Annotated in this window: 107 protein-coding genes and 1 riboswitch (2 of these 108 cut by a window edge); of the genes, 46 read left to right on the forward strand and 61 right to left on the reverse strand. The window is 64.5% G+C overall.

From position 1 onward, the window contains the following. Together ACEUCR_RS06480 and ACEUCR_RS06485 are read left to right on the forward strand one after the other, a co-directional pair. Nucleotides 1-365: the final stretch of a chemotaxis protein gene (locus ACEUCR_RS06480; protein ID WP_408788867.1), read on the forward strand. Its footprint begins 541 nt before the window's first position; only the last 365 of its 906 coding nucleotides appear in the window; the start codon falls outside the window, past its left edge; it ends in the stop codon at nt 363-365. Nucleotides 366-381: 16 nt separating this feature from the next. Further along, nucleotides 382-1,362 (forward strand): hydrolase, encoded by a 981-nt coding sequence (locus ACEUCR_RS06485; RefSeq protein WP_408788870.1) that lies wholly within the window; start codon nt 382-384, stop codon nt 1,360-1,362. Here the strand turns inward: ACEUCR_RS06485 and ACEUCR_RS06490 are convergent. Then, entirely contained in the window at nt 1,347-2,495 is a 1,149-nt protein-coding gene (locus ACEUCR_RS06490) for a GGDEF domain-containing protein (protein WP_408788873.1), read from the reverse strand. The genes ACEUCR_RS06485 and ACEUCR_RS06490 overlap by 16 nt on opposite strands. An 83-nt stretch (nt 2,496-2,578) precedes the next feature. Here ACEUCR_RS06490 and ACEUCR_RS06495 point away from each other — a divergent pair, with 83 nt between their 5' ends. The 3 genes from ACEUCR_RS06495 (at nt 2,579) to ACEUCR_RS06505 (ending at nt 4,320) form a co-directional block, all read left to right on the forward strand. Further along, nucleotides 2,579-2,815, forward strand: a complete 237-nt coding sequence (locus tag ACEUCR_RS06495; RefSeq protein WP_111873405.1) for a YheU family protein — start codon at nt 2,579-2,581, stop codon at nt 2,813-2,815. Between the two features lie 74 nt (nt 2,816-2,889). Continuing rightward, a complete protein-coding gene (locus ACEUCR_RS06500) occupies nt 2,890-3,759 on the forward strand; it encodes a phosphoribulokinase (RefSeq protein WP_041995531.1) in 870 nt (289 codons plus the stop codon). Between the two features lie 15 nt (nt 3,760-3,774). Beyond that, a complete protein-coding gene (locus ACEUCR_RS06505) occupies nt 3,775-4,320 on the forward strand; it encodes a DUF4136 domain-containing protein (protein ID WP_408788875.1) in 546 nt (181 codons plus the stop codon). A gap of 68 nt (nt 4,321-4,388) precedes the next feature. Here ACEUCR_RS06505 and ACEUCR_RS06510 read toward each other — a convergent pair whose 3' ends face one another. Continuing rightward, nucleotides 4,389-4,688 (reverse strand): MliC family protein, encoded by a 300-nt coding sequence (locus ACEUCR_RS06510; RefSeq protein ID WP_111873407.1) that lies wholly within the window; start codon nt 4,686-4,688, stop codon nt 4,389-4,391. A gap of 37 nt (nt 4,689-4,725) precedes the next feature. Next, nucleotides 4,726-5,130, reverse strand: a complete 405-nt coding sequence (locus ACEUCR_RS06515; protein WP_392445202.1) for an OsmC family protein — start codon at nt 5,128-5,130, stop codon at nt 4,726-4,728. 317 nt (nt 5,131-5,447) lie between these two features. Between ACEUCR_RS06515 and crp the strand changes: the two genes are divergently transcribed. Together crp and ACEUCR_RS06525 are read left to right on the forward strand one after the other, a co-directional pair. Beyond that, the gene (crp, locus tag ACEUCR_RS06520) at nt 5,448-6,086 is read left to right on the forward strand and encodes a cAMP-activated global transcriptional regulator CRP (RefSeq protein ID WP_041995525.1); all 639 of its coding nucleotides are present in this window, start codon (nt 5,448-5,450) and stop codon (nt 6,084-6,086) included. A 188-nt stretch (nt 6,087-6,274) separates the two neighbouring features. Further along, nucleotides 6,275-7,075: a putative RNA methyltransferase gene (locus ACEUCR_RS06525; RefSeq protein WP_408788879.1), complete on the forward strand. Its 801-nt coding sequence runs from the start codon at nt 6,275-6,277 to the stop codon at nt 7,073-7,075. A gap of 104 nt (nt 7,076-7,179) precedes the next feature. Here ACEUCR_RS06525 and ACEUCR_RS06530 read toward each other — a convergent pair whose 3' ends face one another. From ACEUCR_RS06530 to ACEUCR_RS06540, 3 genes are all read right to left on the reverse strand, one after another. Then, on the reverse strand, nt 7,180-9,771 hold the full coding sequence (locus tag ACEUCR_RS06530) for a glycosyl hydrolase family 18 protein (RefSeq protein ID WP_408788881.1): 2,592 nt from the start codon (nt 9,769-9,771) through the stop codon (nt 7,180-7,182). Nucleotides 9,772-9,886: 115 nt separating this feature from the next. Next, nucleotides 9,887-9,974: riboswitch (cyclic di-GMP riboswitch) on the reverse strand. A 185-nt stretch (nt 9,975-10,159) separates the two neighbouring features. Next, complete coding sequence (locus ACEUCR_RS06535; RefSeq protein ID WP_408788884.1) at nt 10,160-13,648, reverse strand: hybrid sensor histidine kinase/response regulator; 3,489 nt, start codon at nt 13,646-13,648, stop codon at nt 10,160-10,162. Between the two features lie 70 nt (nt 13,649-13,718). Then, the gene (locus tag ACEUCR_RS06540) at nt 13,719-13,850 is read right to left on the reverse strand and encodes a hypothetical protein (protein ID WP_408788887.1); all 132 of its coding nucleotides are present in this window, start codon (nt 13,848-13,850) and stop codon (nt 13,719-13,721) included. Between the two features lie 10 nt (nt 13,851-13,860). On the opposite strand from ACEUCR_RS06540, the gene ACEUCR_RS06545 reads away from it, so the two are divergent. Both ACEUCR_RS06545 and ACEUCR_RS06550 read left to right on the forward strand, forming a co-directional pair. Next, entirely contained in the window at nt 13,861-14,439 is a 579-nt protein-coding gene (locus ACEUCR_RS06545; RefSeq protein WP_408788890.1) for a DUF2975 domain-containing protein, read from the forward strand. Nucleotides 14,440-14,446: 7 nt separating this feature from the next. Beyond that, the gene (locus ACEUCR_RS06550; RefSeq protein ID WP_111873412.1) at nt 14,447-14,662 is read left to right on the forward strand and encodes a helix-turn-helix domain-containing protein; all 216 of its coding nucleotides are present in this window, start codon (nt 14,447-14,449) and stop codon (nt 14,660-14,662) included. 62 nt (nt 14,663-14,724) lie between these two features. Here the strand turns inward: ACEUCR_RS06550 and ACEUCR_RS06555 are convergent, their stop codons facing one another. Together ACEUCR_RS06555 and ACEUCR_RS06560 are read right to left on the reverse strand one after the other, a co-directional pair. Continuing rightward, nucleotides 14,725-15,870, reverse strand: coding sequence for a 3-phenylpropionate MFS transporter (locus ACEUCR_RS06555; protein ID WP_408788893.1), 1,146 nt, complete (start codon nt 15,868-15,870; stop codon nt 14,725-14,727). 278 nt (nt 15,871-16,148) lie between these two features. Next, entirely contained in the window at nt 16,149-18,212 is a 2,064-nt protein-coding gene (locus ACEUCR_RS06560; protein ID WP_408789071.1) for a TonB-dependent hemoglobin/transferrin/lactoferrin family receptor, read from the reverse strand. 222 nt (nt 18,213-18,434) lie between these two features. Here ACEUCR_RS06560 and ACEUCR_RS06565 point away from each other — a divergent pair, with 222 nt between their 5' ends. The 3 genes from ACEUCR_RS06565 to ACEUCR_RS06575 all read left to right on the forward strand — a co-directional run bounded on the left by ACEUCR_RS06565 (nt 18,435) and on the right by ACEUCR_RS06575 (nt 20,438). Then, complete coding sequence (locus tag ACEUCR_RS06565) at nt 18,435-19,412, forward strand: ChaN family lipoprotein (RefSeq protein ID WP_408788896.1); 978 nt, start codon at nt 18,435-18,437, stop codon at nt 19,410-19,412. Between the two features lie 99 nt (nt 19,413-19,511). Further along, nucleotides 19,512-20,036 (forward strand): cysteine hydrolase family protein, encoded by a 525-nt coding sequence (locus ACEUCR_RS06570; RefSeq protein ID WP_111873415.1) that lies wholly within the window; start codon nt 19,512-19,514, stop codon nt 20,034-20,036. Then, entirely contained in the window at nt 20,037-20,438 is a 402-nt protein-coding gene (locus ACEUCR_RS06575; RefSeq protein WP_041995505.1) for a hypothetical protein, read from the forward strand. 60 nt (nt 20,439-20,498) lie between these two features. Here the strand turns inward: ACEUCR_RS06575 and hutZ are convergent, their stop codons facing one another. After that, nucleotides 20,499-21,056 carry a heme utilization protein HutZ gene (hutZ, locus tag ACEUCR_RS06580; protein ID WP_111873416.1) on the reverse strand — a complete coding sequence of 186 codons (558 nt, stop codon included), beginning with the start codon at nt 21,054-21,056 and terminating at the stop codon, nt 20,499-20,501. Further along, nucleotides 21,053-21,565, reverse strand: a complete 513-nt coding sequence (gene hutX, locus ACEUCR_RS06585; protein ID WP_408788899.1) for a heme utilization cystosolic carrier protein HutX — start codon at nt 21,563-21,565, stop codon at nt 21,053-21,055. Before hutX ends, hutZ begins: the two co-directional genes overlap by 4 nt. Nucleotides 21,566-21,732: 167 nt before the next feature. Here hutX and ACEUCR_RS06590 point away from each other — a divergent pair, with 167 nt between their 5' ends. The 3 genes from ACEUCR_RS06590 to ACEUCR_RS06600 are packed head-to-tail and all read left to right on the forward strand — an operon-like array spanning nt 21,733 to nt 24,403. Beyond that, complete coding sequence (locus ACEUCR_RS06590) at nt 21,733-22,572, forward strand: heme/hemin ABC transporter substrate-binding protein (protein ID WP_392445219.1); 840 nt, start codon at nt 21,733-21,735, stop codon at nt 22,570-22,572. Beyond that, a complete protein-coding gene (locus ACEUCR_RS06595) occupies nt 22,569-23,600 on the forward strand; it encodes a FecCD family ABC transporter permease (protein ID WP_408788902.1) in 1,032 nt (343 codons plus the stop codon). The genes ACEUCR_RS06590 and ACEUCR_RS06595 overlap by 4 nt, the downstream gene beginning before the upstream one ends. Nucleotides 23,601-23,614: 14 nt before the next feature. Continuing rightward, nucleotides 23,615-24,403, forward strand: coding sequence for a heme ABC transporter ATP-binding protein (locus ACEUCR_RS06600; protein WP_408788904.1), 789 nt, complete (start codon nt 23,615-23,617; stop codon nt 24,401-24,403). A gap of 71 nt (nt 24,404-24,474) precedes the next feature. On the opposite strand, the gene ACEUCR_RS06605 is transcribed toward ACEUCR_RS06600, so the two are convergent. Beyond that, a complete protein-coding gene (locus ACEUCR_RS06605) occupies nt 24,475-25,101 on the reverse strand; it encodes a YitT family protein (protein WP_111873419.1) in 627 nt (208 codons plus the stop codon). Between the two features lie 209 nt (nt 25,102-25,310). Next, nucleotides 25,311-25,766 (reverse strand): globin domain-containing protein, encoded by a 456-nt coding sequence (locus ACEUCR_RS06610; RefSeq protein WP_111873420.1) that lies wholly within the window; start codon nt 25,764-25,766, stop codon nt 25,311-25,313. 268 nt (nt 25,767-26,034) lie between these two features. Here ACEUCR_RS06610 and ACEUCR_RS06615 point away from each other — a divergent pair, with 268 nt between their 5' ends. The 4 genes from ACEUCR_RS06615 to ACEUCR_RS06630 all read left to right on the forward strand — a co-directional run bounded on the left by ACEUCR_RS06615 (nt 26,035) and on the right by ACEUCR_RS06630 (nt 30,795). Continuing rightward, on the forward strand, nt 26,035-26,886 hold the full coding sequence (locus tag ACEUCR_RS06615) for a lytic transglycosylase domain-containing protein (protein ID WP_408788907.1): 852 nt from the start codon (nt 26,035-26,037) through the stop codon (nt 26,884-26,886). Nucleotides 26,887-27,082: 196 nt separating this feature from the next. Further along, complete coding sequence (gene ettA / locus ACEUCR_RS06620) at nt 27,083-28,750, forward strand: energy-dependent translational throttle protein EttA (RefSeq protein WP_041995488.1); 1,668 nt, start codon at nt 27,083-27,085, stop codon at nt 28,748-28,750. Nucleotides 28,751-28,848: 98 nt separating this feature from the next. After that, on the forward strand, nt 28,849-29,190 hold the full coding sequence (locus ACEUCR_RS06625) for a hypothetical protein (protein ID WP_041995486.1): 342 nt from the start codon (nt 28,849-28,851) through the stop codon (nt 29,188-29,190). 249 nt (nt 29,191-29,439) lie between these two features. Next, nucleotides 29,440-30,795: an NCS2 family permease gene (locus tag ACEUCR_RS06630; protein ID WP_174217910.1), complete on the forward strand. Its 1,356-nt coding sequence runs from the start codon at nt 29,440-29,442 to the stop codon at nt 30,793-30,795. A gap of 68 nt (nt 30,796-30,863) precedes the next feature. Here ACEUCR_RS06630 and djlA read toward each other — a convergent pair whose 3' ends face one another. From djlA to ACEUCR_RS06645, 3 genes are read right to left on the reverse strand one after another with little or no spacing between them, the layout of a single operon-like run. Beyond that, a complete protein-coding gene (gene djlA, locus ACEUCR_RS06635) occupies nt 30,864-31,685 on the reverse strand; it encodes a co-chaperone DjlA (RefSeq protein ID WP_041995482.1) in 822 nt (273 codons plus the stop codon). A 16-nt stretch (nt 31,686-31,701) separates the two neighbouring features. Further along, nucleotides 31,702-32,370, reverse strand: a complete 669-nt coding sequence (murU, locus tag ACEUCR_RS06640; RefSeq protein WP_408788910.1) for an N-acetylmuramate alpha-1-phosphate uridylyltransferase MurU — start codon at nt 32,368-32,370, stop codon at nt 31,702-31,704. Beyond that, the gene (locus ACEUCR_RS06645; protein WP_111873423.1) at nt 32,367-33,383 is read right to left on the reverse strand and encodes an aminoglycoside phosphotransferase family protein; all 1,017 of its coding nucleotides are present in this window, start codon (nt 33,381-33,383) and stop codon (nt 32,367-32,369) included. The genes murU and ACEUCR_RS06645 overlap by 4 nt, the downstream gene beginning before the upstream one ends. A 174-nt stretch (nt 33,384-33,557) precedes the next feature. Here ACEUCR_RS06645 and lptD point away from each other — a divergent pair, with 174 nt between their 5' ends. The 6 genes from lptD to ACEUCR_RS06675 are packed head-to-tail and all read left to right on the forward strand — an operon-like array spanning nt 33,558 to nt 40,293. After that, the gene (gene lptD / locus ACEUCR_RS06650; protein WP_408772552.1) at nt 33,558-35,969 is read left to right on the forward strand and encodes an LPS assembly protein LptD; all 2,412 of its coding nucleotides are present in this window, start codon (nt 33,558-33,560) and stop codon (nt 35,967-35,969) included. 29 nt (nt 35,970-35,998) lie between these two features. Next, nucleotides 35,999-37,297 (forward strand): peptidylprolyl isomerase SurA, encoded by a 1,299-nt coding sequence (gene surA / locus ACEUCR_RS06655; RefSeq protein WP_041995474.1) that lies wholly within the window; start codon nt 35,999-36,001, stop codon nt 37,295-37,297. Further along, on the forward strand, nt 37,297-38,283 hold the full coding sequence (gene pdxA, locus ACEUCR_RS06660; RefSeq protein WP_408789074.1) for a 4-hydroxythreonine-4-phosphate dehydrogenase PdxA: 987 nt from the start codon (nt 37,297-37,299) through the stop codon (nt 38,281-38,283). The genes surA and pdxA overlap by 1 nt, the downstream gene beginning before the upstream one ends. Then, complete coding sequence (gene rsmA / locus ACEUCR_RS06665; RefSeq protein ID WP_041995472.1) at nt 38,280-39,092, forward strand: 16S rRNA (adenine(1518)-N(6)/adenine(1519)-N(6))-dimethyltransferase RsmA; 813 nt, start codon at nt 38,280-38,282, stop codon at nt 39,090-39,092. The genes pdxA and rsmA overlap by 4 nt, the downstream gene beginning before the upstream one ends. Nucleotides 39,093-39,096: 4 nt before the next feature. Next, entirely contained in the window at nt 39,097-39,459 is a 363-nt protein-coding gene (gene apaG, locus ACEUCR_RS06670; RefSeq protein WP_392445233.1) for a Co2+/Mg2+ efflux protein ApaG, read from the forward strand. 6 nt (nt 39,460-39,465) lie between these two features. After that, a complete protein-coding gene (locus ACEUCR_RS06675; RefSeq protein ID WP_111873428.1) occupies nt 39,466-40,293 on the forward strand; it encodes a symmetrical bis(5'-nucleosyl)-tetraphosphatase in 828 nt (275 codons plus the stop codon). 59 nt (nt 40,294-40,352) lie between these two features. Here the strand turns inward: ACEUCR_RS06675 and folA are convergent, their stop codons facing one another. The 4 genes from folA to ACEUCR_RS06695 form a co-directional block, all read right to left on the reverse strand. Next, on the reverse strand, nt 40,353-40,853 hold the full coding sequence (gene folA, locus ACEUCR_RS06680) for a type 3 dihydrofolate reductase (protein WP_111873429.1): 501 nt from the start codon (nt 40,851-40,853) through the stop codon (nt 40,353-40,355). A 13-nt stretch (nt 40,854-40,866) separates the two neighbouring features. Further along, nucleotides 40,867-41,334, reverse strand: coding sequence for a threonine/serine exporter family protein (locus ACEUCR_RS06685; protein ID WP_111873505.1), 468 nt, complete (start codon nt 41,332-41,334; stop codon nt 40,867-40,869). Between the two features lie 58 nt (nt 41,335-41,392). Next, on the reverse strand, nt 41,393-42,196 hold the full coding sequence (locus ACEUCR_RS06690) for a threonine/serine exporter family protein (RefSeq protein WP_041995462.1): 804 nt from the start codon (nt 42,194-42,196) through the stop codon (nt 41,393-41,395). Nucleotides 42,197-42,443: 247 nt separating this feature from the next. After that, complete coding sequence (locus ACEUCR_RS06695; protein ID WP_111873430.1) at nt 42,444-42,785, reverse strand: DUF3135 domain-containing protein; 342 nt, start codon at nt 42,783-42,785, stop codon at nt 42,444-42,446. A 412-nt stretch (nt 42,786-43,197) separates the two neighbouring features. On the opposite strand from ACEUCR_RS06695, the gene mog reads away from it, so the two are divergent. Beyond that, entirely contained in the window at nt 43,198-43,728 is a 531-nt protein-coding gene (mog, locus tag ACEUCR_RS06700) for a molybdopterin adenylyltransferase (RefSeq protein WP_392445243.1), read from the forward strand. Between the two features lie 58 nt (nt 43,729-43,786). On the opposite strand, the gene ACEUCR_RS06705 is transcribed toward mog, so the two are convergent. From ACEUCR_RS06705 to ACEUCR_RS06780, 16 genes are read right to left on the reverse strand one after another with little or no spacing between them, the layout of a single operon-like run. Next, nucleotides 43,787-45,013 (reverse strand): beta-ketoacyl-ACP synthase, encoded by a 1,227-nt coding sequence (locus ACEUCR_RS06705; RefSeq protein WP_392445245.1) that lies wholly within the window; start codon nt 45,011-45,013, stop codon nt 43,787-43,789. 52 nt (nt 45,014-45,065) lie between these two features. Beyond that, complete coding sequence (locus ACEUCR_RS06710) at nt 45,066-45,791, reverse strand: 3-ketoacyl-ACP reductase FabG2 (protein ID WP_111873432.1); 726 nt, start codon at nt 45,789-45,791, stop codon at nt 45,066-45,068. 55 nt (nt 45,792-45,846) lie between these two features. Further along, entirely contained in the window at nt 45,847-46,308 is a 462-nt protein-coding gene (locus ACEUCR_RS06715; RefSeq protein ID WP_408746848.1) for an ApeP family dehydratase, read from the reverse strand. Next, nucleotides 46,301-47,536, reverse strand: a complete 1,236-nt coding sequence (locus tag ACEUCR_RS06720) for a beta-ketoacyl-ACP synthase (protein ID WP_408788914.1) — start codon at nt 47,534-47,536, stop codon at nt 46,301-46,303. The genes ACEUCR_RS06715 and ACEUCR_RS06720 overlap by 8 nt, the downstream gene beginning before the upstream one ends. Beyond that, complete coding sequence (locus ACEUCR_RS06725) at nt 47,533-48,108, reverse strand: DUF3261 domain-containing protein (protein ID WP_408788917.1); 576 nt, start codon at nt 48,106-48,108, stop codon at nt 47,533-47,535. Before ACEUCR_RS06725 ends, ACEUCR_RS06720 begins: the two co-directional genes overlap by 4 nt. Next, nucleotides 48,105-50,459: an MMPL family transporter gene (locus tag ACEUCR_RS06730; RefSeq protein ID WP_408788920.1), complete on the reverse strand. Its 2,355-nt coding sequence runs from the start codon at nt 50,457-50,459 to the stop codon at nt 48,105-48,107. The genes ACEUCR_RS06725 and ACEUCR_RS06730 overlap by 4 nt, the downstream gene beginning before the upstream one ends. Continuing rightward, nucleotides 50,449-51,057: an outer membrane lipoprotein carrier protein LolA gene (locus ACEUCR_RS06735; protein WP_408788923.1), complete on the reverse strand. Its 609-nt coding sequence runs from the start codon at nt 51,055-51,057 to the stop codon at nt 50,449-50,451. Before ACEUCR_RS06735 ends, ACEUCR_RS06730 begins: the two co-directional genes overlap by 11 nt. Nucleotides 51,058-51,068: 11 nt before the next feature. Beyond that, the gene (locus tag ACEUCR_RS06740) at nt 51,069-51,494 is read right to left on the reverse strand and encodes an acyl-CoA thioesterase (RefSeq protein ID WP_041999570.1); all 426 of its coding nucleotides are present in this window, start codon (nt 51,492-51,494) and stop codon (nt 51,069-51,071) included. 35 nt (nt 51,495-51,529) lie between these two features. Further along, nucleotides 51,530-53,122 carry an HAL/PAL/TAL family ammonia-lyase gene (locus tag ACEUCR_RS06745; protein ID WP_408789077.1) on the reverse strand — a complete coding sequence of 531 codons (1,593 nt, stop codon included), beginning with the start codon at nt 53,120-53,122 and terminating at the stop codon, nt 51,530-51,532. Further along, a complete protein-coding gene (locus ACEUCR_RS06750; protein ID WP_408789080.1) occupies nt 53,112-54,893 on the reverse strand; it encodes a glycosyltransferase family 2 protein in 1,782 nt (593 codons plus the stop codon). Before ACEUCR_RS06750 ends, ACEUCR_RS06745 begins: the two co-directional genes overlap by 11 nt. Beyond that, complete coding sequence (locus ACEUCR_RS06755) at nt 54,890-56,890, reverse strand: ApeI family dehydratase (RefSeq protein WP_408788926.1); 2,001 nt, start codon at nt 56,888-56,890, stop codon at nt 54,890-54,892. The genes ACEUCR_RS06750 and ACEUCR_RS06755 overlap by 4 nt, the downstream gene beginning before the upstream one ends. Further along, on the reverse strand, nt 56,883-57,452 hold the full coding sequence (locus ACEUCR_RS06760) for a COG4648 family protein (RefSeq protein WP_408788929.1): 570 nt from the start codon (nt 57,450-57,452) through the stop codon (nt 56,883-56,885). Before ACEUCR_RS06760 ends, ACEUCR_RS06755 begins: the two co-directional genes overlap by 8 nt. Before the next feature lie 39 nt (nt 57,453-57,491). Further along, nucleotides 57,492-57,740, reverse strand: coding sequence for an acyl carrier protein (locus ACEUCR_RS06765; protein ID WP_041999614.1), 249 nt, complete (start codon nt 57,738-57,740; stop codon nt 57,492-57,494). Nucleotides 57,741-57,761: 21 nt separating this feature from the next. Next, a complete protein-coding gene (locus tag ACEUCR_RS06770) occupies nt 57,762-58,016 on the reverse strand; it encodes a phosphopantetheine-binding protein (protein WP_408788931.1) in 255 nt (84 codons plus the stop codon). Nucleotides 58,017-58,033: 17 nt separating this feature from the next. After that, nucleotides 58,034-58,792 carry a lysophospholipid acyltransferase family protein gene (locus ACEUCR_RS06775; protein ID WP_041999583.1) on the reverse strand — a complete coding sequence of 253 codons (759 nt, stop codon included), beginning with the start codon at nt 58,790-58,792 and terminating at the stop codon, nt 58,034-58,036. Further along, a complete protein-coding gene (locus tag ACEUCR_RS06780; protein ID WP_408788933.1) occupies nt 58,777-59,499 on the reverse strand; it encodes a beta-ketoacyl synthase chain length factor in 723 nt (240 codons plus the stop codon). The genes ACEUCR_RS06775 and ACEUCR_RS06780 overlap by 16 nt, the downstream gene beginning before the upstream one ends. 265 nt (nt 59,500-59,764) lie before the next feature. On the opposite strand from ACEUCR_RS06780, the gene ACEUCR_RS06785 reads away from it, so the two are divergent. From ACEUCR_RS06785 to ACEUCR_RS06800, 4 genes are all read left to right on the forward strand, one after another. Next, nucleotides 59,765-60,157: a hypothetical protein gene (locus tag ACEUCR_RS06785; RefSeq protein ID WP_408788936.1), complete on the forward strand. Its 393-nt coding sequence runs from the start codon at nt 59,765-59,767 to the stop codon at nt 60,155-60,157. A 15-nt stretch (nt 60,158-60,172) separates the two neighbouring features. Continuing rightward, entirely contained in the window at nt 60,173-61,255 is a 1,083-nt protein-coding gene (locus ACEUCR_RS06790) for a methyltransferase (protein ID WP_408788938.1), read from the forward strand. 28 nt (nt 61,256-61,283) lie between these two features. Next, nucleotides 61,284-61,502 carry a hypothetical protein gene (locus ACEUCR_RS06795; RefSeq protein ID WP_111873442.1) on the forward strand — a complete coding sequence of 73 codons (219 nt, stop codon included), beginning with the start codon at nt 61,284-61,286 and terminating at the stop codon, nt 61,500-61,502. Nucleotides 61,503-61,974: 472 nt separating this feature from the next. Continuing rightward, the gene (locus ACEUCR_RS06800; protein WP_408789082.1) at nt 61,975-62,700 is read left to right on the forward strand and encodes a carbonic anhydrase; all 726 of its coding nucleotides are present in this window, start codon (nt 61,975-61,977) and stop codon (nt 62,698-62,700) included. A 64-nt stretch (nt 62,701-62,764) separates the two neighbouring features. Here the strand turns inward: ACEUCR_RS06800 and ACEUCR_RS06805 are convergent, their stop codons facing one another. The 10 genes from ACEUCR_RS06805 to ACEUCR_RS06850 form a co-directional block, all read right to left on the reverse strand. Then, nucleotides 62,765-63,673: a pseudouridine-5'-phosphate glycosidase gene (locus ACEUCR_RS06805; protein ID WP_408788941.1), complete on the reverse strand. Its 909-nt coding sequence runs from the start codon at nt 63,671-63,673 to the stop codon at nt 62,765-62,767. Further along, complete coding sequence (locus ACEUCR_RS06810; protein WP_111873445.1) at nt 63,667-64,758, reverse strand: PfkB family carbohydrate kinase; 1,092 nt, start codon at nt 64,756-64,758, stop codon at nt 63,667-63,669. Before ACEUCR_RS06810 ends, ACEUCR_RS06805 begins: the two co-directional genes overlap by 7 nt. A 144-nt stretch (nt 64,759-64,902) precedes the next feature. Next, nucleotides 64,903-65,235 (reverse strand): nitrite reductase small subunit NirD, encoded by a 333-nt coding sequence (gene nirD, locus ACEUCR_RS06815; protein ID WP_041999606.1) that lies wholly within the window; start codon nt 65,233-65,235, stop codon nt 64,903-64,905. Next, entirely contained in the window at nt 65,232-67,823 is a 2,592-nt protein-coding gene (gene nirB, locus ACEUCR_RS06820; protein ID WP_408789084.1) for a nitrite reductase large subunit NirB, read from the reverse strand. The genes nirD and nirB overlap by 4 nt, the downstream gene beginning before the upstream one ends. Nucleotides 67,824-67,889: 66 nt before the next feature. Continuing rightward, nucleotides 67,890-68,711, reverse strand: a complete 822-nt coding sequence (locus ACEUCR_RS06825; RefSeq protein ID WP_408788944.1) for an ABC transporter ATP-binding protein — start codon at nt 68,709-68,711, stop codon at nt 67,890-67,892. Nucleotides 68,712-68,736: 25 nt separating this feature from the next. After that, nucleotides 68,737-69,669 (reverse strand): ABC transporter permease, encoded by a 933-nt coding sequence (locus ACEUCR_RS06830; RefSeq protein ID WP_111873448.1) that lies wholly within the window; start codon nt 69,667-69,669, stop codon nt 68,737-68,739. 20 nt (nt 69,670-69,689) lie between these two features. Further along, nucleotides 69,690-71,069: a CmpA/NrtA family ABC transporter substrate-binding protein gene (locus ACEUCR_RS06835; protein ID WP_408788946.1), complete on the reverse strand. Its 1,380-nt coding sequence runs from the start codon at nt 71,067-71,069 to the stop codon at nt 69,690-69,692. Nucleotides 71,070-71,400: 331 nt separating this feature from the next. Continuing rightward, the gene (locus ACEUCR_RS06840) at nt 71,401-71,982 is read right to left on the reverse strand and encodes an ANTAR domain-containing response regulator (protein WP_041999488.1); all 582 of its coding nucleotides are present in this window, start codon (nt 71,980-71,982) and stop codon (nt 71,401-71,403) included. A gap of 208 nt (nt 71,983-72,190) precedes the next feature. After that, on the reverse strand, nt 72,191-73,066 hold the full coding sequence (gene cobA, locus ACEUCR_RS06845) for a uroporphyrinogen-III C-methyltransferase (RefSeq protein WP_408788949.1): 876 nt from the start codon (nt 73,064-73,066) through the stop codon (nt 72,191-72,193). Next, nucleotides 73,063-75,684: a nitrate reductase gene (locus tag ACEUCR_RS06850; protein WP_408788951.1), complete on the reverse strand. Its 2,622-nt coding sequence runs from the start codon at nt 75,682-75,684 to the stop codon at nt 73,063-73,065. Before ACEUCR_RS06850 ends, cobA begins: the two co-directional genes overlap by 4 nt. A gap of 298 nt (nt 75,685-75,982) precedes the next feature. On the opposite strand from ACEUCR_RS06850, the gene ACEUCR_RS06855 reads away from it, so the two are divergent. Continuing rightward, nucleotides 75,983-76,489 (forward strand): RNA methyltransferase, encoded by a 507-nt coding sequence (locus tag ACEUCR_RS06855; protein WP_408788953.1) that lies wholly within the window; start codon nt 75,983-75,985, stop codon nt 76,487-76,489. A 95-nt stretch (nt 76,490-76,584) separates the two neighbouring features. Here the strand turns inward: ACEUCR_RS06855 and ACEUCR_RS06860 are convergent, their stop codons facing one another. Further along, a complete protein-coding gene (locus ACEUCR_RS06860) occupies nt 76,585-77,340 on the reverse strand; it encodes a substrate-binding periplasmic protein (protein WP_408788956.1) in 756 nt (251 codons plus the stop codon). Between the two features lie 202 nt (nt 77,341-77,542). On the opposite strand from ACEUCR_RS06860, the gene ACEUCR_RS06865 reads away from it, so the two are divergent. Further along, nucleotides 77,543-77,968, forward strand: a complete 426-nt coding sequence (locus ACEUCR_RS06865) for a universal stress protein (protein ID WP_041998471.1) — start codon at nt 77,543-77,545, stop codon at nt 77,966-77,968. Nucleotides 77,969-78,044: 76 nt separating this feature from the next. Here ACEUCR_RS06865 and ACEUCR_RS06870 read toward each other — a convergent pair whose 3' ends face one another. The 5 genes from ACEUCR_RS06870 to gpt form a co-directional block, all read right to left on the reverse strand. After that, nucleotides 78,045-79,298, reverse strand: a complete 1,254-nt coding sequence (locus tag ACEUCR_RS06870) for a glutamate-5-semialdehyde dehydrogenase (RefSeq protein ID WP_041998468.1) — start codon at nt 79,296-79,298, stop codon at nt 78,045-78,047. A gap of 41 nt (nt 79,299-79,339) precedes the next feature. Next, complete coding sequence (proB, locus tag ACEUCR_RS06875) at nt 79,340-80,443, reverse strand: glutamate 5-kinase (protein ID WP_041998465.1); 1,104 nt, start codon at nt 80,441-80,443, stop codon at nt 79,340-79,342. A gap of 89 nt (nt 80,444-80,532) precedes the next feature. Further along, nucleotides 80,533-80,925, reverse strand: a complete 393-nt coding sequence (crl, locus tag ACEUCR_RS06880) for a sigma factor-binding protein Crl (RefSeq protein ID WP_041998462.1) — start codon at nt 80,923-80,925, stop codon at nt 80,533-80,535. A gap of 69 nt (nt 80,926-80,994) precedes the next feature. Further along, entirely contained in the window at nt 80,995-82,257 is a 1,263-nt protein-coding gene (gene frsA, locus ACEUCR_RS06885; RefSeq protein WP_041998460.1) for an esterase FrsA, read from the reverse strand. Between the two features lie 153 nt (nt 82,258-82,410). After that, the gene (gene gpt / locus ACEUCR_RS06890) at nt 82,411-82,878 is read right to left on the reverse strand and encodes a xanthine phosphoribosyltransferase (protein ID WP_041998458.1); all 468 of its coding nucleotides are present in this window, start codon (nt 82,876-82,878) and stop codon (nt 82,411-82,413) included. 927 nt (nt 82,879-83,805) lie between these two features. Between gpt and ACEUCR_RS06895 the strand changes: the two genes are divergently transcribed. Both ACEUCR_RS06895 and ACEUCR_RS06900 read left to right on the forward strand, forming a co-directional pair. Beyond that, entirely contained in the window at nt 83,806-85,257 is a 1,452-nt protein-coding gene (locus tag ACEUCR_RS06895; RefSeq protein WP_408772605.1) for an aminoacyl-histidine dipeptidase, read from the forward strand. 288 nt (nt 85,258-85,545) lie between these two features. Then, the gene (locus ACEUCR_RS06900) at nt 85,546-85,668 is read left to right on the forward strand and encodes a hypothetical protein (RefSeq protein WP_084205455.1); all 123 of its coding nucleotides are present in this window, start codon (nt 85,546-85,548) and stop codon (nt 85,666-85,668) included. A gap of 230 nt (nt 85,669-85,898) precedes the next feature. Here ACEUCR_RS06900 and ACEUCR_RS06905 read toward each other — a convergent pair whose 3' ends face one another. The 5 genes from ACEUCR_RS06905 to ACEUCR_RS06925 form a co-directional block, all read right to left on the reverse strand. Then, entirely contained in the window at nt 85,899-86,912 is a 1,014-nt protein-coding gene (locus tag ACEUCR_RS06905) for an ABC transporter ATP-binding protein (protein WP_041998453.1), read from the reverse strand. Beyond that, on the reverse strand, nt 86,909-87,904 hold the full coding sequence (locus ACEUCR_RS06910; RefSeq protein ID WP_162625823.1) for an ABC transporter ATP-binding protein: 996 nt from the start codon (nt 87,902-87,904) through the stop codon (nt 86,909-86,911). The genes ACEUCR_RS06905 and ACEUCR_RS06910 overlap by 4 nt, the downstream gene beginning before the upstream one ends. Nucleotides 87,905-87,917: 13 nt before the next feature. Further along, on the reverse strand, nt 87,918-89,735 hold the full coding sequence (locus ACEUCR_RS06915; RefSeq protein ID WP_408788959.1) for an extracellular solute-binding protein: 1,818 nt from the start codon (nt 89,733-89,735) through the stop codon (nt 87,918-87,920). A 97-nt stretch (nt 89,736-89,832) separates the two neighbouring features. Beyond that, the gene (locus ACEUCR_RS06920; protein ID WP_041998445.1) at nt 89,833-90,876 is read right to left on the reverse strand and encodes an ABC transporter permease; all 1,044 of its coding nucleotides are present in this window, start codon (nt 90,874-90,876) and stop codon (nt 89,833-89,835) included. A 109-nt stretch (nt 90,877-90,985) separates the two neighbouring features. Next, nucleotides 90,986-92,011, reverse strand: coding sequence for an ABC transporter permease subunit (locus ACEUCR_RS06925; protein WP_041998442.1), 1,026 nt, complete (start codon nt 92,009-92,011; stop codon nt 90,986-90,988). Nucleotides 92,012-92,751: 740 nt separating this feature from the next. Here ACEUCR_RS06925 and ACEUCR_RS06930 point away from each other — a divergent pair. From ACEUCR_RS06930 to rfaH, 11 genes are all read left to right on the forward strand, one after another. Further along, complete coding sequence (locus ACEUCR_RS06930) at nt 92,752-95,358, forward strand: TonB-dependent receptor plug domain-containing protein (protein ID WP_392445375.1); 2,607 nt, start codon at nt 92,752-92,754, stop codon at nt 95,356-95,358. Nucleotides 95,359-95,463: 105 nt separating this feature from the next. Beyond that, on the forward strand, nt 95,464-96,228 hold the full coding sequence (locus ACEUCR_RS06935) for a DUF3450 domain-containing protein (RefSeq protein ID WP_041998436.1): 765 nt from the start codon (nt 95,464-95,466) through the stop codon (nt 96,226-96,228). Beyond that, nucleotides 96,225-97,598: a MotA/TolQ/ExbB proton channel family protein gene (locus tag ACEUCR_RS06940; RefSeq protein WP_041998434.1), complete on the forward strand. Its 1,374-nt coding sequence runs from the start codon at nt 96,225-96,227 to the stop codon at nt 97,596-97,598. The genes ACEUCR_RS06935 and ACEUCR_RS06940 overlap by 4 nt, the downstream gene beginning before the upstream one ends. Nucleotides 97,599-97,608: 10 nt before the next feature. Then, nucleotides 97,609-98,136 carry a MotA/TolQ/ExbB proton channel family protein gene (locus ACEUCR_RS06945; RefSeq protein WP_111873459.1) on the forward strand — a complete coding sequence of 176 codons (528 nt, stop codon included), beginning with the start codon at nt 97,609-97,611 and terminating at the stop codon, nt 98,134-98,136. A 64-nt stretch (nt 98,137-98,200) separates the two neighbouring features. Beyond that, complete coding sequence (locus ACEUCR_RS06950) at nt 98,201-98,608, forward strand: ExbD/TolR family protein (RefSeq protein WP_041998428.1); 408 nt, start codon at nt 98,201-98,203, stop codon at nt 98,606-98,608. Nucleotides 98,609-98,623: 15 nt separating this feature from the next. After that, complete coding sequence (locus ACEUCR_RS06955) at nt 98,624-99,259, forward strand: energy transducer TonB (RefSeq protein ID WP_041998426.1); 636 nt, start codon at nt 98,624-98,626, stop codon at nt 99,257-99,259. Between the two features lie 11 nt (nt 99,260-99,270). Further along, nucleotides 99,271-100,515 carry a tetratricopeptide repeat protein gene (locus tag ACEUCR_RS06960; RefSeq protein WP_041998424.1) on the forward strand — a complete coding sequence of 415 codons (1,245 nt, stop codon included), beginning with the start codon at nt 99,271-99,273 and terminating at the stop codon, nt 100,513-100,515. A 247-nt stretch (nt 100,516-100,762) separates the two neighbouring features. Continuing rightward, on the forward strand, nt 100,763-101,806 hold the full coding sequence (gene metN / locus ACEUCR_RS06965; protein ID WP_408759048.1) for a methionine ABC transporter ATP-binding protein MetN: 1,044 nt from the start codon (nt 100,763-100,765) through the stop codon (nt 101,804-101,806). Then, nucleotides 101,787-102,440, forward strand: a complete 654-nt coding sequence (locus tag ACEUCR_RS06970) for a methionine ABC transporter permease (RefSeq protein WP_041998418.1) — start codon at nt 101,787-101,789, stop codon at nt 102,438-102,440. The genes metN and ACEUCR_RS06970 overlap by 20 nt, the downstream gene beginning before the upstream one ends. 26 nt (nt 102,441-102,466) lie before the next feature. Continuing rightward, the gene (metQ, locus tag ACEUCR_RS06975) at nt 102,467-103,267 is read left to right on the forward strand and encodes a methionine ABC transporter substrate-binding lipoprotein MetQ (protein WP_111873461.1); all 801 of its coding nucleotides are present in this window, start codon (nt 102,467-102,469) and stop codon (nt 103,265-103,267) included. Between the two features lie 95 nt (nt 103,268-103,362). Then, nucleotides 103,363-103,863 carry a transcription/translation regulatory transformer protein RfaH gene (rfaH, locus tag ACEUCR_RS06980; protein ID WP_041998412.1) on the forward strand — a complete coding sequence of 167 codons (501 nt, stop codon included), beginning with the start codon at nt 103,363-103,365 and terminating at the stop codon, nt 103,861-103,863. Nucleotides 103,864-103,939: 76 nt separating this feature from the next. Here the strand turns inward: rfaH and ACEUCR_RS06985 are convergent, their stop codons facing one another. The 4 genes from ACEUCR_RS06985 to arcB form a co-directional block, all read right to left on the reverse strand. After that, a complete protein-coding gene (locus tag ACEUCR_RS06985; RefSeq protein WP_408788964.1) occupies nt 103,940-105,913 on the reverse strand; it encodes a methyl-accepting chemotaxis protein in 1,974 nt (657 codons plus the stop codon). 305 nt (nt 105,914-106,218) lie between these two features. Further along, nucleotides 106,219-106,422, reverse strand: coding sequence for a DUF1127 domain-containing protein (locus ACEUCR_RS06990; RefSeq protein ID WP_041998408.1), 204 nt, complete (start codon nt 106,420-106,422; stop codon nt 106,219-106,221). Nucleotides 106,423-106,721: 299 nt separating this feature from the next. After that, the gene (dgt, locus tag ACEUCR_RS06995) at nt 106,722-108,083 is read right to left on the reverse strand and encodes a dGTPase (RefSeq protein ID WP_408788967.1); all 1,362 of its coding nucleotides are present in this window, start codon (nt 108,081-108,083) and stop codon (nt 106,722-106,724) included. Between the two features lie 51 nt (nt 108,084-108,134). Continuing rightward, nucleotides 108,135-110,450: an aerobic respiration two-component sensor histidine kinase ArcB gene (gene arcB / locus ACEUCR_RS07000; RefSeq protein ID WP_111873509.1), complete on the reverse strand. Its 2,316-nt coding sequence runs from the start codon at nt 110,448-110,450 to the stop codon at nt 108,135-108,137. A 279-nt stretch (nt 110,451-110,729) separates the two neighbouring features. Between arcB and ACEUCR_RS07005 the strand changes: the two genes are divergently transcribed. Further along, a complete protein-coding gene (locus ACEUCR_RS07005) occupies nt 110,730-111,716 on the forward strand; it encodes a DUF2860 family protein (RefSeq protein ID WP_041998400.1) in 987 nt (328 codons plus the stop codon). 70 nt (nt 111,717-111,786) lie between these two features. Here the strand turns inward: ACEUCR_RS07005 and ACEUCR_RS07010 are convergent, their stop codons facing one another. Continuing rightward, nucleotides 111,787-111,926, reverse strand: the 3' end of a protein-coding gene (locus tag ACEUCR_RS07010; RefSeq protein ID WP_041998398.1) for a DUF3334 family protein. The gene runs 559 nt beyond the window's last position; 140 of the gene's 699 nt are visible here — the last part of the coding sequence; its start codon lies beyond the right edge, outside the window; it ends in the stop codon at nt 111,787-111,789.

Below are 111,926 nucleotides of genomic sequence, written 5' to 3' on the forward strand. Positions count from 1 at the left end.
CCCGCAAGCAGCTCACCGCCGCCCTGGACTACATCAACATCCCCTATGAGGTGTGCACCAATGGCCGGGATGCCCTGACCCTGATGCAGGAGCGCGCCAGCCGGGGCACCCCCATCGACATTCTGGTGAGCGACATAGAGATGCCGGGACTCGATGGCTACGAACTGGCGTTCGAGGCCCAGAATGATGCCCGTCTGGCCCGGGCCTACATCATCCTGCATACCTCGCTGTCGAGCGAGATCAGCATCGAGCAGGCCCATCAGGTCGGTGCCCACGAGGCGCTCACCAAATTCGAGGCCAATGAACTGGTCCAGGCCATGTTGCGCGGTGCCGAGCATCATGACAGCCTGGTGAGCCAACCCTGAAGCGACCGGGATCAAGATGCTGACCGAGAGTCATTTTCGCGCCCCATGGTGGGCCCGCAACCCCCACCTGCAGACCATATTGCCCAAGTGGCTGCGCCGCCGGCCGGCGCGCTACGTCGCCGAGCGTTTCGAGCTGGCGGACGGCGACTTCGTCGATCTCGCCTGGAGCGGCCCCATCAGCCCGGACACTCGCCCGCTCATCGTGCTGTTTCACGGGCTGGAGGGCAGCGTGGAGTCCCACTATGCCCGCGGCATGCTGCAACACCTGCAACGTCGGGGCGACCAGGCGGTGCTGATGCACTTTCGCGGCTGCAGCGGCGAGCCCAACCGCCATCTGGGGGCGTATCACTCCGGCGCCATCGAAGATGCCCAGGCGCTGATCGCCGAGCTTGCCCGTCGCTTCCCGGGCAAACCGCTGCTGGCGGTGGGTTACTCCCTGGGGGGCAACATGCTGGTCAATCTGCTGGCCCGGGCCTGTCCCCCCGCCCTCAAGGCGGCGGCCGTGGTCTCGGCCCCCATGCGGCTCGATGCCTGCTCGCACCGGATCAATCAGGGCTTTTCCAGGGTCTATCAGCGCTACCTGCTCGGCACCATGCGCGCCCACCTGCTGCGCAAGCTGGCGTGCCATCCCCAGGCCGGCGCTCCGTTTCTTCCCCGAGACATCAAGGCCATTCGCACCCTGCACGAGTTCGACCAGAGGGTGACGGCTCCCCTGCACGGATTCGACAGCGCCGAGCACTACTATCAGAGCTGCTCCGGGCTGCCGCTGCTGGCCCGGATCCCGGTGCCGACCCTGATCCTCCACGCCGCCGATGATCCCTTCATGACCCGGGAAGTGATCCCGCGTCCGGAGCAGCTTTCACCCCAGGTACGCTATGAACTGAGCCAGCAAGGTGGTCATGTGGGCTTCGTCTATGGTCCCCCCTGGCGGCCGCGCTTCTGGCTGGAGGAGCGGCTCGGCCAGTGGCTCGACGAGCAGGGTCAGGCCGCCCCATAACCGTCTCGCCCCTGCTCCTTGACCCGATAGAGGACCTCGTCGGTGCGCTGCAGCAGCATGGTCAGCGTCTCTCCCGCTTGCCACTGGGCGATGCCCTGGCTCAGGGTGAGATGGGGCGCCACCTCTGACCCCACGTGGGGCAGTGCCCGGGCCGCCAGGGTCTCGCGGATGCGCCTTGCCACCTGCAGGCCGCCAGCCTTGTCCGTCTCCTGCAGCAGCACCACGAACTCCTCCCCCCCGTAGCGGGCCACCAGATCGCCGGGTTCCCGCACGCTCTCCTCCAGGCACTCGGCCACCAGGATCAGACACTCATCCCCGGCCTGATGGCCGTAGTGATCGTTGTAACGCTTGAAAAAATCCACATCGAGCAGGATCAGGGTCAGCGGCATCTCCAGGGTCACCCCCTGGGCGATGGCCCGTTTGCACACCTGATCGAAGTGACGGCGATTGGCCAGCCCGGTGAGGGGATCCTGGTGAGCCAGGGCATCGAGTCGCTGCAGCATCAGCCGCTGTTCATGCTCCCGGTTGACGGCCAGCACGAACCAGTTCTTGAGCATGCGCCGCCCCGTCTCCAGCACCACCAGCAACACCAACAAGGACGCGACGAATGCCAGGGGAGAGGCCACCGTCTTGAGCAGCAGCATGCTGGCGAAGCCGAGCAGGATAGGCAGGCAGAAGCCGTAGAGGGCCCGGCTCACGGGGTAGAGGGCGATGAGCCCCAGCAGCAGCAAGGTGGCCGCCAGGGCGGGTTCCAGCACACTCCTGCCCGGCAGCTCGCTCTTGAGCAGGGCGTAGATGACGCCCGCCCAGAGGCAGCCCCATATGAGCGCCAATAGGCCGACACTCTGGTGCCAGCGCGGCAAGGACAAGTGGCGCAACCAGAGCCAGATCGCGGGCTGCAACAACAGCAGCAACACCATCAGCCAGAGCTGGGCACTCAATTGCCAGGGCAGCGCATGCTCGACCAGCAGGTGCATCTCCTGCATCACCCGCACGTGAAAGAGCAGGAAGAGGGCGATGAGCAGCTGCACACCCCAGATCCAGAAGGTCCCCTTTCTCAACGCATCACGGCCGGCCTGCTCGAGCAGGCGTTGCAACTGAGGTGAATGACGACGACTGGACAATAGCGGCATAAGCCCTCCCCATGGACGAAAAACAGTTTGCAGCGCAGCCCCCCTGAATCGACAATGACGCATTCCCCTTCGAGAGCATACCCATGATCATTCCCTGGCAGAGCCTGGAGCCCGATACCCTGCAACGGCTTGTTGAGCAATTTGTGTTGATGGAGGGTACCGATTATGGCGAGCAGGAGTCCACTCTTGCCGACAAGGTTGAGACGGTTCTCACCCAATTGCGCCAGGGAGTGGCGGTGATCGTCTACAGCGAGCTGCACGAAAGCGTGAACATAGTGCCCGCCGATCGCTTCGATTCATCGTGGACAGAGCACCCTTAACCGGTACATTCTCCCTATCGATCCAGACGGACACCCCCTGCTGCGCGGGGGCAACAGCAAGGAAACAGACCCCAATGTCGGCCAAGCACCCCATCATAGCGGTCACCGGTTCATCCGGTGCAGGTACCTCCACCACCACCAACGCCTTTCGCTCCATGTTCCACCAGCTCGGCTACCAGGCGGCGGTGATCGAGGGCGACAGCTTTCATCGCTACACCCGTCCCGAGATGGACGTCGCCATTCGCAAGGCGCGGGAACAGGGGCGCCACATCAGCTATTTCGGCCCGGAGGCGAACGACTTCGCCCTGCTCGAATCCTTCTTCCAGCGCTACGGCCAGGATGGGACCGGCCAGTACCGCCGTTATCTGCACTCGTTCGATGAGGCCGTCCCCTTCAACCAGATGCCGGGCACCTTCACCCCCTGGCAGGATCTGGCCAGCGAGACGGACCTGATGTTCTACGAGGGGCTGCACGGCGGCGTGGTCACGGCGGATCACAACGTGGCCCGCCACGTCGACTTTCTCATCGGCGTGGTGCCCATCGTCAACCTGGAGTGGATCCAGAAACTCATCCGCGATACCTCGGAGCGCGGCCACTCCCGCGAGGCGGTGGCGGACTCCATCGTCCGTTCCATGGACGACTACATCAACTTCATCACCCCGCAGTTCTCGCGCACCCATATCAACTTCCAGCGGGTGCCGACCGTAGACACCTCCAACCCCTTCAGTGCCAAGGTGATACCCAGCCTGGACGAGAGCATGCTGGTGATCCGTTTTCGCGGCATCAAGAACGTCGATTTCCCCTATCTGCTGTCGATGATCGATGGCGCATTCATGTCCCGAATGAATACCATTGTAGTCCCCGGGGGCAAGATGGGCTTCGCGATGGAGCTGATCCTGCGCCCCCTCATCCAGCAACTGATCGAAACCGGCAAGATCACCTGACACGAGGCGACCCCCATGCGCACTATCTTGAAAACCCCCTGGCCACTCCTGCTGCTTGGACTGGTTGGCTTGCTCGGCGGCTGCAGCAGTGGCCACCAGGCCCCCGTGATCGACATGGGCACCCAGGTGACCCGTCCGGCCGAGCAGTGGCCCTTCCCGGCCCAGCCCCGCTACGCCCTGGCCGAGCAGTACCAGTATTCGGGGGCGAGCGCCGAAGGCTGGCTCGCTCCCCTACAACAGGCGGTGGCGCTATACCTCGATGGCAAGGGCTGGCGCAGCGCCCCCCTCGATGAGGCCGATATCTGGGTGGCGATCGGCGTCGCCGGCGCCCAGGACATCAGCGACGAGGCGCTGTTCGCCCGCCTCGGCATGAATCCTGGGGTACAGGCCAGGGCTGGCGCCCGCAAGGGGACCCTCGCCATCATCATGCTGGATCGCCAGCGGCAACAATCGGCCTGGAGCAGCGTCATCCAGCTCACCACGGATCAGGCCATTGCCGAATCACAGCGGGCGGCCTTCAGCCAGGAGCTGGTCGGCAAGATGCTCCGCACCCTGCCCTGAGCCCGCATCCGGCCCCCGCAAATGACAAAGGCCTGCATGATGCAGGCCTTTGTCCGTGCTGATGGCCGTTACAGCCGGGTACAGTTGAGCAGGGTAACCCCCTTCTGGGTCAGGGTCAGCTGATCCCCCTGGGTCCAGAACATGGTGACCCCGTCCGAGTAGCGGGCACTCTCTTTCTCGGATTCGACCCGACCCAGCTTCTGGTAGACCCCGTTCAGGGGAAATTGCACCATGTCGGCCTGGGGGTCATAGGTCACCGCCAACATCTCTTCACCACACTGATACTGGTTATATTGGTACTGGGTCGGTTGCGGCGAGCTACAGGCTGCCAGTCCCAATACGGGGATCAGAGCGACTAGTTTCTTCATTGCACTTTCCTTTTGTGATGACGAGAGAAGCGGGTTATCAGGCCTCAATGATTTGATAACTATGGGTAATTTCGACAGCTTTTTCCAGCATCAGGGAGACGGAGCAGTACTTCTCCATGGAGAGGGCGACGGCGCGAGCCACCTGTTTCTCGGCCAGCCCCTGGCCCGTGACCACGAAGTTCAAGTGGATCTTCTCAAACACCCTGGGCACAGTCTCGGCCCGCTCCCCCGAGAGATCCACATGGCAGGCGATCACGTTCTGGCGTGCCTTCTCCAGGATAGAGACCACATCGATGGAGCTGCACCCCCCCACCGCCAGCAGGATCAACTCCATCGGACTGGCCCCCTCACCCGGGTTGGCGCCGTCGAGGATCAGCTGGTGACCAGACTCGCTGTGACCCACAAACTTCATCCCTTCAACCCAGTTGACCTTGGCTTTCATCTTCATTACCTCATGCATGATACGAGTGTCCCGGCGGACGCGATGCCATAGCATACCCCAGCCGAGGCCGTCCCTGCACCCGGCCGAGGCGTCGACATCACCACAAGCCAGCGCAGGCTAGATCAAAATCAAGGTTTGTGGCGGCCAAGTTCCCTAGAATGCCCTGTCCAGTGCGGTAGCCAGCGCCCAAAGGAGGCCCTAAGCCTTGTCAGCACCGGCAAAGGCTCTTATCCTACTGCGACTGACACAAGGAATGGCAAGATTGGCAGCTTGCCCGGACGCACGAGTCCATAAAAAGACACTACAGAGGAAATCTCATGGTCATTGGCAAACCGCAAAGCGATCCCACCCTGGAATGGTTCTTGTCGCACTGCCACATTCATAAGTATCCCGCCAAGAGCACCCTTATCCATGCGGGTGAAAAAGCGGAGACCCTCTATTACATCGTCAAGGGTACGGTGGCCGTCCTCATCAAGGACGATGAAGGCAAAGAGATGATCCTCTCCTATCTCAACCAGGGGGACTTCCTCGGCGAGATGGGCATGTTTGAAGAGAACGACAACCCGGAGCGCAGCGCCTGGGTGCGCGCCAAGGGAGCCTGCGAAGTCGCCGAGATCTCCTACAAGAAGTTTCGTCAGCTGATCCAGGTCAACCCCGAGATCCTGATGCGCCTCTCCGGCCAGATGGCGCTGCGCCTGCAGCACACCAGCCAGAAGGTCGGCAACCTGGCCTTCCTCGACGTGACCGGCCGGATCGCCCAGACCCTGCTCAACCTGGCCAAGCAACCGGATGCCATGACGCACCCGGATGGCATGCAGATCAAGATCACCCGTCAGGAGATTGGCCAGATCGTCGGCTGCTCCCGGGAAACCGTCGGCCGCATTCTCAAGATGCTGGAAGAGCAGGAGCTCATCTCGGCCCACGGCAAGACCATAGTGGTGTTTGGCACCCGCTGACCGCGGTCAGCCCCAGGACAAAGGCTGCCGAGGCAGCCTTTTTCGATCCGGGCGCCGCACCTGCCCGGGTCGCGCCAAGATAAAACCCGTCGGGGCCGCCCTTTTCGGCGCAATCCCCCTATAATGCCCCCCAATCAGGCTCGGCACTCCCGTCAGCCTGCCAGCCCCCTTGATCGGAACGAGAAGCCATGCACCTGCAATGTCCCCGCTGCCGTCACCCCTTGCATCTTCACCAGGCCAGCAAGGGCCGCTACTGTGATAACAAGCACCACTTCGATCCGGCGCCAGAAGGCTACCTGGACCTGATCCCCGGCAAGAAGAATCCCAAGGACAGCGACAGCCGCGCCCTGATGCGCGCCAAGCGCCACTTCCTGGAGCAGGGCCACATGCAGCCCCTGGTCGACGCCATGGCCGGCCTGCTGACCCCCCTCGGCGAGCGTGAGCTGATCCACCTCGACTGCGGCGAAGGCTACTACTGCCGCGCCCTGGCCGAGCGTCTGCCCGGCTGGGGTTTCGCCGGGGTGGATCTGGCCAAGAATGCCGTCTTCGCCGCCAGTAAGGCGCAGCCCGAGGCCAGCTTCGTCATCGCCGATCCGGCCCGGGCGCCCATCATGCCGGGCACCGCCCAGCTGCTGCTGGTCAATGACCTCAGGGTCAAGACGGAGCAGCTGCATGAATGGCTGGCGCCGGGCGGTTATCTGCTCCATCTGCAGCCAGGCCCCCGCCACCAGTGGCAGCTGAGGGTCAGCCTCAATCCGGTCAGCATGGAGCATCCCCTGAGCTGGCCCGCCCTGGCCGGCTTCGACCAGCTGGCGCAGCAACGCTGCCAGTTCTCCCTGACCCTGGATCAGAAGCTGCGCGGCTTCGTGCTCGAGACCAGCCGTCTCGGCTGGCGCGCCGACGCCGAGCAGCGCCACAGGTTCATCCAGCAGGGCCCGGAGCAGCTCGAGCAGGATCTGCTGCTCAGCCTGTGGCAGAAGCCGCGCTGAGACGCCCAATAAAAAAAGGCCCGAAACGGGCCTTTTTTTATGGTCGTGGCATCCCTGCTGCTCCCAGCAGGGGCCCTTGCGGGGATCCCGCGCAACCGTCTGGATCAGTTGCAGCTGGCAGCCCCCTGATCCAGCCAGACGGCGGCCACACCGGGCTCATCCCCACGACTCCAGTACTGGGCTTTCCAGCTGCGGCCGTTATGGGTGGTGAGATCTCCCGCGTTGTAGGCCACGGCGGCATCCCAGCCCAGTTGCACATTGCTGACCAGCTTCCACTGATCGGCACTGCGGCTCGGCTCGTTGCCCTGGGTCCAGTACTTGGCCTGCCACACCAGCCCCTGATGGCTGACCTTGTCGCCGCCGTTATAGGTGGCACTGGCCTGCCATGCCGGCCAGTTGGCGGCATCCGGATCCGTGGCGCCACAGTCACCGCCACTCACCGGGGTCACGGTGAGACGGGTGCTGGCCTGGGTGTCCAGGGCACCGTCGGTGACGGTCAGGGTCAGGTCATAGGAGGTCGCCGCCTCCACCGCCGGGCCTGTCACCACCAGGGTGGCGCTGTCCTGACCGGTGGCGCTCAGGCCGGCGGGCAGGGTCCACTGATAGCTCAGGGCATCGCCGTTGGGATCGCTCGCCTGGGCCTGGATGCTCACCTGCTTGCCGGACTCGACGCTGACCGTGGCGGGCAGGGTCAGGGTCGGTGCCTGGTTGGGCTGCGGTGCCTTGTTGGTCACCACCACGCTGTCCTTGGCCGTCAATCCTTCACCATCGGTCACCGTCAATTCGAAGGTCAGGGTGACATCCGCACTGACGCCATCGAGATTGACGCTGGCCTTGGCCAGATCGGCACCGCTCAGTGTCACCTGAGGGCCGGAAAGCTGACGCCAGCCATAGGTGAGGGTGGTCCCTTCCGGATCCCGGGAGGCGGAACCATCCAGGGTCAGGCTGGCCGGGCCGGTCACGGTCAGATCGGCCCCGGCATTGGCAATGGGCGGCTTGTTGACGGGAGCCGTGCCATCTCCGTGACCCAGCCCTTCGTGCATGGCGTTGAGGATGTCGCCGTTATCCGAGTCGATCTCCCAGGCAAACAGGCCGCCGAGCTGATTGGCCTGCACGTACTGCCCCTTGGCCTTGACCGAACGGTCGTTGTCGAAGGTGATGAGATCCCCCGTGCTCGCCTTGAACACATAGGGGGCCTCGGCCACCTCGTCATAACCCTGCTCCCAGCCGGCGCCCATGTAGTCGTTCACTATCTGGCGATAGTCCACCACGCCGTTCTCCCAGGTGCCCTTGACCGGGCCGGTGGCGGTGCCGGTGAAGGGGTTGCCCGCCTGATAGCCGCTCACCCCGGTCCAGCCACGACCATACATGGCGGCGCCGACCACTATCTTGCCCGGGGTCACCCCCTGATCCAGCAGGGCCCTGACCCCCTTGTCCGTGGTGTACTTGGTGTCCGGATCCCAGCTGGCCGCAAACAGGTTGGTCTGGTGACCCAGCTCGGCATTGGTCCAGGCGCCATTGAAGTCGTAACTCATCAGGAAGATGTGGTCCATGTACTGCTGGGCCGCCTGATAATCGACCTTGGCTATCTTGTCGCCACCGGCGCTGATGGCCGAGGTGAGCTCGTACTGGCGACCCGTCTCGGCCTCCAGCTCGTCGAGCATGGCCCGCAGCTCCTGCATCAGGGTCACATAGGTGGCCCCATCGCTCGGGGCGCCGAGGTCGGGGTTGGCACCCGATCCCCCCGGGAATTCCCAGTCGATGTCTACCCCGTCGAAGAACTTCCAGGTCTGGAGGAACTCCTTGACCGAGGCGACGAAGGTGTCGCGCTTGGTCTTGTCACCGAGGAAATAGAAGGGGTCCGAGAGGGTCCAGCCGCCCACCGAGGGCAGGATCTTGAGGTCGGGGTGGGCCTGCTTCAATGCCATCAGGTTGCCGAAGTTGCCCTTGTAGGGCTCATCGAAGTCCTTGAGGTTGCCCTGGGGCATCTGGATGGCGGCCCAGGGATCGTGCATGGCCACCTTGAAGTCGGCGCGACCGGCGCAGGCGCGCTGCAGCGCCTCGAAGCTGCCCTCTATGCTCTTGAGGCCATCATTGATGCCATTGCCGCCGCAGATGGGGGTGAAGCCATAGAGGATGTGGGTCAGGTTCTGAGCCGGGATCTTGTCCACCGTGAACTTGCGGCCATAGACGCCCCACTCCACGTAGTAGGCCCCCACCACCTTGCCGGACTTGTTGACGTAGGGTTTGTTGTTCTCTTGCAGCGGGGCGTTGAGGGGCACCAGGTGGCTGCCATCTGTGTCGGCAACCACTATCTCCTTGGGATCGGAGCGGGTGCAGCCATCGGCGTTGCACAGCTCGATCTGCATCTGGTAGCGACCGCCCTTGGTCACCTTGAAGTTGGCGGTGCCGGAGGCGCCGGACGGGCCGCTCCACACCTCGACGCCGTCCAGCAGCACCTTGGCGGTCTGGCCCACGTCACCGGACCAGAGGTTCCAGCTCACGCTGACCGGCGCGCCGTCGGCATGGACGGTCACCAGCTTGTTGTAGGCGGTGGCGGCCTGATCCACCTCGACGATGGCAAACTTGGTCTCACCCCAGCCTATGGTGGGTTTGCCCGGGGCGGCAGCCTGCACCGAGGCGGCAAAACTGCCGGCGACCAGGAGGGCCAGCAGGGAAGGTTTTGGACTTAACATGTTGAATATCCTTATTTCGTTTCTCATTTTGGTCACGAAAAAGGCAACGCATGTCAGACAGGTAACACAGACAACATCCCCGCCCCGGCTTGGCGTCCGGTGGGAAACACAACCCTGTGGTGACCCCGCTATCTTAGGTACGACAGACCCTTAGACCGGAGGTTTTGCGTCCCGGCCTTTCGACCGGTTTGCCCTTTGGCACAACTTGATTCGCGATAAAAAAAATCGCCTGGGCAATATAGGCCACCCGGGGGGCTCAGGCAAACCCTCCCTGCGAGTCACCCCTTGTCGCAGGGATTCAAACAGCACAAAAAAGCGCCTTTTTACCGGCATTAAGCGCCATTTTTGTGGAGATCCTCTGCCAAGTTGCTTGCCCATTGCCAGAGGACTAATGTGTTAATTCGTGATCATCATCAAGTTTCCCGGTCCCCACCATGCTGTTCATCAACGCCCTGAGCTTGAGGGGCTTGACCGGCTTGCTGATGTAGCCATAGCCATGTTCGCGGATCTGGGCCTGCAATTCGCTCTTGCGATCCGCGCTGATGATGATGCCCCCCAGCTCCTTGCCAAGGGCGAGGCGCAGCATGTGCAGCGCCTGCAATCCTGTCTTGCCGTCGTCCAGGTGGTAATCGGACAGCACCAGGTCGGGCCTGAAGCTCGCCACCAGGATCTGGGCCTGGGCCAAATCCTGCACGCAGCGCACCTCGCAGCCCCAGCGCCCCAGCAGGGACGCCATGGCCACCAGGATCTCGGGCTCGTTGTCGAGGCAGAGCACCCTCACTCCCGCCAGCTGGCTGTCATGACGAAGCTGGGGCGCGGGCGTCGCCCTGGCCACCAGGGGACGACTGGCCAGGTTGAGGGTGATGGCAAACACTGAGCCGGCGCCGGGCCAGCTGCGCAGGGTCAGAGGATGCCCCAGCACCAGGGAGATGCCCCGGGCGATGGCGAGCCCCAGGCCAAGCCCCTGCTCGCGGGCGGTGCGGGAGTGATCCAGTCGCTGGAACTCCTCGAAGATGGCCTCCTGCTTGTCCTGGGGAATGCCGGGCCCCGTGTCCCACACCTCGATGCGCAGCTGCTGGCCCAGGCGGCGGCAACCGAGCAGGACCCGGCCCCCCGGGTTGTAGCGAAACGCATTGGTGAGAAAGTTTTGCAGCACACGGCGCAGCAGGCGGGCATCGCTGTGGACCGCCAGGCGGGTGTCCACCACGGCAAACTCGATGCCCCCCGCCCGGGCCAGCACCCCGAACTCCGCCTTGAGGTTGTCAAACACCTCCGCCAGGGCAAAGTCGAGCTTCCTGGCCTTGAACTTGCCCGCCTCGAGCCGGGAGATGTCCAGCAGATCCGTGATGAGATCCTCGGTGGCCCCCAGGGCATCGTCGATATGATGGGCGAGGCGAGCCGCCTCCCCCTCCCCGGGCAGCGTCTCGAGCAGGGAGGAGGTGAACAGCTTGGCGGCATTGAGCGGCTGGGTCAGATCATGGCTCACCGCAGCCAGGAAACGGCTCTTGGACTGGTTGGCCCGCTCCACTTGCTCGTTGACCGCCCGCAGCTGGCTGTTGAGGGCCGACAGCTCGCGGGTCCGTTCGGCCACCCGCGACTCCAGATGCTCGTTTGCCTCCCTCAGCACCCGCTCGGCGTCGCGAAACGGGGTGATGTCGGCGAAGGTCATCACGAAGCCGCCCCCCGGCATGGGGTTGCCCTGCAGCTCGATCACCCGGCCATCGGGCCGCTCACGGGAGGAGAGATGGGCGCTGCCACGGCGCATGAAGCCGACCCGGCGCGCCACATGGGCCTCGACCTCCCCCGGGCCGCACAGCCCCTTGACGGCGTTGTAGCGGATGATCTCCTCGATGGGGCGCCCCACCTGGATCAGCCCCACCGGGTATTGGAACAAGTCGATGTAACGCTGGTTCCAGGCCACCAGCCTCAGCTCCCTGTCCACCACAGAGATGCCGAGGCCGATATGTTCTATGGCCCCCTGCAGCAGGCCCCGGTTGAACCGCAGCACGTCCGAGGCCTCGTCCACTATGGTGGCGATCTCCTCGAGCTGCATGTCGCGCCCCTGCAGGGCCGAGGCCAGCACCAGCCTGGCCGACGAGGTGCCGAACACCCCGGCCAGCAGTCGCTCGGTGTGGGCGATGAGCCCGGCGCTGGCCTGCATCTGGGGCGCCAGGGTGCCGCCCGACTCGCCGGCGAAGCGGCCGAAGGAGCGCTTGACCCGGCTCGGGCCGACGAAGCGGGCCGCCAGCATCTCCAGCTCCTTGACCGTCACCTTGGCCTGATAGAGGGCCGTGGTATCCCGGCTGGCCTGGCCGACGAAGTTCGCCGCCTGCAATCGCTCGCTCACCGCGGCCCGGGTCAGCAGGGAGCCCGCCACATAACCGGTCAGGTTGAGCAACAGGCTCAGGAAGAGACACCAGGCCCCCAGGCTCAGGTCGCGAAAGGCGGGCCAGTCGGGGGGCGCCAACATGGCCTGCAAGGGGGATCCCGCCAGCAGGCCGCTTTCGGCCAGCAGGGTGATGAACCAGAGGCTGATCCCGAGGGCGAGCCCCAGGTAGACACCCTTGCGGTTGCCGTGACGCCAGTAGAGACCGAGCAGCAGGGCCGGGGCAAACTGGGCCACGGCGCCGAACGACAGGTAGCCGATGCGCGACAGGCTGGTGAGATCCCCGAGCCAGAGGTAGAGCCCCCAGGCGGCCAGCAAAATCAGCAAGATGGCGCCGCGGCGCACCTGCAGAAGCAGGTGCGCCAGCCGCTCGTCGCGTCCCCGTTGCCAGAAGCGGCGCAGCAGCACCGGCAGCACCAGATCGTTGCTCACCATGATGGCCAGGGCGATGGTGGAGACGATCACCATGCCGGTGGCGGCCGAGGTGCCGCCAAGAAACGCCAGCATGGCCATGCCCTGGTTGCCCAGCGCCATGGGCAGGCTGATGACATAGGTGTCCGAGGCCATGTCGGCCCCGACCCACTGCTGGCCCGCCAGGGCCAGGGGCCAGATGAAGAGCCCCATCAGAAACAGGTAGGCGGGAAACAGCCAGCGCGCCCAGTGCAGATCCTGCCCCTGGTTGTTCTCTACCACGGTCACGTGGAACTGGCGCGGCAGGCAGATCACCGCGCACATGGCGAGCAGGGTATAGATGGCGAGTTCGAGCAGGTTGCCCGGGCTCACATCGACCACGGCGCGGAAGAAGTCCCGGGTGACCAGATCCCGGCTCTCGTTGGACTGGCTCAGGATCAGCCAGAGGGCGAAGCCCCCCACCGCCATGAAGGCGAGCAGCTTCACCACGGACTCGAAGGCGATGGCCACCACCATGCCCCTGTGGTGCTCGGTGGCATCCAGGTTGCGGGTGCCGAACAGTATGCTGAACAGGGCCAGCAGCAGGGTGACACCGAGGGCCAGCTCCGCGGTATTGCCGGCGGGGCCCGCGGGCACGGCATTGGCCATCAGCAGGTCCAGCCCGGTGACGATGGCCTTGAGCTGCAACACCAGATAGGGCAGCACCCCTATGATGGCCACCAGGCTTACCAGCATGGCCAGACGCTGGGACTTGCCATAGCGGGCGGCGATGAAGTCGGCGATGGAGGTGATGTGCTCGCGCTTGGCCACCAGGATGAGCCTGGCCAGCAGGCGCCAGCCGAACAGGAACACCAGCATGGGCCCCAGATAGATGGGCACCGGGGACCAGGGGGACTCGCTGGCCTGACCGACGGTGCCAAAAAAGGTCCAGGAGGTGCAGTAGACGGCGAGGGACAGGCTGTAGAGCAGGGGCTGTCCCTTGAGGCGACGGCGCTTGTTCTTGTCCGCCCCGTAGGCGATGAGGAACAAGAGCCCAAGATATGCGAGTGACAACCCAATCAGCAGCCATCCCTGGTGCATCTGTAACCCCTTGTCCATGCTGAATATTTAAACGAAGCAGCCGCCAGTCTAGAGAGGAGTCGAAAGAATGTCATCCCCCGATGTCGGCACGTAATTTATCGTTTTTCAATAAAATACCCTTGACGGAATATCGAAAAACGATAAACATCAACACGACACCCTTGCCAAACAGCACCGGCAACCCATCCACATCGTCCACCATGAGGCCTATCATGACACCCAGCAAGCTCGCCCCCATGAGTACACTGATCGAATGGATCCTGTTGTTCGCCCTGGTGGCGACCCCGCTCATCACGGTAGCGGATACCTGGTCTCACCTGTTTGGCGGCGATGATCGACTGCAAGACGCCCTGCTCAAGGCCCTGGGACAACAAGGTGCCACTGGCCTGGCCAGCATGGGAGCCCCCTCCCTGAACGACTATCCCCTCACCCTCGGCAGCCGTCTGCTGGCCACCTTGATCCTGCTGCTGCCTGATCTCGTCTTCATGCTGATCCTGTGGCAGCTGCGCCAGCTGTTTCGTGGCTACCGCCACGCCATGCTGTTCACCTTCGACCAGATCCGCCGCTATCGCTGGCTTGGCTTGCTGTTGTGCGCCAGCTTCGTCACCGAGATCATCACCCTGCCCCTGGTAGACATAGCGCTCACCATGCAGGGCCCTTCACTGCACGGCACCATCAGCATAGGCTCGTCGGATTTCAGGTTGCTGCTGGCAGGGCTCATCGTCTCGGCGCTGGCACTGGTGATGTGGGAGGCCAAGCAACTGGCCGATGATCAGCAACTGACGGTGTGAGGAAACCATGCCCATCATCATCCGGCTCGATGCCCTGCTGGCCCAGCACAAGATGACCGCCCGAGAGCTGGCCCTGCGGGTTGGCATCACCGAAGCCAACCTCTCCATCCTCAAGAATGGTCACGCCAAGGCGATCCGCTTCTCCACCCTCGAGGCCATCTGCCGCGAGCTGCACTGCCAGCCGGGCGACCTGCTGGCCCACAGGCAAGCGGACGAGGCGTGATCCGGCCCGCCATCGATGAAAAAGGGGAGAGCCTTGGCTCTCCCCTTCTCGTTGCGTCCGTTTCAGTCTCTGCCAGAGAGACCCATATCGACATGTCGCCGCAGGAAGAACACCGGCAAGACCGCCAGCGCCATGAGGTAGAAGATGCCGCCCCCCAGGGGCCCGTAGAGCTGGCCGCTGAGGGTCATCAGGGCCGCCACCATGATGCCGAGGGAGAGGGCGGCGTAGAGCGCCTGGGCGCCGATCAGCTGCTCCGGGGGCAGATCCCGGGTCATGAAACGCACGGCACCCAGATGACTGATGCAGAAGGTGACCCCATGCAGCAGCTGCGCCAGCAGCAACAGGGTGAGGTCCGTGCTGGCCCCGAGCAGGCTCCAGCGCACCAGACAGCCGAGCGCCCCCACCAGGAACAGGGTCTGGGCCCCGAAGCGGCTGAAATAGCGTTTGTCGGCGGCGAACATGGCGATCTCCGCCACCACCCCCAGGGCCCACAGATAGCCGATGGCGGTGCCGCTATAGCCCGCCGCCTTCCAGTGAATGGCGCTGAAACCATAGTAGGCGCCATGGCTGCCCTGCAAGAGCGCCGTCACCAGCAGGAAGCGGCGCACGGCTGCACTCTTGAGGGTCTCTCTCAGGGAGGGGCGCGCCCGCTCGCCCACCACGTCCCGGGGGGCAGGATCCAGGGGCAGCCAGCTGAGCAGCACCATGAGCGCCAGCCCCAGCACCATGACATGCAGCACCCAGTCGCTGCCTAGATCGGTGATGAGGGTCCCCACCAGGGTGGAGGCGACGATGAAGGCGAAGGAGCCACACAGGCGCACCTTGCCATAGTCGAGCTGGGTCTGGATCACCATGCGGGTGGCGAGCGCCTCCCCCACCGGCATCAGGGTCGGGTAGATGAAGTTCGCCACCAGGGTCAGCACCACCAGCCACCAGAGGCTGTGGCCGAGATAGAAGCCGAGGAAGGCCAGCAGACTGAGCAGGCAGAGCAAGCGGGTGACCGGCAGCAGCTGGCCCGCCCCCTTGATGCGCCCCATCACCATAAGATTGCCGGCGAAGCGGATCCCCATGCCGACCCCCAGCAGCATGCCTATCTGCTCGGCGCTCACTCCCATCCCCTCGAGCCAGAGGGACCAGAACGGCAGATAGGCGCCATAGACGAAGTAGAAGGCACCAAAGAACAGGGCTAACCAAGAGAAGGCGGGCATAGGGCCTCAGGGGAGCGAAACGGGACGCAGATGATAACCGATTTTTGACCGGGGATCCTGTGACCAGGACGCCAGCCGAAATGAAAAACATCAATAAAATTGAACTATTGCCAGAGGACCCGTGTCTATTGAACAACACCTCCTCCTGGTTAGTGTTGCAATCCTTCCACCCGCTTCTGGCGGGTTTCTTTTTGGCGGCCCCACGGCCGGTCGCGCCCCACGAAAAAGGGGCCTTGCGGCCCCTGACTCATCGGATATCTGTGCACGGCTCGCGCCACTCAGAACTGGTACTTGACCCGCGCGCTCAGGTTGCGGCCAGGCTCGGTCTGGTTGCTGACGTTGGTGGTAGCGGAGAGACCCGTGATGCTCTCGTAGCTGACGTACTCCTTGTCAAACAGGTTGAAGACACCGACGTTGAGCTGCAGATCCTGCATCGGCTTGAACTGGGCGTAGAGATCCACCACGCCCCAGCCGGCGCTCTTGATGTTGTCGTTGCCCCTGGCATCCTTGCCCACCTTGTTCATGTCATCGGCAAAGCGCAGCGCCGTGTTGATGTTCCAGTTCGGCTGATCCAGACGCAGGCCCAGGCTGCCGTTGAGGGGGCTCAGGCTGTTGATGTAGTTGCCGTCACCGTCCTTGCCCTCGATGTAGGCCAGGTTGCCCCAGGCGTTGACCAGATCGCTGAGCCAGTAGTCCGCCCTGGCCTCGACCCCCTTGGTGGTCGCCTCGTCCAGGTTCCGGTACTGGTAGACGGCGGTACGGCCCTCGCTGCCGACCTGGCCCAGCTCGATGAAGTCGTCAAACTTGTTGTAGAAGGTGGCCACTTCATAGCTGAACCCACCGGCGCTGCCGCGCACCCCCAGATCGATGCCGTCGCTGCTCTCCGGGCTGAGATCCGGGTTCGGCTCGATACGATAGCCATAGGCCTGGTGATTCAGGGTGGAGAAGGCGTTGTCATACATGGGCGCCTTGAAGCCATGGCTGTACTGGGCGAACAGGTTAGCCGCCTCGTGTGCCTTGAACACCAGCCCCAGCTTGGGGGAGATCTCCCCTTCTGAGAAGGCCTTGAGCTTGTTTCCCGTGTAGGCGGGATCCTCGTCTGGGGTCATCTTGTAGTAGTCGTAACGCAGCCCTGGGGTCAGCACCCAGCGCTCGCCGAACTTCAGCTCGTCGAACGCCCAGAGGGCACCGTGTTCGCTGGTGGTGGAGGGGAAGCTCAGCTCGCTGTAGGAGACGAAGTCCCCCGCCGTGGCCGGCCCCTTGACACGGGTCCGCTCGTTGTCGGTGTGCTCATACTCCAGACCCCAGGCCAGACGCTGACTCGCCAGCGCCTTGCTGAACTTCACCTGGGCCCCCAGACTCTCCTGCTCGAAACCGTTGTGATCGAGGGAGTTCTTGGTCACATAGGGGTTGCGCGGATTGACCGGGTACTTGGAGGAGGCGTACTGATCCAGGGTCTGCTTGGTGCGGGCGTAGTAAAGCTTGCTGTCGATGCGATCGACCCAGGGGGCATTCAGGGCGATGCCGTGATCCAGCATCAGGGAGAGGTTGTCCGTCTCCTTGTCGGTGATCGGCTGATTGAAGACGGAGCCTGACTTGGTCAGGTCGACCGCATCCGGATCCTCATCTTCGGTGAAGTAGTCGACGGTCAGCTTGAGGAACTGCTCCTCGCTCATGTCCCACCGGCTCTTGAACAGCACCGCCTGGCTGGCGATGTCGAACTCGTTCTTGTCGCCGTCATAGTTCTGGGTCACACCGCCGTCGCGCCAGGTGTAGCGCAGCAGGTGCTCGAACTCGCCGCTGCGCAGAGCGCCGGTGAAACCGGCCATGTTCTGGTGGCTGCTGGAGGCATAGCCGGTGGTGGCATCCAGATAGCTGTCGCGCCCCTTGAGAAAGTCCCTCGCATCCTTGGTGGTGATGGCGATGACCCCACCCAGGGCATCGGAGCCGTAGGCGGCGGAAGCCGGTCCCTTGACCACTTCCACCTGCTTGATCATGTCGGTGTCGAAGTAGCTCTGGCCCACACCGCCGTTCTTGTAGGCGTCATTCTGGCGCACGCCGTCGCGCACCGTCTTGACCCGGTTCTCCCCCATGCCGCGCACCACGAAGGTCTGGGCATCGCCGGCGCCCCCCACCACTGTCACCCCGGGCTCGTAGCGGAACAGGTCGGCGACGTTGCTGACCAGCTGCTCTTCTATCTGTTCGGCCGTGATCACCGTGATGGGACCGGAGACATCTTCCAGCTTCTGCTCCATCCGGGAGCCGCTGACCACCATGACATCGTCATTGCCGCGGGAGTGAGTCGGCTGCGCTGCCTGAACCGGGAGGCTGAGGGCGGCCATGACCGCGATCGCAATCTGGGTGGGGGGAGTAATGTGAGCCACTGCATGTCCTTATTGAGAATAGTTATCAACGGCATGCATCTTACTCAGAGCCACGGAAAGATCAATGATAATGGTTATCATTTTTGTTGTGATTTATTTGCATCCCCCCAAGCCCCCCTGTCATCATGACGCCACCTCTGCCATGCTGACCCTGGCTGACCAACCTTGTCGTGAGAAACCATGATCCGATCCCTGACCTTGCTGACGCTGCCCCTGCTGCTCTGGGCCTGCGCGAGCCCCTCATCCCCCACCGCCCCCCTGACCGGCACCCTTTACGACTACCGATTGAGTTCGGCGCACGGCGAGACACTGACCCTGCAGCAAGCGCTGGACAGGGTCAGGGACGCCGACATAGTGCTGGTGGGAGAGCTGCACACCCATCCGGCCGCCCACCTGCTCGAGGCGCGGCTGCTGGCCGGCTTGCAGCACCAGAGCCGGGACCATGGCCGGGCCCTGGCGCTCTCCATGGAGCAGTTCGCGCGCGACGCCCAGCCGGTGCTCGATGCCTATCTCGCCGGGCGCATCGGTGAGGCGGCCCTCATCCGCGATGGCAACGCCTGGCCCAACTACCAGAGCGACTATCGCCCCCTGGTGGAATTTGCCAAGGCGCAGGGCATGACCGTCATCGCGGCCAACGCCCCCAAGCCCCTGGTGAGCTGCATCGGTCAGGAAGGCCCGGCATGGCTCGACCGGCTCGCTCCCGTTTATCGCGGCCAGCTGGCACGCACCCTCACCCTGGGCGATGACCCCTATCGCCAGAAGTTCATGGCCTCCATGCACCATGGGGATGCGGACGCCAATGCCCGCCGCTTTGCCGCCCAGACCAGCTGGGATGACACCATGGCCGAATCCATGGTGGACTACCTGGCCAGTCACCCGGGCAGGCGCATCATGCACATCGCCGGCAACTTCCACGTGGAGGGGGGGCTTGGCCTGGCCAGCCGCATCGCCAGTCGCAATCCGGCCCTCAAGATCAGCCTGGTGGTCCCCGTCACCACGGCTGAACCTGTGCCGGGACGCGCCCCCGAGGTGCAGGTCACCATGACTCCCTTGCCCAAACGCTGGCAAAGCGAGGGGGAAATGAAGCAAGATATGGGCACGCTGCATCGGTCCCGGCAACGGGACTGTACCCAGTGGCTGCAATCCCAGGCTGACTGAGCGGCGCGGGCAAGCCGGCACCCGCTCGCGCCATGACAGGGTGACCCCGTCTATCCCAGGGCCCGCAAGGGCCAACGATGAACAGCACGAGGAGTGCATATGGACGTGTTACTGGTTATCGATGTGCAACAGGGGCTGTTCGAGCAACCGCGTCACCAGGACGCGCAGGTGCTGGCCAATATCAATCGCCTGACCCAGGGGGTGCGCCAGGGCGGCGGACGCGTCATTTACGTGCAACATGACGAGCCGGGGGGCGAGCTTGAGCCCGGCAGCCCGGCCTGGCAGATCCACGCCGCCCTCTCCCCCAGGCCTGCCGACAGCCGGGTGCGCAAGCGCGCCTGCGACAGCTTCCTCGATACTGAGCTCGGCTTCCTGCTGGCGGAGCAGAGCGTCGACAGGTTGATCCTGTGCGGCTGCGCCACCGACTTCTGTGTCGACACCACGGTGCGCAGCGCCGCCTCCCACGGCTTCGAGGTCACTGTGGCCCGGGACGCCCACACCACGGCCGATCGCCCCCACCTGGGTGCGGACGACATCATCACCCATCACAACTGGATGTGGGAAAACCTGGCCCTGCCGGGGGATCGCCGCGTCCTGGTGCAACCCACGGATCAGATCATCTGAATGAGACTTCCCCTCCCCTGCGCCCTGCTGCTTGCCATGGTGCCGGTCCTGACCGGCTGTGGTTTCACGCCACCATCGGATCAGCCCGCGCCGCTGTTCAGCACCCATATCAACGAAGAGGGCAGCAAGCGCTTCCTGTTTGAAGCCGCGCCACTGGAGACGCTGCCCACCCGGCTGCAGGATGAGGATGGCGGCAAATTGCAGCGCCAGAAGAGCCTGCTGGAGCGGCGCACCGCCTTGCAGGATGCCCAGCTCCAGCACACCCTGGAGCAAAGGGGCTACTGCCATCAGGGCTTCATCGTGCTGAGCCAGACCTCCTGGCGCATCAGGGGGGAGTGCAACGAGACCGCCAGCGACGCCGACCGCCAGGCCTTCCCCAACCGGGGCAACTGGCAAGGCTAGTGGGCCCATCAATCAAAACGGACAGCCTGGGCTGTCCGTTTTTCATTTCATCTCCCCTCGTCAGACCGGTGCGTCTGTCTCGCGGGTCAGCTCGGCACCGTTGTCGATGCGCCTGTGGCCCTCCGCCAGATGGACGAAGTCCACCAGCTCGTCACCGGAGACCTGGAACGCCTGGCCGAAGCCCTTGACGAACAGCCCCTGCTCGGGCTTGAGGCGAAACAGCACGAAGTCCTTGAGGTTGGAGAGTCCCTTGACGATGTCGCCAAAGCGCCCTTCCAGCGCGGCAATCGCCTGGCCCCAGCGCTCGTCATCCCGCGCCACCACCTCGGCCAGCGCATCGAAGGTGAGACGCTTGCGGGCGAACAGCTCGCGGGCGCCGGTTTCGTCCTCGATCAGCATCAGGGAGACCCTGGGTACCTGCTGCAGATTGCGGGCATGGCGCGCAATCTCGGAGATGAGCACATAGTAGCCATCTTGCTGCAACACGAAGGGGGCGTAGCTGGCGTTGGGCCTGCCCTCGCTGTCCACAGTGGCGAGCTGCAGGGTGCGGCAACCATCGCGAAACTCGCGGATCTCCGGTTGCAGGCGGTTCTGCAGACGCTCCTGACGTTCACTCATGCTTTCACTTCCTCTTGATACTGGTGGCGCAAGGCCATGAAACGTTCCACCTGATCAGGCAGCAGCCGACGCTGCTCGTCCCGACCCAGATAGACCTTGAAGATGCAGCGGCCGCTGGCGCCAAAGAACTGGAAGGAGTGTCCCTCCTTGCCCATGAACAGCTTGCTGACCAGGGCAATGCCGACCACCTTGTCGAGCTTGAGGTGGCCGTGCATCTCGCCGTCTCGTCCCATCAGGTTGTAGTAGCCGCGGGCGCTCTTGCCCTTGGGGAAGGGGGCCTTCACCTCGAAGATGGATCCGTCTGATTCGACGATGGTGGTCACCTGGCCCCAACTGGCCAGGTCCGCCAGCAGGGCCTCGGCCTGCTCGGCGGGCACCCGGGTCACCAGCTCGGACGGCAGATGGCGCACCACCTCCCACTCGCTGACCGCCAGCTGGGTCGCCAGGCTGGATGGATGGGCGCCGGGATCTTGCTCCAGCAGCGCCTGGATGCGTTGTGCAATGCTCATGGGTTCTCCCTTGGGAGGGGTTTGCCACCCCTCGACTGTCATGGCGGATACTCTAATCAAGCCGCAAAACCAATGCAATTGATAATCAGTTTCATTATCAGTGCATTTTCTCCTTCGGCTTGATATTCTCGGCGCAAACCCAACTTCATTTACCCTCGGAGGTTAGCATGGGCCCTCGTCTTGCCCTCGCACTCACCCTGCTCGGCTGTTCGGTCATGGCCCTGCCAGCAGGCGCACAGGAACGTATCGTCAGCATAGGCCCGGCCACCACTGAACTCATACTGGCGCTCGGCGGCCAATCCAGCCTGATCGCCACCGACGTCAGCAGCCCGGAGCCCAAGGGGCTGCCCAGGGTCGGCTATCACCGCGCCCTGGCCGCGGAGGGGATCCTCAGTCTGGCCCCGACCCGGCTGATCGGCAGCGACGAGATGGGACCGGCCCCTGTGCTGGATCAGCTGCGCCGGGCCGGAGTCGAGGTGAAGGTGCTGGAGACGGCGCCGACCCTGGCCAACCTGAACGCGCGGATCGAGACCCTGGCCCGGCTGCTGGGGGATCCGGCCGCCGGTACCCGTTTGCAGGCCGAGATCCAGGCCCAGAGCGACGCCCTGGCCGCCCAGGCGAGCGGGAACCAGCCCCTCAAGGTCGCCTTCCTGCTGCTGCACAAGGGCCAGCCCACCAGCATCGCCGGGGGCAATACCACCGCCAGCGCCCTGCTCACCCTGGCGGGCGGCGTCAATCCGGTCGCCCAGTTGCGGGACTACAAGCCTGTGTCCGCCGAATCCCTGATCGAGTTGCAACCGGATCTGGTGCTGGTGAGCGGCCGCGACTGGCAGCTGTATCAGGATCCGGCCAGCGTGCTGGCCCAGGTGCCGGCCCTGGCCGCCACCCCGGCGGGCAGACGGGGCGCCATCCACGCCATCGACGGCCAGGCCCTGCAAGGGGGCCTCAGTCTGCGCTCCTTGCAGCAGGCGGCCCAGATAGCCCAGTGGATCAAGCAGGGGTCATGATGCGCCTGCCACTGCCCTGGCTCATCACCCTCAGCGGCGGCCTGCTGGCACTGCTGCTGGTCGGGTCGCTGGCCACCGGCCCCCTTGCCCTCTCCCTCGGCGAGAGCCTGCGCGCCCTGCTGGCCGGGCAGGAGAGTGGAATTGAAGCGCACAAGATCTTGATCGTGCAGGAGATCCGCCTGCCGCGCACCCTGCTCTGCATCGCGGTGGGGGGCATGCTCGGCCTCTGCGGCGCCGTGATGCAGGGGCTGTTTCGCAACCCCCTGGCCGACCCCGGCATCATTGGCGTCTCCGGCGGCGCGGCGCTGGGCGCCGCCCTGGCCATAGTGCTGCTGGCCCCCCTGGGCCAGCAGCTGCAGAGCCTGCTCGGCATCGGCCTGCTCCCCCTGTTTGCCTTCCTCGGCGGGGCGTTGACCACCACCCTGGTCTATTTGCTGGGCTCCCGGGAGGGGGGCTCCTCGGTCACCGTCATGTTGCTGGCGGGGGTCGCCATCACGGCCTTCTCCTTCGCGGTGATCGGCCTGCTCACCTATCTCGCCGACGATCAGATGCTGCGCGACCTCAGCCTCTGGCAGCTGGGCACCCTGGCGGCGGGCAAACCCGCCGATGTCGCCCTGTCACTGGCGGCCCTCGCCCTGCTGCTGCTGTTGTTCATGCGCGATGCCGGCCCCCTCAATGCCCTGCTGCTGGGCGAGTCAGAGGCCCGTCACCTGGGGGTCAACGTACAGGCCCTCAAGCGCCGACTGATACTGCTCACCGCCGTGGGGGTGGGGGTGGCCGTGGCGGTGGCCGGCATGATCGGCTTCGTCGGCCTGGTGGTGCCCCACCTGGTGCGGCTGCTGACCGGCCCCAACCATGTCAGGCTGCTGCCGCTCAGTGCCTTGGTGGGCGCCGCCCTGCTGCTGGGGGCCGACATGCTGGCCCGCACCCTGCTGGCGCCGGCCGAGCTGCCGGTGGGCATCATCACGGCACTGCTCGGTGCCCCCTTCTTCATCTGGCTGCTGATCAAGAGCCGCCGCACGCTGTAACCGGAGATCCCATCTTGTCAGCACTTCCTCCTCTGCTGCATTGCCGCCAGCTCAGCCTCACCCGAGGTGGCCGCCTCATTCTGGACGGGCTCGAGCTCACCCTGCACGGGGGCAGCCTCACCGCCCTGCTCGGCCCCAATGGCGCAGGCAAGAGCTCCCTGCTCAAATGCCTGACCGGCGAGCTGGACCATGAAGGAGAGACTCGCCTGTTTGGCCGAAAGCGCCAGGAGTGGGACGGCACCGAACTGGCCCACAGGGTCGGGGTATTGCCCCAGAGCTCCTCCCTGAGTTTCCCCTTCCTGTGCGAAGAGGTGGTGGCCATGGGGCGCCTGCCCCACAGCGAACCCGGCAGTCGGCGCGACGAGATAGTGAGAGCCGCCATGGCCCATGCCGGGGTGGAGCACCTGGCCAACCGCCTCTATCCGGGCCTCTCCGGCGGCGAGCGCCAACGGGTGCAGTTTGCCCGGGTGCTGGCCCAGATCTGGCAGGCCCCCGATGCCGATGCACCTCCCAGGCTGCTGCTGCTCGATGAGCCCACCTCGGCCCTGGATCTCAAGTACCAGCACCAGCTGCTCACCCTGGCCCGCGCCCTCACCTCCCGCAACACCGCCGTGCTGGTGGTGCTGCACGATCTGAATCTGGCGGCCCGCTACGCCGATCGGCTGCTGATGCTGGAGCGGGGCAGACTGATGGCCGATGGCCCCCCGGCAAGGGTGCTCACCCCCGAGCTGGTGACCCGCCTCTATGACTACCCGGCCCAGGTGATCCCTCACCCCGAGACCGGACTGCCCATGGTGGTGTGAATCCAGCCAGGATCCCGAATAGCAAAAGAGCGCCATCAGGCGCTCTGTTTGTTTGGGAAGTGAAGGGGTACTCAGGCTATCTGGTAGCGGCCCGGCTTGTGATTGAGTGTCAACACCAGGTTACAGATGATGGCCGCCACCACGGAGAGGGCCAGGATCCAGGGCTGCACCACGAAACAGGAGGCGACGACTATGGTGCAATCCAGCCCCATTTGCAGCTTGCCGGCGCGGATGCCGAACCGATCCTGGATAAACAGCGCCAGGATGTTGAAGCCCCCCAGGCTGGACTTGTGGCGAAACATGATGAGCAGCCCCATGCCGATCAGGGTGCCGCCGATCAGGGCCGCGTAGACCGGCTCTATCTTGCCGATTTGCAGCACGGCGTTGAGGTGATCCGTCATGAAGGAGACCGCTGCCACCGAGACGAAGGTATTGAAGGTGAAGCGCGGTCCCATCCTGAGCCAGGCCAGGGCGTAGAACGGCAGGTTCATGGCAAAGAACAGCAGACCAAAGCTCAGGCCCGTCACCTGCTGCAGCAGCAGTGCCAGCCCGGCAGTGCCGCCGGTGAGCAAGCCGACCTGATGAAACAGAAAGATGCCGAGGGAGACGAAACCCGCCGCGGTCAGCAGGGCGAGCACATCTTCATAGAGGGGGTGCGCAGAGCGAGCGGGCTGGGCCGCGTGGGGGGTGTTGTCCATAACCTGTATCCAATGGCGAAGTGAAAAGCGTGTCTTTAGTCCGCGCTGGCGGACGCGAGCCCTGTCCTCAGGGCTTCGTTATGGGGTCCAGTCTATTTTTTGCGACCATGATCACAATAGCCGTCCACCACGCCCCCTTTTGGTGCCTGTCAGCCTCCATTGACAGTCGTTGCACCAAGATGAGGCTCTTCCCCCGCCCTCCCGGCGACTCAGCAGAGCCAGGGCAGCGCCATGTCCGCCGGCTCCTCGGCCCTGGGCTCTTGCTGCAATCCCTCTATCATGATGGCGGCAATCTCGTCATAGGCGGCGGACCAGGCCTGGGCAAGGGTCGGAGTGAAGTGTTCGCCGAGCCGCTGGGCCATGACCCGGGTCATGGCGACCTTGACCAGGGCGAAGTGTTCCGGCTTCACCCCGTAGCGCCTGTGCTGCTGGCCGAGGTGGCGAATGATGAAGCGCAGCGCATCCAGCTGCTCCAGGCTGGTCAACACCGTGTTGAGGGTCTGGGCCACCTTGTTGATGAGGCGCTCATCCGTCATGGTGAACATGGGGAGCAATCCCGGGTCAAGGCGAAACAGCTCCCGGTAGATCTCCTTGACAAATTCATTGCTAAACAGCGAGATACGGCTCCATGCTCGCTGCACTATGTCTATATCGTCAGAGGTCATATGCCGTCCTTAGCCATGGCCGCTTCCCTGCCCGGCAGCAATTGCACACTGTAATAACAAAATAGTTATTAGCAGCAACTCTGCCAGCCTCCCGCCATTCCCACGCCGTGATCACTCCCTGACAGCCGTGTCAATCCGGGAGCTCGCTGTTAGTTCCAGATGATTTCGTTCTCGCGAGTCGCCCTGCCATAACCACAGGTTCCACCGTGCCACTGGCAGTGCGCGCCGATCTCCCCTATAGGTTCTGGACATTCGCTGGAGAATTGCCATGGTGAACTGGCCCGCAACCCTGCTGTTGATAATGCTGCCCCTGCTGCCCGCCGCCGCGGCCCAGGCGGCCGACAAGGGCCAGTTTCGTCAGGCACCGCGCGCCATCAATGCCCTGCAGCAGGGTCAGGCGGCCCAGAACCGGGGCAACATCAGCCAGGCCATACGCCACTACTGCGTGGCGGCCAGCACGGGCAACCCGGAAGGCTACTACCGCATCGGTCGCCTGCTTGCCCCCCGCAATCCCAAGCTTGCCAACGGCTATCTCGCCATGGCCATGCGCCTTGGCAGCCAGCAGGCCGCTCGCTACTACAACAGCCGGGTCGGCAACGCCCCCGTAGGGGACAACTGCGGCGCCCAGCTGGGCGGTGGCGGCGGCTTCACCATCCCCAGCACCCCCTTCAACCTCGACGCCTATCTCGCCCGCCAGTCTCCCGCCAAACGCAGGCTCGCCGCCCTGCTGCGCCAGGCCGCCGATCGCCATGAGATAGACCCCCGCCTGGTGCTGGCCATTGCCATCGCCGAGTCCAATCTGGAGACCCATGCCGTCTCCCCCAAGAATGCCCAGGGGGTGATGCAGCTCATCCCCGCCACCCAGGCGCGCTTCGGGGTGACCCGCCCCTTCGACCCGGAGCAGAACATCAGGGGGGCCCTGGCCTATCTCAAGTGGCTGGATCGGGAGTTCGACGGGGACTGGGTACTGATGTCGGCCGCCTACAACGCCGGCGAGGAATCCGTGACCCGCTATGGCGGCATCCCCCCCTATGCCGAGACCCAGCACTATGTGCGCAAGGTGCTCTATTTCGCCGGCCAGGATCCCCTGGCCAAGCAGGCCGGACGCCCGAACCGCTAGCGACTGCGCCCGCGCCTCGACTGGCGCCATGAGGCCATTCCCTCACGGCGCCATCGGCTTTCCCCCCGTCGGCCATTGGTTTACAATCGCCCCGTTATTCGGAACCGGCTGACCCCAGTCGTCAGCTGGCCCCACCACGGCATCAGCTCGTTGACAAAAACAAGTTAACCTGATGAAAAGGAAAGAGAATTAGCCAATGGCTCAATTTATTTACACCATGAACCGGGTCGGCAAGGTCGTGCCGCCCAAGCGTCATATTCTCAAGAACATCTCCCTCTCCTTCTTCCCGGGCGCCAAGATAGGCGTGCTGGGTCTGAACGGCGCCGGTAAATCCACCCTGCTGCGCATCATGGCGGGGCTGGATACCGAGATCGAAGGGGAAGCCCGTCCTCAGCCAGGCATCAAGATAGGCTACCTGCCCCAGGAGCCCAAGCTGGATCCGGAGCAGACAGTGCGCGAAGCGGTGGAAGAGGCTGTCGGCGAGGTCAAGCGCGCCATGGCCCGCCTGGATGAGGTCTATGCGGCCTACGCCGATCCGGATGCGGATTTCGACAAGCTGGCCCGGGAACAGGGCGAGCTGGAGGCCATCATCGAATCCCAGGGTGGCCACAACCTAGAGAACCAGCTGGAGCGCGCGGCCGATGCCCTGCGCCTGCCGGCCTGGGACGCCCAGATCAAGCACCTCTCCGGGGGTGAGCGCCGCCGGGTTGCCCTGTGCCGCCTGCTGCTGGAAAAACCGGACATGCTGCTGCTGGACGAACCGACCAACCACCTGGATGCGGAATCCGTGGCCTGGCTGGAGCGCTTCCTGCACGACTACGAAGGCACTGTGGTGGCCATCACCCACGACCGCTACTTCCTCGACAACGTGGCAGGCTGGATCCTGGAGCTGGACCGCGGCGAAGGCATCCCCTGGGAGGGCAACTACTCCTCCTGGCTGGAGCAAAAAGATGCCCGTCTGGCCCAGGAAGCGAGCTCGGAAGCGGCGCGCAAGAAGTCCATCGAGAAGGAGCTGGAGTGGGTTCGCCAGAATCCCAAGGGCCGTCAGGCCAAGTCCAAGGCCCGTATGGCCCGCTTCGAGGAGCTCAACACCAGCGACTACCAGAAGCGCAACGAGACCAACGAGCTGTTCATTCCGCCCGGACCCCGCCTCGGCGACAAGGTGCTGGAGGTGGCGAACCTCTGCAAGTCCTATGGTGACAGGCAGCTGATCGACGATCTCTCCTTCTCCATTCCCAAGGGTGCCATCGTCGGCATTATCGGCCCCAACGGCGCCGGTAAATCCACCCTGTTCCGCATGATGTCGGGCCAGGAGCAGCCGGATTCCGGTTCCATCACCCTGGGTGACACCGTGGTGCTGGCGTCGGTGGACCAGTTCCGCGACACCATGGATGACAAGAAGACGGTGTTCGAAGAGGTGGCCGACGGTCAGGACATACTGCGCATCGGCAACCACGAGTTCCCGAGCCGCGCCTATATCGGCCGCTTCAACTTCAAGGGCGCCGATCAGCAGAAGCGGGTGGGCGAGCTGTCCGGTGGTGAGCGGGGCCGTCTGCACCTGGCCAAGCTGCTGCAGACCGGCGGCAACGTCTTGCTGCTGGATGAACCGACCAACGATCTGGACATCGAAACCCTGCGCGCCCTCGAGAACGCCCTGCTGGAGTTCCCGGGTTGCGCCATGGTCATCTCCCACGATCGCTGGTTCCTCGACCGTATCGCCACCCACATCCTGGACTACCAGGACGAGGGCAAGATTGCCTTCTTCGAGGGCAACTTCACCGAATACGAAGAGTGGAAGAAGAAGACCTATGGCGCCGATGCGGTTCAGCCGCACCGTGCCAAGTACAAACGCATCACCAAGTGATGCGCCGCAGGGGGAGCCTTGGCTCCCCCTGCACTTATCCCTCATGCCCCCATTGTCCGCTGCCATACTGACGGCTGACCCAGGTCCGGATCCACACCATGACCCCACACCCTGCCCGACTCACCCTGCTGATGCGGATCGAGCCCGGTTGCCTCGGCCCGGACGGCAAGCTGCACATAGCGACCTTCTGCGCCGCCGCGACCCGGCTGTTTGCCGCCAGCGCGCCCCAGGGGCTCTGCTGGCAGCTGATCCCGCGCCACGACAAGCGCCTGCCCGAACTGAGTTTCCTGCTCCAGGATCAGACCCTGACCGATCCCCAGGCCGAGCGCTACCTGCAACGGCTGGGGCTGGCCCTGGCGCCACTGCGCGAACAGGCGGACGAGCGACTGGCCGAACTGGTGGATCGCTACCTCAAGACCCTGGGGAGCAGAAGCCCCTGACCCTGGCGCCAGGGCCCAGCAACAAGCGTCTATCGGCACCCTTTTCCAGCCCGACCCGGCAAACGTTTGAATTTTTGCTCTATTGATGGAGCAAACACCCGCTTCCCAGGTTTATGAATGGCGCCGCCTGTGTGAGAATGTGCGCGCTGTCACGGTATCAGGAGGGATCTGCTGGTTTGTCATCAGCTCCGGGTCATGCCCCGCATGGATGGGACCGACCCCGTGCCTGCCACCTATTTCACGTCACCTATGGAATCCAACATGAATCAAGCACCACAAACCGCTCAGCCTGCCCCGGGGCAAGGATGGCTCGAGCGTCTGTTCGCGCTCAAGAGCCATGGCACCAATGCCCGCACCGAGCTCATCGCCGGGGTCACCACCTTCCTGACCATGGTCTATATCGTGTTCGTCAACCCGCAGATCCTCTCCAATGCGGGCATGGACACCCAGGCGGTGTTCGTCACCACCTGTCTCATCGCCGGCATCGGCAGCATTCTGATGGGATTATTGGCCAACCTGCCCATCGCCCTGGCCCCCGCCATGGGGCTCAATGCCTTCTTCGCCTTCGTGGTGGTGGCGGGCATGGGCTACTCCTGGCAGGTGGGCATGGGCACCATCTTCTGGGGCGCGCTGGGCCTGCTGATCCTGACCCTGCTGCGGGTGCGCTACTGGCTGATTGCCAACATTCCCCTCACCCTGAGGGTCGGCATCACAGCCGGTATCGGTCTGCTCATCGCCCTGCTCGGCCTGCACAACGCCGGCATAGTGGTGGCGAGCCCGGCCACCATGGTGACCGTGGGCAACCTCACCTCCCTGCCCTGCCTGCTGGGGCTGCTGGGGTTCTTCCTCATCTGCATCTTCTCCGCCCGTGGCGTTCACTCCGCCGTGCTGATCGCCATCGTCGTCACCACGGCCCTGGGCTGGCTGTTTGGCGATGTCACCTTCAAGGGATTCGTCTCCCTGCCGCCGAGCATAGCGCCGGTATTCGGTCAGCTGGACCTGATGGGGTCGCTCGACATCGGCCTCGCCGGGATCATCTTCTCCTTCATGCTGGTCAACCTGTTTGACTCGTCCGGCACCCTGATCGGGGTCACCACCCGCGCCAAGCTGGCCGATGAGCAGGGCCGCTTCCCGCGCATGAAACAGGCCCTGGTGGTGGACAGCGTGAGCTCGGTCGGCGGCGCCTTCATGGGCACCTCCTCGGTCACTGCATATATCGAGAGCAGCTCAGGGGTGGCGGTCGGCGGCCGCACCGGCCTCACTGCCATCGTGGTCGGCGTGCTGTTCCTGCTGGCGATCTTCTTCTCCCCGGTTGCCGCCATGGTGCCGGCCTATGCCGCCGCCGGCGCCCTCATCTACGTGGGGGTGCTGATGTGCTCCGAGCTGACCCGGGTCAAGTGGGAAGACCTGACCGAGGCGGTGCCGGCCTTCATGACAGCGGTGATGATGCCGTTCAGCTTCTCCATCACCGAGGGGATCGCCGTGGGCTTCATCTCCTACTGCGTGATGAAGGCGGGCACGGGTCGCTGGCGCGAGATCAACCCCTGTGTGCTGGTGGTGGCCCTGCTGTTCGTGCTCAAGTTCGTCTGGGTCGATAGCCACTAAGCCTTTATTGCACAAACAAAAATGCCCGTCATCGACGGGCATTTTTTTATGGCTGGCGAAGGAGGGGCTCAGCGAATGCCGCGAGCCTCGCGGATCCACTCCCAGGCCTGCTGGATCTCCTGGGCCTTCTCCTTGGCCATCTCCATCATCTCGGGGGGCAACCCCTTGGCGGCCAGCTTGTCCGGGTGATGCTTGCTCATCTCCTTGCGATAGGCCTTCTTGACCTCGGCATCAGCCGCCTCCTCGCTCACCCCCAGCAGCTGGTAGGCATCCTTGAGCCTGTCACGACTCGGAGGCTGCTGCCCCGCAGACTGATGCCCGCCCTGGTACTGGCCGCCGTGGCGAAAGAAGTTCATCTGCGCCTCGGCCATGGCCAGGATCCGCGCCAGCTCTATCTGGCTGAAGCCCAGCTCCTCGGCGATGGTCTGCAAGATGACCCGCTCGGCCGCCTCCACCTGACCATCGGCGAAGGCCGCCTGCAGCTGCACCTCCAGGAAGAAGCGCAAGATGTCGCGCTGCCCCTGACTGGCACTGCGAAACCCGGCCAGGGTCTGGCGCAGGGGGAAATCGGCCTCCTTGCCCTCGCGAAACGAGCGCTGGGCACTGCTGCGCTGCTCGGGAGAGAGCCGCATCCTGTCCATCAGGTTGGAGGCGACCCGGATCTCCTGCTCCGTGACCTGGCCCCCCGCCTTGGCGATGTGACCCATGACGGCGAAGGTGGCGTGGAAGAAGATGGCCTGCTGCTCGGCGCTCGGGGTACGGCGAAACGCCCCCTGGATGCCGAGCCCGCGGTCAAACCGGTGACCGAGCCAGAGGCCGATCAGCAACCCGAAGACATTGCCGAGCAGAAAACCGAAGAAGGCGCCGAGCACCTTGCCCCAAATACGCATGACTCAAGACCTCATCTCAATTAGTGGAGCCTGCCAGCTCGTCATCCAGGGCGCGCAGACGCGCCACGGTACCGATATCACGCCACTCACCGACCAGACGCGAACCGCCGACCCGTCCCTGAGCCATCCAGTCGCGCAGCAGGGGCGCCAGCTTGCGGCTGCCCTGGGCGAGGAGGGCAAATGCCTCGGGCCGATAGAGGCCGATGCCGCTGAAGGTCAGGCCGGGCCTGTCTTGCACCCTGTCTGCGGCGAGGGAGAAGTCCCCCTCGGGATGCTGGGGCGGATTGGGCACCAGCCAGAGGTGAGCGAGATCCGTCCCCAGCGGCTGGTGCACCAGAGCGCCATAATCCGCATCGAGCCAGGTATCACCGTTGATCACCAGAAACGGGGCATCGCCGAGCAGGGGCAATGCCTGCACTATGCCCCCCGCCGTCTCCAGGGCGCTCTCCTCCGCCGACCAGGCTATCTGCACCCCGAACTGGCGGCCATCGCCGAGGGCCGCCACCAGCTTGTGGCCGAGCCAGGCGTGATTGATGACCAGCTCGCTTACCCCGGCCGCCTTGAGTTTTTCGATATGGTGCACGATGAGGGGCTTGCCCCCCACCGCCAAGAGCGGCTTGGGCAGGGTGTCGGTCAGCGGGCGCATCCGCTCGCCACGGCCGGCGGCCAGGATCATCGCCTTCATGCGCCCTCACCCGCTTGTCGTGGCGCAAAGCCGGGCAGCACCCGGCGCACCAGCCAGTCGCCAAATGCCTTCAGCACCGGATGGGCTTCGCCATGGAGACGGCACGCATCCACCACATAACCCAGGGTGCGGGGAATGTCCTTGAGATAGCCGGATTTGCCATCCCTGTGATAGAGGCGGGTGAAGAGCCCCGCCGCCTTCAGGTGACGCTGCATGCCGGTCAGATCTGCATGACGACGGAAACTGGCATAGTCGAGCCCGGCCAGCAGATTGGCGCGGCTCAGGGTCTCGAAGCCGTGGCGCATGCCCTGCTCCATCACCGCGTCCGGCCAGCGCACATAGCAGTCCTTGAGCAGGGAGACCAGGTCATAGCTCAGCGGCCCGATGACCATGTCCTGAAAATCTATGATGGCCAGCTCGCTCTCGTCCGGGGTGTCGCCACCACACACCATCAGGTTGCGGCTGTGGAAATCCCGGTGCATCACCCCCTGGGGCTGGGCCAGGTTGTTCTCGGTGAGGCAGGCGAAGGTGTCCTCGAGCAGTCGCCGTTCGTCCTCGTCCAGGGTCAGATTGAGGTGCTGACCCAGCAGCCATTCGGGGAAGATGGCGTTTTCCCGGGCCATGAAGGCGGCATCGAAGGGCTCAAGCGCCAGGGTCACGCCACCGAGCCGCGGCAGCAAGGCGATGGCTTTCTGATACCAGGCCAGCACGCAGGTCTCGTCCAGGCAACGGATGAGCTGGGTGTCGCCCAGATCCGTCACCGCCAGCAGCCCGAGAGCATAATCGACCGCCCGCACCTCGGGAGCCAGCAGGCCCCTTGCGTGCAGGGCCGAGGCATTGCGGACAAACTCTTGATTTTTCTCTGTTTGTGGATTGGCATCCACCCAGACAAGGCCGCCGCCCCGATAGTATCGACGGAAACTGGCGTCGCCGGAAATGAGAGACAGGGTCAGGGTGTGGTCGCCCGTGTGGTGGCGAGCGAACTGGAGCAAGGAGTCAAAACGATCTGGCATGGGTGAAGGACCAAGGTGGAAAGCAGCGCTTGGCTGTTAGCCCTGGCCGCAATAATGCTTTATCATTGCCGGCTAACATAAAGCAATGAGATGCAATGTCAACTCGATGAGTCCTGGCGTATTATGCATGCTCTTGAATCAGCCGTTTCGATACGGATTGCGCGAGTCTTCTACATGACAAAATGGACACTGGGGCGTGCCTGTCCCATCGCCCTGACCATTGGCCTTGCTCCGGCGCTGTTGAGCCCGGCATATCTCCAGGCTGCGCCAATGAGCGTACCCGCCGCCACGGGTCTGCTGGACGAGCTCTGCTATGACTATGTTCCCAAGATAGAAAAAGCCCCCGCCAGTCAGGATGCCAATGCCCTGCCGGTGGAGGTGGACGCCGACCGGCTCGAAGCCAAGCAGGGCGGCACCGCCGTCTATGAAGGCGACGTCAAGGTGCGTCAGGGCGTGCGCAAGTTTGACTCCGATTATGCCCAGCTCGACCAGAAGAGCCGGGATGTGATCGCCATCGGCAACATCTACTACAACGATGGCCAGATCACGGTCACCAGCGACAAAACCCTCAAGTCCAACCTGGATACCAAGGATTCAGAGCTCGAAGAGGGCAAGTATCAGGTCCATGGCTCTGCGGTGCGCGGCTCGGCCGATCGGGTCATCATGACCAACAACAACCAGAACATCACCCTGGAAGGGGCCCAGTACACCACCTGCCCACCGGGCCAGGAAGCCTGGACCCTGAAGGCGGGCAGCATCGACATCGACCAGAACGAGGTGTTCGGCGAAGCCTGGAACGCCAGCCTCTGGCTCTATGACTACCCGGTGTTCTACTTTCCCTATATCAACTTCCCCATCAAGGACGAGCGCAAGACGGGTCTGCTCTACCCCAGCTATGAGCAGAGTTCCAAGAACGGCATGGATATCAACCAGCCCTTCTACTGGAATATCGCCCCCAACTACGACGCCACCATCAGCTCCCGTTTCATGGACAGGCGCGGCCTGATGGAGCAGGTCGAGTTCCGCTACATGCCGGACCCGGCCCACAGCGGCACCCTCTACTTCGAGAACCTGGCGGACGACAAGCAGTATGACGACACGGCCAGCCTCAACGCCTATCTTGCCGATGGCCACCGTTACCTGCTGAGCGCCCGTCACACCTCTCTTTTCCTCGACAACGCCCTGGTGGTCTCCCTCGACTACACCAAGGTGCGGGACAACGACTACAACTATTTCAACGACTTTTCGCCGCCGGTCGGCACCCAGGTCGACAACCAGTTGCAACAGTCCCTCACCGCCGGCTACTACCAGCAGAACTGGAACCTGACCACGGAGGCGCGCACCTACCAGATCCTGCTGGCCGGTGCCCAGCAGCCCCACACCATGCTGCCGCGCATCAACCACAACTATTACCATCAGGGCCGCTGGTACGATCTGGCCTGGAACACAGAGCTGACCAATTTCGGCTATGACAATGACCAGTCCACCATAGGGGAGGCCTATACCGGCACCCGCCTCTACAGCGCGCCGACCCTGACGGTGCCGCTCATCGATGCGGACGGTTACTACCTCGACAGCCAGTACAAGCTGATGTACACCCAGTACAATCAGGATGTCCCGGATACCAGCAAGCTCACCAGCTACTACCGCAACAAGGGGCTGACCCACCTCGACGACAACGTCACCCGGGTGCTGCCCTCGTTTCGACTCAAGGGCGGCCTCACCTTCGATCGTCAGCAGGACTGGTTTGGCGAGCGTGCCAACCAGACCCTGGAGCCCGAGTTCCAGTACCTCTATATCCCCTACAAGGATCAGGACAACATAGGCATCTACGACTCGACCAGCATGCGCCAGGACTACTACAGCCTGTTCAGCGATCGCCGCTTCGCCGGGCTGGATCGGATCAGCGACTCCAACCGAGTCTCTGTCGGGGTCACCAGCCGGGTCTATGATGCCGTCGGTGACGAGCGCCTGCGCCTGGCCCTGGCCCAGGCATTCGACTTCGTCGCCCCCAGGGTCACCCTCTATCCCAGCGACGAGGCGAGCACCAACACCCGCTCACCCCTGTCATTCGAGGGGGATGCCAAGATAAGCGAGCAGTGGTTTGCCCACGTCGGAGCCCAGTATGACGTGCAGGAGAAGGAGTTCAGCTCCGCCAACAGCGCCCTGGAGTATCGCCACGAGAAGCTGCTGAGCCAGCTCAACTACCGCTTCGTGCGCGATGCCAACTACGACCTCTCCCGCAGTGGCGAGAGCGCCGACATCAACCAGGTCGGCATGTTGCTCGGAACCCCCCTCAACGACCGGTGGCACCTCTATGGCGGCTACTACTACGACCTGGATCAGAACGTGAATGTTGACCGCAAGGTGGGGATCAAATATGACTCCTGCTGCTGGAGCATCAACTTCAACCTGGAATGGGTCAACAGCCCGGATAACGTCACCTACCAGCCCACCTCGGAGCGTAGTTTCGGCATCCAGTTTGAGATGAAAGGATTGGGCAGTGTGGGTACGGGTGCCAAGGGCACCAGCCTGGATACCGATGCCCTGCCTTACATTCGTCCGTTTAACCTGCGGGACCAGTGAGTCATCGCAAAACGCCTTGAGAGATGGATATGAAGAAGACGTGGATTTCCCTGCTGACCGCAGGTCTGTTCGGAGTCATGAGCCAGAGCGCGTTTGCCTCCCCCGAGCTCATCGACAAGGTGCTGGCCGTGGTCAACAAGGATGTAGTACTCGCCAGCCAGCAGGATGCCCTGGTCAACAAGATCAAGTTCTCGGCCAAGGAGAGCGGCCAGGCGCTGCCCGATGACGCCACCCTGCGCAAACAGGCGCTGGATCGCCTGATCCAGGAGAGCCTGCAGCTGCAACTGGCGGACAGACAGGGCCTCAAGATCAGCGACACCCAGCTCGAGCAGGCCATCCGCAGCATAGCGGCGGACAACAAGATGAGCCTGGAGCAACTGCGGGCCCAGCTGGAGCGCGAGGGCATGAGCTATGCCCAGTACCGGGAAGAGGTACGCCGCGAGATCCTGATGAACGAGGTGCGCCGCAACCAGATCCGCCGCCGCATCAACATCTCCGATCAGGAGGTCAAGCAGGTGGTGCAGGCGTTGCAGGCCCAGGGCCAGCAGCAGCAGGAGTACCACGTCGGTCACATCCAGATCGCCCTGCCGGACAACCCGAGCGCCGAGCAGCTCAATGCCGCCAAGGCCAAGATAGAGAGCCTGCTGACCCGGCTGCGTGGCGGCGCCGACTTCCGTGAGCTGGCCATCGCCGAAAGCAACGGTCCCAAGGCCCTGGAAGGGGGTGACTGGGGCTGGATGAGCCCGCAAGGCATGCCCACCCTGATGGCCGAAGCGGTACAGGGTGCCAAGAAGGGGGACATCGTCGGCCCGCTGCGCTCCGGCGCCGGTCTGCACATCGTCAAGGTGTTCGATACCAAGGGTCTACAGCAGGTGGTGCAGACCGAGGTGAAGGCTCGCCACATCCTGATCAAGCCCTCCATCATACTGAGCGAAGAGAAGGCCAAGGGCATGCTGGACGGCTTCCTCCACGACATCAAAAGCGGCAAGGCCGACTTCGCCGCCCTGGCGGAGAAGTACTCCGAAGATCCCGGCTCTGCGGTGCAGGGCGGCGAGCTGGGCTGGTCCGATCCCAACGTCTATGTGCCTGAGTTCCGCGACATGGTCAACCGCCTGCAGCCCGGCCAGTACAGCGAGCCCTTCCGGACCAGCCACGGCTGGCACCTGGTGCAGCTGGAAGAGAGACGCAGCCAGGATGCCACCGACAAGGCCCAGGAGCAGCGCGCCTATCAGCTGATCTACAACCGTCGCTTCGTGGAAGAGTCCCAGGCATGGCTCGACGAGCTGCGTGACGAGGCCTATATCCGCATCGAAGGTGCCGGCAGTTGATCACCTGTCAGCGTCTTGCCATCACCCCGGGTGAGCCGGCCGGCATAGGGCCGGATCTGGTGCTCGACATCGCCCGGCGCGACTGGCCCCATCAATTGGTGGTGATTGCCTCCCCCGAGCTGATGCAGCGCAGGGCCAAGGCCCTCGGGCTTGAGATCGCGCTCCTGCCCTATGATCCCGCCCAGCCTGCCCGCCCCCAGCGGGCCGGTACCCTGACCCTGTGTCCGGTCGCCCTCGGCGCCCCCGAGCAGGCCGGTCAGCTCGACGAGGCCAATGGCGCCTATGTGCTGGCCACCTTGCAGCGTGCCTGCGACGGCAACATGAGCGGTGAATTTGCCGCCGTGGTGACCGGGCCCGTGCACAAGGGTATCATCAACCAGGCCGGGGTCTCCTTCAGCGGCCACACCGAATTCTTCGCCCAGCAGGCGGGGGTACCGGATGTGGTCATGCTGCTCGCCACCGACGGCCTGCGGGTGGCGCTGGCCACCACCCATATTCCCCTCGCCTGCGTCGCCCGCGCCATCACGGCGGAGCGTCTGGGCAAGGTGATCCGCATCCTCAATGCCGATCTCAGAGACAAGTTCGGCATCAGGGCCCCCAGGATCTATGTCTGCGGCCTCAATCCCCACGCCGGGGAAGGGGGTCACCTGGGCCGTGAAGAGATAGACGTGATCGAGCCCGCCCTGGACGCCCTGCGCCAGGAGGGGATCGATCTGGTTGGCCCCCTGCCAGCCGATACCCTGTTCCAGGAGAAGTACCTCAAGGATGCGGACGCGGTACTCACCATGTACCACGACCAGGGGCTGCCCGTGCTCAAATACAAGGGCTTCGGGCGCTCGGTCAATATCACCCTCGGACTCCCCTTCATCCGCACCTCGGTGGACCACGGCACCGCACTGGATCTGGCAGGCAAGGGCCTGGCAGACTCGGGCAGCCTGGTCACCGCGCTTAACCACGCCATCTTGATGGTAGAGAAAAAAATATGAGCAGTAAGATGCACATGGGCCACACGGCCCGTAAGCGTTTCGGTCAGAACTTCTTGCACGACAGCTATGTGATCGACCAGATCGTGGCCGCCATCAACCCCCAGCCGGGCCAGAACCTGGTGGAGATAGGCCCGGGCCTGGCCGCACTGACCGAGCCGGTCGCCGCCCAGATGGACAAGATGACCGTGGTCGAGCTGGACCGGGATCTGGCGGCGCGCCTGCGCGAACACCCCACCCTCAAGGACAAGCTGACCGTCATCGAAGCCGATGCCATGCGCTTCGACTTCAGCACCCTGATGGGAGAAGGCAAGGGGCCGCTGCGCATCTTCGGCAACCTGCCCTACAACATCTCCACCCCCCTCATCTTCCACCTGTGCGACTTCGCCGACCGGGTGGAAGACATGCACTTCATGCTGCAAAAAGAGGTGGTGCTGCGTCTGGCCGCCGGCCCCGGCAGCAAGGCCTATGGCCGCCTGAGCGTGATGACCCAGTACTACTGCCAGGTGATCCCCGTGCTGGAAGTGGGTCCAGGTGCCTTCAAGCCGGCGCCGAAGGTGGATTCCGCCGTGGTGCGCCTGGTGCCCCACAAGAACCCGACAATCGTCGCGAAAGACATTCGCTGCCTGAACCGGGTCTGCACCGAAGGCTTCGGTCAGCGCCGCAAGACCATCCGCAACAGCTTCGCGAACTTCATCACCGAAGCCCAGCTGGCCGAGCTTGGCATCGACGGCAACCTGCGCCCGGAGAACCTCTCCCTGGAGCAGTTCGTGACCGTGGCCAACTGGCTGGCCGATCAACAGCAGGGCTGACGCCATGGCGACACCGACCATACAGATCCGCCCCCACCCCAGCTATATCGAGGGCAGCCGGGACCCTTACCAGTTCCTCTATCTCATCGAGATCCAGAACCTGGGGCCGGGCAAGGCGCAGCTGCTCGCCCGCCGCTGGCTCATCACGGACGCCAACGGCAAGCGGGTCGAGGTAGAGGGACCCGGAGTGGTCGGTGAACAGCCCGTCATCGCCCCCGGCGAGACGTTCCGCTACCAGAGCGGGGTGCCCCTCGACACGCCGCTGGGGGTGATGGAGGGGAGTTATCTGATGCGTGACGAGGCGGGCCACGAGTTCGAGGCCCCCATCGCCCCCTTCACCCTGGCCGTCCCCCACATCATCAACTGAGGTCCCATGGCAAACTGTTTTGTCGGCGATGTGCAGGGTTGCTATGACGACCTGCGTCGCCTGCTCGATATGGCCGGTTTCGATCCCGCCCATGACACCCTCTGGCTGGCGGGGGATCTGGTGGCCAGGGGGCCGGACTCCCTCGCCGTGCTGCGCTATGCCCATTCCCTCGGCGAGCGCGCCGTCTGCATCCTGGGCAACCACGATCTGCACCTGCTGGCGGTGGCCGAAGGGGTGGCGCCGCTCAAGAAGAAAGACAGGCTGCATCCCCTGATGGAGGCGCCGGACAGGGATGCGCTGCTCGACTGGCTGCGCCATCGACCCCTGCTCGCCGAGAGCGAGCATCCGACCCGCCCCGTGCTGATGGTGCATGCCGGCCTGCCCCCCAGCTGGGACGTGGCGACCGCCCGGCGCTGCGCCCGGGAAGTGGAGACACTGCTGCGGGGGGATCAATACTCGTGGCTGCTGCACCACATGTATGGCGACCAGCCGGATGCCTGGCATGAAGGGCTGCTCGGCATAGAACGCTACCGCTACATCATCAACAGCTTCACCCGGATGCGGTTCTGCCACCTCGATGGCCGACTCGACTTCAAGTGCAAGCTGGGACCGGACGAATCCACCCCTGGGCTGCGTCCCTGGTTCGAGCTGCGGGCGCGTCGCGACGAGGATCCCATCCTGGTGTTCGGCCACTGGGCGGCCCTGATGGGCAACACGGGGCGAGACCACATCAAGGCCCTCGATACCGGCTGCGTCTGGGGCAACAGCCTCACCCTGTGGCGCCAGGAGGATGACGCCCTCTTCAGCACCCCCTGTCCCGCCTACGCCCGCTGAGGGACGCAGACAGCAAAAAGGCCCGTACCGGGCCTCTTTTCATGATGGGACGCCGGGGATCAACCGGCGATCCGCTCCAGGGTTTCGAAGCGGTAGGGATGGGGGTTGCGTGCATCGGGCTGATGGGTCTCCTGCTCGATACAGCGCCACTGCGGCCCCTCATACTCCGGGAAGCGGGTATCCCCCTCTGCCGCCAGATCGATGTGAGTCAGATAGAGGCGATCCGCCCGCGGCAACAGCTGGGCATAGAGATGACCACCGCCAATCACCATCAACTCCGCCGGCGCCTCCCCCTCGGTCAGGGTGGTCAATGCGTCCTCGATGGAGGAGAACACCTCGATACCCGGCGCCGTGAATCCGGCATTGCGGCTGATCACCAGGTTACGTCGTCCGGGCAGCGGGCGGCCAATGGACTCGAACGTCTTGCGTCCCATCAACACCGGCTTGCCCAGGGTGACCCGCTTGAAATGGGCCAGATCGGCGGGCAGGTGCCAGGGCATCTGGTTGTCCAGCCCTATCACCCTGTCCCGGGCCATGGCGGCAATCATGGAAATCTTCATCTCGCAGCGTCTCTCACACAATGGGGCGGTTACGGTACACGACCAGGGAGGGTATCGCCAGCCCGAAGCTCAGGGCGCCGACGATGAAGAGCGCCTTGAGCCCATTTTCCAGCGCGCTCTCGATAAGTGTCATGGTCACGCCATGAATGTTGAGCTCGACGATGGCGATCATCGCCTTGAACGCATAGCCGCCGGGGATCATGGGGATGATGGACGCCACGCTGAACACGGGCCGTGGCGCCAGCAGCCGTCGCGACCAATAGACACAAACGAAACCCACCATGGTGGATGCCGCCAGGGTGGCCCATTCGATGGGCACCCCCTGGTGGATCAGCAGGGTGCGCAGGCTGTGGGCCAGGGCGCCCCCCATGGCGCAATATTTCAGCATGCGCGGCGGCACATTGAACAGCATGGCAAAACCGACGGCCGGAATGGCCGACCAGAAGCCATCCCTGGCCAGCAGCCAGAACAGCTCCATCATGGCCTCCCCCTCACAGCCGACCGGGCAGGCAGGCGCCTCATGGGGCACTGACCCAGGCTCATATCAGTCTCCACCATACCTTGCCTCCCCAGACCTCGGCGATGGACATCGCCAGAATGATGCCGATGGCGGCGCTGATGGTGAGCAGGCTCGCCGTCCCCCAGCGGGCCAGCCCCATGTTGAAGTAGCCCTTCACCATGTCGGAGACGGCATTGATGAGGGGAAAGCCGGGCACCAGCAGCAACACGCTGGCCGCCATGGCGAGATAGGGTTGCTGACCCCAGCCGAAGAAGGTGGCGCTGGAGGCGAGCAGAGTGGCGATGAAGCCGGTCACGGCAAAGTTGATGAGGGGGCTGTGATGGTGGCGCGCCATCAGCTGACGTACCCGCATGGCGCAGGCGCTGGCGAGGAAGGTCACCAGGAAGATGGGCCAGTCGCCGCCAAACAGCAGGCTGAAGGCACCGCAGGAGAGGCCCACCATGGGCACCACCAGCCAGGGGTGATAGTGGAACGGCTTGATGGCATCGAGGCGATGCCGAACCTCCCGCGCCTCGATCAGTTGCTTCTCCGCCATGATGCACAGACGCTGGATCTCGCACACCACCTGCATGTTGATGCCGTGTTCGCGGACCCGGCGAGTGGTGGTGACGCAGTGCCCCCGATAGAGGCTGGTCAAGACGATGGCGCTCGAGGAGATGGCCATCTCGACGCTCTCCAGCCCCAGTGCCAGACCGAGCCGCGTCGTGGTCTGCTCGATAAGACGGCTCTCGGCACCGAACTGGGCCAGCATCTGCCCCGTCTTGACGACGATACGGGTGACGTCCGTCTGCTGTTCCCGGGACAGCTCCCTGCTTGGGCTCATACTTCTCATCTTCCCTTCGAGACATGGCGTGAAAGCCGTTATCTTAACCAAACCCGGCAGACCATTCATCCGGGAAGAGCGGGGGAAACAGGTGAGAAGATCAAGATGTTGGCAGATAACTCGTCCAGCGAGCGCCTCTGGCCGCCAACGCAGCGAAGGCGCCCCTTGATTTGGCGCCAAACGGAAAAGATGAAAGGATCATCGCCCCCAGCGGCGGATAAGGGCCCTGGCCCGCTATCCTCTGCCCTTATTTGGGGAGACGATCTTGCAGCGACACCACATTGTTATTTCGCCGGATCGGAGGAGGCGGCTCATCCTCGGGGGAGAGGGAGCAGAGCCGGTTCATCTCGCAATGCATCAGGAAGAAGGTCTCCTGCATCATGTTGACGATGCGAATGCAGCTGTCGATGGGGTTCTTGGCCAGGCGGCGCTGGCAATCGACCTGAAACTGCAACCCTCGCAACCTGCGCTGCTGATCCGGGCCTGCGCTGGCGATGACCGCCTCTATCTGTTCATAGAGCAGGGTTTCCAGCAATTGCGGCTCGCTGGCGGCGAGTCGTTTCAGGGTATCGAAGTCGGGTAATTCCATGGCTCCCTCCACTCTCGAGATGAGAGGGTGTGGTGCCAGTGCCCGACCGGGCCCGGCACCCTCTACTGGTTATATATGCCAGCGAGGGCGGGAGTTCAATTTGACGGCGACGGGGGCAAGGCTCCCATTGAAAACGTATTTTCATGATGCCTTCCTATTCCCCATTAGGGATCAACACCTTGAATATGGAGGGCGGCAAATAAGTCCTAACGCTATTACTTATACATTTTTCATGGCCATAGCCGCGTCATTATTCCCCTTTCTCGAAACATCCCCTGAAAATATATTTTCAAGCACAGGAACGCCTGTGGAAAATGACCGCCTCGAAAGAGAGGCGTCATATAGGGCGTTTAACACATCTATCTGATTATGCTATTTTATTTGCCTATTTACCGTCACGACAAGGGGTCGTATGAACAAGGCAAGAATCGGCATCGTCACCGTCAGCGACCGCGCCAGCGCAGGCATCTACGAGGATCTCTCCGGCAAGGCCATCATGGAGACCCTGGGCAGCTATCTCACCTCGCCCTGGGAGCCGGTCTACCGGCTGATCCCCGATGAGCAGGATCAGATAGAGGCGACCCTGGCCCGGCTGGCGGACGAGGAGGGGTGCTGCCTCATCGTCACCACGGGCGGCACAGGACCGGCCAGACGGGATGTCACCCCTGAAGCCACCGAGGCGGTGTGCGATCGCATGATGCCGGGCTTTGGCGAGCTGATGCGGGCCGAATCCCTCAAGTTCGTGCCCACCGCCATACTGTCGCGCCAGACCGCGGGCCTGCGGGGCAGCACCCTCATCGTCAACCTGCCTGGCAAGCCCAAGTCCATCCGCGAGTGTCTGGATGCGGTCTTCCCCGCCATCCCCTACTGCATCGATCTGATGGAGGGACCCTATCTCGAGTGCGACGAGCGCGTCATCAAGCCGTTTCGTCCCAAGAAATAGCCTGCCCCCCCTATGACAGAGGCGCCCCTGGCGCCTCTGTTCATTCAGGGACGCGCCTTCATGACCAGCGCTTGAAGATGAGCGAGGTGTTGATGCCGCCAAAGGCAAAATTGTTGGACATCAGGTAGCTGGCATCCAGCACCCGGCCACCACTACGGATATGGTCCAGGGGGGCGCAGGCGGGATCCGGCTCGCCGAGGTTGAGGGTGGGGGCAAACCAGCCCTCTGCCATCATCTCCAGGGAGAGCCAGGCCTCGACGGCGCCGCAGGCCCCCAGGGTGTGACCGAAATAGCTCTTGAGGGAGGAGATGGGGGTCTTGTCCCCGAACAGGGCCGAGGTGGCGTGGCTCTCGGCGATGTCCCCCCGCTCGGTGGCGGTGCCGTGGGCGCTGATGTAATCGATCTGCCCGGCCTCCAGGCCGGCGTCGGCCAGGGCCAGGGCCATGCAGAGCTGCATCGTCTCTTGCTGGGGCTGGGTGACATGGGCCGCATCGCAGTTGGTGGCAAAACCCACCAGCTCGGCGATGATGGGGGCGCCCCGTGCCTGGGCATGCTCCAGCTCCTCCAGGATCAGGGTGCCCGCCCCCTCCCCTATCACCAGACCGTCCCGTTGCCGATCGAAGGGCCTGGGGCTCAGCTCGGGGTGATCGTTCATCTGGCTGGTGGCAAACAGGGTGTCGAACACCACGGCCTCGGACGGGCAGAGCTCCTCCGCGCCCCCCGCCACCATGAGATCCTGGTAGCCGTGCTTGATCGCCTCATAGGCATAGCCGATGCCCTGGCTGCCGGAGGTACAGGCGCTGGAGGTGGGAATGACCCGACCCCGCAGGCCGAAGAAGAGGCCGGTATTGACCGCCGCCGTGTGAGGCATCATCTGCACATAGGTGGTGGCCGTGATGCTGGCCGTGGTCTTGTCGTTGAGCATGGCGCCAAAGGCGCTGATGGGTGCCGTGCTGCCGGTGGAGGAGCCATAGGCGATGCCGGTACGCCCGCCGGTCAGCACGGGGTGACCGAGAAGCCCGGCCCGGGCCAGGGCCAGCTCGGTCGCCACGGTCGCGAGCTCGGAGACCCGCCCCATGGCCCGGGTCTTCTTGCGGGGATAGTGCGCCGGCAGCGTAAAATCCGGAATGGGGGCCGCCAGCCGGGTGTTGAGACCGTCATAGACGGCCCACTCCGGCATCTGGCGCACCGCGTTGCGCTCCGCCTTGAGGCGGGGCCCCACGCTCTGCCAATCGTTGCCAAAGGCGGTCACCCCGGCCATGCCGGTTACCACGACCCGCTTCATATTCCCACTCCCTGCCATGTGTGACGCGTTTGAATCAAGAGACTGACTGCGTTCATATCAGCCCCCCGTTGATGGAGATCACCTGACGGGTGACATAGCCTGCGATGTCCGACATCAGATAGGAGACCAGGCCCGCCACCTCGTCCGCCTGCCCCATCCGCTTGAGGGGGATCATCTTCATCGCCTCGGCCTCCACCTCGGCGCTCACCATGCCGGTGTCGATGAGGCCGGGGGCGACACAGTTGACCGTGATCCTGCGCTTGGCCAGCTCCAGGGCCAGGGCCTTGCTCGCCCCTATGATCCCCGCCTTGGCGGCGCTGTAGTTGACCTGCCCCCGGTTGCCCATGATGCCGGAAACCGACGACAGGGTGACGATGCGCCCGCCCCGGCGCAGCCCTATCATGGGCATGATGCAGGGCTTGAGCAGGTTGTAGAAGCCGTCCAGGTTGGTGTGCAGCACCCCGTCCCACTCCTCGTCGGTCAGGGCCGGGAAGGCGCCATCGCGGATGACGCCGGCATTGCTGACCACGCCGTAGTAGGCGCCATGGGCCTCGATATCGGACTCGAGCCGGCTGCGGCACTGCTCCCGGTTCGAGATGTCGAACTGGATCAGCCGCCCCTGGCCTCCGGCCGCCACTATGGCGTCCAGGGTCATCTGGGCACCTGTCTCATCGCCGTGATAGTGCACCACTATGTGAAAGCCATCGGCGGCCAGTCTCAGGGCGATGGCGCGGCCTATACCCTTGCTGGCCCCGGTCACCAGTACGGTGGAATTCATCATCAATCCTTTCCTCACAGATTCATCAAATTCGGTCTTGCCGCCGGTCCGGCGCTCATGGCGATGACGGCGCCAGCAGCTGAGCCAGCTCTCCCTCGGCGGGGAGATAGGTACTGAGCCTGGCCTCGGCACACGGTTGCCCCTCGCGCAGGATCCGGCACTCGAAGCTGGCCATGGCACCATCCTCCAGCAGGCATTCGGCCTCGATCGTCAGGCGATCCCCAGGGGCGAAGGCGGCTACCCGGCTGCGATACTGGCGGCTGCCAAGCAGCATGCCGATGCGCACCGGCTCCCCCCGCTCCCGTCCCCGCATCCCGGCCCAGGCGGCGATGGTCTGGGCCATCAGCTCGATGCCGACCCAGCCCGGCAGGGCGCCATCGGCATCGAGCAGCAGGGCGTGACGCTCCCCCACCCGGGTCTCGCAGCAGACCCGGGGCCCCTGATAATCCAACAGGCGATCCAGCAGCAGCATGGGGGCCTGATGGGGCAAGAGCGCGTCGATGGCTATCTCATTCATGGGAGGCTCCCTCTTCTCGCGCCGGGACCCGTCCCAGCAGCAGGCTGACATTGTTGCCACCGAAGGCAAAGGAGTTGGACAGCACCCGGGCCAGCGGCCTTGCCGGCACATCCCCCCGGGCCAGCCGGATGGGGGCCAGGGCGGGATCCTGGGCCTCCCCCTGACGGGGCGGCGCCATCTCCCGGGCGAGCAACAGGCAGCAGATCGCCGCCTCTATGGCACCGGCCGCCCCCAGGGTATGGCCGGTCAGCATCTTGCTTGAGCTGGCGGGCGCGCTCTGCGCCGCCCCGAACAACCGGGCGAGGGCCAGGCTCTCCATCTCGTCGTTGAGCCGGGTCGCGGTGCCGTGGAGATTGATGTAATCCAGCTCGCCCGGCGTCACTCCCCCCTGGCGCAGCGCCATGCGCATGGCCGCCTCGGCCCCCAGCCCCTCTGGGTGGGGTGCCGAGACATGCCAGGCGTCGGAAGACTCGCCCGCCCCCAGCAGGGCGAGCACGGCCCGCTCCCGGGTCAGCAGGAAGAGGGCGGCCCCCTCCCCTATGTTGATGCCGCACCGCTCGGCCCCGAAGGGACGGCAGCGGCTGAGACTGAGGGACTCCAGGCTGTCGAAGCCGTTGAGGGTCAGGCCGCACAGGCTGTCGACGCCGCCGACGATGACGGCATCCGCCAGCCCGGTCGCCAGCAGCCGCTGGCCGCTGATAAAGGCGCGGGCGCTGGAGGAGCAGGCGGTGGAGAGGGTATAGGCCGGGCCGGTCAGGGCCAGGTGGCGGGCGAGAAAATCGCTCGGGGAGCCCAGCTCCTGCTGGCGATAGTCAAACCCGGCCGGGATCCCCTCCCCCCCCTGCCAGGCGGCGACCGCCCGCTCCGCCTCGGCGATCCCCGAGGTGCTGGTGCCGAGCACGATGGCGATGCGATCCTGAGCCAGTCGGGCCATGAGCGCATCCAGCCCGGGCCGGATCTGGGCCAGGGCCGCCAGCAGCAGGCGGTTGTTGCGCGAGTCGTAGGCCGACAGTGCCTGTGGCACGGACGGCAGAGCCCCTTTCACCCGGCCGACCGGGGTCAGCCTGCCGTCGCTCAGTGGCTGGCACTCGCCGTCCAGGGGGCTGATCCCGCTCTCCTGCCAGCGGCTCAGGGCCGCAGCGACCGCCGTCTTCCCCTCTCCCAGGGCGCAGATCAGGCCGTAATCCGCAATGAAGCAGGGAGAGACGCGAGTCATCACAGTGTTCATGGGGCCAGTTTCTCCATCTGCAGCTCGTAATCGAAGGCGTGCTGCACCAGGCGCACCGGCTCCCGCTCCCCGCCTATCTCCCGGTAGTGGATCTCGCTCACCAGGGTACCCGCAGGATCCCGCAGGCGACGCACCATGCCCTCGTCCTCCAGACGCCAGCCCCTGGGCAGCCTGGGCTGCCAGGCCGAGAGGGGCCAGTAGCCGAGCATGACGTCGGCCAGCACCTGGGCCACCGGCGGCAGCGCCGTGCCCCCCAGCAGGCTGGAGAGCTGCTCGCTGCGGATCGCCTCGCCGTCATAGCTCAGCCGAAACAGCCGGATCCCGCTCGGGGTCAGCCCCACCAGGGTGAGCTGGCGACCGTCTGCCTCCAGCACCGTCAGCAGCTGATGCTCGCCGCCCCGGGTCCGGGCACTGATCAGCTGCTGGCGATAGAGGGGCCTATCCCGCAGGGGAGCGGGCAGCACCAGGCTGACGGTCGGGGTCAGCAGGGCGCGGTTGTCCGGCGCCCCGGCGCCTGACCGATCGGCACAGGCCGTGAGCAGCAGCAGACCAAACAGCATCGCAATTCTCATGATTTCTCCAACACCAGGGGCGACAGCAGGAAGGCGGTAAAGATACCCCCGCTCAACACCAGGCCGAAGCCCGCGATGGCCGGGGTGTGACTCAGGGCCAGCAAACCGAACGCCAGCTGGGTGGTCAGGTTCGCCAGCAGGACCGCCAGCAGGGTCGCCCGCTGACGCCGGGGATCGGCGCCGCTGTGGGCGAAGAAGAGCCCATAGTCGATGCCGATGCCAAAGATCAGGGCGAGGGCCAGCACCCCGAACAGGGTGAGAGGCTGGTCGAAGGCGGCGAGCAGGGCCAGACCGGCCCCGAGCGCCAGGCCATTGACCAGCAGGATCCGCCCCCCCTTGCGCCAGCCGAGCCGGTACCAGAGCAGGCCGCCCACCAGGGCGACGGCCAGGGCCAGCAGCTCGGCCAGGGTGAGGCGGTAGTGGGCGAACAGCTGGCTCCACTGGCTGCGCTGATCCTGCCAGAACACCCCCTCCCGTCCCTCGGCCAGGGCCGCCAGGGCGGCGGGATCCGCCACGCCGTTCACCGGCAGCCAGAGGGCCACCCGGCCATCGGCCAATCCGTGCCACAGCAGGCGGCTCCCCTCGCTGACCGGACTGGCCAGCCACTGGGCCGCCGTAAGGGGGCGCAGTGCGGGGATGGAGGCCGTCACCGGCAACCCGGCACCATTGAGCCGCGCCACCACCTCGGGCAGCAGGCGCGCCAGGGCGTCGTGATCGGCCTGCTGGCGCGCCAGGGAGGGCAACCACCCGCTCAAGGAGACGAAACCCGCCAGCTGTCCCTGCGTCCTGGCACTGGCCAGGGCCGGGGTCAGGGCTTCGAGCCGTTGCAGCGCCGTCTCCCCATCCGGTCCCGTCACCAGAAAGCCCGCCATGCCTCCCTGCTGGCCGGTGAGGTGCTGCACCTGCCGCTCCTGGGCCTGTAGCAGGGTGGGCAGGGGTTGCAGGCGGGCGATGTCATCGTCCACCCGCAGCTGGCTGAGCCCCCAGACCACCAGCAGCAGGCAGAGCAGGGGCAGGCCGGTGCGCAGCCAGCGCCGCTCGCGCCAGAGGGCGAGCCAGGCTTCCAGCCACGTCACGACCCTGGGGGTGCCCAGGGGCAGAGGCCCCAGCCAGAGCGGGAACAGGCAGAGCACAGTCAGCAGGGCGGCCAGCAGGCCGACCAGGGCGCACAGGGCCAGCTGCTGCAAACCGGGGAAGGGGGCCAGCCAGAGCAGGCCATAGCCCACCAGGGTGGTGAGGAGCGCCAGCCAGAGGCTGGGCTGCAGCCGAGCCCGGGTCTGATGGGGGCTCTCATCCTGCCCGCAGAGACGGCGCTCGGTCAGAAAATGGATCCCGTAGTCGATGGCGATGCCGATGAGGCTGGTGCCGATCACCAGGGTGAACAGATGCACCTCGCCAAACCAGAGCAGCACGGCGAGCAGCCCCCAGCACAGACCCACGACGATGGGCAACAGGGAGAGCCAGAGCGCGCGCAGCGAGCGAAACGCCAGCCAGATGAGCAGCACCACCCCCAGCAGGGAGCCGAGCCCTATGGTGGAGATGTCCGCCTGGGCCAGCCGGCTGGCATGCTGGCTGTAAAACAGCGTGCCACGGCGCAGCAACTCCAGCCCGGGATAGGCGGCCTTGAGGGCCTGCTCCGCCTGGTCGAGGCGCCCGAGCAGGGCGTCGTTGCGGGAGAGGTCGAAGGCCGAGAGATTCAGTTCGGCCCGCAGCAGGAACCAGCGGCGCCCCTCCTCGTCCCGGCTCACCAGCCAGCCCTGATCCAGGGTCAGGGGGGTGGCTCCCTGCCCCTGCACCCCGGCCCGGGTCAGCAGCAGGGGATCTTGCTGCCACTCGGCGCGGGAGACGCCGCCGAAGGGGCTGTAGATCTGGCCGAGCACCCACTGGCTCCAGGCCTCTGGGCCCGCAGCCAGCCTGGTCCGGCTGGCCTCGTCGAGCCGCTGCCAGGCGTAATCGTGCTGATAGGCCTGCCAGGCACCGGCCAGCTCGGGCTGGGCACCGCGCACCGCGTCAAGCTCGGGCAGGGCGGCCAGGGCCTTAGCCCACTGCGCCGCCGCAGGGCGGCCATCCTGGCCCGGGGGCAGGCTCAGCATCCAGATCAGCTGACGGTCGAGCTGGCGCAGCAGCCCCTGTTGCAGGGCCGGATCCAGCGTGGCCCGCTCGCTGTGGGGCAGCAGATCCATCAGGCTGGTGTTGATGCGGCTCGTGCTCAGCTGCCAGCCGAGCAGGGCCAGGGCCAGCAGGCAGAGCAGCAGCCAGAGCCGGGCGAGCCGGCGCCAGTTACCCTCGCTCAGGCCCGCCGCTGAGTGCCGCGGGGAGTGATGGCCACGGCTGCGCTGATCAGGGAGCAAAATGGGCCTGCTCCTCGGCGTCGAGCGGCAGGGTCACCTCTTGCCAGTCAGAGAAGCGGATCCGGGTCTCATCCCCCTGGCGATCCGTTATCAGCAGCCAATCCAACCGATGGCCCCCCTTCAGCATCAGGCGGGAGAACACCTTGTCCAGGGGGGCCGCCAGCGGGGTCAGCCCCAGGCGCCAGCCCTGTTCATCTGAGGAGAAATCGAGGGCGAAGTAGCGGGCCAGGGCCTGCTCATCGGAACCGAACAGCGCCAGCAGCATGGTGCTGAACTCCAGCAGCTGGGGGCTGTCGATGATCTGCGCTGGCCCCTGACCCACCTGCTGGCGCATGCGCTGGGCCGTCAGGCTCAGTGCCAGCTCGAAGGGCTGTTGCTGATGCCACCAGAGCCCCTGGCCGCGCACCAGCAGCAGCTCGCCGCTGGCCTTCAGCGGCTGGGCCAGTCCTTCCACCTGTTTCTCCTGCTCAAAATGCGCCCGCTGGGCCGGCTCGGCGCTCAGCAGCTCCCGCACCTCGGCCTGGGTCATGGGCAAGGCCAGTGCAGCCAGCGGCAGCAGCAACAGGCAGGCACAGAGCCAGCCTTGTACTCCCTTCATCAAGACCCCCTTCATTCATCGACTCCCAGCCTGTCGAGCAGCACCCGGGGCGAGGCGAGGCACATCTCGCCGCTCTCCTTGCTCACCGCCACCTGGATGCTGTAACCCTTGCTGGTGCGCACGCCGCTCCCGGCATCGAACAGCTCGTACTCTATCTTGAGGCGGTTCTGATACTCCCGCAGCTGCGCCACCACCCGCACCTTCTGGCCAAAGCGCAGGGGCGCCATGTACTTGAGGCGCAAGTCGATGACGGGCCAGAGGTAGCCGGAGGCCTCCATCTGGGGGTAGTTGTAATCGATAGTCTCGAGCAGGGCGCAGCGGGCCAGCTCGATATAGCGCACGTAATGGCCATGCCAGGCCACCGCCATCATGTCCACGTCATGAAACGGGATCTCGATCTCGATGCTGTGGCTGATCATCCAGGACTCATGCTGCATCGGAAACCTCGATACCTTGGCTTGTCATCCAGAGTTCAGCTTGCATCGCGCGCCTCCTCATAGAGCGGATAGTGGCGCCCCTGCAACCGGACGATCAGGGCCCTGAGCTCCTGCTCCAGGGGCCTGTCTTCCACCAGGGCCGGATGATGCTCCCGCACCGCCAGCACCATCTCCCGCAGTGCCGGGCTCAGGGCGGCCAGGGAGCCCCCCATGGCCAGTCGCAGCTCCACCCCCTGCACCGCCGCCAGCAGGCAGGCGGCTCCCACCTGCTCGGTCAGGGTCAGCACCCGCAGGGCGTCCCGCGCCGCTATGGTGCCCATGCTCACCTTGTCCTGGTTGTGGCACTCGGTGGAGCGGGAGAAGACGCTGGCCGGCATGGTCAGCTTGAGGGCCTCGGCAGTCCAGGCGGAGACCCCGATCTGCACCGCCTTGAAGCCGTGGTTGATCATGCGCCGCTCGCCGCTGGCGCCGGAGAGGTTGCTCGGCAGGCCGCCGTTGAACTTGATGTCCACCAGCTGGGCCAGCTGGCGATCGAGCAGATCGGCCAGGTTGGCCACCGCCGTCTTCATGCTGTCCATGGCCATGGCGATGTGGCCGCCATAGAAGTGGCCGCCGTGCATCACATGCTCCCCCTCTCCGTCGATGAGGGGGTTGTCATTGGCGCTGTTGAGTTCGTTTTCGATGAGCTGGCGCCACCAGGGCAGGCTGTCGGCCACCACCCCGATGACGTGGGGGGCGCAGCGCAGGGAGTATCTGTCCTGCAGCCGGTCGCTGTGGCGGGGCAGCTCGCCCGCCACCAGATCCGCCCTCAGCCAGGCCGCGACCCCCTGCATGCCGGGATGGGGCTTGGCCGCAAACAGCCTCTCGTCGAAGTGGAAGGCATTACCCCCCATGGCGACGCTGACCAGGGCGGTGATCCGGGTCGCCAGCTTCATCAGATATTCGGTGCGGGCATAGGCGAGGCAGGCCAGCGCCGTCATCACCGAAGTGCCGTTCATCAGCGCCAGCCCCTCTTTTGGCCTCAGCACCAGAGGAGTGATGCCGAGGGCGTCATAGACCTCGGCCGTGCTCGCCAGCTGGCCATCCCGATAGAGTTCGCGCTCCCCCACCAGCACGGCGGCCACGTAGGAGAGCGGGGTAAGATCGCCACTGGCGCCGACAGAGCCCTCTTCGGGGATGCGGGGGACGAGATCCTGCTCCAGCAGCCAGCAGAGCCGGGCCAGCAAGGCCGGGCTCACCCCGGAGACCCCCTGGGCCAGGGAGCAGAGCCGGGTCGCCAGCACGGCGCGCCCCGCCTCCAGGCTCAGATTTTCCCCCAGGCCACAGCCGTGAAAACGGGTCAGGTGCAGGGGCAGCTCGGCCACCAGGGCCGGGGGCACGGCCCGGGTCACCGAGTCGCCATAGCCAGTGGTCACCCCATAGATGACCCCCTCGTCTGCCAGCAGCCTGTCGAGAAAATCGGCGCCCCGCTGGATGCGGGCGGTGAAGGCGGGATCCGGGTTGAGCTCGGGGCGGGCGCGGCGCCGGGCCAGGGCCACCACCTGCTCTATGGTGAGGGGGCCGGCGCCGAAGGTGACCTTGTGCAGGCCGTCATGGGCCTGGCGGGATGGGGTGGAATCACTGTTCATCATGAGTTAGCTGCCAGAAATCGAAGAAGTTGAACCAGTCCAGCGGCGCCTGCAGGCAATGGTGCTGCAACCTGTCCGCATAGGCCTGCACCCAGTGGCGCAGCGCCGCCTCCCGCTCGGCGCGCGGCAACCACAGCCGCTCGGCGAAGGGCTCGAAGTGGACCCGAAAATGCCCCTGCTCCTTGAGGCCAAACATCAGGTAGACGGGGCAGGCCAGCACGCTCGCCAGGGCGAAGGGGCCCAGGGGGAAGGGGGCCGGGGCGCCGAGAAAGTCGGCCCAGACCACCCGTTTCTCCCGGGTGACCGAGGTGCGATCGCCGACGATCACCACCCACTCCCCCGCCTCTATCTTCTCCTTGAGCAGGATGGCGGTGTCCGCCCCCATCTCCTGCACCTGGATAAGATTGAGACCTGATCCCGGGTTGATCTGCTGGAGCAGGGCGTTGAAGCGGGCCGCATGACGGGTGAACACCAGGGCGTTGATGCGCACCTGGCCAAGGCGGGTGCCGAGGGCGCGGCACAGTTCGAGATCCCCCAGGTGGGAGCCCAGCAGCAGCAGGCCCTGACCGTTTCGGATCGCCGCCTCGTGGTGCTCGCGCCCCACCAGCTCGACCCGCTCCGGGGCTATGTCCCCGCGCCAGCCCGCCAGCTTGTCCAGGGCCGCTTCGCCAAAGCGCAGGAAGTGGCGAAAGCTCGACCTTGGCTCCTCGGGCAGACGGACCCCCTCGGTCGCCGCGAAGGCTTCGAGCCGCGCCAGATACTGCTCGGAGGCCGCGCGCTGGCGGCGCCCGGTCAGCCAGAAATAGCCGATCACCGGATAGAGCAGGGCCCCAAAGCCCCGCCGCCCGAGCAGCCGATAGCTGGCCAGCATGATCTGCAAGCCCAGCAGGCTGCCCCGTTCCGGTGTGCGTGACCAGTGTCTCTGCCCCCACTGGAACCAGGTCTCTCTCGGCCGCCCCGGCAGGCTGCCACCCTCCTGTTCCGGCGTGCGTGACCCGTGTCTGCATGACCCAAGCGCCCGACCCTGCCGCCAGAGCCGGGCAGGCCATCCCAGCCCCTTGCCCACGAGATCCCACAGCAGGCGGCACACCAGCCGGGTGTGCATCCAGGAGATGGCCAGGTTGTCCTGCCAAAGCCGGAAGTGAGAGCTGCCATCGGCGGGATAGGTGACCCGGGTCGGCACGAAGCGCATGGGCACCCCGCGCCAATGGAGGCGCACCATCACCTCGGTGTCGAAATCCATCCGCCGGCCGAGTCGCACCTCGCCAAGCAGGGCGCAGCTGGCCGCCACCGGGTAGACCCGAAAGCCGCACATGCTGTCCTCGATGGCAAAGGAGAGGGTCTCTATCCAGACCCAGACATGGGTGACATAGCGACCATAGAGACGCCCCCTGGGCACGGAATCGTCATAGCGGGGGCGACCGGACACCAGGGCCTCGGGATGGGCCTTCGCCTCCTCGAGCAGGCGCGGCACGTCACCGAGATCGTGCTGACCATCCGCATCCAGTTGCAGGGCATGGCTGAACCCCGCCGCCCTCGCGGCCATGAGGCCGCTCATCACGGCGGCGCCCTTGCCCCGGTTCTCGGGGTGGCGCAGCAGGGTGAGCCAGTCCCCGTGCTCCCCCGCCAGGGCATCCAGGGCGGCGGCGGCGACGGGTTCGCTACCATCGTCGACCAGCAGGCAGGGCAGCCCCATGGGCTTGAGGCTGGCCAGCACCCCGGCCAGGGGGCGCGCATGGTTGTAACAGGGGATGATGATGCAGGGCGTCAGGGACATAGGGCCACCCGTCCGCTGCTGACGTGCTCGCCCGCCACCTTGTAGCCAAACAGCAACTGGCCCTTGTCGGCCAGCCAGCTGAGGTGCAGCTCGCACTCCTGGCCCGGGCGCAGGGGGCGCTGGAACTTGAGCTGGCTCATGCCGCCAAAGGCGCCATCAACCCCCGGCAGCAGGCGGCCATAGTGCATCGCCCAGTGTACCTGGGTCACCCCGGGCAGCAGGGGGGCGCCGGGAAAATGGCCGTGAAACCAGGGCAGCTCGGGGTCAAGGCGCAGGCGCAGCACCAGGCCATCCAGGGTCGGGGTCTGTTCCAGCAGGGTTGGCAGGGCACTCGGTGACATGGGGGCTCCGGTTTCGTGTCTCTCTTCCCGTTCGGGCTGGGTTCTGTCTGTCGGCGCCGTTGCGGCAACCGGGGCCTCGTCGAACAATGCCTTCAGCTCGGACCCGGGACGCTTGCCTTGACGGTTCGGGATGGGCAGGGCGGTGTCCGTCATGGGCTCGGCTCCCGTACCGGGCAACGGCAGCGGGGCCTCGTCGAACAATGCCTTCAGCTCGGACCAGGGACGCTTGCCTTGACGGTTCGGGATGGGCAAGGCGGTGTCCGTCATGGGCTCGGCTCCCGTACCGGGTAACGGCAGCGGGGCCTCGTCGAACAATGCCTTCAGCTCGGACCAGGGACGCTTGCCTTGACTGTTGAGGGGCAAGGTGTCCAGGCAGCGCACCCGGCGCGGCAGGGCCACCGGCTCGAGCCAGGGTCGCAGCTGCTCGCGCAGGGCGATGAGAAAGCGCCCGGGCCCAAGGGCCTGCCACTGGGCCCGCCCCTGCCGGCTCAGCACCAGCACGGCGCCAAGCTGCTGTCGGCGACCCAGTGTGAGGGGCAGCACGGCCGCCTCCGTCACCCAGGGCAGGGCCCGCAGTCGCCCCTCCACCTCATCGAGGGAGACCCGTTTCTCCTCGAGCTTCACCAGCCGATCCCCCCGCCCCAGCAGCGCAAAGCCCTGCCCAGTCAGGCGGATGCGATCGCCGCAGAGCAGCGGCTCGTCGTCGGGCAGGAAGGGGGAGCGCAGCAACAGGCGATCCTCGTCCGCCACAGACACCCGGATCCCCGGCATGGGCTGCCAGGGGGTGTCGGCCGTTTGGCTCTGACGCCAGGCGATGCCGCCGGTCTCGCTGCTGCCAAACACCTCCAGCGGCAGGACGCCAAACAGTTGCGCCGCCCGCCGGGCATGGTCCAGGGCCAGGGGCCCCCCCGAGGAGACCAGCAGGCAGCAGCCGGGCGCCTTGAGCCAGGGATCCAGCCGGCTGAGCAGGGCCGGGGAGGCAATCAGCGCCCACTTGCCCCCCTGGGCCGCCAGCTGCTCCGGATAGCGGGTCAGGGTGCGGCTGAAGGGCAGCCCCAGGACGAGGGGCAGCAGGATGCGAAACAACAGGCCATAGATGTGCTGATGGCTGACGCTCGCCAGCAGGCGCGCCCCCGCCAGCGTCTCGCCCCAGCGCGTCACCAGGACCCTGAGCTCGGCCTCGAGCTGATGCCAGGCCTTGGGGATCGCCTTGGGCTCCCCGGTGGAGCCCGAGGTAAACAGGGTCAGCGTCAGGGCACCGGGGGCCGGCCAGGGCTCTATGCTCTCTGGCATCTCGTCCAGGGGCAGTCGCAGCCAGGGGTGGTCGCTCCCCTCCCCCAGGGTCTCGCTGTCGGTCAGCACGGCATCGAACGCGGCGCCGAGCTCGGCCAGGGCGGCCGGGCGCTGGTGGCCGGGCAGCACGGCCTCGCGCCCCGTCAGGGCGCAGGCGAGCAGGGCCTGTGCAAACAGCAGGCTGTCCTCGAAACACAGGGCCCAGCGCCGGGCAGGCAGGGAGACCATCCGCTCGGCCAGGGCCTGGGCCCCCAGGCGCAGCTCGCCCAGCCCATGGCTCCCTTGCGGGCCGAAGGCCACCTCCTGATCGGGGTCCCGCCCCCAGATGAGGGCGAGCAGGCTGCCTTGGTCACTCATGGATAAAGCTCCGTTTGACCCGCAATCGCACCAGGTATTCCCCCCCCATCAGCAGCCCCATCAGCAGATAGCTGATGAGGCCGTTGTAGAGGCTCCAGAGCGCGAGATCCCCGTACCAGATGGTGGCGGCAGCCAGGGCGCCATTGACCAGGAAGAAGCCGCACCAGATCCGGGTAACCGTGCGGGTGTAGCGCACCCCGGCCGGGGGCAGTTCGGGATCGGTCAGGCGGGCGAGCCGCTCCACCAGGCTCATGGGCTGACCCAGGCTCCAGCCAAACAGGCCAAGCAGGGCCAGGGAGACGGCGAGGGGGTAATAGAGCAGCCAGTGCTGGGCGGAGAACAGGGCGCTCAGGGCGGTCAGCAACAGGCCGATGCAGGCGAGCAGGCGCCCGAGCAGCAGCCACTCACGGACAGGGGCGGCCCCGGGCAGCAGGCGCAGGGCGAAGGTGACCAGCAGGAGGACGAGCAGGGCAGAGCCGCCCCAGCGGGTCAGCCCCCAGTAGACGGCCAGGGGATAGGCCAGCAGCAGCCCCCCCGCCAGCAGGGATAACAGGCGCATCATGGCAGGCTCGGGCCCGCCGCCGCGCCCCTTGGGTGCGATTCAGGCATCGGCCAGCAGGCGTTCCACCGCCTCGACCACGTCGGCCACGGAGCGCACCGACTTGAACTCCTCGGGCTTGATCTTCTTGCCGGTGAGCTTTTGCAGGTGCACCACCAGATCGATGGCGTCTATGCTGTCGAGCTCCAGATCCTGATAGAGCTGGGCCTCTGGGGTCACCGCATCCTCGTCAACCTCGAACAGGTTCACCAGGGCGGCCTTCACCTGCGCAAAAATCTCGTCTCTGTTCATCTTCATCTCTCCGAAAGGGACTCAGGCCTGGGCCTGTACCAGGGCCACCAGGGCATCGACGCTGGCAAAGTGACGACGGGTATTCTCGTCATCGGCGGAGAGCACTATGCCAAAGCGGCTCTTGATGGCGAGCCCCAGCTCCAGCGCATCGATGGAGTCCAGCCCCAGGCCGTCGCCAAACAGGGGGGCCTGGCTGTCGATATCATCCAGGGTCAGCCCCTCCAGGTTGAGGCTGTCGATGATGAGTTGTTTTATCTCTTGTTGCAGGTCTTGCATGACGATTCCATATGCTGTCATTGGGTCCCGGGTTGCAGGACCCGGGTGAGAAATCGGGTTAACTGGCGGGCGGCCAGGGCGCTGCTTGCTTCCCCCTCGATCACCTCGGCGACGCTGACCTGTGGCAGAAATTCCAGGGTGAAGTGCGGCTTGTGCCGCGGCACCCGAAACCACTTGTCCTGTTTGGTCAGGAAGCGCTCGCTGCAGTGGATGCGCACCGGTTGTATCGGCACCTGGCTGCGCACCGCGAGCTGGGCCGCCCCCCGTTGCAGCCGGATAGGCTGACCCGGGGTGGTGCGGGTTCCCTCGGGGAACACCAGCAGCAGACCGCCGTGGCGCACCCGCTCGATACACAGGGGCAGCAGGCGCTCGGCCTCCACGTTGGCGATGTAATCGGCCGCGCGCACCACGCCGCCGAGGAAGGGATTATGCCACAGAGCCTGCTTGACGATGCAGTCGCATGCCGGCAGCTCGGCGGCCAGCATCACATAATCGAGCAGGCTGGGGTGATTGGCCACCACCAGAGCGCCCCGCAGCCCCCTTGGCATGCCGATCACCCGGTAGTCGAGCACCCCCAGTCCCTTGAGCAGCCCCATGAAGAGTCGAAAGCTCTGCTTGATGCTGGCCTGGGCCAGGGTGCGGCGTCTGGAGCCCCGCAGGCAGAGCGCCAGCAGCGGGAACCAGCAGAGGGTGAGCAGCAGGCCCCCCACGCCGAACAGGGCAAAGCCGAGCCCGGTGCCAAACAGGCGCCAGAGCCGGTTCAGTCGCGCCGCCATGACCACTCCTGACGTCCATCCCCCAGCAGGCACGCCTCCTGACTCAGCAGGTGGGCGCGCCAGAACGCCAGGGACTGGCTCAGCGCGGGGGGCTGGCTCGCCGCCCTCGCCCCCTCGCAGCGCCAGTGCGCAGCGGCGTCAGGGTCACCCTGCCCCCCCAGCACGAGCGCGACGGCATGGGGAGGCGTCTGGGCCAGCCAGGGGTGGTGAAAGGCCGGGATCTCCCCTTCGAAGGCGACCAGCAGCACCCGGCGCTGGCCGGCCCCCAGGTTCGCCACCGCCTCGGTCAGCCCCGCCATCAGGCTCGCCTCCCCCGCCGCCAGCGAGCTCATGGCCAGGGTCGCCTTGCCCTGGATGGAGCAGATCCCCGCCGCCGTGTTGTGTACCGACATGGAGAAATCCGTGGGCGAGAGGGCCTTGCCCGCCGCCAGCCCCTGGAGCAGGCTCATGGAGCGCGCCAGCTCGCCGTGACGGCTGACAAACACGGCGCTGTCGACGGGGTGGCGCGCCAGCATCGTCAGCCCCAGCTGCACCGCGAGACGGGATCCGGCGCTCAGGCGACGGGCCATCATCATGGGCAGCAAGGGGGTGGCTGGCAGGGGGGCGGCGCCGGGCCAGACCCCCGACTCGGCCCACTGGTGCCAAGACGCGGCCTCACTCAGGCCGGGAGCGAGCGCCTGCGCATCAAGGAGTGAAAATGAGAGCATGATGGCGACCTTCCGTCCTTGTTCGGCGCTATGGGTGATGAAAGGGGTCAATCCGGTTACCGGGCGTCAGCCGACGGGACAGGGCACGCGAATAACGAGGCCGCCACGGATGTCATAAATTCGGCGGGCATCATAGCATTATTTCCCCGGAATAATAGAAGGCAGATCATATAACTCATTGTCTACAGTCATCTTTTATTGAAAAACACCCAATAATGGTGTCTCATTGCCGCGCTTCATAAGAAACCTATGTAGGGAAACGACAATGCACAAGATGACCAAATCGGCGCTGCTGCTCGGCTGCTTCCTGCTCGCCGCCTGCTCCACCAGCCAGCCGGTCCGCAACCTGGCGGCCAATCAGGTCAATTTCACCCTCAATGAGGAGCAGGTCGGCAATGCCATTCTCAATGGCGGCCTGAGCAAGGGCTGGGTCATGAAAAAAGAACAGCCCGGCCTGATCCGCGGCCAATTGAACGTACGCCAGCACCAGGCGGTGATCAATATTCCCTATACCGCTCATGACTATTCCATCAATTATGTCAGCAGCATCAATCTCGATGATAACGGCAAGGGTGCCATCCACCGCAGCTATAACCGCTGGATCAACGGGCTGAATCAGGCCATCCAGATCGAACTCTCCCGCACCAGCCACCAATAAGAGCGAACCCGCCTCGTGAAACATTATCAGGGCGAGGCTCATGACGCCCTCGCCGCCATCAGTCAGGCCCAGCGCATCGCCTTCGGTCCCATGTTGTTTCAGGCGAGCTGGTGCCTGCGCGAAACCGGCGTGCTCGCCTATCTGGAGCGCTGTGGCCGCCAGGGTGCCACCACGGCCGAGATAGCCGGGGCCTGTTCCCTCAGTGAATACGGGGTCGGCGTGCTGCTCGACATGGGCCTCGGCGGCGGACTCTGTCACCTGGAAGGGGAACGCTATGTGCTCGGCCGGGTCGGTCGTTACCTGCAAAACGACCCCATGACCCGAGTCAACATGGATTTCACCCAGCACGTCTGCTATGCCCCCCTCGCCCACCTGCTCACCGCCATCCGGGAAGGCAGGCCTGAGGGGCTCAAGGTGTTCAGCCCCGACTGGGAGACCATCTATCCCCACCTGGATGACCTGCCGGAACCGGCGCGGGCCAGCTGGTTCGCCTTCGATCACTTCTACTCGGACTGGGCCTTCCAGCAGGCCCAGGACAAGGTCTTCGGCTACGAGCCCGCCACCCTCTATGACGTGGGCGGCAACACCGGCAAGTGGGCCATCTCCTGCGCGACCCGGGATCCCGCCCTGCGGGTCACCATCCTGGATCTGCCCGAGCAGCTCGCCCTGGCCCGTCCCAGGATTGCCCAGGCCGGGGTGGCGGACAGGGTCTGCGGCCATCCGGTCAACATGCTCGAGGCCGAGGGGCCCCTGCCCGGCGAGGCGGACATCTGGTGGATGAGCCAGTTCCTCGACTGCTTCAGTCACCCGCAGATCGTCGCCATCCTCACCCGTATCCGCCGCCACATGAAACCAGGCGCCAGGGTCTGCATCCTGGAGCTGTTCTGGGACAGGCAGAGCTTCGAGGCGGCGAGCTTCAGCCTCAATGCCACCTCCCTCTATTTCACCGCCATCGCCAACGGCAACAGCCGCTTCTACCACTCCAAGCAGATGTACCAGTGCCTGCGCGAGGCCGGTTTCCACGTGGAGGCCGAGCACGAGATCCCGGGCCCCGGCCACACCCTGCTGGTTGCCCGCCCCCTCCCCGGGGGGCAATAATGCCTCAGCCCTTAGCGAGGAGGTTGGAATGCGTCATTTATCCCTGAGTCACCCATCCCTGATGGCGCTGCTCGCCGGCCTGGTTCTGGCCGGTTGCGCCGACGTCAAGGAGGCGGGCCGCACCATAGGCCACACCACCAAGCAGGTGACCCGCGAAATTGGCCACACCACCCGGGATGTTACCCGTGAGATAGGTCACGGCACCCGGGATGCGGTCAAGCAGGTCGGCGAGGAACTGAGCGACTGACAACAGGAGCCCTGGCCCCTGTTGTCATGAGGACGCACTGAGCGGCAGCCATCATGGGCTCGACATCAGAGCGTGACGACACAGCCATGTTGAAAACACATGTTGAAAACACATGTTGAAAACACATGTTGAAAACAATGGATTGATACATTGCTGCCGATTCGCGCCGAGGCGATGGCAGTCAACCCAGCGCATTTGGTCTGGACGAATAACAAACCCATTCATCCACGGCAGCAGCCCATGAATTAGACTGCTGTCTTTGCATCCCGTAATCATTCAATATGCAGTGATGGTCGACCATTATGTAGATCCATTTCACATGGATCATAAATATCGTCGGCGATCACCCAGCCAATAATAAACATAGCGTCTGACCTTCTGTATCCCGCATTTCAGATGATGCCGTCCGTTATTTCCTCATCAATTGAAGGAAACGGATGGCCCTGCTTTTCAATCAAGATAAGGATGCATGATGAAAAAGTCCCTGCTGGCCGGCGCCCTGCTGCTCTGCCCCGCCGCCTTTGCCGCCACCCCGCACTGGGAATACAGCGGCGAGGCCGGCCCGGCGAAATGGGCCAGCCTGACCCCGGAATATGGCCAGTGCGCCGGCAGCAACCAGTCGCCGGTCAACCTCTCGGGTCTGGTGGAGGCCGAGCTGGCGCCGTTGCAGTTCCACTACCTGCCAGGCGGCAAGACGCTGGTCAACAACGGCCACACTGTGCAGGTCGACTATGCCCCCGGCAGCAGCCTGGAGCTCGATGGCATGCATTTTGAGCTCAAGCAGTTCCACTTCCACGCCCCCAGCGAAAACCTCATCGAGGGCAGATCCTATCCGCTTGAGGGACATCTGGTGCATGCCAACGCCAAGGGGGAGCTGGCGGTGGTCGCCGTGATGTTCGAGCCGGGTCAGGCCAACCCGGCCCTGAGTCAGGCCTGGCAGGACCTGCCAGCCAAGGCGGGGGAGCTGCGCCAACTCAAGGAAGCGGTCTCGGCAGAGCTACTGCTGCCCGCCCAGCGCGACTACTACCGCTTCAGCGGCTCCCTGACCACGCCGCCCTGCTCGGAAGGGGTGCGCTGGCTGGTGATGAAGCAGCCGGTGCAGGCAAGCCAGGCCCAGATCGACACCTTCAAGACGGTGATGCACCACCCCAACAACCGACCCGTCCAGCCCCTCAACGGACGATTGGTGCTGCAATGACCCTGCACCAGAAATCCATATGAAAAGAGGGCCCGTGGGCCCTCTTTTATGTTGCGACAGCGGATCACAGGCTGGCGGCTATGCGTGCCCCCAACGCTGCGTTGTTCAGTACCAACTGGATGTTCGCCGCCAGGGAGTCACCCCCGGTCAGCTCGCACACCCGGGCCAGCAGGAAGGGGGTGGACGCCTTGCCCTTGACCCCCTGATCGTCCGCTTCCCGCAGCGCCTGGGCAATGGCGGCGTCTATGTCTGCCTTGGGCATGGCAAATTGGGCCGGGATGGGGTTTGCCACCACGGCGCCGCCCGCCAGCCCCAGCTCCCACTTCAGACGCAGTGCCTGCGCGATCGCCGCCGGGGTGTCGAGGCGGTAATCCACCTTGAAGCCGCTCTCCCGGGTGTAGAAGGCGGGCAGCTCCTCGGTCTGGTAGCCGATGACCGGCACCCCCTGGGTCTCCAGGTACTCCAGGGTCAGACCGATGTCGAGGATGGACTTGGCACCGGCACAGACCACGGCCACCGGGGTCTGGGCAAATTCCTGCAGGTCGGCGGAGATATCGAAGGTCTCCTGGGCGCCGCGGTGCACGCCGCCGATGCCGCCGGTGGCGAACACCCGGATCCCCGCCATGGCGGCGATGATCATGGTGGAAGCGACCGTGGTCGCCCCCAGACCCTTGTTGGCCAGCACGAAGGGGATGTCGCGACGGCTGCACTTGGTGGCGGCATGACCGGCACGGCCCAGCGCCTCCAGGGCCCCCTCATCCAGCCCCACCTTGAGGCGGCCATCTATGATGGCGATGGTGGCCGGCACGGCGCCATTGTCCCGCACCACCTGCTCCACCTGGCGCGCCGTCTCCACGTTCTGCGGATAGGGCATGCCGTGGGAGATGATGGTGGACTCCAGGGCAACGACGGGTTTGCCGGCGGCCAGGGCTTCGGCGACGACAGGTTGGATATCGAGGTAAGGGTTCAACATGGGTACTCCTCCAGCATGCGTTCAACGGCGGCCTTGGATAGGCCGGAAAAGACGGTATCGGAACAATTGACGGTGAGGGCGGCGCAGCCGAGGGCGAACCGGGTCGCCTCCATGATGCCCTGCTCCAGCAACCAGGCGTGGGCCAGCCCTGCCATGAAGGCATCGCCGCCGCCGGTCACGTTGACGACCGGGCTGCCGAGCACGGGCAGATGGCCCTGGCAGGCCCCGTCGCTGTAGAAGATCCCCTGATCGCCGAGGCTCAGGAACAGCCGCTGCACCCCGGCGCGGTGGAACCAGGCCGCCGCCATGGGCCAGGTATCGGGCCCGGCGATGCGCAAGCCGCACAGCTGCTCCGCCTCGCTGCGGTTCGGCTTGAGGGTGTGGATGCGGTGCAGCCAGGGGCGGATCTTCTCCACCTTGGCCACAGAGACGGTGTCCACGAAGATGGTGTGCTCCCCCTGGCGCTCGAACAGCCAGTCCAGGGTGTGGGTGGCGAGGTTGGTGTCGAGGACCCAGAGCCGGGCCGCCCCGAGAAATCCGCTCAAGGGAGCGAGCCTGGCCGGGGTGAGCTGTTCGATGATCCCCATGTCGTTGACGGCGCAGCTCATCTCGCCGCTGCCATCGTGCAGGCTGAGGTAGCAGGAGGTGGCCTCGCCGTCCAGCACCAGTACCTGGCGCACGTCGACCCCGGCCCGCTGGCTCACCTCCAGCAGGTGGTGGCCGTACTGATCGTTGCCCACCGCGGTCAGCAGCCGGGTGTCGGTGCCAAGGCGCGCCAGGTTCTCGGCGATGTTGCGCCCCACCCCGCCGGCGGAGGTGCGCACCCGGCCCGGGTTGGAGTCGCCAATGCGCAGGTTGTCATGGCTGCTACCGCAGATATCCATGTTGGCGCCGCCGATCACCACGGCATAGGGGCCTTCGCGCAGCACATAGCCGCGCCCCTGCACATAGCCCTGGCGCATCAGGCTGGAGATGTGGCTCGCCAGCGCAGAGCGGCTGATGCCGAGCCTGTCCGCCAGCTCCTGCTGGGCAATCATAGGATCCTGGCGCAGCAGGGCGAGGATCTCTTGCTCACGTTCCGTCATAGACAAACATCCAATTACAAACGTTTGTCTATTATTTATGGAAAACGTTTTACCGCCATCCTCTCGTGCAAGAAATGTCGACTCAGCCACAAAAAAATCACCGGGCAAGCCCGGTGATCCCTGATGGCAATGTGCACAGTCCCCTCAGCTCAGTTGCACCCAGACCGCGCCACCCTCCAGCCGCACCGGCCAGCAGGTAACCCGCAGCGCAGGATCGTCCAGGCAGCGGCCATCCATCAGGGCGTAGCGCTGCTTGTAGAGGGGGGAGGCGACCACGGGCTCGCCGCCTATGTCCCCGAGGATGCCCCGGGAGAGCAGGGTCACACCGGAGGCGGGATCCCTGTCGTCGAGCACATAGACCCTCTCCCCAAGCAGGAAGACGGCAAGCTGGCGCTCCCCTATCCGGGCGCTGCGGCCCTGGCCGGGCAGCAGGCTGGTCAGGGGGCAGAGGGCTAACCAGGTGGCTTGTTGTGTCATATCAACTCCTTGATGGCGATCTCCGGGGTGAAGGGGACGGGGGCCTCCTCGCGGGGCGCCATGGCAGGCACCCACTGGCCGCGCTCCTCCCGTCTGGGCGGGGTGGTGGCGGGTTCTTCATCCAGGAAGGCCTTGAACAGCGCCACCTTGTCCGGGTCGGCCAATGTGCTCTTCCACTCGCACTGCCAGGTGCCGACGATGGCCGCCATCCGGGCTTCCAGCTCGGCCCCCAGTCCCAGGCTGTCCTCGATGATCACCGCCTTGAGGTAGTCGAGCCCCCCTTCCATGTTCTCCATCCAGACCGAGGTGCGCTGCAGCCTGTCCCCGGTGCGCACATAGAACATCAGCAGCCGGTCTATGTAGCGGATCAGGGTCGCCTCGTCGAGGTCGCTGGCGAACAGGTCGGCGTGACGGGGCCGCATGCCGCCGTTGCCGCACACATAGAGGTTCCAGCCCCGCTCGGTGGCGATGACCCCTATGTCCTTGCTCTGGGCCTCGGCGCACTCCCGGGTGCAGCCGGAGACAGCAAATTTCAGCTTGTGGGGGGCCCGCAGCCCCTTGTAGCGGTGCTCCAGGGTCTGGGTCAGGGCCATGGAGTCCTGCACCCCGTAGCGGCACCAGGTGGAGCCGACACAGGATTTCACGGTGCGCACCGACTTGCCATAGGCCTGGCCGGTCTCGAACCCCGCCGCGATGAGCTCGCCCCAGATATCCGGCAGCTGATCGACCCGGGCGCCGAACAAGTCGATGCGCTGGCCGCCGGTGATCTTGGTGTAGAGCCCGTATTTGCGCGCCACCTCCCCTATGGTGATGAGGCCGTCCGGGGTGATCTCCCCTCCCGGGATGCGCGGCACCACGGAATAGGTGCCGTCCTTTTGCAGGTTGGCGAGGAAGGCGTCGTTGGTGTCCTGCAAGGCCCGGTGGGGCTTCTCCAGCACGTGCTCGTTCCACAGCGACGCCAGGATGGAGGCCACCGTCGGCTTGCAGATGTCGCACCCCAGCCCCTGGCCATGCCTGTCCCTGAGCTCGTCGAAGGTGCGGATCTCCTCGACCCTGGCCAGGTGATAGAGCTGCTGGCGGTTGTAGGCGAAGTGCTCGCACAGGCTGTGATCCGCCTCTACCCCCATCTCGGCCAGGGCCTGGTCCACCACCTGCTTGAGCAGGTTGCCGCAGCCGCCGCAGCCGGTGCCCGCCTTGGTACAGGACTTGATAGCGGCCACATCCTGGTTGCCGGCCCGCACCGCCGCCACCACGGCCCCCTTGCTGACGTTGTGACAGGAACAGATGAGGGCGCTGTCCGGCAGCGCCATGGGGGCCGCGCTCTGGGCCCCCTCGGCCACCAGCAGCGAGAGGGCGGGCTCGGGCAGGGGCAGGGCGTTCTGGTAGTACTGGAGCAGGCGATCATAATCGGTGCCATCCCCCACCAGGATGGCGCCGAGCAGCCGCTTGCCCTCGCCATCGGTCACCAGCTTCTTGTAGATGCCGTTGACCCTGTCCAGCAGCAGCAGCTCCTGGGCCCCCTCGGTGCTGCCATGGCCATCGCCGATGGCCCCCACGTCCACCCCCATCAGCTTGAGCTTGGTGGACATGTCGGCCCCGGCGAAACGGGTCTCGCCGCCGCACAGGGTCGCCACCGCGGCCCGGGCCATCTGGTAGCCGGGGGCCACCAGGCCGAAGATGCGCCCCTGCCAGAGGGCGCACTCGCCGATGGCCAGGATGGCGGGATCCGAGCTGTGGCAGCCGTCGTCGATGCAGATGCCGCCGCGCTCGCCGACGGCCAGGCCGGATTGGCGGGCCAGGGCGTCGGCGGGGCGGATCCCCGCCGAGAAGAGGATCACGTCCGTCTCCAGGTGGCTGCCATCCTTGAAGCACAGGCGGTGGCGGGCCTGCTCGCCATCCTCGATGCACTCGGTGGCCTTCTCCACCAGCGCCTCGACGCCGAGGGCGCCAATCTTCTCCCGCAGCAGGGCGCCGCCGCTCTCGTCGAGCTGCACCGGCATCAGGCGCGGGGCGAACTCCACCACCCGGGTCTCGAGACCGAGCAGGCGCAGGGCGTTGGCCGCCTCAAGCCCCAGCAGGCCGCCCCCTATCACCACGCCGCTGCGGGCCTGGGCGCAGGCGTCGCGGATGGCATCCAGATCCCCCAGGGTGCGGTAGACGTAGCAGCCCGCCCGCTCGTTGCCCGGGATGGGGGGCACGAAGGGCACGGATCCCGTGGCCAGCACCAGACGGTCGTAACCGAGACGCTCGCCACTGGCCAGGGTCAGGGTGCGGCTCTCTCTGTCGATCGCCTCCACCTCGGCCCCCAGTCGCAGCGTCATGCCCTGCTCTTCATACCAGGCAGGATCCGCCAGGCGCAGGGCCTGGGGCGCCTTGCCACCAAACACCTCGGACAGATGGACCCTGTCGTAGGCCGGATCGGGCTCTGCCCCCAGCACTGTCACCTCGAAGCGTGCCAGGCCGCCGGCCGCCACCAGCTGCTCCACGAAGTGGTGGCCCACCATGCCGTTGCCCACCACCAGCAATTGCTGCTTTGCTGCCATGTTGATGGTTTGGTCGCTGACCTGATCGCCCGTCTCACCATCCATCCCCTTGCCCACCACCAGTAATGTCTCTTTGTTAGCCATATCTCTCTTCCTTGAATGCCGTGGGGCTCAGGCGCGCAGCTTGCTGCGCACCTGCCCGCTTGCCTTGAGGGGGGTCACCTTGCGCTGCTTCTCGTAAAGGAAATGCAGCACCTGCTGGCGCAGCCTGTGGTAGGCAGGGTCGTCCGCCAGGGCCACCCTGTCCCTGGGCCTGGCCAGGCGGACATCGAGGATCTCCCCTATGGTGGCCGCCGGGCCATTGGTCATCATGACGATGCGATCGGAGAGCAGCACCGCCTCGTCCACGTCGTGGGTGATCATGATGACGGTGTTGCCAAGCTCCGCCTGGATCGTCATCAGGGCATCCTGCAGATGGGCCCGGGTCAGGGCATCCAGGGCGCCGAACGGCTCGTCCATCAGCAGCACCTTGGGAGAAAGGGACAGGGCCCTCGCTATGCCGACCCGCTGCTTCATGCCCCCCGACAGCTCGTGGGGCAGCTTGTGGCTGGCGTGATCCATCTGCACCAGGGAGAGGAAGTAGTCCACCTGCTCGGCCACCTCTTCGCGCCCCGTCACCCGGCGCTTGACCGCCAGCTCGACGTTCTGGCGAACGCTGAGCCAGGGCAGCAGGGCATGGTTCTGGAACACCATGGCCCGCTCCGGGCCCGGGCCGTCCACCTCGCGGCCATCGAGGATGATGCCCCCCTGGCTCGGCTCCAGCAGGCCGGCCACCAGGTTGAGTACCGTGCTCTTGCCACAGCCGGAGTGGCCGATGAGGGAGACGAACTCCCCCTTGTCTATCTTCAGGTTTACCCCCACCAGCGCCTCGAAGCGCCCCTGTTCCGTGTCGAACGCCATGCCGACGTCACTCAAATCCAGATAGGTTTTCATCACGACTCCTTGCCCATCCGGGCGATTAACGCAGCTGCTGGCGCTTGTCCCAGGACAGCCACTGTTGCAGTGCCAGCATGAGGCGATCCAGGGCAAAACCGATGAGGCCTATGGTCACCACGGCCACCATGATCCGGGCCAGGGAGGCGGAGCTGCCGCTCTGGAACTCGTCCCAGACGAACTTGCCGAGCCCGGGGTTCTGGGCCAGCATCTCGGCGGCGATCAGCACCATCCAGGCCACCCCCAGGGATAGGCGCATGCCGGTGAAGATCATGGGCAGGGCGCTCGGCAGCACGATGCGCCCTATGTGGGTCAGGAAGGGCAGCCGCAGCACCCGGCTCACGTTGCGCAAGTCAGGGTCCACCGAGCTCACCCCGACCGCCGTGTTGAGCAGGGTCGGCCAGAGGGAGCAGAGGGTCACGGTCAGGGCCGAGTTGACGAAGGATTTCGCCAGCCAGGGATCCGGGCTCACGTAGACGGCGCTCACCACCATGGTGATCAGGGGCAGCCAGGCCAGGGGAGAGACCGGCTTGAGCAGCTGGATCACCGGGTTGGCGAGGCGATAGAGGGCCTGATTCATGCCGAGCAGCACCCCGATCGGGATGGCCAGCAGGGTCGCCAGGCCAAAACCGGCGGCCACTGTCAGCAAACTGGTGCCTATCTGATCGAAGAAGGTGGCGCGCCCCGGATAGGCCCGTACCTTGACGCTGGCCGCCGGGTCTGCGGCGAGGCGCTCGGCGTTGCGCGCCGCCTGGCGCGCCAGGAAGGCGGCTTCGCGCTCCCGCTCGGCCAGATGCTCCTCGGTCAGCTGCCACAGCTGGCTGGCGGTGGCCCCCGGCCCCGGCAGGGTGCCCAGGCTGGTATTGACCTGGCTCGCCCCCAACTGCCAGAAGAGCAGGAACAGCAGTATCCCCATGCAGGGCGCCAGCAGGCGCCCACTCGCGGTCGTTTTCATCATTGCCTCTCCCTATCCCGGGTTCATTGCACCTGCTCATCGCCCTTGAGGCCGATGGCAAGACGATTCAGATAGTCGTTGGGGTGGCGACCGTCATAGGCGACGCCATCGATAAAGCCCTGCTGGGGGCCGCGAAAGCCGCTCTCGTTGGCAAAATCGGGAAAATCCCCTGCCTTGAGCCTGCCCTCCTCGATGAGGGCCTGGGCCGCCTGGCGATAGACACCCGGCTGATAGACCGCCTTGGCCACCTGCTCGAACCAGGCGTCCGGCTTGGCCTCGGGGATCTGGCCCCAGCGCCGCATCTGGGTCAGGAACCAGATGGCGTCCGAGTAGTAGGGGTAGGTGGCGTGATGGCGGAAGAAGACGTTGAAGTCGGGCACCCTGCGCACATCCCCCTTGTTGTACTCGAAGGTGCCCGTCATGGAGGCGGCGATCACCTGCTCGTCGGCCCCCACATAGTCGGGACGGGCCAGCAGCCTGGCGGCCGCCAGCCGGTTGCCATTGTCGTTGGCGTCGAGCCAGTGGGCGGCGCGGATCAGGGCCTTGACCAGGCGGGCATGGGTGTTGGGATGGCGCTCGGCCCACCCTCTGCTGACCCCGAACACCTTCTCCGGGTTGTTGCGCCAGATCTCGTAGTCCGTGATGACGGGCACCCCTATCCCCTTGGCGATCGCCTGCTGGTTCCAGGGCTCCCCCACGCTGTAGCCCATGATGGTGCCCGCCTCCAGGGTGGCGGGCATCTGGGGTGGCGGCGTGACCGACAGCATCACCTCCCCCTCGCGCTGACCCGAGTCATCCCCCTTGAGGGGGGCATAGTAGCCAGGGTGTATGCCACCGGCGGCCAGCCAGTAGCGCAGCTCGTAGTTGTGGGTCGAGACGGGAAAGACCATGGCGAAGTTGAAGGGCTTGCCCCCCTGGCGATACTGAGCCAGCACCGGCTTGAGGCTGCTGGCGGAGACGGGACGCGCCACCTGGCCGTCGGCCTGTTTCGGCAGGTGCGGCAGCATGGCCTGCCACACAGCGTTGGCGACCGTGATGCCGTTGCCATTGAGATCCATGGAAAAAGCGGTCACCAGCTCGGCCCGGGTGCCGATGCCGACATGGGCCCCCAGGGGCTGGCCCGCCAGCATCTGGGCGCCGTCCAGCTCGCCGTCGATCACCCTGTCCAGCAGCACCTTCCAGTTGGCCTGGGCCTCCAGGGTGACGTAGAGCCCCTCATCCTCGAAATAGCCCTGCTCATAGGCCACCGCTAGGGGAGCCATGTCGGTCAGCTTGATGAAGCCGAGCCTGAGCTCTTCTTTCTCCGGCGCCCCTATGGGGCCAGCGCCCAGCTCCGTGGCCGCCAGGGCCGGCATGGCCAGCATGGCCAGCAGCGCCCCTTTCCATATCATCTTCGGCGTCATGTTCACCTCGTTACATCCTTGTCCGGATCGGGAGGAAGCGCGCCGTTGCGCCCCGCCTTCGCCGTGTAGCCAAAAAAAAAAGCCCCATCGACCGTCTGGTCGATGGGGCCACATTGCCCAATGTTGATGGTGGTCGGCCCCTGGGGGCCCGGCGGCTTGCCGCGGTGGCGGCGCCTGCCTGTTATTGCTCTTCTCTGTACGTTATTCAGGATGCGTGCCAGGTTGGCAAATCCCCTGGCAACGCCTATGCCCTCGCCCATCTCCCCCACCGGCTGCGCCAGCGCGGCGCAACTGCACCAAAATGGCCACCCAACACCTGATGATCCGGCCCCTAGCCGGGCAGGGCCTGCAACAGACGGCGGGCCAGCTCGGCCAGACTGTGATTCTGGGCCATGGCCGCGCTGCGCATCGCCTGGTAGGCGGCCTCCTCATCCAGCCCCTGGTGGCGCATCAGACGCCCCTTGGCCTGCTCTATCAGGCGCCGCTCCTCCAGCTTGAGTCGCAGGGCATCCTGGGCCTGCTGTTGCTGCTGCACCATGGCCAGCTGGGCCCGGGCCAGTCGCAACCACTGCTCGACCGGTTCCCGCTCGCCGCAGCCGTGGGGCACCATGAGGGCGCCCTGGGTCAGCAGATCCGCCTGCTGCTGCACCGTCAGCCGATCGCAGAACAGCACCCGCGGCAGATGCAACCCCTGGGCCATGGCCAGCCGGATCTCGGCGCTGAAGCGGCGGCAGCTGATCAGAAGCCCCTCCCCCTGCAGCCTGCCCGCCAGCAGACCGGCCTCGTCCAGGATGCGGGGGCTGTGGCCATAATGGCTGACCAGGGCCCCCAGCCGGTTGGCCTGCACCCTGTCATCGGCATGGATCAGCAAGATGGAGTGGCGGCCTTCCTGGCCACCGACTGGATGTGACATGCCCTTTCCTCTCATCAGTTCATTCCGTCGAACAGGATGGAACCGACGCAACTTGGAGGCCAAGTGTTTGAATCTACCCCCTATTTATCCATCTCTAGGTAGAAGGGGTAGACCCGGACTCCCTCTCCGTCTCCAGGCCCTGGCTCAACGCAAGAGGGGGCAGCCCAGGCTGCCCCCTCTCCCTGCCATCGTCGAGCCCGGGCAGCCATCAGGCGACCCGGCTCGCCAGGGCGCCGAGCAGACCCTTGAGCTCATCGCGCAGCGCCACCACCTGACCCAGGATGATCAGCACCGGGGTCTCCCCCTCCAGGGCCAGCGCCGCCCGGCTCAGGCCGTCGAGCTGGCAGCGCACCACCCGCTCCCGCTCGCTGCACCCCGCCACTATCAGGGCCACGGGCAGGGCAGCGTCGGCCCCCGCTCCCCGCAAGCCGGCCTCTATCCTGGCCGCCTGCTCCAGCCCCATGTAGCAGACCAGGGTGTGGCCGGCCGCCACCAGGGCGCCCCAGCCCCCGAACTGCTCTCCCCCCTGCAGGTGGCCGGTCAGCAGGGTCACGGAGCGGGCCAGCCCGCGCTGGGTCAGGGGAATGGCGCTGCTGGCGGCGCAGCCCAGGGCCGCCGTGATGCCGGGCACCAGCTCCGCCTCGAAGCCATGACGGGCCAGGTGCAGGGCCTCCTCGCCCCCCCGGCCGAAGATGAGGGGATCTCCCCCCTTGAGCCGCACCACCCGCTTGCCGGTACGGGCCAGGGCCAGCAACAGGGCGTTGATCTCCTGCTGACTCGGGCTGGGCTCGCCGCAGCGCTTGCCGACGTCGAACCGGGCAGCCCCGACCGGGATGCGGGCGAGGATCTCGGCCCCCACCAGGCGATCGTACACCACGGCCTCGGCCGCCTCGATGCGGCGCAGCGCCCGCAGGGTGAGCAGCTCGAGAGGGCCCGGGCCCGCCCCCACCAGGCTGATATGGCACTGCGCCATGGCGCTTCCCTCCCGCCTGGCTGCACCGAACAACGCGCTGCCCTGATCCCCTTGTCCCTTCCCCTCCGGGCGCCAGGGAGCGCCCTGGCTGCTGTGTTCATGTTTCATCATGCGGACTCCAGAAAGCGATGCTGTATCAATAATTTGTCTATCTCTGGCAGGCAGGTGCCGCAGTTGCTGCCGCACTTGAGCAGCCCCTGCAGCCCGGCCAGCTCGTTCACCCCCTGCTCGCGGATGGCGCTGACGATGCGCGCCTCCGTCACCCGAAAACAGGAGCAGACGAGGCGGGAATCCCCTGCGAAGGCGTCGCTCAGGGTCTGGCTGAGCCCACCCGCCTGCAGGGGCAGACTGAGCAGGCTCGCCAGCAGCTCCACCCTCAGGGCCGGCCAGCGCTCGGCCACCAGCAGCAGGCTCTGGATCCGGCCCTGGGCCAGGGAGATGGCGAGCCAGCCCCCCTTGAGGGGCAGGCGCAGCCAGTGACCCGAGCGGGCCAGCCGCTGCCAGCAGGCGCTCATCTCTTCCGACCAGGAGGCCAGCAGCCAGCACTCCCCCTCGGCCAGGGGGCGACGCGCCCACCAGTCTCCCCGCAAGGCCGGTGCCCCCTCCCCGAGCCAGATCCCCTGCCAGCGGGTCGGCTGGGCGGCCATCTGCACCCTGGCCTGCTTGAACATGGGCTGGCCCGAGAGGGGATCCGTGACCGGCGCCAGCAGGCGGTTGACCGCCCCCTGGCTGCACTGGCTGTCTGTCCAGTGCATGGGCAGGAAGGCCTCCCCCTCCCGCAGCCCCTCGTCCAGCCCCACCAGGGCCCGCACCTGGCCGCGATCGTTCTCCAGGCGGACCAGATCCCCCACCGCCAGTCCCTGGCTCAGCAGGCTGGCCGGGCCCACCAGCACCCTGGGCCAGGGTTCGGCCTCCAGCAGGCGGGGCACATGGCCGCTGCGGGTCATGGTGTGCCACTGATCCCGCAGCCGCCCCGAATTGAGCAGCAGGGGCGTCCCCTCCCCGCTCGCCATGGGGGCCAGCTCGGGGTCCCGCTGGCGCAGGGGCAGCAGGCGGGCCCTGCCGTCAGCCGTGGCGAAGCGGCCATCGCCGAACAGGCGATCGCAACCATGGGGGTGCGCCTCGTTGACCGGCCAGCGGATGGGGGCCAGATCCTCGAACTCGGCGGGGGTCAGCCGGGCCAGCCCCGAGATGTCAAACCGGCGCGATCCCCGGTTCTCGAAACCGGAGAGGGCGGCGTGCTCGCTGAAGATGGCGTGTTCGTCCGAAAAGGCGAACGCCTCCTCGAAGCCGAGCCGCCGCCCCAGGCTGGCCAGGGCCCACCAGTCGGGGCGCGCCTCGCCGGGGGGCGCCAGGAAGGCGCGCTGACGGCTGATGCAGCGCTCCGAATTGGTGACGGTGCCGCTCTTCTCGCCCCAGCCGAGGGCGGGCAGCAGCAGGCTGGCATGGCGGGCCGTGTCGGTCAGGGCGGTCAGATCCGAGACCACCAGGAACTCGCAGCGCGCCAGGGCTTCGCGCACCCTGTCTCCGTCGGGCAGGGAAGCGGCCGGGTTGCTCCCCAGCACCCAGAGGGCGCGGATCTGCCCGCTATGCACCGCCTCGAACAGGTCGACCGCCTTCAGGCCCGGGCCCGTCACCATGTGCGGGCTGCCCCAGAAACGCTGCAGGCGATCGCACTCGGCCTCGCCAAAGCCCATGTGGGCGGCCAGCTGGGTCGCCAGCCCCCCCACCTCGCGCCCGCCCATGGCATTGGGCTGCCCGGTGAGGGAGAAGGGGGAGGCCCCGGGCTTGCCGATCCGTCCGGTCAGCAGGTGGGCATTGATGATGGCATTGGCCTTGTCGCTCCCCTGGTTGGACTGGTTGATGCCCTGGCAGTAGAGACTGAGGGTGCGGGGATGGCGGGCAAACAGCCGGTAGAAGCCGAGCAGATCGGTCAGGGGCAGATCGCAGCACAGGGCCACCGCCTCCGGCGTCCAGGCGGGATCGGCCAGGGTCTCGGTCAGCTGCGCCATGCCGCTGACGTGGGCCGCCACATACTCCTTGTCCCAGAGCCCCTGATCGACCAGGTAGCGGCACAGGCCGTTCCACAGCGCCACGTCGCTGCCCGGACGCAGGGGCAGGTGCAGGTCGGCCTGTTCCGCCGTCATGGTGCGGCGGGGATCCATCACCACCAGCTTGAGTTCGGGGCGGCGACTGCGGGCCTGCTGGATGCGGCGAAACAGCACGGGGTGGGTCCAGGCCGTGTTGGCCCCCGTGATGACGATGAGATCCGCCAGCCCCAGATCCTCATAGCAGGCCGGCACCAGGTCCTCGCCGAAGGCGCGCTGCTGGGCCACCACGGCCGACGACATGCAGAGCCGGGAGTTGGTATCCACGTTGGCGCTGCCCAGATACCCCTTCATCAGCTTGTTGGCGACGTAATAGTCCTCCGTGGTGAGCTGACCCGAGAGGTAGATGCCGATGGCGTGCGGCCCGGACTCTGCCAACACCTTGCCAAACCGCTCCGCCATCAGATCGAGGGCCTGATCCCAGCCGATGCGCCGCCCCTGATGGCGGGGATAGAGCAGGCGCTCGGGAAAGGCCAGGCTCTCCAGCAGGCTAGCCCCCTTGACGCAGAGTGCGCCGCCATTGGCGGGATGGCTGTCGTCCCCGGCGAGCTGCCACTCCCCCGCCTGGTGCCTGATGCTGATGCCACAGCCGACGCCGCAGTATGCACATGTGGTCTTCATCCTTCCTCCTGCCTGCCGGCAATGAAAAAGGCGTCCGCCCCGGCAAAGGGGACGGACGCCTGTGTCCTGTCATCGATAAGAGTGATCTGCCCAAGGGCGATGCAAGTATCTTGCCAGCGCACCAAGGGCAGCGGAGCGAGGTCCGGGCCGCGCCAGAGGGGCCCGGGCGCCTCCCCCGCTCACCAATTCGGTGCAGCTGCCCCCAGCCGGGGCAAGGGAGGCGAGCACTCTCGCGAACACTAGGGCGAGCACTAGGGGGCCGACCCCCTTATAATGGCGCCCCAACCAGGAGAGCGAGATGAACGAAGAGATCAGCAAGCGCAGGGCCCCGTCGGCCGATGAACCCCAGGGCAACTATGTCGGCATCGGCCTGGTCAATCCCAAGTCACCGACCAATGTGGGGGCCGTGCTGAGGGCGGCGGGCTGCTATGGCGCCGACGAGGTGTGCTACACCGGCAGCCGCTTCGAGCTGGCGCGCCGCTTTGCCACCGACACCAAGCAGATGGCGGAGAAGATCCCCCTGCTCGGGGTGGACGATCTGCTCGCCCTGGTGCCACAGGGGGGAGAACCCGTGCTGGTGGACCTCATCCCGGGGGCGACCCCGCTCCCTGACTTCGTCCACCCGGCCCGGGCCTTTTACATCTTCGGTCCCGAGGATGGCACCCTGGATCCGGCGCTGTTCGCCGGGGTCAAGCGGGTGGTCTATGTGCCGACAACGGGTTGCATGAATCTCGCCGCCAGCGTCAACGTCATCCTCTATGATCGCCTCGCCAAGGCCCATAGAGCAGGAGCCGCAGCGTCATGATCCGCAGGTGAAAGCAGAGCCGAACAGGCGCCGCCAGCGTCAATCTCATTCCTCAACAGGATGATCGGCTCGCCAAGGCCCATCGAGCCGGGGGCCTAGCGGGCCGACTGCCCCTCCCCCTTGTGCCTGAGGCCGCGCAGAAAATCCCGGTAGTAGTCGAGCAGGCCATTCTCCCGGTAGAGGCGGGTCAGCTCGCCGCTGTGGATGAGGCGAGCCATGCCCTGATCCCACTGCTGCTGCAATTTGAGCCCGGCGGCGTCGCTGGCGAAGATGGGGTAGGTCGGCAGCCAGCGCAGAAAGACCCGGTTCAGCCCGGGCGGCAGCCGCTCATCGGTGTGGAGCACACCGGCGCTCAGATAGTAACGGTAACGCTCCTTTTGCAGCAGGCTCATGGCATCCTGATGGCTGTTGACCTCATACCAGCGCATGGGCACCCCGATATATTTGTCGAAGGCCCAGCCCCGCTGCCAGAGCACCCGCTGCTGGGCCAGACTCTGCTCCCCCTGCCAGCCCGCCCGCCACTTGTCGAGCATGAAGACGGTCACATCATCGGCGCCATCCGGGTAGTGGGGCCAGCGCACCCCCTCCACCTCATGGAGATAGACCCCCATGGTCATCCCCTGCCCCCCCTTGGTCACCATGGCCAGCGCCCGTTTGTAGGGCATGATCTGGGGCCGGATCCGATAGCCGAGGGGCTGGTAGATGTGACGCGCCAGATCCAGATAGAGGCCGCCCCCGTCCTGATGGCAAAAGCCTGGCCAGTCATCGCAATAGACCGGCAGCACCTCCCCCCGCGCCGTCAGGGAAAACAGGCCGCAGCACAGCAGCAGGGTGAATCTCGCTAATTGCATCCCATTACCTCGAATCCCTCTCCATGGCCCTGATTATGCGCCGATTTCCCATACGATCCCCCGCTTCCCGCCCCACCTTTGCCGCCTTTTTGTCAAACCATCGCCCCCATCACACGTTATTGCCCGGCAAGCTGGTATAACGGTAGACAAGATTCATTGGTAACCCATTACCCCAGGTTGCCCCCCGCGAAAGGAGCCTCTTATGTCTATCCGCACCCTGCTCTGCCCCGTCGATTTCTCCCAGATGTCCCAGCCGGTGCTGGACTATGCCGTCTTCATGGCCAAGAGCCACGATGCCAGCCTCAAGCTGGTGCACGTGGTCGACCAGCTGCACGGGTTTGACAGCTACAAGATACTGCACATGACCGCCCTGGAGATCACCCATGAGATGGAGCGCCAGGCCAGGGAGCAGCTGCAACAGCTGATCGACACCCTGCCGATCCCTGCCAGCTTCACGGTGCGCTTCGGCCGCGCCGCCGACGAGATCGTCGCCCAGGCCAAGGAAGACAAGGTGGATCTGGTGGTGATGGGCAGCCATGGCCGCTCCGGCCTCAGCCACCTGCTGGTGGGTAGCGTCGCGGAATCCGTGGTGCGCCACGCCCCCTGCCCCGTGCTGATCGTGCGCTGACGCCCAGACCTGGACACCCAGACCTGACATGAAAAAATGCCGACCCCGGGGTCGGCATTTTGCTGGGGGCAAGGGCTCAGGGACGGGAGAGATAGTCCGCCTGCCCCACCCATTTGTAGCTGGTCAGCTCGGTCAGCCCCATGGGGCCCCTTGCATGGAGCATCTGGGTGGAGACGGCCACCTCGGCCCCCAGGCCAAACTGGCCGCCATCGGTGAAGCGGGTCGAGGCGTTGACATAGACGGCCGCCGAACCTGCGCCGTTGACGAAGCACTCGGCGTTGTAGAGATCATTGGTCAGGATGGCGTCCGAGTGGCTGGCATTGTGCTCGCGCATGTGGGCCAGCGCCTCGTGGACATCTGCCACCAGCTTGACCCCCAATGTCAGACCGAGCCATTCGGTGTCGAAATCCTCGGCCCCGGCCTCACGCACTCCCTTGGCCCCCGTCAGGTGGGCCAGGGCGTTGCCATGGGCCACCAGGGTCACCCCTTGCTCGTTCATGCGCGCGACCAGTTGCGGCAGCAAGTCTGCGGCAATCCCTTCGTGGACCAGCAGGGTATCGAGGGCGTTGCAGGCTGAGGGGCGCTGCACCTTGGCGTTGTCGATGACGGCGAGGGAGCGGGCAAGATCCGCGCTCGCATCCACGAACACATGGCTGATGCCAAAACCGCCGATGATGACAGGGATGGAGCTGTTCTCCTTGCACATCTTGTGCAGCCCGGCGCCGCCACGGGGGATGATCATGTCCACGTAGCGATCGAGACGCAGCAGCTCGCCCACCAGGGCCCGGTCCGGGTTGTCTATGTACTGCACCGCCGCGATGGGCAGACCGGCGCTGGCCAGGGCGGCCTGGATCACCTTGACCAGCTCCAGGTTGGAGTGGAAGGTCTCGCGTCCGCCCCGCAAGATGCTGGCGTTGCCTGTCTTGAGGCAGAGGGTGGCGATGTCGATGGTGACATTGGGGCGCGCCTCATAGATGACCCCTATCACCCCGATGGGAACCCGGCGCCGGGAGAGGCGCAGGCCGTTCTCCAGCACCCGGCTGTCGAGTTCGGCACCGACCGGATCGTCCAGACTGACCACCTTGCGCACGTCCGCCACTATCCCGGCGAGCCGGGCGGGGTTGAGCAGCAGGCGATCCAGCATGGCGTCGGACAGGCCGGCCTCCCGCCCCGCTGCTATGTCCTTGGCGTTGGCAGCCAGGATGGCCCCCTGACGGGCTTCCAGCTCGCTGGCGATGGCCAGCAGCGCCCGATTCTTCTGGGCCGTGTCGATGGCGGCCAGCTGATAGGCAGCCCCGCGGGCCGCTTGTCCCAATGTCTCCAGACTCATTTCTTATCCTTTCATAGGGCGGGCTCGGCCCGCCGACTCGATTACAGCAGCACCATGTCGTCGCGATGGATGGCCACGGCGCCATAGCCGTAGCCCAGCAGTGCCTCGATTTGATCCGAGTGAACTCCGCGCAGGCGCGTCAGCTCATCGTGGTTGTAGCGGCAGATGCCGCGGGCCAGCTCGCTCCCCCTGGGATCCAGGATCCGCACCACGTCGCCCCGCACGAAGATGCCCCTCACCCCTGTGATCCCCTTGGGCAGCAGGCTGGAGCCCTTGTCGCGCATGGCGGCCACGGCCCCCAGGTCGACCTGGACCTCCCCAAGAGGAGGGGGGCCGGCCAGGATCCAGCTCTTGCGTCCCTCCAGGGGCGAGGCCAGGGCCGGGAAACGGGTGCCGATCCGCTCGCCGGCGGCCAGGCGACCCACCACTTCCGGCACCTGGCCGGTGGCGATCACCACCTCGACCCCGGCCCGACGCGCCACATCGGCCGCCTGCAGCTTGGTGGCCATGCCACCTGTGCCCAGGCCGCTGACGCTGCCGCCGGCCAGCTTGCGCAGGGTGTCGTCTATGGTCTGCACCTCCTCGATCAGCTGGGCATCGGGATTGGTGCGCGGATCCGCGGTGAAGAGGCCGGTCTGGTCGGTGAGCAGGATCAGCAGATCCGCATCGGCCAGGATGGCGGCGCGGGCGGAGAGGTTGTCATTGTCCCCCACCTTGATCTCGGCGGTGGCGACGGCGTCATTCTCGTTGATGACGGGGATGATGCGGTGGTCGAGCAGGGTGCGCAGGGTATCGCGGGCATTGAGATAGCGCTCCCTGTCCTCCAGATCGGCCCGGGTCAGCAGCATCTGGCCCACGTGCAGGTCATAGAGGTTGAACAGATCCTGCCAGATGCGGATCAGCTGGGTCTGACCCACGGCCGCCAGCATCTGCTTGTTGGTCAGGGTCGAGGCCAGGGGCGGGTGGCCCAGGTGGGCACGACCGGCGGCGATGGCCCCCGAGCTGACCAGCACCACTCTGTGGCCCTGGCGATGGAGCGCGGCGCACTGGCGAACCAGTTCGACCATGTGGGCACGATTGAGTTGAGACGAGCCCCCGGTGAGAACGCTGGTGCCCAGCTTGACGACGATGGTTTTGTTTTCCATGGAATTGACAAGGCAAAAAGGTAAGGATTCCCTTTATACCCACGGCCCTGCTGCCCTGCAAGGCAATTAACCCCGGCAGGGCAGTCGGGTCAGGCGGCGGTGACCGACAACTCGCAGGTCACCTGCTCGGCGGGGGCGAGCTGGCACTCCAGCTGGGTCAACTTGGCGCTGATCAGGCGGTAGAAGTGTTGCAGGGAACGCTCCACCTCGGCCTGGTGCTTCTTGGGCAGAGGTTTGTCTATCCAGTTGCCTTCGCCGTTGTAGAAGCCGAGCTGATAGTGGTAGCGGAAATGGTGGTCGTCCTGCTCCAGCACCAGCCACCAGCCCCAGAACTCCCGCTTGTCCGGCGCCGCCTTGGCGCTGACGCAAACCGACAGACAATCGAAGTAATAGCGCCCCTCCTCGCACAGATCTTCGCGCAGATAGGGGCCGATGGCGGCAAATTGCCGCAGCAGACGTTTGTAGGTGACTCTTTCTGACATGTTAACCTCCGTGTTGAACAAGCAGTGCCATCCATCAACCGAGATATGAATGGCGTAAAAAGAACGTATTCAAGAACATAGATGTTGCTTTAGCCAGGTTACCGTTTCGTTAAGTGCCTTGTCATATACCTCTCGCAGTGGTTGCTTGTCGAACACCACCGCCTTGCCGTTCCGGCTGGCCGCCGCCAGGGCCCGGATGTCGGACTCGGGGCAGATAAAGTCTCGCTTGTGACCGATGCTGAGGATGGGCACGGAAGTACGCGTGCTCATCAACCCCTGCTTTTTCAGGGAGAAGACCTGGCTCTTGGTGCGGATCAGCTCCCAGTCGGACGCATCTCCCCCCAGTCTGTTCGCCAGACTATCACGCATCATGCGCGGACACTTGGCAAAAAGCGACGGGTCGGTAAAGCACTGATTGACCCCGGCCCCGATACAGACCACGGTGCGCAACTTGAACGGCTCGATAAAGGCGAGGCGGGCCGCCACATTGCCGGCGAGGCGAAAACCCACCATGGCAATGCGCTGGTGATCGACCCAGGCCACGTCGGTCAGATACTGCAACACCGCCTGGTGCAGGCGGCTGGTGTCCTGTACCAGGGGCCAGTGCTCCGCATAGCCGATGCCGGGCATGTCCAGGGAGAGCATGCCGATGCCATTGGGTGCCAGGTGCTTGCGGTAGAAGTTGAGGTAATCGAGCTGGAGGGAGTCGATGCCGCCGCTCACCATCACCAGGGGCACCGGCTTGTCCGTGGTCGGCAGATGCAGATACCCCTGGATGTGCTTGCCGCGAAACGGCACCTGGATCTCCTTGAGCGGCACCTCGAACAGGCGGCCCGCCTCCCGGTAGGCCAGGTTGCCAAGCAGCTGGGCCTGATCCGCCAGCTCGTCGTACTTGAGGTGGGGATAGCTGGCGATGGAGTAATAACGTACCGCCTTGAGCAGGGTCTCGATCGCCTCGGCCTGTCGGCCCGCCTCGGCCAGGGCCCGTCCCTGCTTGAAGTAGCCCCCGGCCTGCTGGCTCCATTCGTAGACCCAATTGCCCGGCACATAGCCCTTGATGGTATCGAGCAGCTCGGGGTGACTGCGCTCCCCCTTGCCCATGGCGATCCGGGCCAGGATCTGTTCCACCTCGACCGGATCCGCCCCCTGCCAGGCCCAGGAGGGGCGACGCAGCAGGCGATACCAGCTGCGCACCGCGGAGCCATCGATGAAGTCCTCGCTCTCGCCCTGGGGATCCACCGGGCTGCTGTTGGAGATCTGCGAGGTTTCCAGCACCTGCTTGACCCGGGTAAACAGCTGCTCGGTCAGGTTAATATCGTCGTTTGGCTTCACCGCATTCTTCTCATGCCGTCCATCAATGGCCCATCTTACCCAGGTTTGGCCATGGCAAACCACCCCGGACTGAGTCCATGGGGAGGCCACAACGAAACGGGGCTCCCGAAGGAGCCCCGTTTTCATCTGGCTGCACCCTGGCAGCCTGGCCGATCACTGCTCTTCGCAGATGGGCGTGGTGAACTCCAGCGCCATGTCCCAGGGCTGTTCTATCCAGGTATCCTGCGGGATGGCGACTTCGAAGTCGTCCACCAGCGGCTCTCCCAGCGGCTTGGCGAAGATGGTGATGAACTTGGCCTTGGGGTAGAGCTCGCGGATGGCCTTGGCGGTACCGCCGGTATCCACCAGATCGTCCACCACCAGCCAGCCCTCGCCATCCCCTGCCGTGGTCGCGCCCTTGACCACCACCAGCTCGCGCTGGCTGTTGTGGTCATAACTGGAAATGCACAGGGTCTCGACGTTGCGAATGCCCAGTTCACGGGCCATCAGGGCTGCCGGTACCAGGCCACCGCGGCTGACGGCGATGATCCCTTTCCATTGGCTGACGGGCAGTTGACGACGAGCCAGACGACGGGCTTCCCGCTGCAGGTTATCCCATGACACGTAGAATTTTTTCGGCATGCTATCGATCTCGACAAGTGATTTTAAAACGGACGAACATATCAAATGCATTGCCTGCCAGGCGCGGCCCCGGCGATGCCCCATCATGCCTCCTGCGCCGAATTTGGCTTGCACGCCGCCCGCTCGGGATGGGGCGACCGGGCCGGAACACAGGCAACAGAGAGAGACGGGAACGGGCTCGCCATGGGGAACCATCGCACGCGATGGGGCATGGGCAGGCTATTGGGCGGCTATGATAGCACCATTTATTCGCGAGGGGATTGGCAAACGTATGCCTTTTTGCCTGCAAGCAGGGAGAAGCCGGCACCGCCATGGCCCCCATGACGTCAGGGCCGACGCCCGCAGCGCAGGCCTTGCCGGGATGGATAAGCAAAAAAAAAAAGCAGGTGGAGGATGACCTCGCGCCTGCTGTTTTCTCTATACCTGGCTCCAGATGAAATCGCCTGGACCCTGTCTTGCCTTAACGGCGAGAGACGAAGGCATTCGGATAGCTGAAGCCCTGGGTGTAGAGGGAGGGGGTAAACCAATAGGTTGCATTACTGCCAGACATATAAACTCCTGATTGCTTAACAAGTTACGTACCTTAATGCGGGCTTGAATCCTTAAGCTGACACTCGGTTCCATGGAGGCGCACTTGCTTTGCTTCGGTTCCCTGGAGGCACTGATCGTCATCCTGACGGTGGTGGATACCACGGCTGGCTAATTTACCAGCCTCGCCGTCTAATTCAAGTTTTTTGTGACTCATGTCACAAAAAATGAATCACTGTTCCCGGCAGGAGAGCCAGTGCAGCCGCCTGGCACAACCGGGCCTGAGCCATGATTTGTGCTGACCGCTCACAGTTTTGTGGAATTGACTGTATTATCTTTATCCTCTTTCCTCAGGCCCTGGTGGGCCCGGTCATTTCCCGTGCTGGTAAGGAGTCTGACGTGGCACAACTGAGTTCTCTATCTCCCAAGCTGATTTGGCACTTCTTCGAACAGATCTGCGCCATCCCCCACCCCTCCAAGCATGAAGCCAGGCTGAGCGCCTGGATCCGTGCATGGGCAGAGGGAGAGGGTCTGGCGGTCAAGCAGGATGCCGTGGGCAACCTCATCATCAAGAAACCGGCCACGCCGGGGATGGAAAATCGCAAGGGCGTGGTGCTTCAGGCCCACATGGACATGGTGCCCCAGGCCAATGCGGACACTCCGCATGATTTTACTACCGATCCCATCGACGCCTATATCGACGGTGACTGGGTGACCGCCCGCGGTACCACCCTCGGCGCCGACAACGGCATGGGCATGGCCGGCTGCCTGGCGGTGCTGGCCGACAAGACCATCAAGCACGGCCCGCTGGAAGTGCTGCTGACCACGGACGAGGAGACCGGCATGACCGGCGCCTTCGGCCTGGAAGCGGGCTGGCTGGAGGGGGAGATCCTGCTCAACACCGACTCAGAGGAGGATGGCGAGGTCTACATGGGCTGCGCCGGTGGCGTGGATGCCAACATCCGCTTCCCCCTGGAGCGGGTAGCCGCAACCGACGGGGTCGGCTTTGAGCTGCAGGTGAAGGGGCTGCGTGGCGGCCACTCCGGGGTGGACATCCACCGCGGCCGCGGCAACGCCAACAAGCTGCTGGTACGCCTGCTCAAGGCCGCCGAGCCCCTGGGCGTGCGCCTTGGCGATCTCAGCGGCGGCACCCTGCGTAACGCCATCCCCCGCGAGGCCCGCGCCAGCCTGCTGGTGCCCACCGCCAGCGTGAACGAGTTCAAGGCGCTGGTCGACCGTTATGCCGGCATCTATCAGAGCGAGCTGGCCGCCGTCGAGGCGAACCTGACCCTGTTGCTGCAGGAGCAGGATGCACCGACCCAGCTGATGAGCGACGATCTGCAGCGCCGCCTGCTCGACGCCCTGATGGCCTGCCCGAACGGGGTGATGCGCATGAGCGACGCAATCCCGGGCGTGACCGAGACCTCCACCAACCTCGGCGTCATCAAGACACTCGAGCACGAGGTCTATGTCCAGTGCCTGATCCGCTCCTTGCAGGATTCCGGCCGCGAGAGCGTGGAGCAGATGACCCGCTCCCTGTTCAGCCTGGCCGGCGCCAGCTGCGAATTCACCGGCGCCTATCCGGGCTGGGCACCGAACGTGGATTCCCCCGTGATGGCTCTGGTACGCAACAGCTACCAGACCCTGTTTGGCGAGATGCCCAATGTCATGGTGATCCACGCCGGCCTCGAGTGCGGTCTGTTCAAGAGCGCCTACCCCGAGTGGGACATGGTCTCCTTCGGTCCCACCATTCGCGGCGCCCACGCGCCGGGCGAGAAGGTACATATCCCGGCGGTCGAGCGTTTCTGGCAACTGCTGGTTCATGTGCTCGAGCAGATCCCGGCCAAATAAGGCGCCGATCGTCCCCTGCTCCCTGCCCCGCCCAGTGCGGGGCATCTTTTGTCTCCCCATCCCCCTTTACCCTGCCGGTACCGGCCATGCCGACTTCCCACCTTATCCCCCATGCCCGCCGCCCGGGTTGAAAACGTATCCATGAGCCAGATTGCACGGGAAAACCTTTTCCAGGAGTTTTGTTGTTTAATTACCTCGAAATTTGATCCACATCACATTTGTGGCTAGGATGCACATTGTGACTCGAGTCACAAAAAACCGAACAACTACCCAATCACGAGGTGAATCATGTTTGAGAACCTGGCCGTGCTGTTCCACCTGAAAGGTGCCACCAGCAAGCAAAACGAGCGTGTCGAGAAAGACGCATATGCCCCGTCAACCCGTCAGTACTACTTCCGTTACGGTGCCTGATCCTGGCGGCAATATTGTCGTAATAAACCAACAAAGCAATCACACCCTGTCTTATCGACAGCCGCCATGCCACCCGGCAGGCCGCCCCGCCCTGGCCTACCCAGCGCCACCTCGTTGCGCCGGGCCTCTTCAGGCCGAACCTGAACGCCAACCATGAAGATGGGGCCCACGGGCCCCATTTTTTTAATCCGCCGAGTCTGCGGCCCCTCTCCTGTTCGGGCCCTGGACACTCAGATCGCCTTTCCCAGTGGCACAGGATCCTGAGTCGGCGCCTCCTGCAGCGGCAGCGGGAAATGGCAGGCCACCTGATGCGCCCCCCCGCAGGATTCAAGCCGGGGTGACTGGCTGCGGCAACGATCCACCGCATAGGGGCAACGCTGATGAAAGTGGCAGCCGGACGGAGGCGAGATGGGGGACGGCACATCGCCGGTCAGCAGGATGCGCTGGCTGCGCCTGCGGGGATCCGGCACCGGAATGGCCGAGATCAGCGCCTGAGTATAGGGGTGGCGCGGGTTGAGATAGAGCTCCTGGGCCGGCGCCATCTCGACGATGCGCCCCAGGTACATGACGGCGACCCGATCCGAGATGTGCTTCACCACGGAGAGATCGTGGGCAATGAAGATGATGGCGAGATCCATCTCCCGCTGCAGGGTGAGCAGCAGGTTCACTATCTGGGATTGCACCGAGACATCCAGCGCCGACACCGCCTCGTCACACACCAGCAGCTTGGGCTGGAGGGCGATGGCCCGGGCGATGCCGATGCGCTGGCGCTGGCCCCCGGAGAACTCGTGGGGGAAGCGATCCGCCGCCGTCTCCGGTAGCCCCACCTTGCCCAGCAGCTCCCGTACCCAGGTCTGGCGCTCACTGCGACTGCCCTTGCCGTGGATGATGAAGGGCTCCTCCAGGATCTGGCCCACGGTATGGCGGCTGTTGAGGGATTCTGCAGGATCCTGAAACACGATTTGCATCTCCTGGCGCAGGGATCGCATCTCCTTGGGCGAGAGCTGGGTGATATCCCGCCCCTCGAAGCTTATCTGGCCCGCGGTCGGCTCGAACAGCTTGAGCAGGGATCGCCCCAGGGTCGACTTGCCGCAACCGGACTCCCCCACCAGGCCCAGGGTCTCCCCCCGTTTCAGATCGAAGCTGATGCCATCCACCGCATAGACGGTGTATTTCTTTCGCAGCAGGCCGCCCCCCATGGAGAAGTGCTGCTTGAGCCCCTTTATCTGCAGAAGTGGCGTCATAGAGAGATCTCCTTCCAGTGATGGCAGGCCACCGCATGTCGGTTGGCCAGCAACTCCACCGGTGGCACCTCGCTGACGCAGCGCGCGCTGGCGTGGGGGCAACGGTTGGAGAAGCGGCAGCCCGCCGGCATCTCGGACAGACTTGGCACCTGCCCCTTGATGGTGTTGAGCAGGGTCTTGGGCGCGTCTTCGAGCCGGGGGATGGAGCGCATCAGGCCATGGGTATAGGGGTGATGGGGTCGCTCGAACAGATCAAACACCTGGGCCCGCTCCACCGCGCGCCCCGCATACATGACCACCACCTCGTCGCACAGCTCGGCCACCACACCGAGATCATGGGTGATGAAGAGGATGGCCATGCCGGTCTGGGCCTGGAGCTCCTTCATCAACGCCAGGATCTGGGCCTGAATGGTGACATCCAGCGCCGTGGTCGGCTCGTCGCAGATGAGCAGGTCGGGCTCGCAGGCCAGCGCCATGGCGATCATCACCCGCTGGCGCATGCCACCGGAGAGATTGTGGGGATAGACGTCAAAGCGCGCCTCCGGCTCCGGCATGCCGACCTTGCGCAGCATGGCGATGGCCGCCTCCTTGCGATCCCGCTTGCTGTATTCGGGCCTGTGCAGGGCAAACACCTCCACCAGCTGGGCGCCTATGGTCTTGACCGGGTTGAGCGCCGTCATAGGCTCCTGGAAGATCATGGAGATACGGTTGCCGCGCACCTTGTACATCTGATCCGGGCTCAAGCCCAGGAGCGCCTCCCCCTGGAAGTCGATGGCCCCCGCCACCACCCGGCCGTGGGGCTGGGGCAGGAGCCCCATGATGGCCAGGGAGGTGACACTCTTGCCGCAACCGGATTCGCCGACGATCCCCAGGGTCTGACCCGGTGCCACCTGGAAGCTGACCCCGTCGAGCACCTTGATCTGGCCCTCATCGACACTGAACTCCACCTCGAGGTCGCGTACCTCCAGGATGGGTGCCTTGCTTATCGCCATCTGGCTGCCCCTCTCAACTGCGTGCATGGGTCTTGTCGACCATGTCCTGGGAGGGCAGGCTCTCGCCCGCGCCCCTTGCCTGCTCGGTCTGCTGCCGCACCTTGGGATCGAGCCAGAGCAGGCCGCCACTGCTATAAGGGTAACCGTCCATGGGCCAATAGAGCAGATCCGGCGAGTTCTTGGTGGCGGGCACCTCGGGCAGCATGACGTAACGCCAGGCGCTGGCCCGCACATAGTTGAGCTGGGCACCGGGCACGAAGATGGCCAGATCATAGATGCGCTGCTGGATCTGGCGGGAGAGGGAGGCCCGCGTCTCTATGTCGAACTCGCTGCCATAGCGGTCGATCAGCCCATCGAGCTGCTGGTCGGCCACATTGAAGAAGTTGTTGGTCTGGGGCTTGTTGGCGTTGTCCGAGTGGAAGAACTCCCAGTATTGGGGATAGAGACCGCCGCCGCCCCAGCCGAGCCAGGCCGCCTCATGCTTCTTCTCCAGCATCACCTTGAAGCCGGTGGCGCCATCCACCAGATTGAGCTCCAGATCCAGGCCCGCCTTCTTCGCCTCTTCTTTCAGCACGGTCAGACGCTTGGTGTGCTCCGCCGTGGCATAGGTGATGGCCAGGCTGAGCCGCTCTCCCCTGGCATTGCGCAAGATGCCGTCCGGCCCCGCCTGGTCAAAGCCTCCCTTGGCGAAGTAGTCACGGGCCTTGCTGATCTCATAGCCGCGGCCGGGGAGATCCACCTCGGTAAAGGGGCCAAAGCCTGAGTCGAAGGTGGTGGCGCGCTGGTAGTCGCCGTAGAGCACCGTCTTGATCATCTTGTCGATGTTGATGGCATGCTGGATGCCGAGGCGGACATTGAGGTCGGCCAGCTTGGGATTGGCGATGTTGAGGTGCAGCCCCTGGGCCCCCTGCTTGGTGTCCGTCATGGCCATCACCTTCTTGACCAGCCCCTGCTTGTATTCCTGGGTGTTGGCCTTCTCATGCCACCAGTTGGGCAGCAGCATCTCGAAGGTGTCGAACTCCCCCTTCAGGAAGTGGCGAAACGCGATGTTGCGATCCCGGATCACCTGCACCTTGATGGTATCCACGTTGAACCTGTGCTGGTTGTAGCGATCGTCTCTGGCCCACCACTCCTTCTGCTTGCTGAAGGTAACCGACTTGCCCTTCTTGACCTCTGTCATCACATAGGGACCCGTGGTGGGCACCAGGGCCCAGTTGTACTTCTTCACCCAGTTGGCATCGAGCTGGTAGAAGTGCCTGGGCTGGGGCCACAGCTCAGTGGTGTTGAGCAGATCCAGCTTGGCCTTGGGGTTGCCCGCCTTGACCAGGATGGTGTGGGGATCAATCTTGTCCACCGCCACCACCTCATTGGTGTAGTAGTTGTTGAACCAGGGACCCTTGATGTGTTTGGAGCGCATCATCTCGTAGCCGAAGGTGTAGTCATCGGCGGTGACCGGCTTGCCGTCCGACCACTTGGCACGGGGATCCAGCTTGAAGTAGACGGTCTGGTTGTCCTGCGCGATGGCCCAGTGGGTCGCCAGGGACGGAATGGGGTTGCCTGTGTTGGGATGGAAGCTGATGAGCCTCAGCTGATTATCCAGAATATAGGAGCGAAACGCGCCATTGGAGTCCGGCCCCACGGTGCGGAACGTCAGGGGAAAGCTGTCCACAAACATGTTGAGGGTGCCGCCGGGCAGCGCCTGGGGGGAGGCGAAGGTGGGATCCGTGTCATTGGTCTCCCACTTGAGATCCGCAGGCAAGCTGGCTGCCCAGACCCAGGATCCGTTCACCACGAGAAAAACAGCACCTATCCATTTGATTTTATTGTTCATATTTGACTTCCAAGTCTAGCCCCTGCTCTGGGGTCTCATTGATAAGGGAAAATACACAATCTTTTCGTTCTAGAGGCCAGGCCCTGGCCCCCGGCCGTCACTGATAACGGGTGAACTTGCGCGGATCGAACGCCTCGCGGATGGCCTCGCCGATGAAGGAGACCATGATGAGCACCAGGCTCACCGCCGCCACCACTGAGCTGACAATCCAGATGGCATCCAGGTTGTTGATCCCCTGGGAGAGCAGCTCCCCCCAGCTCGGGGTGGGCGGTGCCAGGCCAAAGCCCAGGTAATCCAGCGCCGTCAGGGTGGAGATATTGCCCACCACGGCGAACGGTGCCAGGGTCACTATCATCACCAGGGTATTGGGCAGTATGTGGTTGAAGATGATGCGCTTGGTGGTGGCCCCCTGGGCCCGCGCCGCCATCACATAGTCCCGTGCCCGCTCCTTGTAGGTGAGAGTGCGCATGTACCAGGTGATCCCCATCCAGCCAAACAGCACATTGATGAAGGCAAACAGGCCGAAGTTGGGCTTGGCCAGGGACACCAGGATCATGATGACGTAGAGAAACGGCACCTGGGACCAGATCTCGATGAAGCGCTGCAAGATGAGATCGAAGCGCCCCCCGAGAAAGCCCATCATGCAGCCGATGCTGACGCCGATGACATAGCTCGCCACCAGCACGATGAAGGCAAAGCCGATGGCGATGCGAAAGCCATAGATGAGGCGCGCCAGCACGTCGCGTCCGCTGGTATCTGTGCCGAGGAAGTGGCGCTCGGCCAGGCTGGGGGCATAAGGGGGATAGCTGTCTTGCTTGAAATCCTGCTCGTAGGGGTTCCAGGGCACGGGGGGCAGCAAGACCCAGTCCCCCTTCCCTTCCTCGGCAAACCTGGCCTTGAGCTGGCGATAGTTGGTCTCGTACTGGTAGTCGAGCCCGAACTGCTGGCCCGGGATCACGTCACCATAGGTGGGGAAATAGAGCTGGCCCCCGTGGCTCACAATCAGGGCGCGGCTGTTGACAATCAGCTCTGCCAGCAGCGCCAGCAGCACCAGGGCGGAGAAGATGATGAAGGAGTAGTAACCGCGCTTGATCGATTTGAAGCGCTTGAGTTTTTTCAATGTGACCGGATTGAGGTTCATGCTCACTCTCCAAACCGTACGCGGGGATCGACAGAGGATGCAACGCAGATATCGGAGACGATATGGGGTGACATCAGCATCGACATGGCAATAGAGATCTGACTCATGATTACTCTCCAAACCGGACGCGGGGATCGACCAGGGCGACGCAGATATCGGAGACGATGTTGCCTACCAGCATCAGCATGGAGGTGATGGCCAGTATCCCCATGACGGTGGGGTAGTCCCGCTCGACGATGGCCTCGTAACCGAGCAGGCCTATGCCGTCGATGTTGAAGATGGTCTCGATGAGAAAGGATCCGCCGAAGAAGACGGTGAGCACGCTGCCCAGATGGCTGGCGATGGGGATCAGGCTGTTGCGCATGGCGTGGTCGGTGACCGCCTTGCGAAACGGCAGCCCCTTGGCCACCGCGGTGCGCACGTAATCCGCCGACAGGTTCTCCATCAGGCTGTTTTTCATGGTCATGGTGAGGATGGCGAAATCCCCGATGGCATAGGCGATGAGGGGCAGCAGGGCGTGGGCGAAGAGGGTACGTATCTTGTCCCAGCTGCTCTCCATGTAGTCGAAGTCATCGCCGGGGAAGCCCCCCATGGGCAGCCACTCCAGGTGAAACGCAAAGACGGTGATGAGGAAGATCCCCACCACGTAGGCGGGCAGCGCATAGGCCATGTAGATGAACATGGAGCTGAGGGAATCGAAGCGACTGTTGTGCTTGAGCGCCTTGGCCACCCCGAGCGGGATCGAGACCAGATAGCTGAGCAGGAAGGTGGCCAGGCCGAAGAAGGCGGTGACCGGCAATCTCTCCTTGATGAGATCCCACACCGGCTCGTAGTAGCGGGTCGACTCGCCGAGATCCAGCACCACCAGCTTCTGCAGCCACTCCCAGTAAGCGATCAGCATGGGCTTGTCGAGACCGTAGAAGGCTTTGAGCTCCTCGATCTGTTCGTCCGAGAGGGCCTGCGCCCCCTTGCTGCCACTGGAGCGTCCGGACTCGCCTTGGGAGACCTGCGCCTGCAGCAGCATGCGTTCCACCGGGCCACCGGGCACGAAACGGGTAACGGTGAAGACCAGCAGCGTGATACCGAGAAACGTCGGGATGATCAAAAGCATCCGACGTAAGAAATACGACAGCATGGTGGGTTGAACCTCGTCCTTGTTGTTATTGTGTGGCCAGTCATTTCCTGTGACTCGCCTCTCCTTCCTGGCATTACTCGCTGGATTGACTGACTATTTGGCAGACAATCCGCTCGGCCACTGTAAAACCTCTGCAACAAAAATCAAGTAAAACGAAGCCCATACCATCCCTCCTTCCCCAAACTGTCGCCACAGCGTAATTCACTGAACTATTTTTTCTGAAAACCCCAATTCGAAATAAAAACCCAGCATTAAAAAAATATTAAATTTGCTCAAACAATGTTTATAGCCAGCAACAAAACAACATAAAAGCAATATTTTTCATTGTGTTAGCATGAAACCAAACCTCAGGTATATAGAGGGGCCTCTATTCATACTCATCAGACCAGACGAGATGACTATCGAACATCCGCCCCCACAGAATAGATAGAAATATCGTTTACCATTTGAATCATGGGATAAAAAATAGCGAGACCATGGCGGTAGTAATAAGTTCAGCATTAAGCAAATGATTTGCGTGAAGGTGATTTAACAAAACATTAACCGCCAGATGATTTGCATATCAGAATATCTCACCAAGAAAACGTCTTTCATTTGGCATCATGACCCTGCCAACCCCCATTCCCCCACTCTGGTGCGGCCAATTGACGCCCGCCGCCAAAACTTGATAAGCCTTACGCACCGCTCCAACGAGGGCGGTTCAGGAAGCAAACAATAAACAACCAGGAAGGATATAAGCGATGCTTAGGAAAAGCAGGATCTCTGCTGCCATCGCGTTCGCGTTGGCGAGCGCAGCAGTGGCGGCTCCCTCTGCCCATGCAGAAGAGGGACAGGAAGTCGAACAGCTGCAGAAAATCAAGGTCACTGGCTCACGCATCTCCCGCGTCGACGTCGAAGGCGCCACTCCGGTTGTCTCCGTCAGCAAGGCCAAGATAGAACAATCCGGCCAGCAAACGGTGGCCGACTACCTCAAGCAAGCCTCCTACAACTCCTTCGGTGGCGTCTCCCCCTCTTCGGGCAGCTCCTTCCAGTCCCAGGGCACAGTCGGCCTGCGCGGCCTGGGTTCCGAGCGAACCCTGGTGCTGCTCAACGGCAAGCGGGTCGCCGGCTCCCCCACCATGGGTGGCACCGCCATCAACCTCAACACCATCCCCATGGCCGCCGTTGAGCGGGTCGAAGTCAACCTGGACGGCGGCTCCGCCATTTACGGCTCCGACGCCATCGGCGGCGTGATCAACGTCATCTTGAAGCAGGACTACGAAGGGTTGCAGTTCCAGGGTCGCCTCGGCAGCCCGAGCGAAGAGGGCGGAGACGAGAAGAGCGGCTCCGTCATGGCCGGTATCACAGGGGAGAAGGGCTCCCTGATGGCCGTCTATGAGCACGACAAGAAAGACATCATCTACGCCCGGGATCGCGACTATCTCAGCAAGCAGGGCAAGGAGTCACCGAGCGCCTACGGTCGCAACGTCGAGGGGATCACCGGCGTCGATGGCAATGGCGATGCCCAGTGGAGCTACGGCCCCCTGGCCGGGGTGACCGATGCCAATGGCACCTGCAAAGAACCCTTCACCAATTTCGATGGCGGCTGTAACTATGACTACGGCAAGGTGGCCGCCACCACCGCCTCCCGCAGCCGCGACACCCTCTACCTCAACGGTCGCTACCACATCAGCGACAGCGTCGACTTCGTGCCGCAAATCGTTGCCTCCCGGGTCGAGAGTTTCGGTCGCTTCGCCCCGGCCGCCGGTTTCTTCACCGTGGATGCGGCCAACCCGAAAAATGCCGACTTCTACAACCAGAACGGCCTGGATGCCGCCGCCACCGAGAGCCTGGGGGAAGCCGCCTACGTCTACTACCGCTTCAACAACGTCGGCACCCGTGACAACCTGGTCACGGACACCACCGGCAGCCTGAACCTGGCCTTTGAGGGCACCCTGCCCACCGAAGCCGTCGGCGATCTCATCTGGAACGCCGGCTACATGTACTCCAAGACCGACAACAAGGAGAACGGCACCGGATACGTGCTGGCTTCGGCCGCCCAGCAGGCCGTGGCCGATGGCAAGTTCGTCAATGGTGAATTTGATGCCGGTACCACGGCCGCCATGGCCGCCGACACCAGCCGCCGCTCCACCATGGACTTCTACCAGTGGTACGCCGGGGTGCAGTGGGACATGGGCGAGCTGCCCGCAGGCCCGGTCAGCTGGTACGCCGGCGCCGAGTACAACGACTGGGTCTACACGGACAAATATGACGCCCAGTCCGAGGCAGGCAACATCATAGGCTCGTCCGGCAACTCCTCCGGCGGCGATCGCAACGTCACCGCCGTCTATCTGGAGACCCTGATCCCGGTACTGGACGAGGTCGAGCTGAGCGTCGCCGGTCGCTATGACAAATACAGCGACTTTGGCAGCGCCTTCTCGCCCAAGGCGAGCCTGCGCTATCAGCCCCTGGACAACCTGATGTTCCGCACCTCCTGGTCGCAATCCTTCCGCGCTCCCAGCCTGCAGGATCTCTACGCGGCAGACTCCTTCTCCGCGGATTGGGCCAAGGATTACGTCTACTGCCAGAACAACGGCATCTCGGCGGCCGACTGCCCGAACCAGCAGTACAACACCACCCGGACCTCCAACGAGGAGCTCAAGGAAGAGACGGCCAACACCTGGAACTTCGGTGCCAGCTACAGCCCCCTCGACAACCTGAACCTCTCCCTGGACTACTACATCATCAAGATCGAGGACGTCATCCAGCTCAACTCCACCCAGTCCATCATCTATGACGAGCTGAACAATGGCGGCTCCAGCCTGGTCGAGCGTCGCAGCGACGGCAAGATCCGCAATGTCACCTCTCCCATGGTCAACCTGGGGGATCTGAACACCAGCGGTCTGGACTTCAAGCTCGATTACAACTACGACTTGGACGTCGCCACCATCCGCTACGACTTCGGCAGCACCTATATCCTGGAGTACAAGGAAGGCCTGTATGCCGGCGGCCCCGAGGTCGACAAGATCGGCCAGAACGGCAAGCCGCAGCTGCGCTTCAACTCAGGGATCGGCGTGAACGTGCCCCAGTGGTGGAACATGGACACCTACCTGAGTGCGAACTACATCGACTCCCAGAGCCAGGACTATGTCGCCGACACGGGTGAGGAAGTGGGCCACATCGCCTCCAACACCACCTGGAACCTGAACGTCGGCGTGGATACCCCCTGGAACGGCAAGCTGCAGGCCGGTGTGAAGAACATGTTCAACCGCACCCCCTCCCTCGAGAGCGATGGCTTCACCTACGACGAAGACATCTACAGCATCGACGGTCGCATCTACTACCTCGATTACAGCCAGAAGTTCTGATCCCTTTGCTGACATGACCACAAGCCGGCCCCCGGGCCGGCTTTGCCCAAGATTCCAAGGAAGTAACGGAGATAGGGTAATCCTATGAAAACAAGGACTATGACAATGAAGAAAGCGCTCCTGGGCAGCCTGGTATCGGCCGCTCTGTTGACCAGCTTCAACCTGAGTGCCGCCACCGCCGGTCAGGCGGTAGACGCCCAGGCCGCCACCGACAATGCCTCGAAAGTGTCCCAGCAGAAGATCGACAACTACGCCGACACCGCGGAGTCCGCCCTGGCCCAGTACAAGGCGAGCCTGCGTCAGCTCGACAGCCTGCGCACCTACAACGAGCAGGTCGGCAAGATGGTGGAGTCCCAGAGCAGCGAGCTGGCCTCCATGGCGCGCCAGATAGCCCAGATAGACCAGACCAGCACCGAGGTGGTGCCGCTGATGCTCAAGATGATCGACGCCCTCGAGCAGTTCGTGGCGCTGGATCTGCCGTTCCAGCAGGTGGAGCGCGAAGACAGGGTCGCCGCCCTGACCGATCTCATGAACCGGGCCGATGTCACCATCTCGGAGAAGTACCGCAAGATCCTCGAAGCCTACCAGATAGAAGAGGGCTTCAGCCGCACCATCGAAGCCTACAAGGCCAGCCTGGACAAGGATGGCGCCCAGAAGACCTATGAATTCCTGCGGGTCGGTCGCATCGCCCTGCTCTACCAGTCCCCGGACGGCATGGAGACAGGGGTGTGGAACAAGCAGACCCGCCAGTGGGACACCCTGCCCCAGGAGTATCGCAGTGCGGTTGAACAAGGCCTTCGCATCGCCAAGAAGCAGGCCCCCCCTGCCCTGATCAAGCTGCCGGTTCACACTGCGGAGAAAGCATCATGAAAGGACTCAGACTCACGATCGCCTCGCTGATAGCGGGCGCCGCCCTGTTTACTCTGCCGGTCACCGCCGCCGAGAAGCCGGTGGATCTCAATGCCCTGCTCAGCCAGATCAAGGCCGACAGCCTGACCGAATCCCAGCTCAACAAGGAGCGGGAGGCCCGCTTCCTGGCCGACAAGAATGAGCAGGCCAACCTGCTGGCCAAGGCCAAGGCGGATCTCGCCGCCGAAACCGCCAGGGGCGATGAGCTCAAGGCCAGTTTCGACGCCAACGACAAGCAGCTGACCGAGCTGACCGAGACCCTGCGCCAGCGTTCCGGCAACATGGGGGAGATGTTCGGGGTGGTACGCCAGTTCGCCGGCGAGTTCAAGGGCATCTTCAACGCCTCGCCGCTGCGGGTCGAATACCCGGAACAAGGGCCGCTGCTCACCAAACTGGCCGAGAGCAAGGAGCTGCCCTCCAGCGGCGATCTCGAAGCGTTCTGGACCACCATCCTCAGCCGCATGATAGACGCAGGCAAGGTGAGCCGGATCCCGGCCACCGTCGTCTATGGCGAAGGAAGCCAGGCCGACAAGACCGTCACCCAGATAGGCGAGTTCAACACGGTCGCCGATGGCAAATACCTCAACTTCGTCCCCGAGACCGGCAAGTTCGAGGAGCTCTCCCGTCAGCCCGACGGCAAGATGACCTCCCTCATCGCCCCCTTCGAGCAGGGTGGCGCCGGGCTCGAGCCCATCTATGTGGATCCGTCGCGCGGCGTCATCCTCTCCCTGCTGGTGCAGTCCCCCACCCTGGCCGAGCGGATCGATCAGGGCGGCGTGGTCGGTTACGTCATCCTGGCCCTGGGGGCCGTTGGGGTGCTGATCGCCCTGTTCTGCGGTGCCCGCCTCTCCCTCATCGGCGGCGCCATGCGCAAGCAGATGAAGTCCGACGCCATCATCAAGGGCAATCCCCTGGGTGAAATGCTGGCCGCCTACCAGGGCCACAAGGGCGACAACATAGAGGATCTGGAATCCAAGCTCGACGAGGTGATACTGCGCAACGTGCCGACCCTGGAGAAGGGCGTGGGCATCATCAAGCTGATCGCCTCGGTCGCCCCCCTGCTGGGTCTGCTGGGTACCGTGGTCGGCATGATTGCCACCTTCCAGGCCATCACCCTGTTCGGTACCGGCGATCCCAAGCTGATGGCCGGCGGCATCTCCGAGGCCCTGGTCACCACCATGCAGGGTCTGGTGGTCGCCGTGCCCATGCTGTTCCTCTACACAGTGGTACAGACCCAGAGCCGTCGCCTGATCCAGGTGCTGGAAGAACAGAGCGCCGGGTTCGTGGCCCGTTATCAGGAAAACCTGCACGCCTCCAAAGCCGCAGCGTAAGGAGTCTTCCATGTGGTTCTGGTTGATTGAGGAAGTGGAATCCATCCGGCGCTTTCTGGGGATGGGGGGAGATGTGCTGGTCGCCATCTTCTTCCTCACCCTGGTGATGTGGGCCCTGTTGCTCGAGCGCTGGATCTATTTTCTGACCGTCTATCCCCAGCAGGCCAAGGGCACCCAGCAGAGCTGGCTGGCCCGCCGTGACCATCAATCCTGGTCTGCCAGGCAGATCCGGCGCGAGCTGGTCTCCCGGGTGGCCCTGGCGGTGGACAAGGGGATGCCAATCATCAAGGTGCTGATCGCCCTCTGTCCACTGATGGGGCTGCTAGGCACCGTCGTTGGCATGGTGCAGGTGTTTGACACCCTCGCCATCACGGGAACGGGATCGCCGCGGGCCATGGCCTCCGGCATCTCCAAGGCGACCATTCCGACCATGGCCGGCATGGTGGCCTCCCTCTCCGGCCTGTTCTTCGCCAGCCGTCTGGAGCACAAGGGCAGGTTGGCGGTGGACAAGCTGGAAGACAGCCTGAAGCACGGTTGAGTCAGGGAACGATGCGGTGGCCGGGCCAGACCCGGCCACCCGTTACAAGCAAGGAGTTTTTGCTATGAGAAAGCGTCACAGCGCGAGCAGCGCAGACGAGGCGGCGATCGATATGACCCCCATGCTGGACATTGTGTTCATCATGCTGATCTTCTTCATCGTCACCACCTCGTTCGTCAAGGAGGCCGGGGTGGAGATCAACCGCCCCAGCGCCAACACCGCCGAGACGGTCAAGAAGGGCAACATCATGGTGGCCGTGCGTGAGAACGGTCAGGTCTGGGTCGACAAGCGCCAGGTCGAAGTGGGCGCCGTGCGTGCCAACATCGAGCGGCTGCGTGCCGAGAACCCGGAAGGCGCCGTGGTGATCCAGGCCGATACCGAATCCAGGTCCGGTATCGTGGTGGAAGTCATGGATCAGATCCGCATGGCCGGGGTGCAGAACATCTCCATCGCCGCCAATAAAGAAGGCTGATGCCAGGGGTCACCAATGAGATACCTGATATCCTTCGCAGCCGCCTTCCTGGTGGTATTCGGCCTGTTCTGGGGAATGGACAAGCTGGTTAACCAGGAGCGCCGGGAGTTGCTGGAACAAGACGACGTCAGCATGGTCGACTTCATCCGCATCAAGCCCGAGGAGACGCTGCAAGAGAAACAGAGAGAACTGCCCAAACCGCCGCCGCCCAAGCGCCCGCCCCCCCCACCCGAGATGGAGGTGTCGAGCCCGGACAAGCCGCAGATGCAGACCATGGCCATGGACATGCCCAAGCTGGACCTGCCGGTCAACATCGCCGGCGGCAACGCCCTCGGTGCCTACAGCACAGGGGGTGGCGGCGGTGGCATGGGAGGCAACAATGGCGCCATCCCTCTGGCCACCTTCGAGCCCATGATGCCGCGCAAGGCCGCCCTCGCGGGTCTGGCCTCGGGCAAGGTATTGCTGGAGTTCACCGTCACCGAACGGGGCACGGTCAGCGACGTGCGCGTGGTCAAAGAGCAGCCCCGCAGCTATGACCTCGGCAAGGAGGCGCGCAAGACGGTGGCCAAGTGGACATTCAAACCCGCCATGGTCGATGGCAAGCCGCAGTCGAGTCGCATGCGGCAAGAGATCGAATTCGCGGTCAACTAAGGAAGGTGGCGATGAACAAGTTACACAAGGGGATATTGGCCCCGGTCGCCCTGGCCGTGTTGATGAGCACCGCCAGTTGGGCCGCCGAACAACCCTCCCTCTCCGACCGCGCCTACCGCGCGGTCAACAAGGCTCAGGAGCTGATCGCCGCCAAGAAGTACGGCGAGGCCAATGCCAAGTTGCAAGATGCCCTCTCGGGGGCCGGGGAGAAGGTCTATGACAAGGGGGTGATACTGCAAACCCTGGGCTTCGTCGCGGCGCAGCAGGAGCAATATGGCAAGGCGACCAAGTATTTCGCCGACGCCATTGCCACCGGCGGCCTGCCCCAGCCTGTGGCCCAGCAGGTGCGCTACAACCTGGCCCAGCTCTACATGGCGGAGGGCAACTTCAAGGGATCCATCAACACCATGAAGGAGTGGTTCGCCAGCCTCGGCAAGGAGGACAAGCCCACTCCCCATGCCTACATCACCCTGGCCAACGCCCATGTCCAGCTCAAGCAGTACCGGGAGGCCATCCCGGCGGTAGACAGTGCCATTCGTCTCTCCGCCGGCAAGGCCCCCGAATCCTGGTATCTGCTCAAGATGGGGGCACACTACGAGCTGAAGCAGTACAAACCGGCGACCGAGGTACTGACCACCCTGGTGGGCATGTTCCCGGAGAAGAAGAAGTACTGGACCCAGCTCTCGGCCATGTATATGCAGGCGGGCAACGATCCCAAGGCGCTGGCCGCCCTGGAGAGCGCCTACCGGCTGGGCATGCTGACCGAGCAGGCCGAGCTGCTGCGCCTGGCCAACTACCTCGCCTTCGCCGGCATTCCCCACCGCGGCGCCCGCGTGCTGGAGAAGGCCATGAAGGAGGGCCAGGTGGAGCGCAGCGTGGCCAACCTCAAGACCCTGGCCAACTACTGGCATCAGGCCAAGGAGCTCGACCCGGCCATCGATACCCTGATGACGGCCTACCGCCAGGCGCCCAACGCCGAGTTGCAGCTCAAGATGGCGCGCATGATGATCCAGAGCAAGCGCTATCAGGATCTGGTGGCCCTGGCGGGCAAGCCTGCAGGCAATGCCAGCGCGCTGCAGCGAGCCGATCTCAAGTTCCTGACCGGGGTGGCCTACTTCGAGCAGAACCGGCCCAAGGAGGCGCTCACCGCCTTCACCCAGGCCGCCCAGAACGGCCAGGTCAGCGGCCGTGCCACCCCCTGGATCAGCTTCCTCAAGGAGCAGAACCCGCAGGCACAGGACAGCCAGACCCAGTGAGACTCGGGGAAGCGCCGCCCCGGATCAGATGACCAGAACCGCTCCTCGGAGCGGTTTTTTTCATTGCCGGTTTTCGGCGCCGAACATCCGCATTTTTAGACGTCTAGACGTAAAAACACTCGTTGACATAGCCATCCAGACATCTTAGCATCATCAACCATGATGACAGAGCAAACCCAGTGTAACCTCTGCCCAACTTACCCGCCTGTAGCGCCCTGTGCTTTAAGGCTTTGGCACGGAAGAATCCATGATCAAGTTGAATGCCCTCAACAAAGTCTACGGTAAAGGCAGTGACGCCGTGCACGCCCTGCGTGATGTGAGCCTGCATGTACCCCAAGGCAAAATCTTCGGTGTGATCGGTGCCTCCGGCGCCGGCAAGAGCACCCTCATTCGCTGTGTCAACCTGCTCGAACGACCCACCGACGGCCAGGTGGTGGTGGATGGCCAGGACCTGACCGCCCTCGGCGAGGGCGAGCTGACCCAGGCCCGCCGCCAGATCGGCATGATCTTCCAGCACTTCAACCTGCTCTCTTCCCGCACCGTCTCCGCCAACATCGCCTTCCCCCTGGAGCTGGCGGGATGGGACAAGGCCCGCATCCAGGCCCGGGTGCGGGAGCTGCTGGTCCTGGTGGGCCTCGAGGCTCGCGCCCATGCCTATCCGTCCGAACTCTCCGGCGGCCAGAAGCAGCGGGTCGCCATCGCCCGCGCCCTGGCACCGGCCCCCAAGGTGCTGCTGTGCGACGAGGCCACCTCGGCCCTGGATCCCCAGACCACCCGCTCCATCCTGACCCTGCTCAAGGAGATCAACGTCAAGCTGGGGCTGACCATACTGCTCATCACCCACGAGATGGATGTGGTGAAGGGGATCTGTGACGAAGTGGCCATCATCAGCGATGGCCGCCTGATCGAACAGGGGGAAGTGGCCTGGTTCTTCAGCAACGCCAAGACCCAGCTGGCCCGCGACTTCATCCACTCCACCATCCACCTGGACGTGCCCCAGGAGTATCAGGACCGGATGACCCAAACCCGGGTTCCCGACAGCTATCCGCTGCTCAAGCTCGGCTTCACCGGCGCCAGCGTCGACAGCCCCCTCATCTCGGAGGCGAGCCGCCGTTTCGACATAGACGTCAGCATACTGGCGGCGGACATCGAATACGCGGGCGGGGTCAAGTTCGGCTTCCTGCTGGCCGAGGTGTTCGGCGACGAGGCCCAGTGCGAGGCCACGCAACAGTTCTTCATCGACAACCACATACAGCTGGAGGTAATGGGTTATGTCCGACGCCATGATTAATCTGCTCATCTCGGCGCTGGGTGACACCCTGATCATGGTGTCGGCCTCCGCCCTGTTCGGTTGCCTGCTCGGCCTGCCCCTGGGGGTCGCCCTCTATGTGACCAAACCGGGCCAGATCCTGGCCCATCCGGTGCTGAACCGCCTGCTCGGGGTCGTGGTCAACATAGGTCGCTCCGTGCCCTTCATCATTTTGCTGGTCGCCATCATACCGCTGACCCGACTCATCGTCGGCACCAGTATCGGCACCATAGCCGCCATAGTGCCGCTGACCATAGGCGCCGTCCCCTTCATCGCCCGCCTGGTGGAAGGGGCCCTGATGGAGGTGCCGGACGGCCTGCTCGAGGCCGCCAAGGCCATGGGTGCCAAGCCGCTGCAAATCATCACCAAGGTGCTGCTGCCAGAGGCCCTGCCCGGCATCCTCAACAGCGTCATCATCACGCTGGTGACCCTGGTCAACTACTCCGCCATGGCCGGTGCCATCGGAGGGGGCGGCCTGGGGGACGTGGGGATCCGTTACGGCTACCAGCGTTTCGACCCCACCGTCATGCTGGTGACAGTGGCCATTCTGGTGGTACTGGTTCAACTCATCCAGAGCGCAGGTGAGCGCCTGGTCAACAAATGCGATCATCGCTGAACGTCGATTTCTAACAGGAGGTTTTCATGAAATTAGCCATTAAATCCATCGCGGCGGCTCTGCTGGCTGGCTTGGTACTGGTCGGCTGCGGCCAGAAGGAAGAGAGCAAGACCCTGAAGATTGGCGCCATTGCCGGCCCCGAGACCGAACTGGTCGAAACCGCCGCCAAGGTTGCCAAGGACAAGTTTGGCCTGACCGTCGAGGTGGTGACCTTCTCCGACTATGTCACCCCCAACGTGGCTCTGAACGATGGCAGCATCGACATCAACGCCTTCCAGCACAAACCCTACCTGGATGCCCAGATCCGTGATCGCGGCTTCAAGCTGGTGCCGGTTGGCAACACCTTCGTCTACCCGATTGCCGGTTACTCCAAGAAGATCAAGGCCCTGAGCGAGCTGCAAGATGGCGCCCAGATAGCGGTGCCCAATGATCCGACCAACCTGGGTCGCTCCCTGATCCTGCTGGAGAAGCAGGGTCTGCTGACCCTGAAAGAGGGCGCCGGCCTGGAGGCAACCGTACTGGACATCGCCAGCAACCCGCGCAACTTCAAGATCGTCGAACTGGAAGCCGCCCAGCTGCCGCGCTCCCTGGAAGACGTGGATCTGGCCATCATCAACAACACCTTCGCCGGCCAGATTGGGCTGACCCCCACCGAGAACGGCCTGTTCGTCGAAGACAAGGAGTCCCCCTACGTCAACCTGATCGTCTCTCGTGAAGACAACAAGGATGACGAGAAGGTCAAGCAGTTCGTGCAGGCGTTCCAGACCGACGAGGTCTATCAAAAAGGCATGGCCCTGTTCAAAGAGGGGCTGGTCAAGGGCTGGTAAGCGGCTCTCATGTCAAAAAGGCCACGTCAGCGTGGCCTTTTTCGTCTCTGCCGCTATCATAGCCCTGAGCACGACGACAACAAGAAACAATCAGCATGAAACAATGGTATCTGGCCTACTGCAAGCCCAAGGAAGAGGCGCGTGCCCGAGTCCATTTGGCGGCTCAGGGCATTGAATCCTATTACCCCATGGTGGAGGTCGAGAAGCTGCGCCGTGGCAAGCGCGTTCCCGTCCGCGAACCCATGTTCCCGAACTACCTGTTCATCTTTGTGGATCTCGAGGAGGTGACCCCGGTGACCCTCAAGTCCACCCGGGGCATCAGCCGCATCATCCACTTCGGGCGGGAGTGGACCCCCATCTGCAGCCAGCTGGTGTACCAGCTGATGAGCAAGGATGACAGCGACGAGGCGAGAGCCAGCTATGCTTGCCTGCCGAGCCAGGGTGACAAGGTACTTATCGAATCTGGCCCCCTGGCCGGATTCGAGGCCATCTACCTGGAGCCGGATGGTGCTAAGCGGGCGATCCTGCTGGTCAACCTGCTCAACCAGGAGACCAGCAGCAGCTTCGATAACCAGGCGTTTCGCCGGCTGGATTGACCCGAAAACATTCCCATATGAACACGCCCCGCATCCTAAGGTTGCGGGGCGTTTTTCTGGCGCCGACAGGGGTCGCTCACTGCAGGGTGAAGCGGCTGATCGCCTGGCTGAGGCGGCCCGTCTCCTGGGCCAGGCGCGTCACGATCGCCTCTCCCTGCTGGCCATGGTGGCGGGATTGATGACTGAGTCCGGCAATCTCCTCCACGGCACCGGCCACTTCACGGGCGGTGCGTGACTGCTGCTCGGTGGCGGTGGCAATGGCCCCCAGCTGTTCGCTCAGCGCCTGCACCCGTTCGATGGCCCCCTGCAGGGTATGGCTGACGCTCTCCACCGCGCCGCGCCCCTCCTCCACCAGCCGGGTTCCCGTGCTCACGGTCGCCACCGTCTGCCGGGTCTGCTGCTGTATGCTGGCGATGGTCTGGCTGATCTCGGCGGTGGACTGGCTGGTGCGGCTGGCCAGCTGGCGTACCTCGTCGGCCACCACGGCAAAGCCACGCCCCTGTTCCCCGGCCCGCGCCGCTTCGATGGCGGCGTTGAGCGCCAGCAGATTGGTCTGCTCGGCGATGGTGGCGATCACCTCGGTGACACGGCCCACCTGCTCGCTCTGGGCGCTGAGGCGCGCCATGGCGCCATTGGCCTCCCCTATCATGGTGGAGATGGCCTGCATGGTACCCACCATCTGACCGAGGGCCTGCTCCCCCGCCCGGCTCTGGTTCTCTGCCTCCGTAGCGGCGCAGGCGGCCTGGGCTATGTTGCCGGCCACCTCCCGGCTGGTCACCGAGATCTGATCGATGGCCGACGCCACCTCATCCACCCGGTGGTGCTGACTGGCAAGATCCGAAACCAGGGTGCGAGTGGTGCCGCTCACCTCGCCGCTGACCCCCTCAACTTGCGCGACTGCCCCCTGAATGTCGGCCACCAGCTGACGTAGCTGGGCCGACATCTGGTTGAGGGAACCGGTCAACCGCCCCAGCTCGTCCCCGCGCCGCATCGGCAGGGGGTCTGCCGGCAGCCGGCCGGACGCCACCAGGCTGGCGCGATGCTCGAGCCGCTGGATGTCGCCGGTCAGATGGCGGCTGAGCCAGAGCGCCACCAGGGTACTGAGCAGCAGCACCCCCAGGGTGGAGGCGACCAGCATGGTGCGGATGCGGCGACTGGCGCGCTCCATCTGCTCGCCCATGCCGTCCACCTCGGCATGGGTCTGACGGACCTGATCCGCCAGCTGGCTGCCCAGGCGCAGCAACTCGGGCTCCACCTCATGGGCCATCAGATGGTTGGCCCGGTTCCAGTCCGGTGCCCGGCGCGCGGCGATCACCTGATCGACCAGCTCGCCGAAGGGGGTCGACATCTCCTCGAACAGGCCCCACAGCGTCTGCTGCGCCTCGGTGAAATGGGCGGCCTGTCCCGCTATCTCCTGCACCCGTTGCCGGTGGAACTGGTAATAATCGAGATACTTCTGGCGATAGTCATCCTCCCCCGAGATGAGGTAATCCCGCAGCGCGGAGAGGGCATTGGAGAGCCCGTTGTAGGCATCCCCTACCTGCTTGAGCAGACGGCGCCTGTCCCCAGAGAGTCCGATCTCCTCGGTCGCCACCTCCTCGTTGGTGAAAGATTGCAGCTGATCCAGGGCCGCCTCCGCCAGGGGGCCGGCCTCCTGCAACATCAGGGTATGGGCGGGCAGGTTGTCATCCGTGTGGGCCAGATCCCACACCCGCTGCTGGCTCGCCTTGAAGGCGGCCAGCGCCTCGGCCAATGGGGGAGCCATGGTCTGGCCCTCGATGCGCAGCCAGGCCTGCTGCCACTCCTGCTTGAGGCGCTCACCCTGGGCGGGATCCGCCCCCAGGATCAGATAGCCCCGCAGAGAGGAGACGGTGGCCACCAGGGCCTGCTGGCTCGCCTCGTCCCGCTGCAGGGCAGGCAGAGCCTGGCGCATCAGTGCCTGCTCGGAGTCGGCGATCTGATGCTGTTGATGGGAGATTAGCACGGCAAAGAGCAGGATCAGCAGGTTGACGAAGCCGAAGGCGAGCAACAGTTTGACGGCAATTTTCATAAACATCCTTGTTCCGAAGGGAATCCTGTGGCTCCGAATCGAGAGGCCCGGTCACCACGCGCCCGGGGGCGAGTGCGGGGAAGGCTCCATGCCCTCCCAGGCCGTGTCGGCACTCGAGCGTATCACACTGGCGATGCGGTGCCACGGCGGTGTGACCACCACGACACGGCACGCTTTTTCACTTATCGGACGACGAAGCAGCGTCATGAGAGAAAGTTGCTGCGGGAAAAGAAACGGCAAGGCGGGCCCAGCGGCCCGCCCAGTGTAAGCAATGAATCCCGGGATGGGGGCCAGACCCCCACCCATCAGGTTATTCGCGTCCCAAGCCGAAAGCCGGTCTGATATTCCCGCTCCCGCAGGTGGGAGACCTGCACCGCCTGCCCTTCCAGCCCGATATCCTTGAGCAGGGCCGGGGACAGATTGAGCAGGGTACGGCGCTGCTCGATGCGGGTAATACGATAGGCGATCAGGCGCGCGGCACCGCGCAGCAGGGTAAGCTCGATAGACATAAGATCTCTCCGTTTGAACCTTGCGGTCCTTCCGAAGAGCGGAGACATTCACCCGGCGGAAGAACCGCGGGTGATAAATAGTGACAGGGTTACCTGTTCACTCCACGCGGCAAAAGAGTACGAACGGACTCACGGCAGGCGCCGTGTTGAGTCGCAACGTTGAGCATTGAATGTTGCATATTCGTCTCCTTATGGGTGAAAAGTGGAACAAGTGTCGGAAGTGTAAAAAAGCACCGAATTCAATACAAGCGGGCCCTTGCCAGCCGCCCCCCATTTGGGGAGGGCGGCAAGGGGTCATCCTAGATCCCCGACAGCAGCCGGTACTCTTCCAGCACATAGGTATCCGTCATGCCGCTGACATAGTCGAGCAGCAGGCGCACCCTGTAATACCACTCCTGCTCGGCGCGGCACTGGAAGCGGGCATCCGGGCTGGCCACCGCCAGGCGGTATGCCTTGAGATGACGGGCGGAGAGGCGGTGAAACAGGCGACGGGCGAAGAAGAGCTCCGCCCCCCCCGCCCCCGCCAGCAGCCGGGAAAAGCGCTCCTCGGGCAGGGCCAGCAGGCAGGCGTAGGTCGACAGCACCCCCCGCAGGGCGGCGTAGCCTTCCAGCTCGAGAGCCTCCACCTCGGGACGCATGAACACCTGCTCGCGCGCCACCCGTTTGAGGGTGTCCAGCACCCGGGCCGCCGGCGCCTGGCCGCTGAGCAGGGCATGGGGATAGCGGCCCTGCAAGATGGCATCATGCTCGGCCAGATAGGTCCGGGCCGCCAGCGCCACCAGATCCTCGGTCAGTCGCTGGCGAAAGTGGGGGAAGAACCCCTCGCGGCCCTCTCTGGACTCCCCGAGCAGGGCCTGCATGTACTCCCCCTCGTCGGCACTGGCCAGAGCCTGGATCAGCTCACTCTGGCTCAGGATCCGCCGGTCCACCGCGTCCTCGAGATCCGCGATGCAGTAGGAGATGTCGTCCGCCGCCTCCATGATGTAAACCAGCGGATGACGGCAGCCCGGCGCCAGGCCCAGGCTCTGGCTCAGGCGGGCGTAGAGGGGTTGTTCGCTGAAGAAGATGCCTCCCTTGGCCGCCCAGCCGTGGTGCTGGGCCTGGCCCGCGGCGAGATCCTGCTGCTGGGGATACTTGCACAGGGCCGCCAGCTGGCCCAGGGTGAGGTTGAGCTCGTGCAGGCTGTGTACCAGCCGCAGGCTCTGGGCATTGCCATCGAAGCCGAGCAGATCGGCCCGCAGCCGAGGCCACTGCTCGCTCGCCGCCCCCACGGCGGCGGCAAACAGGGGATCGAGCTGCTCGCCGAGCCATTGCCCCATCACCTGCTCCCCAAAGTGTCCGAAGGGGGGGTTGCCCACGTCATGGAGCAGGCAGGCCATCTCCACCAGATTGATGAAGGACCAGGGGCAGACCGCCTCGGCGGGCAAGCGCCCCAGGATGCGACGGCTGATCTGGCGCCCCGTCTCCTGCACTTCCAGGGAGTGGGTCAGCCGGCTGCGCACCGAGGCCTTCACATCCAGCGGGAATACCTGGGTCTTTTGCTGCAAGCGGCGCACCGGGGCCGCCTGGACGATCCGGGCCCGATCGAATTCGGTCGCCGCCAGCAGGCTCTCCTCCCCTCTGGGGACGATGCGCAGGGGCGGGATCAGGGTCTGGTACATGGGCTCACTCCTCTGGCTTCCCTCGTCTGGGTCGCTGTCATGGCTTGGGGGTCACGTCTGCAACCAGGTGCGCAGGCGGGCGATGTCGCCCGGGTAGGCACGGCGCAGCGACTCAATCCAGTCTTCCACGTTCTCCCACCAGGCGGGCTGATCCGGGCTCTGGATAAGCTGGGCCAGCTGTTGCAGGCGCCGCAGACCGATGGAGCCGGCGGCCCCCTTGATCTTGTGCGCCTCCTCCACCACCCCGGCCTGATCCCTGGCCGTCATGTTCGAATCGAGCACCGCCATGTAGTCCGGCATCATCTGCTCGAACAAGTCCACGCTGGAGATCAGCACCCCCTTGCCGACCGTGTCCGCATAGTCGGTCAAGAAGCCCAGATCCAGCCAGTCGTTCTGCTCCGCCTGCTCGCTGGCAGCGTCGGCCTCCTCATCGGCCAGATCCGCGAACAGGTGGGCGATGACGGCGCGCACCGCCTGGGAGCGCAGCGGCTTGTTGATCACATCCTGCATGCCGCGTTCGAGGTAATAATCGCGATCGCCGGTGACGTTGGCCGTCAGCGCCACCATGGGCGGCAGGCTATCTCCGTAGCGTTCGAGCAGCCGGGCCGCCACGTCGAAGCCCGTCATGTCCGGCAGCTGGATATCGAGCAGGATGAGATCAAAATCATCCGGGTTGGCCATGGCGATGGCCTCGCCGCCGGTGCGCGCCACCCTGACCTGGTGCCCAAGCTTGTCCAGCAGGGCGCAGGCGACGGTGACGTTGAGCTCCACATCTTCCACCAGCAGGATATCGAGGCGCAGATCGCTGTCGGGCAGCTCGGGATCGGCAGCGGCCTCGACGCAGGCCACCTCCAGCTCGGCGGTGAAGCAGGCGCCCTCGCCGACATCGCTGTCCACATAGAGCTGGCCGCCCATGGCCTGCACCAGCTGGCGCGAGACCGCGAGGCCGATCCCGGTGCCGGTGGCGTGCTGCTTGCCCTGCACCTGATAGTACATGGCGAAGATCTTCTCCTGCTGGGCAGGCGGTATGCCGATACCGGTATCTTCCACCTCGAAGTGCAGGGCCAGCCTGCCCTGGGTCTCGGCCTCGTGGGCGAGGCAGCGGATGGTCACCCCCCCCTCGTCGGTGAACTTGACCGCGTTGCCCACCAGGTTCCACAGCACCTGGCGCAACCGGGTACCGTCCGCCATCACGAATTGCGGCATGTCGCCATCCCGATCGAAATGCAGGTAGAGCCCCTTCTGTTCCGCCTGGATGCGCGACAGCGTCTCCAGCTCGTCGAGGAAGGCGGGCAGATCCAGCGGGGCTGGCGCGATTTCCAGTCGACGCCGGTCGAGTTTGTCGAGATCTATGATGTCGTTGAAGATGTTGCCCAGCGTCACGGCGCTCAGGTGGATGGTGTTGAGCTGCTGGTGCTGGGCCGGGGTGAGCTGGGTATCCATCAACATGCGGCTCAAGCCCACGATGCCGTTCAAGGGGGTACGCAGCTCATGACTGATGGTGGAGATGAAGGTGGTCTTGTCCCGGCTCGCCTTCTCCAGCTTGTCCTGGTACTGCTTGCGCTCCGTGATGTCGCGGCCAAAGCCGAGCAGGCCGAGCCGCTTGCCGAAGCGGTCGAAGAAGGGCACCTTGCGCAGCTCGAAGTAGGCCTTGCGCCCATCCGGATACTCGAGCCACTGCTCATAGGTCATGGGTTCGTTGCTGGCAAACACCTGGCGATCCGTCTCGACCACCTTGTTGGCGATGTCCTGCTTGTAGACATCGAACGGGGTGAGACCGATGAGCTCAGCCTCCACCCGACCGGTGAGCTGCTCCATGGCGGTGTTGCAGCCGGAGAACTGCTCGTCCTCGTTGCGGTAATAGACCAGATCCGGGGAACAGTCGATGAAGGAGCGCAGCAGGGCGGTGCGCTCCCCCAGGTGCAGCTGGGCCTTCTCCCGCTGGAACACCTCGTTCTCCAGATCCTCGATCGCCTGCTGGCGCAGGGTCTCGGCCCGGTTGGTTTCGGCTATCTGGGCATTGAGGCGGCTGATGTTCTCCTGCAACTGGCTGTTGAGCTCCATGTCCCGCTCGCGCATCTCCTGCAGCTTGCGCACCATGCGGCTCAGCCGCTGACGGGAGTCCTCCAGCTGATCCACCACGATGGAGAGGAAATAGACGGCCCAGGGGGTCACCAGCAGGCCGAAGAAGACGGAGCGCACCAGATCGACCACATCGACAGTGCCGCGCAGAAACAGGGTCACCCCCATCTGGATGGAGACGGCCAACACTATGATGGCCGCGGCCAGGAACATGCTGAAACGCACCAGCCCCAGCTTGGTCATCAGATCCACATAATACTGGGCCCAGGATTTAATCTGCTTCATCTCGTTGTTTTCTCCCCACAAGTGCTCCCCAGAATACCAGCAGCCGTCCCGGAACTCTTGTCCCGACGCTGGATTTATTGCGTCCGCCCCACCCTTTGTGAGCTGGCCCTCACTGGTGCGGTGCAAGGTGTGGCGGGCCCCGTCGGGGCGGGCAAAACAAAAGAGGGGATCGCCCGCCCGGGTGCGACAGGGATGCCATGGAGGCAGACAGGGGCGGAACACCCCCTTATAATGCCGCAGGTCAATCTGTTTGAATCCTACTCGTTCGAGGAATGAGCAATGCGCAAGAGTCTGTTACTCGGCCTGGGTCTGCTGGTCGCCGGGCCCCTTCATGCCGAGATCATCGAGATCCCGAAACAGTCCGGCTTCTCCGGCTTCCTGTTGGGAGGCATCAACGCCAGCAGCTACGAGTCCAACTTCTACAAAGGCCATGACAGCCATGAGCGCATCGACAGCCTGGGCTCGGCCGAGCGTTCCGACGGTCTGACCCCTCTGATCAATGCGGATCTGCGCTACACCTTCGCCGACACCCGCACCCAGCTGTTCCTGGGCAACCTTATCCAGGACGCGGTGCGCTTCGACTTCACCCAGCAGCTGGGGGTGCGCCAGCAGGTGGGCGACAAGGGCATCATCGCCGGTTCCTATGTGTTCAGCGCCCTGCCCGGCGAGCAGTGGCAGGATCCCTTCGCCACCGGTGTCGATCGGGAGACCACGGACCGCAGCTCTCGCGGCATGCGCCTGAGCTGGGACAAGATCTGGGGTTCACACTTCAACGGCAAGGCCACCTTGCGCAAGATAGACATCGACAACGAACACAGCGGCGAACGCTATGGTCACGAGGTCGCCCACCAGCTCGATCGCAACGGCCGGGAATATACCTTCGAATTGGGTTACCTGTGGCAGCTGGCCCCGGGCCAACTGCTCGAGCCCTCCCTGATCTACCGCCAGGCCGACCTGGATGGCCGGGCCGAGCGTTATGACAGCACCGGCCTTCAGCTGAGCTACGGCCTCAAGCAAAGCCAGTGGTCCCTGGTGAGCAACCTCTATCTCGGCAAGCGCGACTATGACGCCATCCAGCCGATCTTTGGCCGACGGGCCGATGCCAACGAGTTCGCCATCGGCGGCTCCTTCTTCTGGCATCGCCTGTTCGGGGTCGCCCCCCTCTCCGCCGTGGTGAGCGCCAGCTACGCCAGGGCCGACTCCGACATCGCCTTCTACGACAGCAACGCCAGCTCCCTGAGCACCGGCCTGCTCTACACCTTCTGATGGCGCGTGGCGCCTGCTGAAAACAAGGAGGCCACCCTGGGGTGGCCTCTTTTTTATGCCATGACGGCGCTCAGATCCCGAGGGAGTCCAGCAGATCGTCGTGCTCGTTCGCACTGGCGACGGTCGCCGCCGGTTGCGGGGCCTGGGCCAGCTTGGTACGGGCGATCAGCTCGTCCGGGCTCAGCTCCTCCTGATCCCGCCCCTCGTCGT

It is taken from the genome of Aeromonas bivalvium (assembly GCF_046078285.1).
In the GTDB taxonomy this organism is placed as follows: Bacteria; Pseudomonadota; Gammaproteobacteria; order Enterobacterales; family Aeromonadaceae; genus Aeromonas; species Aeromonas bivalvium.

Bases quoted from the DNA above. Each gene is read 5' to 3' on its own strand.
- ACEUCR_RS06990 (WP_041998408.1), bottom strand. From the start codon at position 106,422: ATGTCTATCGAGCTTACCCTGCTGCGCGGTGCCGCGCGCCTGATCGCC.
- ACEUCR_RS06525 (WP_408788879.1), top strand. From the start codon at position 6,275: ATGCACCTGCAATGTCCCCGCTGCCGTCACCCCTTGCATCTTCACCAG.
- ACEUCR_RS06850 (WP_408788951.1), bottom strand. From the start codon at position 75,684: ATGAAGACCACATGTGCATACTGCGGCGTCGGCTGTGGCATCAGCATC.
- crp (WP_041995525.1), top strand. From the start codon at position 5,448: ATGGTCATTGGCAAACCGCAAAGCGATCCCACCCTGGAATGGTTCTTG.
- ACEUCR_RS07005 (WP_041998400.1), top strand. From the start codon at position 110,730: ATGCGCAAGAGTCTGTTACTCGGCCTGGGTCTGCTGGTCGCCGGGCCC.
- ACEUCR_RS06695 (WP_111873430.1), bottom strand. From the start codon at position 42,785: ATGGAATTACCCGACTTCGATACCCTGAAACGACTCGCCGCCAGCGAG.
- surA (WP_041995474.1), top strand. From the start codon at position 35,999: ATGAAGAAGACGTGGATTTCCCTGCTGACCGCAGGTCTGTTCGGAGTC.
- ACEUCR_RS06955 (WP_041998426.1), top strand. From the start codon at position 98,624: ATGAGATACCTGATATCCTTCGCAGCCGCCTTCCTGGTGGTATTCGGC.
- hutX (WP_408788899.1), bottom strand. From the start codon at position 21,565: ATGAGCATTGCACAACGCATCCAGGCGCTGCTGGAGCAAGATCCCGGC.
- ACEUCR_RS06740 (WP_041999570.1), bottom strand. From the start codon at position 51,494: ATGCAGCATGAGTCCTGGATGATCAGCCACAGCATCGAGATCGAGATC.
- ACEUCR_RS06945 (WP_111873459.1), top strand. From the start codon at position 97,609: ATGTGGTTCTGGTTGATTGAGGAAGTGGAATCCATCCGGCGCTTTCTG.
- ACEUCR_RS06500 (WP_041995531.1), top strand. From the start codon at position 2,890: ATGTCGGCCAAGCACCCCATCATAGCGGTCACCGGTTCATCCGGTGCA.
- ACEUCR_RS06765 (WP_041999614.1), bottom strand. From the start codon at position 57,740: ATGAACAGAGACGAGATTTTTGCGCAGGTGAAGGCCGCCCTGGTGAAC.
- rfaH (WP_041998412.1), top strand. From the start codon at position 103,363: ATGAAACAATGGTATCTGGCCTACTGCAAGCCCAAGGAAGAGGCGCGT.
- ACEUCR_RS06920 (WP_041998445.1), bottom strand. From the start codon at position 90,876: ATGAACCTCAATCCGGTCACATTGAAAAAACTCAAGCGCTTCAAATCG.
- ACEUCR_RS06970 (WP_041998418.1), top strand. From the start codon at position 101,787: ATGTCCGACGCCATGATTAATCTGCTCATCTCGGCGCTGGGTGACACC.
- murU (WP_408788910.1), bottom strand. From the start codon at position 32,370: ATGAAGGCGATGATCCTGGCCGCCGGCCGTGGCGAGCGGATGCGCCCG.
- ACEUCR_RS06905 (WP_041998453.1), bottom strand. From the start codon at position 86,912: ATGACGCCACTTCTGCAGATAAAGGGGCTCAAGCAGCACTTCTCCATG.
- ACEUCR_RS06510 (WP_111873407.1), bottom strand. From the start codon at position 4,688: ATGAAGAAACTAGTCGCTCTGATCCCCGTATTGGGACTGGCAGCCTGT.
- nirD (WP_041999606.1), bottom strand. From the start codon at position 65,235: ATGACACAACAAGCCACCTGGTTAGCCCTCTGCCCCCTGACCAGCCTG.
- ACEUCR_RS06830 (WP_111873448.1), bottom strand. From the start codon at position 69,669: ATGATGAAAACGACCGCGAGTGGGCGCCTGCTGGCGCCCTGCATGGGG.
- djlA (WP_041995482.1), bottom strand. From the start codon at position 31,685: ATGCGTATTTGGGGCAAGGTGCTCGGCGCCTTCTTCGGTTTTCTGCTC.
- ACEUCR_RS06900 (WP_084205455.1), top strand. From the start codon at position 85,546: ATGTTTGAGAACCTGGCCGTGCTGTTCCACCTGAAAGGTGCCACCAGC.
- ACEUCR_RS06925 (WP_041998442.1), bottom strand. From the start codon at position 92,011: ATGCTGTCGTATTTCTTACGTCGGATGCTTTTGATCATCCCGACGTTT.
- ACEUCR_RS06645 (WP_111873423.1), bottom strand. From the start codon at position 33,383: ATGCCAGATCGTTTTGACTCCTTGCTCCAGTTCGCTCGCCACCACACG.
- ACEUCR_RS06810 (WP_111873445.1), bottom strand. From the start codon at position 64,758: ATGACGGAACGTGAGCAAGAGATCCTCGCCCTGCTGCGCCAGGATCCT.
- dgt (WP_408788967.1), bottom strand. From the start codon at position 108,083: ATGTACCAGACCCTGATCCCGCCCCTGCGCATCGTCCCCAGAGGGGAG.
- rsmA (WP_041995472.1), top strand. From the start codon at position 38,280: ATGAGCAGTAAGATGCACATGGGCCACACGGCCCGTAAGCGTTTCGGT.
- ACEUCR_RS06960 (WP_041998424.1), top strand. From the start codon at position 99,271: ATGAACAAGTTACACAAGGGGATATTGGCCCCGGTCGCCCTGGCCGTG.
- ACEUCR_RS06735 (WP_408788923.1), bottom strand. From the start codon at position 51,057: ATGAAGGGAGTACAAGGCTGGCTCTGTGCCTGCCTGTTGCTGCTGCCG.
- ACEUCR_RS06555 (WP_408788893.1), bottom strand. From the start codon at position 15,870: ATGCCCGCCTTCTCTTGGTTAGCCCTGTTCTTTGGTGCCTTCTACTTC.
- ACEUCR_RS06590 (WP_392445219.1), top strand. From the start codon at position 21,733: ATGGGCCCTCGTCTTGCCCTCGCACTCACCCTGCTCGGCTGTTCGGTC.
- proB (WP_041998465.1), bottom strand. From the start codon at position 80,443: ATGGAAAACAAAACCATCGTCGTCAAGCTGGGCACCAGCGTTCTCACC.
- ACEUCR_RS06615 (WP_408788907.1), top strand. From the start codon at position 26,035: ATGGTGAACTGGCCCGCAACCCTGCTGTTGATAATGCTGCCCCTGCTG.
- hutZ (WP_111873416.1), bottom strand. From the start codon at position 21,056: ATGAGTGAACGTCAGGAGCGTCTGCAGAACCGCCTGCAACCGGAGATC.
- ettA (WP_041995488.1), top strand. From the start codon at position 27,083: ATGGCTCAATTTATTTACACCATGAACCGGGTCGGCAAGGTCGTGCCG.
- arcB (WP_111873509.1), bottom strand. From the start codon at position 110,450: ATGAAGCAGATTAAATCCTGGGCCCAGTATTATGTGGATCTGATGACC.
- ACEUCR_RS06490 (WP_408788873.1), bottom strand. From the start codon at position 2,495: ATGCCGCTATTGTCCAGTCGTCGTCATTCACCTCAGTTGCAACGCCTG.
- ACEUCR_RS06840 (WP_041999488.1), bottom strand. From the start codon at position 71,982: ATGTCACATCCAGTCGGTGGCCAGGAAGGCCGCCACTCCATCTTGCTG.
- ACEUCR_RS06795 (WP_111873442.1), top strand. From the start codon at position 61,284: ATGCGTCATTTATCCCTGAGTCACCCATCCCTGATGGCGCTGCTCGCC.
- ACEUCR_RS06575 (WP_041995505.1), top strand. From the start codon at position 20,037: ATGAGACTTCCCCTCCCCTGCGCCCTGCTGCTTGCCATGGTGCCGGTC.
- ACEUCR_RS06545 (WP_408788890.1), top strand. From the start codon at position 13,861: ATGACACCCAGCAAGCTCGCCCCCATGAGTACACTGATCGAATGGATC.
- ACEUCR_RS06625 (WP_041995486.1), top strand. From the start codon at position 28,849: ATGACCCCACACCCTGCCCGACTCACCCTGCTGATGCGGATCGAGCCC.
- ACEUCR_RS06605 (WP_111873419.1), bottom strand. From the start codon at position 25,101: ATGGACAACACCCCCCACGCGGCCCAGCCCGCTCGCTCTGCGCACCCC.
- mog (WP_392445243.1), top strand. From the start codon at position 43,198: ATGAACAAGGCAAGAATCGGCATCGTCACCGTCAGCGACCGCGCCAGC.
- ACEUCR_RS06630 (WP_174217910.1), top strand. From the start codon at position 29,440: ATGGAATCCAACATGAATCAAGCACCACAAACCGCTCAGCCTGCCCCG.
- ACEUCR_RS06805 (WP_408788941.1), bottom strand. From the start codon at position 63,673: ATGTTGAACCCTTACCTCGATATCCAACCTGTCGTCGCCGAAGCCCTG.
- ACEUCR_RS06550 (WP_111873412.1), top strand. From the start codon at position 14,447: ATGCCCATCATCATCCGGCTCGATGCCCTGCTGGCCCAGCACAAGATG.
- ACEUCR_RS06530 (WP_408788881.1), bottom strand. From the start codon at position 9,771: ATGTTAAGTCCAAAACCTTCCCTGCTGGCCCTCCTGGTCGCCGGCAGT.
- ACEUCR_RS06505 (WP_408788875.1), top strand. From the start codon at position 3,775: ATGCGCACTATCTTGAAAACCCCCTGGCCACTCCTGCTGCTTGGACTG.
- apaG (WP_392445233.1), top strand. From the start codon at position 39,097: ATGGCGACACCGACCATACAGATCCGCCCCCACCCCAGCTATATCGAG.
- ACEUCR_RS06570 (WP_111873415.1), top strand. From the start codon at position 19,512: ATGGACGTGTTACTGGTTATCGATGTGCAACAGGGGCTGTTCGAGCAA.
- ACEUCR_RS06770 (WP_408788931.1), bottom strand. From the start codon at position 58,016: ATGCAAGACCTGCAACAAGAGATAAAACAACTCATCATCGACAGCCTC.
- ACEUCR_RS06930 (WP_392445375.1), top strand. From the start codon at position 92,752: ATGCTTAGGAAAAGCAGGATCTCTGCTGCCATCGCGTTCGCGTTGGCG.
- ACEUCR_RS06800 (WP_408789082.1), top strand. From the start codon at position 61,975: ATGAAAAAGTCCCTGCTGGCCGGCGCCCTGCTGCTCTGCCCCGCCGCC.
- ACEUCR_RS06690 (WP_041995462.1), bottom strand. From the start codon at position 42,196: ATGAGCCCAAGCAGGGAGCTGTCCCGGGAACAGCAGACGGACGTCACC.
- ACEUCR_RS06985 (WP_408788964.1), bottom strand. From the start codon at position 105,913: ATGAAAATTGCCGTCAAACTGTTGCTCGCCTTCGGCTTCGTCAACCTG.
- cobA (WP_408788949.1), bottom strand. From the start codon at position 73,066: ATGATGAAACATGAACACAGCAGCCAGGGCGCTCCCTGGCGCCCGGAG.
- ACEUCR_RS06485 (WP_408788870.1), top strand. From the start codon at position 382: ATGCTGACCGAGAGTCATTTTCGCGCCCCATGGTGGGCCCGCAACCCC.
- metQ (WP_111873461.1), top strand. From the start codon at position 102,467: ATGAAATTAGCCATTAAATCCATCGCGGCGGCTCTGCTGGCTGGCTTG.
- ACEUCR_RS06710 (WP_111873432.1), bottom strand. From the start codon at position 45,791: ATGAATTCCACCGTACTGGTGACCGGGGCCAGCAAGGGTATAGGCCGC.
- ACEUCR_RS06860 (WP_408788956.1), bottom strand. From the start codon at position 77,340: ATGCAATTAGCGAGATTCACCCTGCTGCTGTGCTGCGGCCTGTTTTCC.
- ACEUCR_RS06950 (WP_041998428.1), top strand. From the start codon at position 98,201: ATGAGAAAGCGTCACAGCGCGAGCAGCGCAGACGAGGCGGCGATCGAT.
- ACEUCR_RS06610 (WP_111873420.1), bottom strand. From the start codon at position 25,766: ATGACCTCTGACGATATAGACATAGTGCAGCGAGCATGGAGCCGTATC.
- ACEUCR_RS06725 (WP_408788917.1), bottom strand. From the start codon at position 48,108: ATGAGAATTGCGATGCTGTTTGGTCTGCTGCTGCTCACGGCCTGTGCC.
- ACEUCR_RS06515 (WP_392445202.1), bottom strand. From the start codon at position 5,130: ATGAAAGCCAAGGTCAACTGGGTTGAAGGGATGAAGTTTGTGGGTCAC.
- ACEUCR_RS06835 (WP_408788946.1), bottom strand. From the start codon at position 71,069: ATGACGCCGAAGATGATATGGAAAGGGGCGCTGCTGGCCATGCTGGCC.
- ACEUCR_RS06855 (WP_408788953.1), top strand. From the start codon at position 75,983: ATGAACGAAGAGATCAGCAAGCGCAGGGCCCCGTCGGCCGATGAACCC.
- ACEUCR_RS06760 (WP_408788929.1), bottom strand. From the start codon at position 57,452: ATGATGCGCCTGTTATCCCTGCTGGCGGGGGGGCTGCTGCTGGCCTAT.
- ACEUCR_RS06870 (WP_041998468.1), bottom strand. From the start codon at position 79,298: ATGAGTCTGGAGACATTGGGACAAGCGGCCCGCGGGGCTGCCTATCAG.
- ACEUCR_RS06715 (WP_408746848.1), bottom strand. From the start codon at position 46,308: ATGAATGAGATAGCCATCGACGCGCTCTTGCCCCATCAGGCCCCCATG.
- ACEUCR_RS06825 (WP_408788944.1), bottom strand. From the start codon at position 68,711: ATGAAAACCTATCTGGATTTGAGTGACGTCGGCATGGCGTTCGACACG.
- ACEUCR_RS06565 (WP_408788896.1), top strand. From the start codon at position 18,435: ATGATCCGATCCCTGACCTTGCTGACGCTGCCCCTGCTGCTCTGGGCC.
- ACEUCR_RS06865 (WP_041998471.1), top strand. From the start codon at position 77,543: ATGTCTATCCGCACCCTGCTCTGCCCCGTCGATTTCTCCCAGATGTCC.
- ACEUCR_RS06535 (WP_408788884.1), bottom strand. From the start codon at position 13,648: ATGCACCAGGGATGGCTGCTGATTGGGTTGTCACTCGCATATCTTGGG.
- ACEUCR_RS06540 (WP_408788887.1), bottom strand. From the start codon at position 13,850: ATGGTGGACGATGTGGATGGGTTGCCGGTGCTGTTTGGCAAGGGTGTC.
- nirB (WP_408789084.1), bottom strand. From the start codon at position 67,823: ATGGATGGTGAGACGGGCGATCAGGTCAGCGACCAAACCATCAACATG.
- ACEUCR_RS06935 (WP_041998436.1), top strand. From the start codon at position 95,464: ATGAAGAAAGCGCTCCTGGGCAGCCTGGTATCGGCCGCTCTGTTGACC.
- ACEUCR_RS06560 (WP_408789071.1), bottom strand. From the start codon at position 18,212: ATGGCCGCCCTCAGCCTCCCGGTTCAGGCAGCGCAGCCGACTCACTCC.
- ACEUCR_RS06785 (WP_408788936.1), top strand. From the start codon at position 59,765: ATGCACAAGATGACCAAATCGGCGCTGCTGCTCGGCTGCTTCCTGCTC.
- gpt (WP_041998458.1), bottom strand. From the start codon at position 82,878: ATGCCGAAAAAATTCTACGTGTCATGGGATAACCTGCAGCGGGAAGCC.
- ACEUCR_RS06720 (WP_408788914.1), bottom strand. From the start codon at position 47,536: ATGAACACTGTGATGACTCGCGTCTCTCCCTGCTTCATTGCGGATTAC.
- metN (WP_408759048.1), top strand. From the start codon at position 100,763: ATGATCAAGTTGAATGCCCTCAACAAAGTCTACGGTAAAGGCAGTGAC.
- ACEUCR_RS06595 (WP_408788902.1), top strand. From the start codon at position 22,569: ATGATGCGCCTGCCACTGCCCTGGCTCATCACCCTCAGCGGCGGCCTG.
- ACEUCR_RS06780 (WP_408788933.1), bottom strand. From the start codon at position 59,499: ATGCTCTCATTTTCACTCCTTGATGCGCAGGCGCTCGCTCCCGGCCTG.
- ACEUCR_RS06745 (WP_408789077.1), bottom strand. From the start codon at position 53,122: ATGAACAGTGATTCCACCCCATCCCGCCAGGCCCATGACGGCCTGCAC.
- folA (WP_111873429.1), bottom strand. From the start codon at position 40,853: ATGAAGATTTCCATGATTGCCGCCATGGCCCGGGACAGGGTGATAGGG.
- ACEUCR_RS06915 (WP_408788959.1), bottom strand. From the start codon at position 89,735: ATGAACAATAAAATCAAATGGATAGGTGCTGTTTTTCTCGTGGTGAAC.
- ACEUCR_RS06675 (WP_111873428.1), top strand. From the start codon at position 39,466: ATGGCAAACTGTTTTGTCGGCGATGTGCAGGGTTGCTATGACGACCTG.
- ACEUCR_RS06495 (WP_111873405.1), top strand. From the start codon at position 2,579: ATGATCATTCCCTGGCAGAGCCTGGAGCCCGATACCCTGCAACGGCTT.
- ACEUCR_RS06910 (WP_162625823.1), bottom strand. From the start codon at position 87,904: ATGGCGATAAGCAAGGCACCCATCCTGGAGGTACGCGACCTCGAGGTG.
- ACEUCR_RS06940 (WP_041998434.1), top strand. From the start codon at position 96,225: ATGAAAGGACTCAGACTCACGATCGCCTCGCTGATAGCGGGCGCCGCC.
- ACEUCR_RS06685 (WP_111873505.1), bottom strand. From the start codon at position 41,334: ATGATGGAGCTGTTCTGGCTGCTGGCCAGGGATGGCTTCTGGTCGGCC.
- ACEUCR_RS06755 (WP_408788926.1), bottom strand. From the start codon at position 56,890: ATGAGTGACCAAGGCAGCCTGCTCGCCCTCATCTGGGGGCGGGACCCC.
- lptD (WP_408772552.1), top strand. From the start codon at position 33,558: ATGACAAAATGGACACTGGGGCGTGCCTGTCCCATCGCCCTGACCATT.
- crl (WP_041998462.1), bottom strand. From the start codon at position 80,925: ATGTCAGAAAGAGTCACCTACAAACGTCTGCTGCGGCAATTTGCCGCC.
- ACEUCR_RS06775 (WP_041999583.1), bottom strand. From the start codon at position 58,792: ATGGCGGCGCGACTGAACCGGCTCTGGCGCCTGTTTGGCACCGGGCTC.
- ACEUCR_RS06705 (WP_392445245.1), bottom strand. From the start codon at position 45,013: ATGAAGCGGGTCGTGGTAACCGGCATGGCCGGGGTGACCGCCTTTGGC.